Source organism: Mesorhizobium sp. 113-3-3, assembly GCF_016756495.1.
Classification (GTDB): Bacteria; Pseudomonadota; Alphaproteobacteria; order Rhizobiales; family Rhizobiaceae; genus Mesorhizobium.
Map to the genome: position 1 here is coordinate 6,380,023 of NZ_AP023243.1, position 115,343 is coordinate 6,495,365.

The 115,343-nt window shown below is 60.5% G+C and carries 85 protein-coding genes, 1 tRNA gene and 8 pseudogenes (2 of these 94 only partly in view); 33 read left to right on the forward strand and 61 right to left on the reverse strand.

Features of this window, described 5'->3' with window-relative positions:
• Positions 1-223: the start of an ABC transporter substrate-binding protein gene (locus JG746_RS30850; protein ID WP_202356167.1), read on the reverse strand. The gene continues 1,049 nt to the left of window position 1, outside the view; only the first 223 of its 1,272 coding nucleotides appear in the window; the start codon lies at positions 221-223; the stop codon falls past the left edge of the window.
• A 104-nt stretch (positions 224-327) separates the two neighbouring features.
• Between JG746_RS30850 and JG746_RS30855 the strand changes: the two genes are divergently transcribed.
• The 4 genes from JG746_RS30855 to JG746_RS30870 all read left to right on the forward strand — a co-directional run bounded on the left by JG746_RS30855 (position 328) and on the right by JG746_RS30870 (position 4,551).
• Complete coding sequence (locus JG746_RS30855) at positions 328-1,200, forward strand: helix-turn-helix domain-containing protein (RefSeq protein ID WP_202356168.1); 873 nt, start codon at positions 328-330, stop codon at positions 1,198-1,200.
• Positions 1,201-1,523: 323 nt separating this feature from the next.
• Positions 1,524-1,599 (forward strand) — tRNA-Phe (locus tag JG746_RS30860).
• A gap of 212 nt (positions 1,600-1,811) precedes the next feature.
• A complete protein-coding gene (locus tag JG746_RS30865) occupies positions 1,812-3,122 on the forward strand; it encodes a tyrosine-type recombinase/integrase (RefSeq protein WP_006329277.1) in 1,311 nt (436 codons plus the stop codon).
• Between the two features lie 382 nt (positions 3,123-3,504).
• The gene (locus tag JG746_RS30870; RefSeq protein WP_202295815.1) at positions 3,505-4,551 is read left to right on the forward strand and encodes a hypothetical protein; all 1,047 of its coding nucleotides are present in this window, start codon (positions 3,505-3,507) and stop codon (positions 4,549-4,551) included.
• Between the two features lie 170 nt (positions 4,552-4,721).
• Here JG746_RS30870 and JG746_RS30875 read toward each other — a convergent pair whose 3' ends face one another.
• On the reverse strand, positions 4,722-5,591 hold the full coding sequence (locus JG746_RS30875) for a helix-turn-helix domain-containing protein (protein WP_202295819.1): 870 nt from the start codon (positions 5,589-5,591) through the stop codon (positions 4,722-4,724).
• A 4-nt stretch (positions 5,592-5,595) separates the two neighbouring features.
• Entirely contained in the window at positions 5,596-6,186 is a 591-nt protein-coding gene (locus tag JG746_RS30880; protein WP_202295822.1) for a ComF family protein, read from the reverse strand.
• 180 nt (positions 6,187-6,366) lie between these two features.
• On the opposite strand from JG746_RS30880, the gene JG746_RS30885 reads away from it, so the two are divergent.
• From JG746_RS30885 to JG746_RS37710, 6 genes and pseudogenes are all read left to right on the forward strand, one after another.
• Positions 6,367-8,421 (forward strand): DEAD/DEAH box helicase, encoded by a 2,055-nt coding sequence (locus JG746_RS30885; protein WP_202295825.1) that lies wholly within the window; start codon positions 6,367-6,369, stop codon positions 8,419-8,421.
• A gap of 246 nt (positions 8,422-8,667) precedes the next feature.
• Entirely contained in the window at positions 8,668-9,135 is a 468-nt protein-coding gene (locus tag JG746_RS30890; protein ID WP_202295828.1) for a hypothetical protein, read from the forward strand.
• Between the two features lie 237 nt (positions 9,136-9,372).
• A complete protein-coding gene (locus JG746_RS30895) occupies positions 9,373-10,758 on the forward strand; it encodes a DUF4238 domain-containing protein (protein ID WP_244730566.1) in 1,386 nt (461 codons plus the stop codon).
• 159 nt (positions 10,759-10,917) lie between these two features.
• Positions 10,918-11,079 carry a hypothetical protein gene (locus tag JG746_RS30900; RefSeq protein ID WP_202295834.1) on the forward strand — a complete coding sequence of 54 codons (162 nt, stop codon included), beginning with the start codon at positions 10,918-10,920 and terminating at the stop codon, positions 11,077-11,079.
• Between the two features lie 633 nt (positions 11,080-11,712).
• A complete protein-coding gene (locus JG746_RS30905; protein WP_006329252.1) occupies positions 11,713-12,900 on the forward strand; it encodes a Fic family protein in 1,188 nt (395 codons plus the stop codon).
• A 76-nt stretch (positions 12,901-12,976) separates the two neighbouring features.
• Positions 12,977-13,231 (forward strand): annotated as a pseudogene (locus JG746_RS37710) (tyrosine-type recombinase/integrase); the annotation flags it as partial.
• A 411-nt stretch (positions 13,232-13,642) separates the two neighbouring features.
• On the opposite strand, the gene ccoS reads toward JG746_RS37710, so the two are convergent.
• From ccoS to ccoN, 8 genes are all read right to left on the reverse strand, one after another.
• On the reverse strand, positions 13,643-13,792 hold the full coding sequence (ccoS, locus tag JG746_RS30915; protein ID WP_006329249.1) for a cbb3-type cytochrome oxidase assembly protein CcoS: 150 nt from the start codon (positions 13,790-13,792) through the stop codon (positions 13,643-13,645).
• The gene (locus tag JG746_RS30920) at positions 13,789-16,077 is read right to left on the reverse strand and encodes a heavy metal translocating P-type ATPase (protein WP_202323959.1); all 2,289 of its coding nucleotides are present in this window, start codon (positions 16,075-16,077) and stop codon (positions 13,789-13,791) included. Before JG746_RS30920 ends, ccoS begins: the two co-directional genes overlap by 4 nt.
• Positions 16,074-16,571: a FixH family protein gene (locus tag JG746_RS30925; protein WP_202295843.1), complete on the reverse strand. Its 498-nt coding sequence runs from the start codon at positions 16,569-16,571 to the stop codon at positions 16,074-16,076. The genes JG746_RS30920 and JG746_RS30925 overlap by 4 nt, the downstream gene beginning before the upstream one ends.
• On the reverse strand, positions 16,568-18,133 hold the full coding sequence (ccoG, locus tag JG746_RS30930) for a cytochrome c oxidase accessory protein CcoG (RefSeq protein WP_446720273.1): 1,566 nt from the start codon (positions 18,131-18,133) through the stop codon (positions 16,568-16,570). The genes JG746_RS30925 and ccoG overlap by 4 nt, the downstream gene beginning before the upstream one ends.
• Before the next feature lie 203 nt (positions 18,134-18,336).
• Positions 18,337-19,200 (reverse strand): cytochrome-c oxidase, cbb3-type subunit III, encoded by an 864-nt coding sequence (gene ccoP, locus JG746_RS30935; protein WP_019856557.1) that lies wholly within the window; start codon positions 19,198-19,200, stop codon positions 18,337-18,339.
• Between the two features lie 2 nt (positions 19,201-19,202).
• Entirely contained in the window at positions 19,203-19,352 is a 150-nt protein-coding gene (locus JG746_RS30940) for a cbb3-type cytochrome c oxidase subunit 3 (protein ID WP_202295854.1), read from the reverse strand.
• Positions 19,353-19,362: 10 nt separating this feature from the next.
• A complete protein-coding gene (gene ccoO / locus JG746_RS30945) occupies positions 19,363-20,094 on the reverse strand; it encodes a cytochrome-c oxidase, cbb3-type subunit II (RefSeq protein WP_010914031.1) in 732 nt (243 codons plus the stop codon).
• 11 nt (positions 20,095-20,105) lie between these two features.
• On the reverse strand, positions 20,106-21,716 hold the full coding sequence (ccoN, locus tag JG746_RS30950) for a cytochrome-c oxidase, cbb3-type subunit I (protein ID WP_202323961.1): 1,611 nt from the start codon (positions 21,714-21,716) through the stop codon (positions 20,106-20,108).
• Positions 21,717-21,845: 129 nt separating this feature from the next.
• On the opposite strand from ccoN, the gene JG746_RS30955 reads away from it, so the two are divergent.
• On the forward strand, positions 21,846-22,385 hold the full coding sequence (locus JG746_RS30955) for a hemerythrin domain-containing protein (protein WP_202323962.1): 540 nt from the start codon (positions 21,846-21,848) through the stop codon (positions 22,383-22,385).
• Positions 22,386-22,388: 3 nt separating this feature from the next.
• Here the strand turns inward: JG746_RS30955 and JG746_RS30960 are convergent, their stop codons facing one another.
• The gene (locus tag JG746_RS30960) at positions 22,389-23,144 is read right to left on the reverse strand and encodes a Crp/Fnr family transcriptional regulator (RefSeq protein ID WP_202295860.1); all 756 of its coding nucleotides are present in this window, start codon (positions 23,142-23,144) and stop codon (positions 22,389-22,391) included.
• A 157-nt stretch (positions 23,145-23,301) separates the two neighbouring features.
• Here JG746_RS30960 and hemN (JG746_RS30965) point away from each other — a divergent pair, with 157 nt between their 5' ends.
• Positions 23,302-24,651 (forward strand): oxygen-independent coproporphyrinogen III oxidase, encoded by a 1,350-nt coding sequence (gene hemN / locus JG746_RS30965; RefSeq protein WP_096453978.1) that lies wholly within the window; start codon positions 23,302-23,304, stop codon positions 24,649-24,651.
• A 537-nt stretch (positions 24,652-25,188) separates the two neighbouring features.
• Here the strand turns inward: hemN (JG746_RS30965) and JG746_RS30970 are convergent.
• From JG746_RS30970 to hemN (JG746_RS31045), 15 genes are all read right to left on the reverse strand, one after another.
• A complete protein-coding gene (locus JG746_RS30970) occupies positions 25,189-25,458 on the reverse strand; it encodes a DUF2274 domain-containing protein (RefSeq protein ID WP_010914026.1) in 270 nt (89 codons plus the stop codon).
• A gap of 12 nt (positions 25,459-25,470) precedes the next feature.
• A complete protein-coding gene (locus JG746_RS30975) occupies positions 25,471-26,685 on the reverse strand; it encodes a TrbI/VirB10 family protein (protein ID WP_202323963.1) in 1,215 nt (404 codons plus the stop codon).
• Between the two features lie 11 nt (positions 26,686-26,696).
• A complete protein-coding gene (gene trbG / locus JG746_RS30980; protein ID WP_064987383.1) occupies positions 26,697-27,725 on the reverse strand; it encodes a P-type conjugative transfer protein TrbG in 1,029 nt (342 codons plus the stop codon).
• Positions 27,722-28,447, reverse strand: a complete 726-nt coding sequence (gene trbF / locus JG746_RS30985; RefSeq protein WP_202295869.1) for a conjugal transfer protein TrbF — start codon at positions 28,445-28,447, stop codon at positions 27,722-27,724. The genes trbG and trbF overlap by 4 nt, the downstream gene beginning before the upstream one ends.
• On the reverse strand, positions 28,448-29,770 hold the full coding sequence (gene trbL / locus JG746_RS30990; protein WP_027033454.1) for a P-type conjugative transfer protein TrbL: 1,323 nt from the start codon (positions 29,768-29,770) through the stop codon (positions 28,448-28,450).
• Between the two features lie 31 nt (positions 29,771-29,801).
• Positions 29,802-30,527 (reverse strand): P-type conjugative transfer protein TrbJ, encoded by a 726-nt coding sequence (gene trbJ / locus JG746_RS30995; RefSeq protein WP_065004902.1) that lies wholly within the window; start codon positions 30,525-30,527, stop codon positions 29,802-29,804.
• Positions 30,524-32,974: a conjugal transfer protein TrbE gene (trbE, locus tag JG746_RS31000; RefSeq protein ID WP_202323964.1), complete on the reverse strand. Its 2,451-nt coding sequence runs from the start codon at positions 32,972-32,974 to the stop codon at positions 30,524-30,526. The genes trbJ and trbE overlap by 4 nt, the downstream gene beginning before the upstream one ends.
• Positions 32,968-33,240, reverse strand: coding sequence for a VirB3 family type IV secretion system protein (locus JG746_RS31005; protein WP_006329217.1), 273 nt, complete (start codon positions 33,238-33,240; stop codon positions 32,968-32,970). The genes trbE and JG746_RS31005 overlap by 7 nt, the downstream gene beginning before the upstream one ends.
• Complete coding sequence (locus JG746_RS31010; RefSeq protein WP_010914020.1) at positions 33,240-33,548, reverse strand: TrbC/VirB2 family protein; 309 nt, start codon at positions 33,546-33,548, stop codon at positions 33,240-33,242. Before JG746_RS31010 ends, JG746_RS31005 begins: the two co-directional genes overlap by 1 nt.
• Before the next feature lie 11 nt (positions 33,549-33,559).
• Entirely contained in the window at positions 33,560-34,528 is a 969-nt protein-coding gene (trbB, locus tag JG746_RS31015; RefSeq protein WP_202295876.1) for a P-type conjugative transfer ATPase TrbB, read from the reverse strand.
• On the reverse strand, positions 34,525-34,938 hold the full coding sequence (locus tag JG746_RS31020) for a hypothetical protein (RefSeq protein ID WP_006329210.1): 414 nt from the start codon (positions 34,936-34,938) through the stop codon (positions 34,525-34,527). Before JG746_RS31020 ends, trbB begins: the two co-directional genes overlap by 4 nt.
• Positions 34,939-35,056: 118 nt before the next feature.
• The gene (locus JG746_RS31025; RefSeq protein ID WP_202323965.1) at positions 35,057-37,087 is read right to left on the reverse strand and encodes a conjugal transfer protein TraG; all 2,031 of its coding nucleotides are present in this window, start codon (positions 37,085-37,087) and stop codon (positions 35,057-35,059) included.
• Between the two features lie 420 nt (positions 37,088-37,507).
• Complete coding sequence (locus tag JG746_RS31030; protein WP_172352291.1) at positions 37,508-37,897, reverse strand: hypothetical protein; 390 nt, start codon at positions 37,895-37,897, stop codon at positions 37,508-37,510.
• Positions 37,888-38,286 (reverse strand): hypothetical protein, encoded by a 399-nt coding sequence (locus JG746_RS31035; RefSeq protein WP_172347046.1) that lies wholly within the window; start codon positions 38,284-38,286, stop codon positions 37,888-37,890. Before JG746_RS31035 ends, JG746_RS31030 begins: the two co-directional genes overlap by 10 nt.
• Before the next feature lie 586 nt (positions 38,287-38,872).
• Positions 38,873-40,198, reverse strand: coding sequence for an oxygen-independent coproporphyrinogen III oxidase (gene hemN / locus JG746_RS31045; RefSeq protein WP_202323967.1), 1,326 nt, complete (start codon positions 40,196-40,198; stop codon positions 38,873-38,875).
• A gap of 1,339 nt (positions 40,199-41,537) precedes the next feature.
• On the opposite strand from hemN (JG746_RS31045), the gene JG746_RS31050 reads away from it, so the two are divergent.
• Positions 41,538-42,701, forward strand: coding sequence for a porin (locus tag JG746_RS31050; protein WP_202323968.1), 1,164 nt, complete (start codon positions 41,538-41,540; stop codon positions 42,699-42,701).
• 331 nt (positions 42,702-43,032) lie between these two features.
• Entirely contained in the window at positions 43,033-43,296 is a 264-nt protein-coding gene (locus tag JG746_RS31055) for a hypothetical protein (protein ID WP_044549227.1), read from the forward strand.
• A gap of 395 nt (positions 43,297-43,691) precedes the next feature.
• Here the strand turns inward: JG746_RS31055 and glmS are convergent, their stop codons facing one another.
• A complete protein-coding gene (gene glmS / locus JG746_RS31060; RefSeq protein WP_010914009.1) occupies positions 43,692-45,515 on the reverse strand; it encodes a glutamine--fructose-6-phosphate transaminase (isomerizing) in 1,824 nt (607 codons plus the stop codon).
• A 454-nt stretch (positions 45,516-45,969) separates the two neighbouring features.
• Positions 45,970-46,617, reverse strand: a complete 648-nt coding sequence (locus tag JG746_RS31065) for an acyl-homoserine-lactone synthase (protein ID WP_044549225.1) — start codon at positions 46,615-46,617, stop codon at positions 45,970-45,972.
• A 680-nt stretch (positions 46,618-47,297) separates the two neighbouring features.
• Between JG746_RS31065 and JG746_RS31070 the strand changes: the two genes are divergently transcribed.
• From JG746_RS31070 to JG746_RS31105, 8 genes and pseudogenes are all read left to right on the forward strand, one after another.
• A complete protein-coding gene (locus JG746_RS31070; protein ID WP_010914007.1) occupies positions 47,298-48,050 on the forward strand; it encodes a carbonic anhydrase in 753 nt (250 codons plus the stop codon).
• A 171-nt stretch (positions 48,051-48,221) separates the two neighbouring features.
• Positions 48,222-49,568 carry an IS701 family transposase gene (locus JG746_RS31075; RefSeq protein ID WP_202323969.1) on the forward strand — a complete coding sequence of 449 codons (1,347 nt, stop codon included), beginning with the start codon at positions 48,222-48,224 and terminating at the stop codon, positions 49,566-49,568.
• A 167-nt stretch (positions 49,569-49,735) separates the two neighbouring features.
• Positions 49,736-50,668 (forward strand): annotated as a pseudogene (locus JG746_RS31080) (IS630 family transposase).
• A 300-nt stretch (positions 50,669-50,968) separates the two neighbouring features.
• Complete coding sequence (locus JG746_RS31085) at positions 50,969-51,658, forward strand: B3/B4 domain-containing protein (RefSeq protein WP_096453950.1); 690 nt, start codon at positions 50,969-50,971, stop codon at positions 51,656-51,658.
• Between the two features lie 84 nt (positions 51,659-51,742).
• On the forward strand, positions 51,743-52,381 hold the full coding sequence (locus JG746_RS31090; RefSeq protein WP_010914002.1) for a LysE family translocator: 639 nt from the start codon (positions 51,743-51,745) through the stop codon (positions 52,379-52,381).
• An 18-nt stretch (positions 52,382-52,399) separates the two neighbouring features.
• Positions 52,400-53,287, forward strand: coding sequence for a dihydrodipicolinate synthase family protein (locus tag JG746_RS31095; RefSeq protein WP_069093303.1), 888 nt, complete (start codon positions 52,400-52,402; stop codon positions 53,285-53,287).
• Positions 53,288-53,316: 29 nt separating this feature from the next.
• Positions 53,317-53,472: pseudogene (locus JG746_RS31100) on the forward strand (tyrosine-type recombinase/integrase); the annotation flags it as partial.
• Entirely contained in the window at positions 53,469-54,323 is an 855-nt protein-coding gene (locus JG746_RS31105) for a tyrosine-type recombinase/integrase (RefSeq protein ID WP_244672974.1), read from the forward strand. The pseudogene JG746_RS31100 and the gene JG746_RS31105, both read left to right, overlap by 4 nt.
• 1,460 nt (positions 54,324-55,783) lie before the next feature.
• On the opposite strand, the pseudogene JG746_RS31110 reads toward JG746_RS31105, so the two are convergent.
• The 11 genes and pseudogenes from JG746_RS31110 to JG746_RS31155 all read right to left on the reverse strand — a co-directional run.
• Positions 55,784-55,987 (reverse strand): annotated as a pseudogene (locus JG746_RS31110) (cold-shock protein); the annotation flags it as partial.
• 356 nt (positions 55,988-56,343) lie between these two features.
• Positions 56,344-57,996, reverse strand: a complete 1,653-nt coding sequence (locus tag JG746_RS31115; RefSeq protein ID WP_096453949.1) for an MFS transporter — start codon at positions 57,994-57,996, stop codon at positions 56,344-56,346.
• 405 nt (positions 57,997-58,401) lie between these two features.
• Entirely contained in the window at positions 58,402-59,457 is a 1,056-nt protein-coding gene (fni, locus tag JG746_RS31120) for a type 2 isopentenyl-diphosphate Delta-isomerase (RefSeq protein ID WP_010913998.1), read from the reverse strand.
• An 84-nt stretch (positions 59,458-59,541) separates the two neighbouring features.
• The gene (locus tag JG746_RS31125; protein WP_010913997.1) at positions 59,542-60,444 is read right to left on the reverse strand and encodes a terpene synthase family protein; all 903 of its coding nucleotides are present in this window, start codon (positions 60,442-60,444) and stop codon (positions 59,542-59,544) included.
• Positions 60,441-61,991 (reverse strand): hypothetical protein, encoded by a 1,551-nt coding sequence (locus JG746_RS31130; RefSeq protein ID WP_202323970.1) that lies wholly within the window; start codon positions 61,989-61,991, stop codon positions 60,441-60,443. Before JG746_RS31130 ends, JG746_RS31125 begins: the two co-directional genes overlap by 4 nt.
• A 310-nt stretch (positions 61,992-62,301) precedes the next feature.
• The gene (locus JG746_RS31135; RefSeq protein WP_202327574.1) at positions 62,302-63,267 is read right to left on the reverse strand and encodes a polyprenyl synthetase family protein; all 966 of its coding nucleotides are present in this window, start codon (positions 63,265-63,267) and stop codon (positions 62,302-62,304) included.
• A gap of 124 nt (positions 63,268-63,391) precedes the next feature.
• Positions 63,392-64,735, reverse strand: a complete 1,344-nt coding sequence (locus JG746_RS31140; RefSeq protein WP_006329090.1) for a cytochrome P450 — start codon at positions 64,733-64,735, stop codon at positions 63,392-63,394.
• A complete protein-coding gene (locus JG746_RS31145; protein WP_027033417.1) occupies positions 64,735-65,559 on the reverse strand; it encodes an SDR family oxidoreductase in 825 nt (274 codons plus the stop codon). The genes JG746_RS31140 and JG746_RS31145 overlap by 1 nt, the downstream gene beginning before the upstream one ends.
• Before the next feature lie 18 nt (positions 65,560-65,577).
• Positions 65,578-65,859: pseudogene (locus JG746_RS37765) on the reverse strand (ferredoxin); the annotation flags it as partial.
• 1 nt (position 65,860) lies between these two features.
• A complete protein-coding gene (locus JG746_RS31150; RefSeq protein ID WP_010913993.1) occupies positions 65,861-67,150 on the reverse strand; it encodes a cytochrome P450 in 1,290 nt (429 codons plus the stop codon).
• Between the two features lie 94 nt (positions 67,151-67,244).
• Positions 67,245-68,447, reverse strand: coding sequence for a cytochrome P450 (locus tag JG746_RS31155; RefSeq protein WP_010913992.1), 1,203 nt, complete (start codon positions 68,445-68,447; stop codon positions 67,245-67,247).
• Between the two features lie 626 nt (positions 68,448-69,073).
• On the opposite strand from JG746_RS31155, the gene JG746_RS31160 reads away from it, so the two are divergent.
• Positions 69,074-69,511 (forward strand): Tn3 family transposase, encoded by a 438-nt coding sequence (locus tag JG746_RS31160; protein WP_202379377.1) that lies wholly within the window; start codon positions 69,074-69,076, stop codon positions 69,509-69,511.
• Between the two features lie 206 nt (positions 69,512-69,717).
• Positions 69,718-70,428, forward strand: a complete 711-nt coding sequence (locus JG746_RS31165) for an IS6 family transposase (protein ID WP_202323971.1) — start codon at positions 69,718-69,720, stop codon at positions 70,426-70,428.
• A 27-nt stretch (positions 70,429-70,455) separates the two neighbouring features.
• Here JG746_RS31165 and xopAD (JG746_RS31170) read toward each other — a convergent pair whose 3' ends face one another.
• Complete coding sequence (gene xopAD / locus JG746_RS31170; protein WP_202323972.1) at positions 70,456-79,626, reverse strand: XopAD/skwp family type III secretion system effector; 9,171 nt, start codon at positions 79,624-79,626, stop codon at positions 70,456-70,458.
• Between the two features lie 383 nt (positions 79,627-80,009).
• On the opposite strand from xopAD (JG746_RS31170), the gene JG746_RS31175 reads away from it, so the two are divergent.
• Entirely contained in the window at positions 80,010-80,720 is a 711-nt protein-coding gene (locus tag JG746_RS31175; RefSeq protein ID WP_202323971.1) for an IS6 family transposase, read from the forward strand.
• Between the two features lie 351 nt (positions 80,721-81,071).
• Here JG746_RS31175 and JG746_RS31180 read toward each other — a convergent pair whose 3' ends face one another.
• Positions 81,072-83,447, reverse strand: a complete 2,376-nt coding sequence (locus tag JG746_RS31180; RefSeq protein WP_446720274.1) for a hypothetical protein — start codon at positions 83,445-83,447, stop codon at positions 81,072-81,074.
• Positions 83,448-84,795: 1,348 nt separating this feature from the next.
• Here JG746_RS31180 and JG746_RS37870 point away from each other — a divergent pair.
• From JG746_RS37870 to JG746_RS31195, 4 genes and pseudogenes are all read left to right on the forward strand, one after another.
• Entirely contained in the window at positions 84,796-85,014 is a 219-nt protein-coding gene (locus JG746_RS37870) for a transposase (RefSeq protein ID WP_446720275.1), read from the forward strand.
• The gene (locus JG746_RS31185; protein WP_446720343.1) at positions 84,999-85,766 is read left to right on the forward strand and encodes an IS701 family transposase; all 768 of its coding nucleotides are present in this window, start codon (positions 84,999-85,001) and stop codon (positions 85,764-85,766) included. Before JG746_RS37870 ends, JG746_RS31185 begins: the two co-directional genes overlap by 16 nt.
• 190 nt (positions 85,767-85,956) lie before the next feature.
• Positions 85,957-86,107: pseudogene (locus JG746_RS37875) on the forward strand (IS6 family transposase); the annotation flags it as partial.
• A gap of 148 nt (positions 86,108-86,255) precedes the next feature.
• Positions 86,256-86,966 carry an IS6 family transposase gene (locus JG746_RS31195; protein ID WP_202327575.1) on the forward strand — a complete coding sequence of 237 codons (711 nt, stop codon included), beginning with the start codon at positions 86,256-86,258 and terminating at the stop codon, positions 86,964-86,966.
• A gap of 134 nt (positions 86,967-87,100) precedes the next feature.
• On the opposite strand, the pseudogene JG746_RS31200 reads toward JG746_RS31195, so the two are convergent.
• Positions 87,101-87,314, reverse strand: a pseudogene (locus JG746_RS31200) (transposase); the annotation flags it as partial.
• Between JG746_RS31200 and JG746_RS31205 the strand changes: the two are divergent.
• Positions 87,315-87,589: pseudogene (locus JG746_RS31205) on the forward strand (IS110 family transposase); the annotation flags it as partial.
• Positions 87,590-87,699: 110 nt separating this feature from the next.
• On the opposite strand, the gene JG746_RS31210 reads toward JG746_RS31205, so the two are convergent.
• The 12 genes from JG746_RS31210 to sctL all read right to left on the reverse strand — a co-directional run bounded on the left by JG746_RS31210 (position 87,700) and on the right by sctL (position 99,498).
• Positions 87,700-88,197, reverse strand: a complete 498-nt coding sequence (locus JG746_RS31210) for a tetratricopeptide repeat protein (protein WP_010913980.1) — start codon at positions 88,195-88,197, stop codon at positions 87,700-87,702.
• Between the two features lie 60 nt (positions 88,198-88,257).
• The gene (sctV, locus tag JG746_RS31215) at positions 88,258-90,303 is read right to left on the reverse strand and encodes a type III secretion system export apparatus subunit SctV (protein ID WP_010913979.1); all 2,046 of its coding nucleotides are present in this window, start codon (positions 90,301-90,303) and stop codon (positions 88,258-88,260) included.
• Positions 90,304-90,541: 238 nt separating this feature from the next.
• The gene (locus JG746_RS31220) at positions 90,542-91,432 is read right to left on the reverse strand and encodes a SctD/MshK family protein (protein ID WP_010913978.1); all 891 of its coding nucleotides are present in this window, start codon (positions 91,430-91,432) and stop codon (positions 90,542-90,544) included.
• 392 nt (positions 91,433-91,824) lie between these two features.
• Positions 91,825-92,145 (reverse strand): hypothetical protein, encoded by a 321-nt coding sequence (locus JG746_RS31225; protein WP_044551341.1) that lies wholly within the window; start codon positions 92,143-92,145, stop codon positions 91,825-91,827.
• A gap of 975 nt (positions 92,146-93,120) precedes the next feature.
• On the reverse strand, positions 93,121-94,158 hold the full coding sequence (locus JG746_RS31230; RefSeq protein WP_010913977.1) for an EscU/YscU/HrcU family type III secretion system export apparatus switch protein: 1,038 nt from the start codon (positions 94,156-94,158) through the stop codon (positions 93,121-93,123).
• A complete protein-coding gene (sctT, locus tag JG746_RS31235; protein ID WP_010913976.1) occupies positions 94,155-94,973 on the reverse strand; it encodes a type III secretion system export apparatus subunit SctT in 819 nt (272 codons plus the stop codon). The genes JG746_RS31230 and sctT overlap by 4 nt, the downstream gene beginning before the upstream one ends.
• Positions 94,974-94,981: 8 nt before the next feature.
• Positions 94,982-95,230, reverse strand: coding sequence for an EscS/YscS/HrcS family type III secretion system export apparatus protein (locus tag JG746_RS31240; protein ID WP_010913975.1), 249 nt, complete (start codon positions 95,228-95,230; stop codon positions 94,982-94,984).
• A 29-nt stretch (positions 95,231-95,259) separates the two neighbouring features.
• Entirely contained in the window at positions 95,260-95,925 is a 666-nt protein-coding gene (gene sctR, locus JG746_RS31245; RefSeq protein WP_010913974.1) for a type III secretion system export apparatus subunit SctR, read from the reverse strand.
• Positions 95,918-96,994 carry a type III secretion system cytoplasmic ring protein SctQ gene (sctQ, locus tag JG746_RS31250; RefSeq protein ID WP_096453933.1) on the reverse strand — a complete coding sequence of 359 codons (1,077 nt, stop codon included), beginning with the start codon at positions 96,992-96,994 and terminating at the stop codon, positions 95,918-95,920. Before sctQ ends, sctR begins: the two co-directional genes overlap by 8 nt.
• Positions 96,995-97,010: 16 nt before the next feature.
• Positions 97,011-97,544: a hypothetical protein gene (locus JG746_RS31255; RefSeq protein WP_202323973.1), complete on the reverse strand. Its 534-nt coding sequence runs from the start codon at positions 97,542-97,544 to the stop codon at positions 97,011-97,013.
• Positions 97,520-98,878, reverse strand: a complete 1,359-nt coding sequence (gene sctN, locus JG746_RS31260; protein WP_096453929.1) for a type III secretion system ATPase SctN — start codon at positions 98,876-98,878, stop codon at positions 97,520-97,522. Before sctN ends, JG746_RS31255 begins: the two co-directional genes overlap by 25 nt.
• Positions 98,875-99,498 (reverse strand): type III secretion system stator protein SctL, encoded by a 624-nt coding sequence (gene sctL, locus JG746_RS31265; protein ID WP_010913970.1) that lies wholly within the window; start codon positions 99,496-99,498, stop codon positions 98,875-98,877. The genes sctN and sctL overlap by 4 nt, the downstream gene beginning before the upstream one ends.
• Positions 99,499-99,668: 170 nt before the next feature.
• Between sctL and JG746_RS37715 the strand changes: the two genes are divergently transcribed.
• Positions 99,669-99,941 carry a hypothetical protein gene (locus tag JG746_RS37715; RefSeq protein ID WP_157866081.1) on the forward strand — a complete coding sequence of 91 codons (273 nt, stop codon included), beginning with the start codon at positions 99,669-99,671 and terminating at the stop codon, positions 99,939-99,941.
• A 193-nt stretch (positions 99,942-100,134) separates the two neighbouring features.
• On the opposite strand, the gene sctJ is transcribed toward JG746_RS37715, so the two are convergent.
• Both sctJ and JG746_RS31280 read right to left on the reverse strand, forming a co-directional pair.
• A complete protein-coding gene (sctJ, locus tag JG746_RS31275) occupies positions 100,135-100,998 on the reverse strand; it encodes a type III secretion system inner membrane ring lipoprotein SctJ (protein WP_202323975.1) in 864 nt (287 codons plus the stop codon).
• Positions 100,999-101,007: 9 nt separating this feature from the next.
• Positions 101,008-101,511: a nodulation protein NolB gene (locus JG746_RS31280; protein WP_010913967.1), complete on the reverse strand. Its 504-nt coding sequence runs from the start codon at positions 101,509-101,511 to the stop codon at positions 101,008-101,010.
• Between the two features lie 183 nt (positions 101,512-101,694).
• Here JG746_RS31280 and JG746_RS31285 point away from each other — a divergent pair, with 183 nt between their 5' ends.
• Positions 101,695-102,396 carry a hypothetical protein gene (locus tag JG746_RS31285; protein WP_063825847.1) on the forward strand — a complete coding sequence of 234 codons (702 nt, stop codon included), beginning with the start codon at positions 101,695-101,697 and terminating at the stop codon, positions 102,394-102,396.
• Between the two features lie 197 nt (positions 102,397-102,593).
• The gene (locus JG746_RS31290; RefSeq protein WP_202323976.1) at positions 102,594-104,444 is read left to right on the forward strand and encodes an HrpF/NolX family T3SS translocon protein; all 1,851 of its coding nucleotides are present in this window, start codon (positions 102,594-102,596) and stop codon (positions 104,442-104,444) included.
• A gap of 790 nt (positions 104,445-105,234) precedes the next feature.
• Here the strand turns inward: JG746_RS31290 and JG746_RS31295 are convergent.
• From JG746_RS31295 to xopAD (JG746_RS31310), 4 genes are all read right to left on the reverse strand, one after another.
• Complete coding sequence (locus tag JG746_RS31295) at positions 105,235-105,795, reverse strand: CpaD family pilus assembly lipoprotein (RefSeq protein WP_010913964.1); 561 nt, start codon at positions 105,793-105,795, stop codon at positions 105,235-105,237.
• Between the two features lie 8 nt (positions 105,796-105,803).
• Positions 105,804-107,246 carry a type II and III secretion system protein family protein gene (locus tag JG746_RS31300; protein WP_044551336.1) on the reverse strand — a complete coding sequence of 481 codons (1,443 nt, stop codon included), beginning with the start codon at positions 107,244-107,246 and terminating at the stop codon, positions 105,804-105,806.
• 44 nt (positions 107,247-107,290) lie between these two features.
• Positions 107,291-107,962: a winged helix-turn-helix domain-containing protein gene (locus tag JG746_RS31305; protein WP_010913962.1), complete on the reverse strand. Its 672-nt coding sequence runs from the start codon at positions 107,960-107,962 to the stop codon at positions 107,291-107,293.
• Between the two features lie 1,650 nt (positions 107,963-109,612).
• Positions 109,613-115,343, reverse strand: the 3' portion of a protein-coding gene (gene xopAD, locus JG746_RS31310) for a XopAD/skwp family type III secretion system effector (RefSeq protein ID WP_244730568.1). It continues 1,328 nt past the right edge of the window; 5,731 of the gene's 7,059 nt are visible here — the last part of the coding sequence; the start codon falls outside the window, past its right edge — the gene reads right to left on this strand; it ends in the stop codon at positions 109,613-109,615.

A 115,343-nucleotide genomic window follows, 5' to 3' on the forward strand; every position in this document is an offset into this window, starting at 1 on the left:
CGGCGGCACATCCGGCGATCGACTTGTCGTAGGTCGGCTGGTTGCCGAGATCCTGGACGGTGACCTTGATGTCGGGATGCAGCTTGTTGAAGCCGGCCACCGTTGCCTTCAGCGACGAAGCGGCGACATTCCAGCTCCAGATGGTGATTTCGCCGGACTGCGCAAAGGCCGGGGCTGAGCCCAGGGCAAGCGCGAGCGCGGCGCAGGTCAGTGTGATGCGCATTGAAATCCTCCCATTTCATTTGCTCTCTCTGCGAGCGTGGCTAGACTATGCAGCGCGGAAGGCTTGTCGCCGACAAAGGGAATACGAAATTGGCGGAAAGTAAGATGCCCGAACGGCCGTTTTACCAGCCGGGCGCCAGCAGCGTCGAAGGCCTCCCGCTGCTCCTGCAGATGTTTCACACCGCTCCGCTGGTGATGCTGAAGCCGCATTGGCATGCCCAGGTGGAGGTGAATTTCATCGTGCGCGGCAGCGTGCACTACCGCATGAACGAGCACGAAATCTCGCTTTCGGCCGGCGAGATGTGCTTCTTCTGGGGCGGTCTGCCGCACCAGATGGACGATCTCAGCGACGACGCCATCTATGCCGGCGCGCATCTGCCGTTGGTGCATTTCTTCCGGCTGCATCTGCCGGCCGACGTGCGCCACCGGCTGATGACCGGTGCGACGCTGGTGACCGGCGCCACCGACCAATCCGACAACGACAATTTCTTCCGCTGGAACAGCTATGCCCGCTCGGGCGATCCGGCCAGGGCCGAGCATGCCGTCAACGAGCTCCTGCTGCGGCTGGAGCGGGTGCGGTTCGAACCCTACCGGCTGGTTCCCGAAACCGCGGCCGGACAGGAAGCCGGCAGTGCCTTCGACCAGCAATCCTCGCGCAATGTCGGGCGTATGTGTGACTTCATCGCCGAGAATTTCCTCTACGACATCGATTGCATGAACATAGCGGCGGCGGCCGATATCCATCCCAAATACGCCATGAGCCTGTTCAAGAAATCGACCGGCATGACGCTCAACGAATATGTCAACCTGTTGCGGCTGAGCTATGCGCAGGCGCTGTTGATGCATCAGGACGCCAATGTGCTGCGCGTCGCCATGGACTCCGGCTTCGGCTCGCTCAGCGCCTTCAACAAATCCTTCCGCAAGCTGGCCGGTATGACCCCCTCCGACTTCCGCAAGGGCGTGGCCGGCGCCAGGTAGAAGCAACAGCCCCTCGCCGCTTGCAGATGATCGGAACACATTGGCCTCCCGATTGTCGGCTAAGGACGGCCCCCGGCGGTCACAGTGCGCCATGGCGGCGCCGGGACGGAGGCCAAAGTGCCGAAAGAGGCCAATCACGCCCCATTGTGGTGACGAAAGCGCCTGATGGGGCCGGCCTTTCCACAGGCTCGCTTTTCCTGCCGGAAATCGCCACCTAGGCGCTGGACAGGCAAAATTCCCGTGCTATAACCCACGCGCTTTCAAAGGGTGCCCCGCGGCGCCTTCATGAAATCCGGCTCACGCTTTTTCGTTTGCCGGAACAGGCCCAGATAGCTCAGTTGGTAGAGCAGCGGATTGAAAATCCGCGTGTCGGTGGTTCGAATCCGCCTCTGGGCACCATCCCCTCTTCTCCCGACAGTCCCTTTCGCCGAAGCTTCTACTCTCCTGTCTCGGCAACTAGCTGAAATACTTACTGATTTCGCTGCCCAAAGCGCGGATGGTCGGGTTTCGTGGAATTTCGGCGCAGTTGGTCCAACGAGGCGGGGGGCTGGTATTTTCGCTGGTATTGGAGATCCTGATGGTATCGATGCAGCCAAATGGAGGTCCCGAAAATGGCTCTTTCCGACGTAAAATGCCGTAATGCCCGACCCGCTTCCAAGCTCGTGAAATTGTCTGACGGTGGCGGGCTCCAGCTTTGGGTGCAGCCTACCGGATCTCGCCTATGGCGCCTCGCCTATCGTTTTGGCGGCAAGCAGAAGCTTCTGGCGTTGGGCAGCTATCCCCTCATCTCCCTCGCTGAGGCACGCGAGGCGCGCGATACCGCCAAACGTCTCCTCCTACGTGGCATCGACCCCGCACAGGAGCGTAAGTCGCAAAAGGCTTCGGCGGAGGACACCTTTCGCTCAATCGCGGAGGACTATGTCGACAAGCTGAAGAAGGAGGGACGTGCCGACCGGACCATCACCAAGGTCAAATGGCTGCTCGACTTTGCCTATCCAACGTTTGGGGACAAAAGCGTTCGGGAGATCGATCCGGCCACAATTCTTGCCGCTCTCCGCAGCGTGGAGGTTCGTGGTCGATACGAGTCGGCCAGGCGAATGCGCTCCACCATCGGCAGCGTGTTTCGATATGCAATCGCAACCGCACGCGCCGATGTAGATCCGACGATCGCCCTGAGGGGCGCACTCGTCGGTCCGACGGTCACGCCCCGTGCCGCGGTTACCGATCCTAAGGCCTTGGGAGGCTTGCTGAGGGCGATTAATGCATTTGACGGACAGCCTACAACCCGAGCCGCTCTGAAGCTGATGGCCCTGCTATTTCCCCGCCCCGGCGAGCTGCGCGCGGCCGGATGGGACGAGTTCGATTTCGAAAGCTCGGTGTGGAGCATCCCTGAAGGACGCATGAAGATGCGACGGCCGCACCGCGTACCTCTTTCCACGCAGGCCGTCAGCGTCCTGACCTCACTTAGAGAAATCTCTGGTGGTGGATCGCTGTTGTTTCCTAGTGTTCGATCGGGTTCGCGTCCGATTTCCGACAACACGCTTAACGCCGCCCTTCGCCGTATGGGCTATGGCAAAGAAGAAGCTACCGCGCACGGCTTTCGAGCAACGGCATCAACTCTGCTAAACGAATGCGGCAAGTGGCACCCGGACGCCGTAGAGCGGCAGCTGGCCCACATTGAGAACAACGACGTTCGGCGCGCCTATGCCCGGGCAGAGCACTGGGAAGAGCGCGTCAGGATGATGCAATGGTGGGCCGATTATCTGGATGAACTCGAGAGCAAAAACTCGCGGGTGGTCTCAATCGGGGGACGCGAGGCAAGCCTGCTGTCCATACATCCTCGCGAGGGTCTAGTTTGGAAGCCAACAGCGACGGTTCGCCAAACGACGAGACGAACCTCCAATCTCCGAAAATCACACTGAACCCCGTCGAAAACACCGAAACTGGGCGACCAATGTTGCAGGCCCGGAGGGTCATCGTTTTCCACAGGAAATCAATTGGCCACACATTTCCTTCGTATTCTCTCGTATGGTCTGGCGAACCTAAGGACCAGGAGGAGGACTAGTATTCCCTCCGCGGTGTCTCGTCGTCCACAAGAAGGGTCGATTAACCCGTGACGAACGTGGCTGGTTTGGGGCCGTGTCCAGACGGTCCGGTTGCGGCAAACTCGCGGCAGTAAGCTGCCATTCCGCAGCCGACGCCATTGCGGTCATTTGCTCTTCTTCGGAACAACGACCGGGCCTAAAGTTGCCCCTTACATTGGGATTTGAGAAGTCGAAGGGTGTGAGAGCTGATGTGCCTACCTTGGCGCTGATCCTCGTGACCCGTCCTGACAATGGACAAGATTGCAGTCTTACAAATTTTTCTACAATCAGTCGTACCGAAAAACTATTGGATGCACTATTGGGAGATGCACTGCTAATGAGGATCATTTTTGCCTGCGACGAGTCAGGTGCGAAGGGGTACGCGGATCGCGACGAGGCATTCGACGGTGAAGTTGGCCTCTTCGCAGGTGTCATGGTGCCCGAAAGCCATCTTGCAGCGGTAGAGGCCGACCTGCAAATCGTCGTGCAGAGGTATCAGACTGACGCTCAGAAGCTGCATATCGCCGACTTACCGCCTGACCGACAGGGAGCTCTGCGCGATGACATCTATGCGGTCATTCGCAAACATCAACTTCCTTGCTTTTGGTACGCCATCCACGTCGCCGGCTTTCATGCCTGGCACCTCAGCCAGATCGAGGCACGCAAGCAGGCGAAGGCCCTGCCCGCCGCCGCTTCAAGCCAACCTCCGCGCTATAAGGGAGGCAGTCCAAGAGAAACCCCGGATTCGTTGCACGTCGCGATTTTTGACGGTCTCTACGCCCATCTTGTTGCCTTCCTCGAGGAGCGCGGCTGCAAGGATGTCGAGATCGAGGTGCGGACCGACCGTGTGGACAATCCTATTGTTAAGGATTTCATCGCGGTCGCCGAAAGACTATTGGGCGACATGACTTTCACTAGGACGTCCCGCCGCTTCGATACGGTTACCAAGACGTTGGTCGATAGGCAAATCCGCATCTGTACAGTTCTCCCTCCCGAGTTGCAGATTGAGCTGCAGGTGAGGAGCCTCGAGATCAACGCTGTCGATCACGACAGTGACGGTCTGGTGCTGGCTGCAGACGTGCTGGCAAACAGTCTCGCCTACCTTTTCAAACAGCGCATCGGCACCGAGAAGTACACTAGGCTGAACTGGCCCGATGCCGTGACCGGCCACCCCTTGGAGGAAAATCTACTGACCTTCAACAACTGGGGCGACGGCGACCTCGTCGGGGACGTTCTCTACCGGCATCCTAAGGCGGTTGCTGGCTAGACCTGCCACGGCGCGGGGGACCGCTACTGGCGCGCAGCAGTCGCTAATGCCTCTACATAGGACTCACCCCAGTCCGGCCGTAGGCGTCCGGCCGCCTTGCTGCACATTGGGAAATGGACGCTTCGAGCTTCCCGAGCGCTCCGATCGAAACTGAAGGATCTCAAACTGTATCAGCCGGCAGCGCCGTGAGGCTCGCGAACTTGCATCTCCACTTGCAAGCCGGCGGCAGCAGCCATGTTGACCAGTGCGTCGAGGCCGAACAGGTCGACTTTGCCGCGGGTAAGGTCTGAGATCCGCGGCTGGGTCACCCCAAAGACTTTGGCCGCTTGAGACTGACTTAAATGCGTGCGGGAAATATGCTCTTTGAGCGCCGTCATGAGCACCGCGCGTAACTTTGCGCTCTCGCTCTGTTGCGGGCTCGGCTCGGCAGGTGCCGCCGGCTCCAGATCCTTCACCGGGCCTGCAGACGATTCGCTATTCGCACCGATGTCCAGCAAGAATTGCTCGTTGGCGATACTGGCGATTTTCGCGGTGAGGCCGATCTTCTCTTCCGCCTTTGCGCGAGCATGATCCGACATGAAGGCGAGAAGGCGCTCCAAGCCACCCTTGTCCGATACGGTTACAAAATCCTTGTTCTTGTTCACGAAGACCACGGACTTCTTCTTTTCTCGAAGAAGCTCGATGACATTGCTTAGTGTGCCGGTGCTTTTGCAATCCCAGACCATGAGGCCATAGTCGCTGTTGCGCGCCATCTCCAGGTCTTTGGCGGTAAAATAGGCGCGCGTGCCAGCCTTCGCCTTCGAGACGACCCTGTGGACCGGCCATTCTGCGACATTGTTCCGGGGCGAATCGCCGGTGCAATACACAGTCACCTTTCTGGCTTGGTACTGCTGGAGGCATTCTTGAATTGAGGTATCGGCACCATCGGCATCTCCGACCACGACGTCGAAGTCTGAAGATACGATCTTGTTGATCCTATCCGCCACCTTCTCATGCAGGCGACTGATGGAGATTGATCCGGCGATGAAGACAGTGGTCATGGCATTACTTCCATGTGATCGAAGCGGCGTAGATATGGTTGATTTTCTTGTACGTGCGCAGCGTTTTGCAGACGGCGTCCATCGTGGCGCCCGTGTCGAAAAGGTCATCAAGGACAAGCGCGTTCCAACACCCTTCGTTGGTGATGGACGGGTTGATGCTGAACCGTCCCTCCAATGCGGCGTCCTTAGCCTCGCGGCCATGCAGATTCTTGAGCTGCGGGCTACCTTCCGGCGCTGGCGCCTTGACGATGATATCATCGAACACCGGCGTTTTCGTCAGTTTGCCGAGTTCGTTGGCGATCTCATTGACCGGCTGGCGCGCGCGCACCGTGGAGGCCGGCATCGGGATAATAAGGCCAATCTTGCCGAACAAAGGCAGCAAGGATTGCTGCACTTGCGCTGCGAGCGCTTGCACCTGATTCCAATCGGCTCGATATTTAAGCTGGTATAACGCCTCGCCGGGCTCTGAGCGCGTCGTGTCAAATCGAGGGTGGCCGTATTCGTCGTCGCCCAGGTAGACGCTCGACAGCGTATGCTTGTGCAGCGCGTAACCGAGATCCCAACTGCCTTCGAGCTTTCGAACCTGAACCTTCATGATGATGAGTATTCCTTGCAGGCCCTGGGAACGCCAACTGCGCGCCCACCTTATATATACAAAATATTGTATGAGACGCAATGGCCCCGGGGCGGCTCGTCAATGGCATCCGGAGCTCACGGCGCCAGCGTAGTCACGTCGGGGATTGACCAATTGCGTAAGGTTGCATAATGTTGCCGTATGTCACAGAATGATGCCCCCGATTTCCTGACCCTTGCCGAGGCCGCAGAGTATGTTGGCGTCTCGAAGGACACGCTTCGACGGTGGGATGCCTCGGGCAAGCTCAAGCCCGTGCGCCGTCCAGGGAGCGGCTATCGCTTCTATCGCCGGCCTGACCTTGAGCCCTTCCGCCTCGAGTACCGGCGCGCCGAACAGGCCGCCAACGAGCCGGACCATATGTTTCAGACCCTGACCGCAGATATTGAAGCGAACCCCAAGATACGCGAGCCGCAACAGGGCGCGCACCGGGCAGTGCGGACCCACTTCGAAGCCTCGAACGAGCCGGTGATCCTGCAGATACCCGTCGGATGCGGAAAGACTGGCGTCATCGCGACATTGCCCTTCGGCGTCGCCAAAGGGCGCGCGCTCGTCATCACACCGAACCTGACGATACGGTCGGGTGTCGCGGAGTCGCTCGACATCAGCAACCCGAAGAATTTCTGGCGGCGGACAGGGGCGCTCCACGATTTTTCCGCGGGGCCATTCCGCGCTGTTTTGGATGGCGTTGATGCCAATCTCCACGACTGCAACGCAAGCCAGTTCGTCGTGACCAACATCCACCAGTTGGCCAGCTCGGCCGATCGTTGGCTCCCGCAGTTTCCGCCGAACTATTTCGACATGATTATGATCGACGAGGGCCACCACAACGTGGCGCCGAGTTGGGCGAAGGTCTTCGACCGCTTTCCGAACGCCAAGGTCGTCAGCCTGACGGCGACGCCGTTCAGGGGTGACGGAACGCGGCCGGTCGGCAAGGTGATCTATCGCTACCCGTTCACTCGGGCGATGGTGAAGGGGTACATCAAGCAGATTCACTCTCGGAACGTCGCGCCGTCAGAGCTGTCCTTCACCTACCGTGACGACATGAAGCGGCACACACTGGAAGAGGTGTTGGCCTTGCGAGAACATGCCTGGTTCCGGCGAGGTGTCGCGTTGGCGCCCGAGTGCAATCGTCACATCGTTGATGCCAGCATCAAATATCTCCAGGAGCTGCGAGAGCGCAGCGGTGTCCGTCACCAGATCATCGCCGTTGCCTGTTCCGTCGACCATGCCCGCCAAGTGCGAGGGCTGTACGAAGAGCGGGGCCTGAAGGCGGCCGAAATCTATGGTGAGATGGATCGTGAAAAGCAGGACGTCGTTCTTGCCGATCTGCGCAGCGGCAAGCTCGATTGTATCGTGCAGGTGCAGATGCTCGGGGAGGGCTTCGATCATCCGCCTCTGAGTGTCGCGGCCATCTTCCGGCCGTACGCGAGCTTGTCGCCTTACATCCAATTCGTCGGGCGCGTGATGCGCGTCGTCCACGAGGCGAAGCCGGACCACCCGGACAACCACGCATTCGTGGTCTCCCATGTGGGCTTGAACACCGACGCCCATTGGGACGATTTCCGGGAGCTCGACTTCGACGATCAGGCGATGGTCAAAAAGTGGCTGGAGGCCGGTGACGAGAATGGCGATGGCGACGGCTCAGGAGAGCCCCGTCGCTTCGATATCGGTATGCTGGTCGATAACGAGATCGTCGGCTCATTCATCAATCGGTCGTTCCTTGATCCCGAAGACGATCGCGTCCTCGAAGAAATGCTGGATCATGAGATCGGCGCAGGCCTCCGCCTGCGCGACGTCATCGCGAAGGACAAGCTCCGGGAGACGCTGCGCCGAAAGCAAGCGGAGCTGTCCCAGGTCAGCAGTTCCGGTGACCTTCCGGTGCAGCCGCAGGCGCGGCGGGTCGGCGCGCGCAAGCGGCTTTCCGAACGCACAGGCTCCGTGGTCGCCCGCATTCTCAAGGACCTGAAGCTCTCGCCCGCCGGGCGCGAGGTCGGCCAGCGAGACAAGACCGTCGCGGGGCGTGACAACCGGGCCGCCGTTACATCGCTGCTGAACAAGGCGATCAACGAACATCTCGGGATCAAGTCCGGGAGCCGCAAGGCACCCGACGCGGGCGACAATGAGGACGCTTTGGCTGCGCTCGATATGCTGGGAGACAACGTGCGCGACGCCCTGAAAGGGAAGAACGATGGCTAAAGTCAGGGACATTCTAATCGACGTGAGGATCGAGCAGGCGCAGCGCCAGCGCAAATGTCGAAGGAACAGCTCCCACGTCATCCCGAAGGGCGAGTGGTGTCTCGTTGTTCGAACCAACGCGACCAACGATGACTACAGCTACAGCCGAGACGCTGCGAAACCCATGCTCGATGCGGCTTGGGCGAAGCTCAGGACCATCTACGAAGGACTCGGAATGTCACCGCCTGATGGCTAAAGGACGGGGGAATGAGCGACGGATACAACTTTCAGCAACTCAAGGCCGCGATTTTAGCGCTGAGCCGGGCCACTGATTGGGAAGTGGCCAAAAAGGAGTGGCGCCTCGTCGAGATTTCCGAAGCCGACGAGCCCGAGACCTGTCTGTGCGGCCATTTCCCAATCATCGAGTTGTGCACCATCTCCAATGCTACGACCCGAAAATCGGTGGACGTAGGCAACGTCTGCGTGAAGCGGTTCTTGGGTTTCCGCTCCGATTTGATTTTCCAGTCTCTGAAGCGTGTCCGAGCCGACCCAGATAAGCCGATCGGCCCGGATGCCACCGCGTTCTTTCACGAACGCGGGGTCATCAACGATTGGGAGTATCAGTTCCAGCAGAGCACCATGCGGAAGCGCAACCTGTCTCAACGGCAGTTGGCGACCAGGCGTTCGATAAATCAGAAAGTGATTGCGGCCGTGCGGCGTCGTGGTCTTTCATAATCCCGGGGCGACGCCGGCTCCCGGCCTCTCTCCTACGAGCCATAAGAGTGCGGCTGCAGGAACTCCGTCTCCTGCTTGGTCAGCACCCTCCAGAGGCCCGGCCGCGGTCACACCTTAGCAATAAGGTACAGCTCGACGTTGAATCCCAAAAATTGAAAGCCCTCCGCAACCGCGATTGGCGCACCACTCTCAAGCTGGCCGTGAGGTCTGGGCACAAGGGCGACTTCGGTCGTCGAGATGGCGTCGTACACCAAGCTGCTCGGACGGCGGCTTTCAGGATCGCTGGCTGGGGTTGGGAACGAGGGAAATCGAGGCGCTAAGCGGACGCTCCAGATAGGCTGCGCCGCCGTGCTGCAGGCCTGCAATTTGCTCGATACTTCAGTCAGATATGAGCAATGCCAAGAAGATTCTGTGGTCGCGTTCATAAGAATCAGATCAGATATTGTCTGGTGCGTAAGAATTAAGGACAAAAGGAGCACGCAAGCGCAAATGGCGAGGGCTCCCAGATACTTCGGCGCATGGGGCAACGTGCCCGTAGATGATGATGTGCGGCCGTTCAGCATGATCAATCCCGTGGGGAGCAATGCCAACCGGACCAACCGCCGACATCACTTTATCTCGGCCGTCTATATGAACGGCTTCGCGGATGACCGGGGCCGAGTGCTGGCCTATCTTTGCGAGGCGCCCGAAGACCCGCTGCCGCCAATGAATCCACGGGCCATTGGTTTCGAGCGAGACTACTATTCCCAGAAGCTGCCCGGGGGTGGTCAGGAAAACCATTGTTTCGAGGATCTGTGGAACACCATCGAGACCGGATGGCCGGAAACGGTGCGGGCGCTCGCGGCACGCCGCCTGTCGGCCGCCATCTCCTTCAACGTGCTCGGCATGCAAACGATCTTGCGCGCGCGTGTTCCGGCGACGCGCGATCGGCACGCGCTGATGATCGAGGCCAAAATTCGCTGCGAGCACAAGATCGGCGAAGAACTCGGCGTCCTTCCTCCGCCGCTCGAGCGCTATGCGGGCCAGTTCGACACCGTGCCGATAGGCGTCAACCCACATGAAACGCTGCTGGCAATGAAAGGTGAGTTCAAGGATTTCGGCGACCTCTGTTTCCGCCTCGGCTTCGAGGTGCTCCACAACAGGACAAGCACGCCTTTCCTCACATCGGACAATCCGGTCTGCAGCTACGATCCGCGTCAGGCGTTCCATGCGCGTACGCCTTACGAGCATTCCGGCGAGGTCGAGCTGATCTTCCCGGTTTCGGCGCACATGCTTGTGCGCGGTTCCAGCAAGCGCGGGCCGGTGAACATGATCTCGCGCCATCGCGATATCTCCGACAGCCACAAGGTGCGGCAACTCAATCGCACGATCGCGCAGTTTTCCTATCGCATGACCATCGGCCAGGATCGCTCTAGCGACGACCTGATCCGCGCCCATGGCGCGATCGTGCCGACCATCACCACTAGAGTGCGGCGACTTGGGAAAGAGGTGCATATCATCTGCCGGAATGTTTTCGGTCCCCGGCCGAGGTTATCTCAATACATCGACACGCCTGAAAAGGCCGCGCGCCTTGAGGCCAGGATGGCTGCTACATCGAGCCACGCGGACCCGATCCTCGAATGACCGGATTGATGGAAGAGCCTTCCGTTTGCGCGGTGTTTTGGACTGCCGGGGTCAAATGCGACCATTCGCGGCATCACCGGAAGGCGACAGATGGTATTTCCCACCCAACCATGCCCGTAACAATCACGCGGTTTTGTCTCTCACGCGAGAACACCCCTGATGGAGAAAGCGAAGCTCTCCGAGTTGAAAAAGCTGCGACATCTCAACATCGAAACCTTGAATGGTCGGGTCATCAACATGATGCCGCTCTTGGGAGGACCGATCCTGGCACCTCTGGATTCCGAACCTCGATGGCACGCTGATGGAGATGTGTCCGGTTGACGCCGCCCATTCGCCTATTGGGGAAAGAGTGCCGCCCGCGACGAAGACGTGTGCTTCGGCCTGCTCGAGATATTGTGGCAACGCGCGAGCTTTCCAGACGTTGTGCAGGCGTATTTGCTCTTGTCGGCGCGTACCTATTGTGGGTTCAAATCCAGCGTCAAAGACGCCAGTTGCGATTTGAGAGCGAATGGATCGCGCTCAAACGCAAACGTGAGAACCTGGCGGCCCGCATCGGGCTTCCACACGCGCTCGCAGAGCTCAGCAGATATTGGGCTGCCTCGTTCGAGTCCTCGCGCAGCCTGGTCGCAGCGTCGCGTGCTTCCGCAATCTCTGGAGAATCATTTGGAGTCGCCTGTATTTTCCTGGTCGTATATCCTAGCCGGCGCGACCGGCGAAGTTCGGCCAAGCGATCGGCCAAATCGACCTACCGATCGCAAATTCGTATATGCTATCAATGCGCTAAGCATAGCGAATATCGGCCATCATCGGCATCGGCATTGGCGTCGTCGATCAACCGTCTCGGTGAAGCTGAGGTAGCGCCTAACATCGGCCAAATGATCGGCCAGTTATGGGCGCTCAGCTAAAATTTCTGTTGACATATACGTACTTAGCGCGATCTAACATCGGCCAATCATGGAAGAGACCGTACAGCGCATCGAGCCGGCGCGCCTGGAAGACGTTGCGGAGCCTATCTCCGACGCGCTGGCTGAGCTGTCAGCAAGCTCGGCGGTTCTCGGCGCCAAGCTGCATCCGCGCACGGCCGCGAACCTGGCGGATCTCGTGCGCATCATGAACACCTATTACAGCAACCTGATCGAGGGCCACAACACGCGCCCCCGCGACATCGAACGCGCCCTCGCCGGCGAATTCGACAAAGACCAGGAACGACGCAACCTGCAGGTGGAAGCCGCGGCCCATGTTCGACTGCAGGGGGAAATCGATCGCCTGGCCGCAGAGGGTCAGCTCCCAGAACCGGCTTCGCTTGATTTTTTGCGCTGGCTGCATGCGGAATTCTACCGTGACGCCGATGAGGCGATGTTGCGCATTCGCGGCGCAGACAGAGAATTCTTGATGGTTCCGGGTCGGTGGCGATCACAGCCCGAACATGATGTCACTGTCGGCCGCCACCAGCCGCCGTCAAGCGATCGCGTCGAAGCGTTCATGGAGCATTTCGCTAGCCGGTACCGCTTCCAACGTACGGGCAAAGCGGCTAGGATATTGGCGATTCCGGCCGCGCATCATCGGTTCAATTACATTCATCCCTTCCCAGACGGCAATGGACGCGTCAGCCGCTTGATGAGTCACGCCATGGCCCATGAGGCAGGAATAGCCGCGCATGGGCTGTGGTCGATTTCCCGAGGCCTGGCGCGGGGTCTGGAAAGCCGCGGCGACTATAAACGCATGATGGATCACGCCGACATGCCACGCCAAGGCGATCGCGACGGCCGCGGTAATCTTTCTATGCGGGCGCTGGCGGATTTTACCTTATGGTTTCTACGCGTATGTATCGACCAGGTCAGTTTCATGTCGAGCCTGTTCGATTTGAACCAACTAGCCCGGCGCCTGCAGCGGTTCGTTCAACGCTACGACCTGAAGCCCGAAGCTTTCCGGCTGCTCGAGGAGGCGCTTCTGCGCGGCGAGTTCGATCGCGGTGAGGCCTCACGTATCGCTGGCTTGCCGGAACGTACGGCCCGCCGCGTGTTTACCGAGGTGCTCGAGCTTGGCCTGCTTGCGTCCGATACCCCGAAAGGACCGGTATCGCTACGCTTCCCGGTCGACACGTTGGACGAACTGTTTCCTAAGCTATTTCCGGAAACTTAGCGTCGCATAACTGCGCCTACTGTTTCCCCGCCCCGGCGAGTTGCGAGCCGCCGGATAAGAAGAGTTCGACTTCAAAGGTTCGGTGTGGACCATCCCGGAAGCACGCATGAAAATGCGGCGGCCGCACCGCGTTGCACTTTCGAGGCAGGTCATCAAAATCCTGACCGATCTCAGAGACATTTCCGGCGGCGAGGCGCTGCTGTTTCCAAGTGTGCGATCGGGTTCTCGTCCGATTTCCGACAATACACTTAACGCCGCCCTGCGTCGCATGGGTTACAGCAAGAAAAAGCAGCGGCTCACGGTTTCCGAGCAACGGCATCAACTCTGTTGAATGAATGCGGCAAGTGGCATCCAGACGCAAGAGAGACAGCTGACCCATATTGAAAAGAACGACGTTCGGCGCACTTACGCCAGGGCAGAGCACTGGGAAAAGCGCGTCAGTATGATGCAGTGGTGGGCCGATTATCTGGACGAAATTGGGTGCACGAAACCTGCAGTTGAACCCAAACAAGTGTAACTGCAACCCCGTGTCCGCACCTATCGTGAACATGAACATCAGCTTTGCGTACGTTATGACAATGGCCGCGTCTATGTTGGGGCGGAACCGGCGACGCAGTCCTTCGAGGGACAGGGGCTTTTCACAAATCTACGTCAAGCGGCTTAACTGGTTGTGGAGCTTCAATCGTTATTCCGAGTCGGCTGACGGGAGGCGTCAGCACAGCGTCAGGAACAGCGGTCTGGCTCAGCGTTCCGGCTTGTCGTCCCGGAGGATGCGCTCAGCGGCTCCGTCAAGATCCTCATATTGGCCACTCTTCAACGCCCACAGAAAGCCAGTCAGCCCCAGTGCGCCAAGAAATAGGGCGACTGGCATGAGGTAGACGAGTATCGTCATGATGACCGCGCTGATGGGTGAATGCCGGAATGCGTTGCCGAAGAAGCCCTCGTCAGCTCGGCGAGCCTAAAGCCCTGCAGGCGCAGCGCGTTTCCGATGACCAGCAGCGATGAGGCCGACATCGCGATCGCCGCGATCAACGGCGTGACGTGCCCGAGAATGGCAATCGGCACGGCGACAGCGTTGTAGACGATCGCAATGGCGATATTCTGCCGGATCAGCCTTCCCGCTTGCCGCGAGACATCCAGCGCCAGGGGCACCGCCAGCAGGCTTTCGCGCAGGAACACGAAATCGGCGGCGTTGCGGCCAATATCGGCGGCGGTTGCCGGCGCGATCGAGACATGCGCGGCAGCGAGGGCCGGCGTGTCGTTGAGCCCGTCGCCCACCATCAGAACCTTGTGGCCCGCCCTGGCCAGCACCTCGATCCGCTCAACCTTGCCGGAGGGAAGCAGCGCCGGAACGAAACTCTCGATATCCAACGTCCCGGCAACCTCGCCGCAGGCATGGGCTATATCCCCGGACAGCATTTCGACCGACACGCCGGCATCCTTCAATTGCCCGACCGCCGCCTTGGCGTCGGCGCGCGTAGCGTCCTCGAACGTGAAGGAGGCGACGATCCTCCCATTCTTCGAGAGCACCGTCCCGCCATAGCCGCCATACTTGCCTTCGCCACCGGTCCGGGCTTTCCATCCGGCCCAGCCGCGCCGGCCAAGACGCCAGGTGCTGTCCGCGGTCGTCGCTTCGATGCCGAGACCCGGGTGCTCGCTGACGGCTTCCAGCTTCGGCTGGCCGGCAAAACCCGCGAATGCGGCGATCGCCTTCGAGAACGGGTGACGGGAGTGCGCCGCCATGTCGGCTGCGATCGCCAGCATCGCCGGATCGATGGTCGACGCGTTGACCAGCCTGGGCTGACCGAGCGTTAGCGTGCCCGTCTTGTCGAATACCGCCACGTCTATCGCGGCCAGGCGCTCCATGGCCGATCCGTCCTTGACCATCATGCCGGCTTCGAACAAGCGGCGCGCCGCGACCACTTGCACGATCGGCACGGCCAGACCGAGCGCGCACGGGCATGTGATGATGAGAACGGCGATCGCGATCGTCACTGCCCGGTGCCAGTCGCCGGTTACCGCCATCCAGCCAAGGAACGTCACGAAGGCGGTGAGATGGACCACCGGCGCGTAGAGCGCCGAGACACGGTCGGCGATCCGCCGATAGTGCGCACGACCACCTTCGGCGGCTTCCATCAGCCGAACCATTTCCGCCAGGAAGGAGTCCTTTGCGGCAGCGGTCGCTTCGATGGTCAGCGGGCCGGTAAGATTGAGCGTGCCGGCCTGAACCTGTTCCCCGGACGCCACGGTTTTCGGTGTGCTCTCGCCGGAAACCAGCGAGCAGTCGAGATCCGACGCGCCGCGAATGACCCTGCTGTCGACAGGCACCCTTTCGCCGGCGGCGACCAGCAGTTGCATGCCCGGTTCGATCTCGCCAACCGGCAGGTAGTCGCGCGCGCCATCGCCGCGCAGCACCATGGCGCCACGTGCGGCCAACTGGGACAGGCCTTTCACGGCGGTCCGTGCCCGTTCGCGCATGACGTGATCCAGGGTGCGGCCGATCAACAGGAAAAACAGCAGGGATACGGACGCGTCGAAATAGGCGTGATCGCCATGATTGATCGTCTCGTAGAGGCTCATGGCATAAGCGAGCGACACCCCAACCGCGATCGGCACGTCCATGTTCATGCGGCCGTGGCGCAGTGCATTCCAGGCCGAGCGGAAGAAGATGCCGCCGGCAAAGGTGAGCGCCGGGATGGCGATCAATGCAGAGACCCAGTGAAACAGGTCGCGGGTAGCACCTTCGGCGCCGGACCAGACCGAGACCGAAAGAAGCATGATGTTGCCGGCGGCGAACCCGGCGACCGCGACCGCGCGGATCAGCTCGGCAAGCGTCTTGTCCTTCTTATCAGCGTCGGCTTCGAACAGGTGCGCCTGAAAGCCCAGCCGTCCCAGCGCGGCGACAAACGGAGGCACAGAGTCCCCACGCCACCGGATCGCGACCCGTTTCGTCGACAGGTTGACACGAGCGCCTTCGACGCGATCGAGCCTTCCGAGAGCCGTCTCGATGGCCTGGATGCACGCCGCGCAGTGAACCGTCGGCACTGAAAGGTCGGTCTGCCAAAGATTGTCGCCAAGCGATCGGCTCGCCAACCTGATCTCCTGGCTAGACGGCAGGACCGATGTGGTACTGGTCAGATCCAGCGCCAGTTCCGCGCTGGGTGCACAACAGCTCATTGCAGCGCTCCTTGCGAAATCATGATCCGGCGAACGTCGCGATAGGGCTCTGTCAGACCGGCATCGGCGTCGACTTCGACGATCCAGACGCCATCCCTTGGCAAGTGCTGCGCGGCAAATTCCTGGTCCGAGACGAGGGCGAGAGTGACGGCCTTGTCCCCAGCCTCGTAGGCGGAATGACGAAACAGTATCTTGACGCCATGCAACGGGACCGGCTTGCCGGTGGCATCGCTCAAGCTGTAGCGGACCTCACCCCGAGCGATCGTCAGTTTGCCGGTCCAGCCGAGTGCCGCCTGCGCGCGCCCTTCCTCGGCCTTTCGGTTGAATTGCTGGCTGGCCACATAGGTGTTCTCGACGACAAGGCCGGTCCAGCTCGTACTGGCGAGTGTCGCCATCGTGAGATTGACCGCGATGATCACGCCGAAAAAGCCGAGAATGGTGAGCAGCATGTGCCTGCCGGTGAACTCACGCGTCTTTTGCGTATTGGTGCTCATCTGGCGATCTCCGGTGCGTTGAAGGTGGCGGTGTATTCGTCCGATTCGAAGCTCGCTCTGTCCTCGACGCGGAACTTGAAGGTTTGTGCAGCGTGCCGAACCTCACCCGCTGGCTGGCGCACGAAGACCTTCAGCATGTTCAGCCGGTCGGGTTCGACCGCGATGGCGAACAAGCGAGCTGCCGGCAGATCACTGCCGACGACGCTCATTTCGGCTCCCTGCAAGCCCTGCATCGTGACGACGATCGTCCTTGGCTCGGGGATCATGTTAAGCAGCTTGACGGTGTAACCGTTGCGGATCGAGCCGTCGGACAGGGTCACGAATTGCGGATTGCGGTCGTGCAGGACGTTGATCTCGAGTCGGTCGCGCGTCAGCAGCGAATAGATCAAGGCAAGCCCGACCGCCGTCCACGCGCCCATGTAGAAGAAGGTCCTCGGCCGGAAGATCTTGCTAATATGGAAATGCGCCAACCTGGCGGAAAATGTGCTGTCGGCCGTTCTGACGAGTGAAGGGTTCACCCGACCGGAGCCGCCTGCGGTCGCCACCGCCATGTTGGCGTTGTAGTCGGACAGCGTCGCATAGGAGATCAGCCCGCGCTCCTTGCCGAGCTTGTTCATGACGCCGTCGCAGGCATCAAGGCACAGCGCGCAAGTGATGCATTCGAGTTGCTGGCCGTCGCGAATGTCGATCCCCATCGGGCAGACTGCGACACAGGCATTGCAGTCGACGCAGTCACCGACCGGCTGCCCCGCAGCCTGGACCTTCTTGGCGTGCCGCGAACGAGGTTCGCCACGCCAGTCATTGTAGGTCACGGTGAGCGAATTCTCGTCGAGCATGGCAGCCTGGATGCGCGGCCACGGGCACATGTAGGTGCAGACCTGTTCCCGCATCAGCCCGCCGAACGTGTAGGTGGTCGCTGTCAGCACGGCGATGGTGACGTAGGCGACCGAAGCGGCGGTGCGGTTGAATACGTCGCCGATCAGCGTCGGCGCATCGGCGAAATAGAGGATCCAGGCGCCGCCGGTAGCTGCCGCTATGACCAGCCAGATGGCGTGTTTCGACACACGCAGCACCAGTTTGCGCGCGGTCCAGCGGCCGGCGTCGAGCTTCATGCGAGCGTTGCGATCGCCTTCGATCGCCCGCTCGACAACTAGGAAAAGATCGACCCATACCGTCTGCGGGCAGGTATAGCCGCACCAGGCGCGGCCGACGGTGGACGTGATCAGGAAGAGGCCGATGCCGGCCATCATCAGAAGGCCGGCGACATAGTAGAATTCCTGCGGCCATATCTCGATGAAGAAGACGTAGAAACGGCGGTTGGCAAGATCGATCAGCACGGCCTGATCAGGAGCAAACGGACCTCGATCCCAGCGCAACCAGGGCATCAGATAATAGATGCCCAGCGTGATCGCCATCACCAGCCATTTGAAGCGGCGAAAGCTGCCCGAGGCGCGTTTAGGGAAGATTTTCTTGCGCGGAGCATAGAGCGGCTGTCGTGTCTTGGCGGAGTTGACCGCTTTTGCCTCGAGCCGCTCCATCTGCGTTTCATCCAGCACGTGCATCTCCACTCGCGCGCGGCCTATGACATCGTTGTGCGACGGACTTGTCAGCTTCGACAGACGTCCGGTCTGCAGTGAGCCCGCTTCGCCGTGTGGGCCGCGCCGCCTTGCTGCAGGTCAATCGCCGCATGCCGGAATGGTGTCGGGGCCCGACTCGTGCCGGGCCCCGTCGCTTGGCGGGGAGGGCCGAGAATAGGCTTCCGTTCCTATTCTCCGCCGCCAAGCGAATGGACATAAACCGCAAGTTCCTTAACCTTGGTCTCGCCGAGACGCCCGATCCAGGCCGGCATGACACCGTGCTTCGGCGCGCGGACTTGGACGGCGATGGCTGTCTCGCCGGGTGCGTAGAGCCAGATCGCATCGGTCAGATTGGGCGCGCCGAGCTCTTTGTTGCCTTTCGCATTATCGCCATGACAGGCGACGCAGTTTTCCGCGAATACCTTGGCGCCGGGCTCGATAAGACTTGCATCCTGGACCTTGCCCGAGAGGCTGGCGACATAGGCGCCGACCTGTGCGATCTGTTCGGGCGTGATGATGTCACCGAAGGGGGGCATTTCCGACTGCCGAGTATCTGGGTCGGATGCGAAACGGATGCCGTGCGCGATCGTTTGCTGGATCTGCTCGGTCGTGCCGCCCCACAGCCAGTCATCGTCGTTCAGGTTTGGAAAGCCCTTCGACCCTTGGGCGCCCGAGCCGTGGCATTGCACGCAATTGACCTTGAAGGTAGCTCCGCCGGCCGCTACCGCGAATTCACGCAGCGCGTCGTCGGCTGCGATCTCGGATACGGTCTTCTGCTGGATGGCCGCGACATATTTGCCCTTGGCGGCTTCGGCAGCCGCCAGCTCAATCTTGACAGCGTTGCGGCTAGAATAGCCAAGCACACCCTTGGTCGCGGAAGACAGCATCGGCCAAGCCGGATACGCAATTGTATAAGCCACCGCCCAAGCGACGGTGATGTAGAAGGTTATCACCCACCATCGGGGCAATGGGTTGTTGAGTTCCCTTATCCCGTCCCATTCATGACCGGTCGTTGAGATGCCCGAGACTTCATCGATATGCTCGCTGCTCATGATCAGTCGTCCTTGAGTGGAATCTGGGCGGCTTGATCGGCCTGTGTTTTGCCGCCGGGACGCAAGGCAAAGGCAATGCAGCCGACGTAGAAGAGCGCCATGGCAAGCAGACCCCAGCTGTCCGCGAATTCCCGCATCAAATTATAGCTCATTGCGTCCCCCTCAGCGGTAGCCGGCTGCATCGTCATAGGTCTTGAAATCGACCAGTGTTCCCAGCATTTGCAGATAGGCGACGAGGGCATCCATCTCGGTCACCTGCTGCGGATTGCCGTCCAGATCACCGAGTTTGGCTTTCGGATAGCGTTTCTCGACGCCGGAGGCATCGGCATTCGGGTCGGCCTGGGCCATCAGATCGGCATTGGCGTGCGCGATCATGTCATCGGAGTACGGGACGCCAACACGCGCGTTCGCAACCAGATGCGTCGAGAAGTCCTTCACCTCGATCGGAGCGTCCTTCAGGAACGCATAGCTCGGCATGATCGATTCCGGCACCACGGAACGTGGATCGGAAAGATGTGCGACGTGCCATGCGTTCGAATAGCGGTCACCGACCCGGGCGAGATCGGGCCCGGTGCGCTTCGATCCCCATTGGAAGGGATGATCGTACATCGACTCGGCGGCCAGGCTGTAGTGGCCGTAGCGCTCGACCTCGTCCCGGAAAGGCCTGATCATCTGGCTGTGGCAGAGGTAGCAGCCCTCGCGCACATAGATGTTGCGTCCGGCGAGTTCCAGTGGCGAGTAGGGCCGCATGCCTTCGACTTTCTCGATCGTGTTGTCGAGATAGAAGAGCGGCGCAATCTCGACGATGCCGCCGACGGTCACCACAAGAAGAGAGCCAACGAGAAGAAGCGTGGCGTTCTTCTCGATGATCGCGTGTTTGTCCATCAAGCCCATTGTCTGGCTCCCTATTCGGCAGGCCGGAGGGCGGGCTCGGAACCTGGCATTGGTTGCTCTTCGCGCTCGTGGCCAAGAATGGTCATGGTCACGTTCCAGGCCATGAGCAGGGCGCCGGTGAGGTACATCGCACCGCCGATGGCGCGCATGACGTAGAAGGGATGCATGGCGGCGACGGTTTCGGCGAAGGAGTAGACGAGGAAACCCTGCTCGTTGTATTCGCGCCACATCAGGCCCTGCATGACGCCGGACACCCACATCACCGCGGCGTAGACGACGATTCCGAGCGTCGCCAGCCAGAAGTGCCAGGTGACGAGCCGCAGCGAATAGAGACGTTCACGATTCCACAGTTTCGGCACCATGTAGTAGATTGCGCCGAACGAGATCATGCCAACCCAGCCGAGCGCGCCGGAATGGACATGGCCGATGGTCCAGTCCGTGTAGTGCGACAGCGAATTGACCGTCTTGATCGACATAATCGGACCTTCGAAGGTCGACATGCCGTAGAAGGCGACTGCCATCACCATCATGCGGATGATCGGATCGGTGCGCAGCTTGTCCCAGGCGCCAGACAGCGTCATCAGGCCATTGATCATACCGCCCCATGACGGCATCCACAGCATGATCGAGAACGCCATGCCGAGCGTCTGCGCCCAGTCGGGTAAGGCGGTGTAATGCAGGTGGTGCGGGCCGGCCCAGATGTAGAGAAAGATGATCGCCCAGAAGTGGACGATCGACAGCCGGTAGGAATAGACCGGCCGGTTCGCCTGCTTGGGCACGAAATAATACATCATGCCGAGGAACCCGGCGGTGAGGAAGAAACCGACGGCGTTGTGGCCATACCACCATTGCGTCAAGGCGTCCTGGACGCCGGAGAAGGCGGAGTAGCTCTTCGAGCCGAGGAAGGAGGCCGGCATCGACAGGTTGTTGATCACATGCAGCATCGCGATGGTCACGATGAAGGACAGGTAGAACCAGTTGGCGACGTAGATATGCGGCTCCTTGCGCTTCAGGATCGTGCCGAGGAACAGGATGAGATAGGCGACCCAGACGATGGTAAGCCAGATGTCCACATACCATTCGGGTTCGGCGTATTCGCGGGCTTCGGTGATGCCGAGCAGGTAGCCGGTCGCGGCCATGACGATGAACAGCTGGTAACCCCAGAACACAAACCAGGCCAGTTTGCCGCCAAACAGCCGGGCGCGGCACGTGCGCTGCACGACATAGAGAGACGTGCAAAGCAAAGCGTTGCCGCCGAAAGCAAAGACGACGCCGGATGTGTGCAGCGGCCGCAGCCGGCCGAAATTGAACCAGGGTTGGATGTTGAGGTGAGGGTATGCCAGCTGCAGGGCAATGATCACACCGACGAGCATGCCGACGACGCCCCAGAATACCGTTGCAATGGCTCCGTAGCGGATTGGGCCATCCATGTAGGCGGAGGTGTCGACCGGAGCCGCCGGCTTGAAATCTGTGTTGCGCAGCAGGATCGCGGTAAAGCCAGCCACGGCGACGAACAAAACCCCCATATGCTGGCGAAAAGGTCCTTCTACGCCGAAGCCGGCAGCCACCAGGGCCGCAAAAGCAAACAGGCTTAGGACGACGATCTCCGTGCCGAATTTCATGACATGTCCCCGACCAGGATTCCAATGCGCGGACGCCAAATCCGCGGTGCATTAATTCCGTAGTTGCCGCCTGCTCGCCCTGATCCATGTCAGAGCCGCACGATTTTGCTTCGGGCAGCATCGAGTTCGGTGCAATCAGAAGGTGGCGATTTGAACAAGGAAACGCAGCACGGGCCAACCCGCTCATGGACAAGTGCGGCTTTCTCGCGCCAGGCCGGCACAGAGGCGATTCCGGGCGAGGTCATGAAGCTTGCCCATCGGGAAAAGCTGGAGCTCTGCTTCTCGCTGGAAAGCATTGCCGATGCACTGCCGAACGTCGACCGCCTCAAATGTCTTGGAACGGCCAAGAAGATCGTTCCGCTGCTCCGTGACATTCATGGGTTTGAGGAGAGGGTGATTTTCCCTGCGTATGAGGCGCACTTGACCCCGGCCGAGACCAAACTTGCCTCTACCAGCCGGTTGCGCATCGAGCACCTTGAGGATCAATGCTTCGCTGGCGAGGTGGCCGAAACGCTCCTAGCGATCGGTCATGGTGATCCGATAGAGAGCGCGGAAGCTGTCGGATTCATGCTACGCGGCTTCTTCGAAGGCTTGCGGCGACACATCGCTTTCGAACGCGAGCATGTCCTGCCGCGGATCGTAATAAGCGACGAAGGCCCCGACGCTTAGGTCTCATTCAAAGGCCGGTTGCCGCGCGCCTCGGCCGCCGCAGCGCTGCTCCAGCCGGCTCATGCTGTCGACCGTTACATGGCGTTTGCTCTCGATCCGGATCACGCCGTCAGCCCGCAATCGCGTAAGCTGGCGGCTCACGGTCTCGTTCGTCAGTCCAAGGAAATCAGAGATGTCGGCACGTGTCAGCGGCAGATCGAAGCATGCCGACCCAGCCGCCGGGTCGATACTGGAATCCATATTCCGGGCGATCATGAGGAGAAAGCTCGCCACCTTCTCCGGTGCGGTCTTGCGCCCGAGAGTCACCATCCATTCAAGTGCCTCGTCGAGTTCGTCCAGCGTCTGCTTGAGCAGGCGATGCTCGAGTCCCGGTGATTCCTTCATTATCCGTTCAACGGCCGCCTTCGGAAACGAGCACAGCGAGACGGAGGTTGCCGCTTCCACATTGATCGTGCTTTTCACCTTGAAGGGCCGTCCCAGAAAATCCGGTGCGAACCGAAGACCGACAATCTGCTGGCGGCCGTCCGAAAGGCACTTCGTCAGCTTCACAACGCCTGAAAGCAAGTTTGAATAGCTGTCGACGGCCTCGGCGTCGGCGATCAGTTCGACCCCCGGCTCGAGCTTGTGCCGCGACGAAGTTTTGGCGAGCCCAACCAAATGGTTTGGATCGAGCGCAGCGCAGACGCCGCGAAGTCGTGCTGCGCAAGACAGGCAAAGAACGGGAATGCCGGAACTGTGAATGTCTTGCCGTACTGTCATTACGCTCGCGCTACCGATCCCAAGTTTCGACAGGATAGCAAGCGATGGCAGAGAAATCCTTGCGGCAGTTTGTCCGTGCTGGAGGCTGACCGAAATCAGGGCATTGGCTCTTCGACGCGTCCAGACTTCCGGCGAGGCAAAAACGGCGGACCACCAAATGAGACCGGAATTAGCTGCCAGGCTTGGCGAGAACGTCCCGCGTTATACCAGTTACCCGACCGCGCCGCATTTCCATCCTGGCGTCGACGCTGATGTCTATCGAAGCTGGTTGAAGGCGCTCGAAAGCGGTGACGAGGTCTCGCTCTACCTGCACATCCCTTATTGCGACCGGCTGTGCTGGTTCTGTGCGTGCCATACAAAGCAGACCCGCCGCTACGAGCCGGTGGCTTCGTATCTCCGCTCGCTTCACGCGGAGATCGCGACTGTCGCCGGTCTTGTCGGCGGCAAGGCCCATGTCCGCGCCGTGCATTTCGGCGGCGGCTCGCCGACCATGCTGAAGCCCGAGGATATGATAGCCTTGGGAACTGTCCTGCGGGATAGCTTCGATTTTCTTGCCGATGCGAAGATCAGCGTCGAAATCGAACCCAACGACATGGACGAAGCCCGCCTTGATACACTTGCCGAGATCGGCATGGCGCGGGCGAGCCTCGGCGTTCAGGATTTCGATCCGAAGGTGCAGAAGGCGATCAATCGCGAGCAGAGCTTTTTGCAGACCAAGGCGGTTGTAGACGGCATTCGCTCTCGCGGCGTAGGGTCCGTGAACCTCGATTTGCTTTACGGCCTGCCGCATCAGACCAGGGAGAGCGTCTGTTCCACCGTGGCGCAGGCGCTGACTCTGGAGCCGGACCGGATGGCGCTGTTCGGCTACGCGCATGTGCCCTGGTTCAAGAAGCATCAGACTATGATCGACGAGGCATGGTTGCCGGGTCCGGCCGAACGGTTCGCTCAGTGGCAAATTGCCGCCCGTCTGATCATGGGCGCCGGATACGAGGCGATTGGAATAGACCATTTCGCCAGGCCGGATGATGCGCTTGCAGTCTCGGCTCGCGCGGGAACAATCCGCCGCAATTTCCAGGGCTACACCGAGGATCGCTGCGAAACACTGATCGGGCTCGGGCCGTCATCGATCAGCCGGTTTCGACAGGGCTATTCGCAGAACATGCCGTCGACAGCCGAATATGGACGCATGGTCGAGGGGGGACATCTGGCCACGGTCCGCGGCATCGCGTTTTCCGAAGATGACCGTGTTCGCGGCTGGATCATCGAGCGCTTGATGTGCGATTTCGGCTTTTCAGCAGCCGATCTGGTGGAACGCTTCGGGGAAGCCGGACAAAAGCTTCTTTTCCAAGCAAGCTCCATCGCCATTGGCGACCCTGCTCGACCGCTTGAACTCCAAGGTGACAGTTACGTCGTATCGGCGGAAAGTCGTCCCTTTGTAAGGAGCATTGCAGCGAAGTTCGACAAATATTTCGAAAGTGGAACGGCCAGGCACTCAGTGGCAGTCTGAGTGCCACAGACGAACGTCACCGTCTTCAGTCGATCGCGAACCTCCTCAAAATCGCCGAAACCAGCAGCTAACAATTCGATAGTGCATATGACGCCACTTTACGATGCTGTGACGACGCGGGTATTTCCCAAAGGGGGTCGCATGGCAGAGGGCTGGGACCCGCCGGAACCCTGCAAGCAGGGCTCCACTTCGTATCCGCCCAAGCAGGTTGGATTGTTCGGCCCAGTCTTTCACTGAATGTCAGCGACGCACCCCATTGCGGCTTCCGCTACTCAGCGCTGCGGCTCTTGAATGCCCCTTTGAGATGAGCTCATTCTGAGTAACAACCGCACGGCGTTCCCACGGGTCTGAAACCATGCATCAGTGCGGCTAGCACGCCCTGCGCCTGTTCGCGGTTTCCGGGCCGCCCAGGCACTTACTTGACCTCCAGCTGCTCGAAGTTCGCGCATAGGCCTTACATGACGGATCGGTAGGCCGCGACCGCCGGGAAATTAGGCACCCGGGCGGCTGCGCCAATTGACCAACTTTATGCTTCGATTACTCGGAATCTGAACCTGACACGCGTCGCGATTTCTCTGACATGCCGGCGGGCAAGCTTTCCTTTCTGGCCTTGGCAAACGCTCTGTCACCTTCCAGAAACCCTGCCAGCATGAAAGGTATGAGTTCCGCTACCGTTTCAGACTCGCCATAGGTCTGGCGGTAAAGCGCCGCATAGTCCTTGAGTGCTTGGTTCAGGTCCGCGCTAACGGTGATGGTCATCTTCGAAGGTGTCCGGTCCGGAAGCTTTCCAAGTTTCAGATCTGCCATGATTACTCCTGTTCAAGTCGGGTATGGGCGCAGCACAAGATCCTTGTGTACAATCACGCGTAGGGGCCAACCGGGGCGGACGATAATGGTGGGTTGAATATTCAGGTTCTTTTCGGTGATGCGCTGGCCGGCTTGACTGATGTTTTGCTGAGTGGATTCCCGGATCGCCTTAACTAGGTCGCTTTCGTTTTCCCCAAAGCTCAACTCGGTACCAACGCCCAGTAGCGTCGCTAGAGCAACTCCCTTGATCAGCTGCCAGGTGTGAAAATCGACCTTGTCTTCAAGCCCAGCATAGCCGGCAGTATCCGTCGCTGGCAGATTGTCGATTTCGATCGAGGAACCGTCGGGCAGGATTATTCGCTGCCAGACCAGCAATGCGCGCCTCTGCCCAAAAGCCACGACGCTGTCATAAGTGCCGATGAGGCGTGAGCCTTGCGGAATGAGCACAATGCTGCCGGTGACTGTGTCGTGCACATTCTCGGTGACCTGCGCGACGACAAGGCCAGGCAAGTCGGAATTTATGCCGGTGACGAGACTGGCCGCGATCACGCTGCCGGCCATCAGTTGGTAGGGCGAGGCCGGCGTCTGCAGCGCATGCGGATTGTAGATCCCGCTTGTGTTTCGCTGACTGACCAAATCGAGCTTGCGCTGTTGGTTGTTCTGGTCACCCTCGGCTGGGGCAACGGAAGCTGACGTGCGCCTCGCTCCGGATTGCGGAAGCGCCTCAGACGGCTGCTGCGCACTCGGCCCGCCGCCGGCGACATCTGTCTGTCTGGGTCGATTGTCGATCCGGAACAAGACTTGCGACTCGCGCGCCTCAATTGCTTGCTGGGCAAGGCGCTGCTCCTCGGCGGAGATATCCTGCCCTGGCGCGATGCCGAGCTGACGTTGGCGTTCAAGGATGGGGCGACCGAGGTCGCCGGGCAGTGGCGGTCCGAGCACAGGGGCCTTCGGCATGATCCCGGAATAGTCCTTGGGAAGCGCTTCTAGTCCCTCGGCGGGTGGCTTGCGCTCGGTGTTATAGCGGTCCTCTGCCTGGTGCTTGATACGCCATGCCGGTCCTTGAAGCGCCATCATCGTGACGCCCAGAATGGCACCGGATCCGACTGCAGCGATGGCGATGATCACACCGCGCCTGAATCGGACAGCGCGGCGGGGCGAGGCTCGCAATTGCAGCTGCTCGGGATCGAGTTTCGGCGGCGCATCGGATCGGGAAGTATCGGTCATGAGCGCTCCCCTCACCTGCTGGGCCGCGCAAAGAGCGGAATCCGCCGCGGCGGTTGCCGGCCGTCAGTCCTGGTGATGCGCACCACCTGCTGCTGCTTGCTGCCTAGACGCAGTTCTGCAGCGCCAAAGAGGCGATCGACGATGTAGTAGTTGCCGCGCATGCGATAATTGACGAGCTGGCTGTCCCCATCGGCACCGACGATGAAGAGAGGAGGCGCTTCACCCTGATCAATGCGACGGGGGAATTCGATATAGACCTTGCTGCCATCGTCGAAAGCGCGCGTCGGCCTCCAGGGTGGTGTGTCGCCGGTGATTGAATACCGAAAGCGGATATTCTCGAGCGCCACATTCGACGCCACCGGCGTGGCAGCCTCGGCTTGGGCGTTGCGCTGGCGTAGCGCGATGATCTGGTCCTCGCTATAGGTCCAGGAGATCGCCGCCATTGAGGTCTTCTCGGTGCTTTGAAGCTGCAAATGGTAGGTGCGTCGTTCCGTGGTGATCACCAGATTTGTGTTAAGTCCCGGCGCGAAGGGTTTTACCAGCACATGGGTGCGCTGATTGTCACCGGTGCCGCTGACGGTATCGCCGATCACCCAACGCACCGTGTCGCCGGCCGACACGGCTGTTAGCTTCTCGCCCGGCTGGAGTGCGATATCGGTAACGCGCTCCGGCGCGGCATAGAGCTGATAGAGTGCGCCATCGGCGAATGGATAGACCTGAACCGCATTCACGTACCCATACCTGGTGGGTTGCTGCGTCGCTGCTTTATTGGCATCGGAGACCCGTTCTTCAGGAGAGCGCTTGTCATCGGCCACCCTGCCCGGATCGGGCTGTAGCTGACCTGGCAACGGCAGCGGCTTTGGCACTTCGACTATCTTGACCGGCTTCTCCGGCGGCTTCTCGATTGCGGCTGGTTTGAAATCGGCAGCATCATAGGAAATCTCAGGCGGCGGTACCGGCTTCGACGCGCAGGCGGAGAGGACTGCTGTAGAGGCCGACAGGATCAGCACGGCACGGACCGACGACATTCTATTCTTCATTGGTGGACTCCTTTTGGGGAAACGGACGTCGGCGCAGCACTGTCGAGCTCGCGCGACCAGTCGATCGCATTGATGAAGACGCCGAGCGGGTTGTTGCGCAGTTGGTCAGTATTACTTGGCGGGCGGATCACGATGGTGAGGATCGCGGTCCAGCGCGTCGTGCTGGCAAGGCTGCCGCGCTCAAAAACCTGCTCGGCCCATTTGACCTGGAACGAGCTGTCGGAAGCCCTGACCACGCTGGTCACTTGCACCGACACGCTGCGTGTGCCGATCTGGCCGAAAGGATCGTTCGCCTTGGCGTACTCGTTGAGAAAGAGCGCCGCGCGGTCGGTGGCGAAGTCATAGGCCGAAAGCCAGTTCTGCCGCACCAGCACCGGATCGGTGGAAACGGAACGGACATTCTGAATGAAGCGGCCGAGATGCCACGCGATCTGGGCATCGGAGGGCTCGTAGCCCCGGATTGCCGGCGCAACGGCGCGTGCCTCGCCGAAGCCGTCGACCTCGACGACGTAAGGCACGACGCGGCTCTGCATCGACTGCCACACGAGTCCGCCGGAAAGTCCGGCCGCCAAGGTCAGACAGCCAAGAGCCATGAACCGCCAGTTGCGGGCCTGCACTCGAGATGAGCCTATGCGCTCGTCCCAGAGCTGCGCGGCCTTCTGATACGGCGTGACCGGCTCGGGCGTCTTGCCGTAACGTTGAATGGGTCGCTTGAATAGCATTTAGTCGTCCTTGTCGTTGAGAGAGGGATTGGCGCTGCCTCCCGGCCTGTCGCCTTCACGGACGGCCTGCATGGCGGTGTGACGGTGGGCACGGGCTGTCTGTTCGGAACGCAGGCGCCTGGCCCAGCCGGGCGCGGCATCAGCGACCGGACCAGTAGGGCTTCCGGTCATGGATGCGGTCGGCGCACCACCGGTCGCGGTCCAGGCAGCTTCGCGCCCGGCATCAACGCTGCGCCCGAAGCCTCCTGCGGCAGATCGTGCCGCCCGCATTGCGGCGCCGCCGGCGGCGCTGGTCACACCATGCATTCCAGCAGCTACACCGGACAGGCCGGACTCGGGCGATGTTGCGCGCCCGATCTGCCAGGCCGTAGAAGCCGCTGACCCCATGGTCGTGCCGGCACGGAGTGCGGTGAGACCGCTGCCGGTTGCCGTGCGCGCGCCGGCAAATGCTGCGCCTGCGGCAACGAGCGATGCACCGGCTGCGGCTGCCGTGGTTCCAAGTGCGGCGCCCGCGCCAAGCTGCGGCGCGCCCGAGACAAGACCGGAGGCTATCCCAGGTCCGAAAATGCCGAGACCAAGGAGCGCCAAGGCGCCCAGGACCTGTGACATGGCGGCGGCCAGATCCGGCTCCTTGCCTTGCAGCGCGGAAGCGAACTCGCCAAAGAGCGTGGAGCCGATGCCGATGATGACGGCCAACACCATTACCTTGATGCCCGACGAGATGACATTGCCGAGCACGCGCTCGGCGAGAAACGCTGACCGGTTCCAAAGCGCGAAGGGCACAAGAATGAATCCGGCCAGAGTGGTGAGTTTGAATTCGAGGATGGTGATGAAGAGTTGGATGGAGAGGATGAAGAAGGCGATGATGACCAGGAACCAGGCCACGAGCAGCACGAAGATGGTGAGCGCGTTGCCGAAGATTTCTGGGAAGCCGAGAAGCTGGCTTGCCTGATCGAGAAGCGGCCAGGCGCCCTCGAAACCGGTTGCGGCAATGCGGCCCGGATGCAGGAGATTGTCGGCGGAGAGATTGCCTGAGGACGCATTGATGCCGAGGCCAGCGAAGGACCGATAGATGATGTCGGCGAGGTTCTTGAAGTTATTCAAGATGAAGGCAAAGACGCCGACATAGAGCACTTTGCGGATGAGCCGGCCGAATATGTTGGGTTCGCCGCCGAATGCCCAGGCGAGGCCGGCAAGTGTGACGTCGATGCCGATCAGGGTCGTGGTAAGGAAGGCGACATCGCCCGAGAGCAGACCGAACCCGCTATCGATGTAGCGGATGAAGGTCTCCATGAAGCGATCAATGACCCCAAGGTCGTTCATGCCGCCTTCCTCGTCGTCAAGAGATTGGTGATCAGTTGCCGGGATAGGCCGTGCCTGTGCCGAGGAAGCGCTTTGTCGTCTCGCGCGCGGCCTCCTCGGACTGCGCCTTGCGCGCCGCATCCTCGGCCTCAGCGCGGAACTGCGTTGCGAGCAGCGTCTGGATCTGCATCTGCTGCTTGGTCGAAAGCGCAAGGAGCTGGTTAGTGGCCTGACTTGCCTGAAGCGCACCGGCCGCGCCTTGGCTGCGGTTGACGAGATCGGCAAGCAGGTCGCCATCACCGCGAACATTCTCGACGATCTGCGACTGAACACCCATGGTCTGACGGAATGCCTGCATTGCGCTTTGCCAGCGGTCACGTGCGGCGCTCGCTACATCGCTGACCTTGATCGTGGCGTCGTAGCTTTCCGGATATTGATTACGCCACTGGTCCTGAAGCTTGTTGAGATCAAAGCTCAGGCCACTTGCCTGGTCCATCAGACCGTCGATCCGTTGGAGCGAGCCGGTAAGCTGACCCACGGAAGAAAAATCCAGACTCTGAAGATTGCGTGCCATGTTCTGCAGCACGGTCGCCTGGTTCTGGAGCGACTGGATCTGGTTGTTGATCTGCTCCAGCGAGCGCGCCGCCGTGAGCACGTTCTGAGCGTAGTTCGACGGATCGAACACGATGAGCGCGTAGGCCGGCTGCACGTAGTCGGCCATCGGCTTGGCGATCAACGAAAGGGTGATCAGGCCCGAGAGAAAGCGGCGCCGCATCATGACGATTGCTCCTTGGTTGGTTGAGGGAATTGCTGGAGAAGCTCGGCCGCCCAATCGAGGCCGCGGGCGCCGAGGAAGCGAAAGACAAAGCTGTCCTGCCCGTGCTCGGACAGGACCCTGTCGATCAGGCTTTGCGCGGCTGGACCCGAGGCGCCGCAAAGTGCAAGCGCGATGGGGCCGAGCCCGAGCTCGAAGAGACGGTTGCCGCAGCGCGACTGCAAATAGTAGTGCCGCTTCGGCGTGGCCCGGGCGATCAGTTCGATCTGCCGGTTGTTGAGACCGAAGCGCTCATAGGCAGTCCGTGCCTGCGGTTCCACGGCACGATCATTGGGGAGAAAAATGCGCTGTGGGCAGCTCTCGATGATCGCCGGCGCTATTGCAGAGCCGGCGATGTCGGCAAGCGACTGCGTGGCGAAGATCACCGATACGTTCTTCTTTCGCAGCACCTTCAGCCATTGGCGGATGCGGGCAGCAAAAAGCGGATTGTCGAGATAGACCCAGGCCTCATCGAGCATGAGCAGCGTCGGTCGCCCGTCGAACCGCTCCTCAAGGCGATGGAAGAGATAGGTGAGCACAGGCAGCACAGCGCTTTGGCTATGCATCAGCTCCTCGGTCTCGAAGCACTGCACATCCGACAAGGCCAGCCGATCGTCATCGGCATCGAGCAATTGGCCGAAGGGACCGTCGAGCGTGTAGGGCATTAAGGCGGACTTCAGTGCATTGGACTGAAGCAGGACCGACAGACCGGTCAGCGTGCGCTCCTGCGCCGGCGCGGTGGCGAGGCTGTTGAGCGCCGACCAGATCGCCTCCTTCACCTCCGGCGTGAGGGTGACGTTCTCATGGGCAATCAGGCCGGCGATCCATTCAGCTGCCCAGCTGCGCCTACCCTGATCACCGATATTGCGCAGTGGCTGGAAGGCAAGCGCACCGTCCGAACCCAAGACATGATGCTCTCCACCCATGGCGAGCGTTGCCGCGCGCGCCGAATTGCCTTTGTCGAAGACATAGACCTGCGCGCCGGCATAGCGACGAAACTGCAGGGCGATCAGGGCAAGCAGCACCGATTTTCCGGCGCCGGTCGGTCCAACGATCAGCATGTGGCCGACATCTTCGACATGGGAAGAAAGCCGGAACGGAGTCGACCCGCTGGTTTCGGCGATGAGGAGCGGCGGGGCCTCTCGTCCAGTGACTTCAGCCAGATGCTCGTTCGCCGCAGGACCGGCCCACACCGAGGAAAGCGGCATGAGATGGGCAAGGTTCAGCGTGTGAACGAGCGGCTGACGAACGTTGGCATAGACATGACCCGGCAGCGAGCCGAGCCAGGCTTCGACCGCATTGACGCTTTCGCGGATGGTGGTGAACCCGAGCCCATTGATGATGCGCTCGACCGCGCGAAGTTTCTCAGCGGCGGCTTGGCGATCCTCGTCCCATACCGTCACCGTTGCAGTGAGATACCCGAAGCCGACATGATCGCCGCCCAACGCCTGAAGTGCTTCATCGGCGTCGAGCGCCTTATTGTCGGCGTCGCTGTCGACGAGCGGAACGGGTTCGTTGCTTACAACCTCGCGCAGGATTGCGACGATCGATTTGCGCTTGGCAAACCACTGCCGGCGCAAGCGGGTCAGCGTCTTGGTGGCCTCGGTCTTGTCGAGCGGAATGAAGCGCGTCATCCAGCGATAGGCGAAATCCTGATGATTGAGGGCATCGAGGATTCCGGGCCGGGTGAGGTTCGGAAAGCCGAGGATGGTAAGTGTGCGAAGATGTTGCACACCCAGCATCGGCTCCAAGCCGCCGGTAAGCGGCACATCGACCAGGATGCCGTCCAGATACATTGGCATTTCCGGCACGGCGACCGGATGGCGGCGGGTCGAGATCGTGTCGTGCAGGTATGTCAGCGTCTCGGCGTCATCGAGCGGACGCACTTCGGGCATGAAGCCCGACAGAAGATCCAGCACACGGTCGGTCTCGTCACGGAACCGCGCCATCTCCTGGCGCCAGTCTCTTTCGCCTTCTGAATGATGCGAGTCGACGAGCGCGCTTTCCGCCCGCGCCTGGGCGTCCGGTGGCGGCATGGACAACAAGGTCAGGTGATAGCGGCTCTCGAAATGCGCGACCTTGCCTTCGAAGGCAGCACGCCGTTCTTCATCAACCAGCCATGACGCCGCGTCCGGGAAACGCGAGGACGGATAGCCCAGCGCTTCGATGCGCTCGGCCTCGAAAAACAATGTCCAGCCGGAGCCAAAGCGTCTAAGCGCATTGTTGGCCCGGGCGCAGATGCCGATGAGTTCGGCTTCGGTCGAGCTTTCCAGATCGGGCCCGCGAAACCGAAGAGTCCGCTGAACGCTGCCGTCCTTGTTGAGCACGATGCCGGGCGCCACCAGTGCTGCCCAGGGCAGATGGTCGGCAAGCCGGTCGGCCTTGCCGCGATATTCCGAAAGGTTCAGCATGCGAGCCATCCCCTCAGGCGAAGGTGACGGACAAGCACGCTGGCAAAGTCGGGATCGCGCCTTGCGGCAAAGACCGCGAGCGTGTGGCCGCCAAGCCAGAGCACTAGCCCGGCAATCCATTGCTGCAAGCCTAGTCCGATGGCCGCAGCCACCGTGCCGTTGAGGATCGCCACCGCCCGCGGCGCGCCGCCCAGCAGGATCGGTTCAGTCAAGGCCCGGTGAACGGGAACCTCGAAGCCCTCGATATGTTGCACTCCGGCGGCCATCAGACGAGCGCCCCGCCGCCGAAGGAGAAGAACGAGAGGAAGAAGCTCGATGCGGCGAAGGCGATCGACAGGCCGAAGACGATCTGAATCAGCCGGCGGAAACCGCCTGCAGTATCGCCGAAGGCAAGGGTCAAGCCGGTGGTGATGATGATGATCACCGCGACGATTTTGGCGACCGGTCCCTGCACCGATTCCAGGATCTGCTGCAGCGGCTGTTCCCAAGGCATGCCGGAGCCGGCAGCGTGCGCCGGAACTGTGAGAAGAAACGCGAGCGCGGCAAACGAAAGAAAGCGGAGCTTCTTGCGCATAAGGGGGCCTTTCAGAGTTGCTGGAGTTGCGGAGGCGTGAGTGGGGTGAGGGCGTAGTCGCCGCTGCCGTCGAGACCTGTGACCTCAGCGATTGCATCGATGCGGCGCGACGAGCCGCGCCCCGCGATGAAGACGATGAGATCGATGGCATTGGCGATGAGGCGGCGCGGCACGGTGACGACAGCTTCCTGTGCAAGCTGCTCGATGCGATAGAGGGCAGAGCGCGCCGAATTGGCATGAACCGTGGCGATGCCGCCGGGGTGCCCGGTGTTCCATGCCTTGAGCATGTCCAGCGCTTCCGCGCCCCTGACTTCACCGACGATGATGCGGTCGGGGCGGAGCCGGAGCGTCGAGCGCACGAGATCGGCGAGTGTGACCGAGCCCCGCCTGGTTCTCAGGGCAACGCAGTCCTTTGCTGCGCATTGCAGTTCGCGGGTGTCCTCGATGAGGATCACTCGCTCGTCGCATTCGGCGACTTCGGCCAGCAGCGCATTGGCAAGCGTCGTCTTACCCGACGACGTGCCTCCGGCGACAAGGATGTTGCGCCGTTCTCGGACTGCCTTTATCAACGCATCGGCCTGCAGCGGCAACATGATGCGATCCGCAACATAGTTGGCCAGCGTGTAGAGCTTTGCGGCTGGTTTGCGGATGGCAAAGCAAGGCGCCAGCACGACAGGCGGCAGCAGTCCCTCGAAGCGTTCGCCCGATGGCAATTCGGCGCTGACAATCGGATTGTCCGCATGCGCCTCGGCACGCACGTGGGAAGCGACCAGGCGGATGATGCGTTCCGCCTCGGAAGGATGCATATGCACGGCCGTATCGATTCGGCCTTCTCCCAGCCGGTCGAGCCGCAGCGCACCATCGGGATTGACCATCACCTCGATGACCAATGGATCGGCCAGCGCCTCAGTGATCGTCGGACCCATGGCGGTGCGCAGCATGGCGCGGCGTCGGTGGTCGGCCTCTGGATGAGCGCTCATCCTTCCCCTCCTCCGCCATTGTCTTTGCCAAACGAGCGTTTCCCCGATGCGATCTGGCGACCGACCTGCTCGACGAATTTGTCGAAACGCTCCTGAGCAATCGCCTGCGTCGCCTTGTCCGGAACAGGCGTGTGGGCATGAAGCGTGATCGAAAAGCGGATGAAGAGCGCCAAGCTTTCCAATGTCATGTCGACATCGCGCCTGACGTGACTGAGGTCGCGGGAAAGACGGTCCAGCCTCATGCCATAGCGCCGATCGAGTTCATTCTCGCCACGCCGCTCGATGAAAGCTTCTACGGCCTTCGCGACGACCGCGGATTTTGTGGTCGAGGGATCGCGGCTGAGGTTGTCCAGCTTCTCGCTCAATTCCGGTTCGAGCAGAAACTGGTGACGAATGCGGTGGGGCTTCATGCGCTTGTTCCAACTGGCCGGCGCTGGCGGGCCGGCGGCGGAACAAGCATTATCGAGATGCCCAAAATTGCTTACGGCCGTTATCTACGCTGAGATACGCCCGAGCTGCGGAAAGCGTTCAGAAGCCGGGGACGATATCCTTATCATCGTCCCTTCCCTCGTTGATGCCATAGGCACCTGCGACGGTGGAGATCCGGTCCATGACGCGCTTGTCCGCCATCGCCTCGCTATCATCGTCTGCGGGTCTGGACAGATCGTCCTGGTCCGGTTCCTGGGTGACGGCGGTATGTTCTTCGGGTAGGCCAGGATGGCGCTGCTGCTGAACACCTCCCTCGTCCGCAAGCGCGGCGCCAGCGCTTTCATCGTCGGACGCAAGACGACGGTCGACGCCGCGTACTTGCCCAGTCCAATCGTCCGGCCGCGACATCGGGCAGTCCGCGTAGGGTCCGTCGCGCAACACCGGCGAAGGCAGCACCCGCTCGGTGAAATTGTGATCCTCATAGTATCGCAGCTTTTTGGCCCGGATGGGGGGCAGTCCCGAAACCAGCACCAGTTCGTCCGCGGGCGGCAATTGCATCACCTCGCCCGGTGTCAGCAGCGGGCGGGCGGTTTCCTGGCGGCTCACCATGACATGCGAGAGCCAAGGTGCCAGCCGGTGGCCCGCATAGTTGCGCATGGATCTGAGTTCCGTGGCCGTGCCAAGCGCGTCCGAGATTCGCTTGGCCGTGCGCTCATCATTGGAGGAAAAGGCAATTCGCAAATGGCAGTTGTCCAGAATGGCGTTGTTGTCGCCATACGCTTTGGAGATCTGGTTCAACGATTGCGCGATCAAGTAGGCACGAATTCCGTAACCGGCCATAAACGCGAGCGCGGTCTCAAAGAAGTCGAGGCGACCGAGCGCCGGAAACTCATCCAGCATCATGAGCAGTTGATGCTTGCGGCTCTTCTTTGGGTCACCCTCGAGGCGCTCCGTCAGCCGCCTGCCGATTTGGTTCAGGATCAGTCGCACCAAGGGCTTGGTGCGCGAGATGTCCGATGGCGGCACGACCAGATAGAGCGACATCGGCCACTCCGCATCCATCAGATCGGCAATGCGCCAGTCGCAGTCCGATGTTACCGCCGCCACGGTCGGATCACGGTAGAGGCCGAGAAAAGACATGGCGGTCGAGAGGACGCCTGAACGTTCGTTCTCCGATTTGTTCAACACCTCTCGTGCCGCCGAGGCCACGACGGGATGGACCTCAGGCTTATTGGCCGAGCCGAGATGGTTGGTCGTCATCATTCGCCGCAAAGTCGCGGCAAACGAGCGTTGCGGGTCCGACAGAAAGGTGGCGACGCGGGCAAGAGTCTTTTCCTCTTCGGCGTAGAGCACGTGCAAGATAGCGCCGACGAGGAGTGAATGACTGGTCTTCTCCCAATGATTCCGCCGCTCCAGCGCGCCTTCCGGATCGACTAGAATGTCGGCGATGTTTTGGACATCGCGAATCTCGTCCGAACCTTTGCGTACCTCCAGCAGCGGGTTGTAGCGGGCCGATCGCGGATCAGTCGGATTGAACAAAAGGCAATGCGAGAACCTCGACCGCCAGCCGGAGCTCAGCTGCCAGTTCTCGCCTTTGATGTCGTGAATGACGGCCGAGCCGGACCAGGAGAGAAGGGTTGGGACAACCAGTCCGACGCCCTTGCCGGAACGTGTCGGCGCAAAGGCCATGACGTGCTCAGGCCCGTCATGACGCAGATACCGGTCCTTCAGTTTGCCGAGGAAGACGCCTGCCGGCTGAAACAGCCCTGCTTTCTCGATCTCCCGCGTCGCCGCCCATCGAGAGGAGCCATAGGTGGTGACCAAGCCGCGCTGGCGCGCGCGCCAGAGGGAACCAGCGATCGCAGCGGCACAGCCCATGAATCCACTGGTGCCCGCAAGCATGCCCGCCTTGTCGAATACCTCGGGCGCATAGGCATCGAATTGGAACCACCATTCCAACAGTTTCCACGGCTCGTAGATCGGCCAGCCAGCCGCGACAAACCATGGCGCGCCGAGTTGTTCCTGAAAGGCTAGCATATGAGCGCACCATTGCGTGGCAGCCCACACGCTGAGGAGAACGATGGCGAACACAATGGCGATCTGCCCAATCAGAAGCTTCGTGGGCGTCACTGGCTTGCTCCGCTGTTCTGGAGAGATGGATCGAGCATCGCCCGGGACGGCCGGAACAGGAATGCGCCCTATGTACGACTTGGTGCGATGAGAGGCTGTTTGGCGCGCCGTTTGCTCTCCTTCGAGGTGTATCAATATTCGCGCATTCCCGAGGACTGCTACGTCGGAGGGGACTCATATCGGTCGTGCCTATCGTGAGCACGTGGTCGGCGAGCTGGCGGTGGCGTGCGGGCAAGCCGCTGAGGAAATTCTGAACATCGAGTCCGGTCTGAGGTACAACAAGCCTATCGAGATCGGATCGCGAGGTAGCCCTGCCCGCCATGGGAATTCCTCAGGCGAGTACCGACTTATTGGGCGCTGCCTTATAAGTGGAAGGCGCCTTCCCGTTGCCTCTATCCCAGATAAGTTACCTTCCGGCCTTCAGTTGCCAAGCATATGACCGGCATTTCGCAACGCGTCTAGGAAGAGGCCGGCATGGTGAGTGACATCGAATTTGGCCTGCATTGACACCGGCATGCTGGTCCAATTCTCCAACGGTGCAATGAAGCGGGAGAAGGTATCGTCGATGACGCAGTAGCGGCTAATAAGGCCTTGTCTGTCCAACGCCAGCACACCAATCTGCCCGCCTCGATATCGGATGGCTGCGAGCCGTTGGACCTCGGCGTCATCATCGATCCGCACATCGAAAAGCAGGTTTCCGCGGCTCCTCGCGGCTATCTCCGCCGCTTTGTCATTGAAGCTCAAGCAGAGTGAGCGGACGCTTTCCACTGCCATCTGGAAAACCAACAAATCCAGTTCATTCACGGCCATGTGGGCAGTTGAGCCAATAAATGGATGATTGCAATGTCGCACACGGCTTGTTCACAGGTGTCGGCGACTGATTGTTCGTGGCTTTCTGTCCGCTGCCGGCGATGGAATATTTGAAGGACGGCGGGTCCCGTATTTCCTGTCGCGTTGGCAACCGCGGCGGCCACCTGCCGGGCGGCAGCGGCAGAGACAATGTCATAGACAGGTGGAAGCGTGGGCTTTCTGCCCTTCAATAGTTCCCTGACCATACAGATTTGCACGCGCGGCCGCAGCTTGCCGCCCGCCTCAACGGATTCGGCTTCTCTGGCAGCACGTTCCATTGCTGCGGTCGCCTTGTTGAGCGTCACCAGAACGCCAAGCTTCGTGGCTGGCAAGATCGCCAACTCGCTCAAGCTCACGACCTCTATTCGATGGACGGGCACGGCCGTGCATCGCCGCGGCAGGGGACAACATCGTCGTGACCGACCCTCAAGCCCTATATCGTGTCGGCGGGATCGTTCAGCAGGAACGGCGAGATCGCCGTGGAGGGCAAGCCCTTCTACATCGTGGCCGGCGGCGGGAGCGGCAAGATCCACGATCAAGCAGCTGAGAAAGATCACGCATATAGCCACGATCCCGCGGTCCAGCCGATCTACATTTGAGGACGACCAGATCAAGCAGCGCGCCCTGTCGAATTTGGGTCCGGGATTGGCAGTTGGTCTATCCCTTCCTGACGATGGAACGCTCGATCCAGTCATGGCTTATAAGGCGGAGACCAGAGCGCAGATGAGTACGCGCCTACTACGAGATCGGCTATCGCACCAATTCGAGCGGATCACGATCGATGCGACACCGTGGCTTTCTTCGAGGGCGGGAAGCCGCTTGAGGCCTGCTACGCCGGCGAAGGCTGTGAAATCCTGACCTCGAAGAAAGGAAACCGCATGGGCGTCAAATTTCGCTTCGGCGTCGCCTTGGCCTCCTCACACTTGGTTGGCTGACTCAGCGGGCAACCCGGTCGAGAAAAGCGTCGAATGCGGCAGCGACAACGCGCATCGCAAAGCGATGCTGCCGCCTTACGCGGACAAAACCCTTTTCGATGTCCACAATCCCGTCCTTGGCAAGCATCGCCAAGCGTTCAGCTGAATCGAGAAAATGGATCGGATCAGATCCGTGGGCGGCACAGATTGCCGGCACATCGGCCTCGAGATCGCACATTAGTCGCTCGATGATTGCGGCTCGCGCGCGGTCTTCGTCGGTGAGACGGTAGCCCTTTGACGTCGCCAGACGGCCAGCCGCGATGTGCCGGCAGTAGGAATCCCGTGTAACCTCGTTCTGAACGTAGCCCTCGCCGACACGCCCGATAGCCGACGCGCCGAAACCGATCAGGGTTTTGCAGGTGTCGGCCGAGTAGCCCAGCGAGTTGCGCCGCAGGCGACCGGTTTTCTGTGCCAGCGCGAGATCGTCGTCCGGCAAGGCGAAATGGTCGAGCCCGATCTCTCGGTAGCCGGCGGCAATCAGCGTCACGGCAATGGCCGCATCCTGTTCGGCGCGGGCAGCGCTGCCCGGAAGCGATGCCTCCTCGATGAGGCGCTGATTCTTAATAAAGGACGGAATGTGCGAGTAGCCGAACACCGCAAGCCGGTTGGGGCGCATGGCGACCGCCGCCCTCGTGGTCTCGACGCAAGACTGCACCGTTTGATGCGGGAGACCAAAGATGAGGTCGAAGTTGATGCTTGTCACTCCATGCCGACGCAGCATTTCGACGGCAGCCGCCGTCTGCGCCTCACTCTGGACCCGGTTGATCGCTCTTTGAACAATGGGATCGAAGCTCTGCACGCCGAGGCTCGCGCGGTTCACGCCGGCTGCTTGCAAGGCTTCGGCCATATCGGCCGTGAACGTGCGTGGATCGATCTCGACGGCGATCGTAGCTGTTTCCGCAAGCGCAAAGTGGCGGCGCAGGAATTCCGTCAGGGCGAGGAACTCAACTGGCCCCATGAGAGTTGGCGTTCCGCCGCCGAAATGCACATCGCTCACGGGCAGCGCCTGCGGCGCGTGCTCCGAGACCAAACGTATCTCGTCACGCAGCGCCGCCAGATAATTAACGATCGGCGCATCATGGCGGGTGATGGTGGTGGGGAAGCCGCAATACCAGCACTTTGATCGGCAGAACGGAACGTGCAAGTAGAGTGACGCCGGATCGTTAGCCGGTAGGTTCCTGAGCCATTCCTCATAAGCGTCGGCGCCGACCGCCCCAGAGAACTCCGCGACAGTCGGATAGATGGTGTACCAAGGCAGGTGGGCTTCGCGATGTTTTGTGGTCTGCAACAGTTACCGTCCCATGTTGTTGCCTTCCATCCTTACCACTGCGCTCTCCTGTGTCTTTGCGCTATATCAGTCCGGTCCGCTTTGGGCCCGATTATTTCGCAGCGATAGCCCCATTCAGCCTTGGCTGGACAGCGATGGTATGAGCACGCGCTGGTCAGCGACAAGCGCCGTGGGTTTCCCGTCGAGACTTTCCCGCACACCGTTTGGTGCTACTATCCTATCCTATCCCCTCCCTTCAGCGTCCGATGGAACGCAGCATGCCCCGTCCGACCAGTCGATTCGGCGTTGGGACCAGACTTTTGCTCGCCGGCTGGTGCGTAAGACGGCGTCACGTAGCGATACCTGGCATCTCGATGAGTTCGTCGTATTAATTGCCGGCACGAGGCTTTGGCTGTGGCGCACCGTCTGTCAGAGCGGGAATTGTGCTCGAGGAGACCGTCCAGGTCCGCCCCTGCCAAGGCTGCAAGCCTGATGAACCAATTTAGAAAGTAGCGCTACGCCAGGCGCATGATCACCGACAAATCGCGCTCCTGTGGCCCGGCAAAGCGCCGGAGTGAAGCGCAACTCAAGCATCGCTCGCAGCTGACAATCGAGCGAATTCGCATGTGCTTCCGTAAAAACAAAAATGGCCCATGCACGGCTTCCGATTCAGAGAGGGGCTTACAACGGCTCGTCTCGACCTTCCCGCCTTTCGGAACCACTTTGTCCGGACTAGCTGGACAGCTGGTGCACCTCGCCACCGCCGAGGTGTGGCCCTTCGCCCTAACGAGGACGCTTACGCCTAGGCATGTCGGCATCAGTGGGGCATCTCGGCTGACGTACCGAGCGGTGCACTCGCATGATGTCAACAATGTCGAGGCTCAAAACAAACAAAAGCTATCGCCATTGAACGATACTGTCGCGAAGCGAACAGACGAACCATGTCCGAAACATTTGCTTTTCGTGCTCAGCTTGACCCTCAGAGCAGAAAAGGAAACGCAAGCCAAGGTCCGACGGCAAACTTGAGTGTCAATCGTAGCTTGGTCGTGAGGTTGGCACGTCGCTTGCGGGGTGATTTTCTGAAGCCGGTACGCCCGCAGCTATCGGAGATAATCATGGCGATCGACCCAGAAGTGTTTGATTCCTCCCCCGGGCATTTCAAGCAGGTGATATGAGAACAACATCTTATCGCGTGGAAGTATGATTCAGATTCATCGCCTCTGTTGTTGAATCATTATTATGACCCGTGCGTCATACTGCGATGGGCGCAGCGCGATGTGCATCGTTTTCGATTGTGGGACAGGAAGGGCTGGCTCGTTCGTTGACGTCCCCTTCTTTAATATTTGAACGGAGATCAAGAATGAACATCAGGAGCCTCCTGCTCGGCTCAGCTGCGGCCCTGATCGCCGTTTCCTGTGCCCGAGCCGCCGACGCCATCGTCCTGGCCGAGCCTGAGCCCGTTGAATACGTCAAGATCTGCGACGTTTACGGCGCTGGTTACTACTACATCCCCGGCACCGAGACCTGCCTGCGCATCGGCGGCTATATCCGTTACGACATCGGCCTCGGCGATGTCGTGTCGCATGACAAAGCTAGAGCCACGGATGTGAAGACTGGCGAGGCCCAGGGCATATGGCAAAACCACACGCGTTTCACATTCAAAACTTGGACCGGGCAAGAGACCGAACTCGGTACATTGCAGACCTACATCGAGACCCGCATGAACTACGGCAAGCACACGGCCTATTCCGGTTCGGACAGTCCTCGATACTATGCCTTCAGCCAAGGCATCACGTTGACTTTCGCCTGGGTTCAGCTTGGTGGCCTCCGAGTTGGCAAGGACTGGTCCGCCTTCGACATGTTTAATGGCTACGCGGGCGACGTGCTCAATCAGATGCTTATCCCGTACGGCGCCTTCGATACTAATGTGGTTCAGTACTACTTTGACGCCGGTAACGGCTTTTCGGCTGTGGTTTCACTCGAAGAAGGCTCGGGCCTGGTCGGCACCATCGACAGCTACGTTCCGCACCTAGTCGGCGGAGTGAAATACACACAACACTGGGGCGCGATCACCGGCGTTGTCGCTTATGATAGCAACTACGAATCGGTCGCGGGCAAGGTCCGCATCGACGTCGATGTTACCGACCAACTCTCGCTATTCGGAATGTTCGGCTACGGCTCCAGCGGCAAGCTCAACGATGACGTCACTAACGCAATCGACGCTCATGGTCGCGGGTTCTACAAAAGTTGGGGCGGTAACTGGGCTTTCTGGGCCGGCGCCACTTACAAGCTCAATGAGACAACTTCGTTGAATCTTCAGCTCTCGGGTGATCAGCTCAGGAACTATGGTGTCGCTGCAAACGTCGCCTATACGTTTCTTGCAGATTTCACAATTACAGCCGAACTCGACTATGACCGCTACGGCGACTTCGCCGTCGGCAAGGTCGACCCTTCCATTAGCTGGGCGAATGCCAACAAAAAGAGCAGTGTCGGCGGCATCCTCCGTTTCGAACGTTCATTCTAACGGGAGGAAGAGCTTCATCTCGGTGCCTCAGGCGGCGAATGACGATTATGCGGGGGACCTGCCACGCCTGCGGCAGATAAGCGCTGGCACGTTTGCAATCGGATACAGCTGCGATTAGGGCGCGGCCGATGCCCCGCCTGCCGGGATGTGACAGCTGGCAAAGCGTTGCGGCAGGTTTGCTGGCGGTCCCGGCACTTGCGCTGACGCGTGCGGCGCAGTCCGGCGACACGGTGGAGGCCGCCGGCAGATGGGTGGGCGCGTGATCGCCGAAGCAATCGCCGAACTCGCCTAGTATCCCAGCTTCGATAACGACTGAATCGGCGGCGACTCAATGCAACCTTGGCTTCCGGAGACCGCGCTGACCGCCGCCGGCCTGACCGCGCTCGCCGCGCAGGATGCTTCGGACAAGCAAATCACCTGCGTCAAGGCGCCCTTCAAGTCGCTGATCGACCATGTCTTTATCTCGCCCAATCTCCTGCCGTGCGGCCACGATTTCATGATCCTCGCGCTCGACCGAACCATCGAGCGGTTCCTGGAAGTGTCCGATCATCGCCCGGTCCTCTTGCGACTGGCCGGGCCTATCGGTGAGCGTTAGATCCAGAACGAGGTTACACGGGATTCCTACAGCCCGCACATCGCAGCTGGCCGCCTGGCAAAGTCAAAGGGCAACCGTCTCACCGACGAAGACCGCGGCGAGCCGCAATCATCGAGCGAGGACGAAATAGGGACAGCGAAGGGTTTTATCCGCATGCGGCAGGAGGATCGCTTTGTGGTTAGCGCTATTGCTGCGTATTCGATGCTTTTCTCGACCGGGTTTGCCAGTAGGCACAGCCAAGCAGCGTGAGGGGAGGCCAAAGGGATAACCAATCGTCGCTAAACGGCATGCTCCAGCAAATAACGGCAAGGCGGTAGCGGCGCGCTTGAGCCCCGGTTGAAGTGCTTGGAGTTTTTTCCGAATGGGCGAGCGTTGCGACTAATGAAGGCGTCACATCATTCGACGGTGACTGATTTTGCCAGGTTGCGTGGCTGGTCGAGATCTGTGCCCATGAAGAGCGCCGTGTGGTACGCAAGAAGCTGTATCGGCAGCGAGAAGATCATCGGCGCGATAATCTCGTCGGTGGCCGGCAGCACGATCGTGTGCATCGTATCGAGTTTCGATGCGGCTGCCCCTTTTCCATCGGTGATGAGGATAATGCGCCCTCCGCGGGCGGCCACTTCCTGCATGTTGGAGAGGGTCTTGTCGAAAAAGCGATCATGTGGCGCGATGACGATCACTGGCATGTTCTCGTCTATCAATGCGATAGGACCGTGCTTCAATTCACCCGCCGCATAGCCTTCGGCGTGGATGTAGGAAATCTCCTTGAGCTTCAGCGCCCCCTCCATCGCCAGCGGGAAATTTGTGCCACGGCCGAGATAAAGGACATGATGACACTTTGACAGTTCGCGCGACAGAAGCTCAATCTCCGGCTGGATGCTGTCCAGTACCTGCCTCATGAGGCGCGGCATTTCGGCGAGGCTCTCGACGAGCGCCTGCACCTCATCTTCGGTCACGGTTCCGCGGGCCTTGGCTGCGTGGATGGCGAGTGCGGCAAGAGCGGCTAGCTGGCAGGTGAAGGCCTTGGTGGAGGCGACGCCGATCTCTGGGCCGGCAAGGATCGGGAAGACCACATCGGCCTCCCGAGCGATGGTCGATTCGCGCGCATTGACGACAGCGCCAATTTTCAGCCCAAGCTGCTTGCAGTACCTCAGCGATGCCAGCGTATCGGCGGTTTCGCCCGACTGTGAAATGAACAGAGCCGCAGACTGCGGCGACAATGGAATCTCGCGATAGCGGAATTCGGATGCAACATCTATTTCGACCGGCAGGCGCGCATAGCGCTCGAACCAGTATTTTCCGATCAGCCCGGCGAGATATGCGGTGCCGCAGGCAGAGATCGCCAAGCTCGGGATCTTGGCGAAGTCGATGCCAGAAACCGCATCGGCACCATTTTCGATGAAATTGATATAATGACCGAGCGCATCGGCGATGACCTCGGGCTGCTCGAGGATTTCCTTCTCCATGAAGTGGCGATGGCTGCCCTTGTTGGCCAGAGTGGCCACGGCCACGGAGGTCTGGCGCGGACGCGCGACGGGGTGGCCGTCGTAATCAAATATATCAGCGCCCGTCCTGCCGACAACGGCCCAGTCACCGTCGATGAGATAGGTGATTTCATTCGTGAATGGAGCAAGCGCGATCGCGTCGGAGCCCAGGAACATCTCGCCGTCGCCGTGACCGATCGCCAGCGGTGGTCCATTGCGCGCCGCGATGATGGTCGACGGATCATCCTCAAAGAGGATGGCAAGCGCGTAGGCACCCCTGACGCTTTTCAGCATGGCATGCACCGCCTCACCACGCCTCATGCCCTCCCGGCGGTGCCTTGCCAAGAGATGCGCAAGGACCTCAGTGTCGGTGTCGGTCTGGAACTCGGCTCCCGTCGCCGCCAATTCGTCCTTCAGTTCGGCGAAATTCTCGATGATGCCGTTATGGACGACGGCCACACCATCCGTGAAGTGCGGGTGTGCATTGCGTTCCGTCGGTGGCCCATGGGTTGCCCAGCGGGTGTGGGCGATGCCGATGGTACCACCCAGCGGCTCTTCCTTGAGTCTCCTCTCGAGATTGACGAGCTTGCCCTCCGCGCGCCGGCGGTGCAAGGTGCCATCGGTGATCGTCGCAATGCCGGCCGAATCATAGCCGCGGTATTCCAGACGCTTCAATGCGTCGACCAGGCGTTCCGACACCGGCTGTTGCCCAACGATGCCAACAATTCCGCACATGTTCTTCTCCGAAGTCTTCCCGGCAGCCTTAGCCGACGCAGACGAGGGACGCCGCCCGGCATGCGCTCAGTTAGAGTCTTCTAATGGAATCCAGTCAGTTCGGTAAAATTGATTGTTGGGATAGCCATCATCCACGCCATGGATGAACTAAATCTCAGTCCAATGCGGGTGATGTGAACCGGGGCGTACGCTTCCGCCTTCAACGGGCTGCGCATATCATGGCCGGCGCCCTCACCTGCGTTAATAGCATGCAAGCCGGCCGGAGGAGACGGGGAATACTTGGGCCGAGTGCGAATGGGTAGCCCCAGCGCACTCTTTGATCTCGCCGTTCAATTGTGCGGACGCTGCTTCATGCATCATTCCTCGGTTTGCTTCTCCAGGCCGGACGCAATGACTCCTTTCGGCGACGAGAAGCAAACCCTCTCTTCCGATCCCTGGGGCCACGCACCACGTCTTAGCTACCGCATGGGCCGTGCGGCAGGCCGAGAATCGGTCGCCACAGTACCGGCCCATTCAGACGTCCCCTCCAGCGGATGCGCAACAGGCTGGCGTGAGAGATCTCGAGAAACCCGGCCACCGCCTCCGTTTTGCCGACGGGCTGCGGCTTTCCGATGCGCGACAATGGCCACGTTGCGAGGCGAAGGATCCGTTCCATACGCGTATCGGTCACCGTCACGATCCGGGTGAGATTGTTGGCCAAGCCGAATTCGATCATGCCGGCGAAGAGCTCGTAGGTTGCTTGGGCAAGGCCGCCTGCCGCCTTGGGCGTTGATGGGGGCAAATCGAGCGCGAAACGGCTGCTTTCCCATATGTCGGGACTCGCGGGCGCCACAGCTTCACCCAGCAGCGCCGGGAATGTGTCGCGCAACATGGTCGGCCCAGTGGTTGGCAAGAGGCGCACGCAGCCACGAATTCGCCAATCGGATCCCTTGAGCAGCAGATAGACAGGCTTCAAGTCGTCAAAGGTGTCTGTTTCCATTTCGCCTCCGGTCTGAACTTCCCAATCGAGCCTCTCCTTGAAAACCCGATATCTGAGCCCGTGCATCTCTTTGAGCTCGCCTGCGAATTCGCTGTAGAGGCCAGGTGTGATCAGCTGAATCATTCGTCGCCTCCGTGCGGGTTGTGTTCCCGCCATCGAAGGGCAAAGCGCACAGCGATGCAGCCTGTGGACGTTTACAGCTATCCTCGCGGAAGGATCCGGATCTCGCCTGACCGGAGGCAGCCAGCCTGGCAACCGCATGGATCGTCCGAACGCGAGCTTTGCTTGGCATTTTCCAGATGGAAGGTCCCCTTGCCCTTTGAGACCTGCTTTCCAAGGCGTATTCGCGAGTTTTATCCATGCCTTTATGGTCTTGGGAGCGTGGCGGGCAGGCTACACAGTGGGTGGCGGAGAGGTCGGGAATCAGTTGGAATGGAGGAATTCGTCTCGCCAAAGAGGGGATCCTTTGCAATGCACTGCCTGCCCGACACTCCCGCTTCAACGTTACGCGCCACATACCGCCGAGTAACAGCCGGACCGGCGACGCCGGCTGTGCTGGTTGTTGGCCTGATCAGCGGCGGCACGGTGAATCTGAGCCACGTCGCCAGCCATTTCCACGGACCGGCGAGCGTAGCCTCCAACGATCGCCGGCGGCGACGCTTCTTCCAGTTTACCAGTTCGACGAGGACTGGCTGGCGTGTACGCTGGTGGCGCGGCTCAACCTACGCCCGCCCTTGCGGCTGTGCCTTGACTGCACCAATTGGAAGCAAGGACATAAGGTTCGCATCAAGGAGCGAGGCAATATGCATCGTCGTAACCTGATTAGAGCATTCATCGCGCTGGGCGTGTGCCCGATCTGCGCCCAGACCGCGCGTGCGGCCAGCGCCCATTGGGGATATGGCGGCTCGGTCGGGCCGGAGCATTGGGCCGATCTGGACACGAGAAATTTCGCCTGTTCGGCGGGCAGGCAGCAGTCACCCATCGACATCGCCGGCACGGTAAAGGCGGATATACCGCGCATCGACATCAGTTGGCTCAAGGGCGGCGGCAGGATGGTGAACAACGGCCACACCATTCAAATCAACATGCCGGAAGGCAGCACCTTGACCCGCGGGGATCGCGTCTACCAACTGGCACAGTTGCATTTCCACGCGCCGAGCGAGCATCACGTGGCGGGCATGAGCTTCCCGATGGAAGCGCATTTTGTCCATAAAGACACAAAGAGCGATACTCTGGGTGTGCTGAGCGCCCTTCTTATGCCTGGCGCGACAAATAACAGCTTTGCCGGTCTCGCCAAGGTCTTTCCGGCCCGGCCCGGCGAGGAGATGGCAGTTGACGAGTTCGATCCCAACGGGCTTTTGCCGGCCTCGCTCGGCTATTGGACCTATGAGGGATCATTAACGACTCCGCCCTGCACCGAAAACGTGGAGTGGATGGTTGCAATGGAACCGGTCGAGGTCGACACCGCAGACATCAAGCGGTTTACGACGCTTTACGCATCTAACGCGCGGTCGATCCGTCCCTCCAATCGGCGCTTCATCCTAGGCCTCAGCTAAGGTCATCGCGCGCGTCAAGCAAAACCGCGGTAACAATCGGGGGGTTTCGAACAGTACGACGGCACCCTGGTGGCGCTGGCATCGACCATAATGCCCTAGTACTACTGTGTCATAAACTTCGTTAACGATTGATTGCGAGAATGGCGATTCAAGCTTCAAATGGAGGGAGCGATGAATCTCCGAGACGGAATCGAAACGAGTGAATCGCGTTTTGCGGCCTATGTCGAGACGCTCGCCTCGGCATTGGGTCATGCTGACCGGGTGGCGCCGCTGAAGGCCTATTGCACCGGGCTGCTTTTGCCAGGCGAGCGCAAGAGCGTCGAGCCGATGGCGGCACGGGTGGAGCCTGGGCGTGTTCAGGCGGCGCACCAGTCTCTGCATCACTTCGTGGCGAAAGCGGACTGGTCGGATGATGCCGTGCTTGGCGTCGTGCGGGCGCAGGTTCTGCCGGCACTTGAGGGTCAGGGGCCGATCCGCGCCTGGATCGTCGACGACACCGGCTTTCCCAAGAAAGGCAAGCATTCGGTGGGTGTGGCGCGGCAGTACTGCGGCCAGATCGGCAAGCAGGACAACTGCCAGGTCGCGGTCAGTCTGTCGGTTGCCACCGAACAGGCGAGCCTGCCGGTCGCCTATCAGCTCTATCTGCCGGAAGGCTGGGCCAACGACCCTGACCGGCGCGCCAAGGCAGGTGTGCCGGAGGATGTCATCTTCCGCACCAAGCCCGAAATCGCACTCGCGCAGATCCGGGCGGCGCTGGCGGCCGGCGTCTCGCCGGGCGTGGTGCTGGCCGATGCCGGTTATGGCAACGACAGCTCCTTGCGCACCGGGCTGACGGAGATGGGCTTGACCTATGTCGTCGGTGTCCAGTCCTCGATCCGTCTGTGGCCGCCGGACACGCAACCGCTGCCGCCCAAGCCATGGAGCGGCCGCGGCCGCCCACCTTCGCTCGTCCGACGCCAGGCCGACCACGCGCCCGTTTCGGCCAAGGACCTGGCGCAAGCGCTGCCCGAGGGCGCCTGGTGCCGCGTCACCTGGCGCGAGGGCTCCAAGGCGCCGCTCGCCTCGCGCTTTGCCGCCGTCCGCGTCCGCCCAGCCCATCGCGACTACTGGCGCTCCGCGCCACGAGCTGAGGAATGGTTCCTGATCGAGTGGCCGCAGGGCGAGGTCGAGCCGACCAAGTATTGGCTCTCGACCTTGCCGGAAGATACCGAACTCGCCGGCCTCGTCGACCAGGCCAAGCTGAGATGGCGGATCGAACGGGATTATCAGGAACTCAAGCAGGAGATCGGCCTTGGCCATTATGAGGGCCGAGGTTGGCGCGGCTTCCATCACCACGCCACGCTCGCGATCGCCGCTTACGGATTCCTAGTCTCCGAACGGAGTCTGATTCCCCCCTCAGCCCCACGCTCAGCGCCGCTCCTCAAGGCACCTGCGCTACCCGAAGATTATCGACCCCGCGGCGCCGCCGCTCCGTCCCGAACGCCACGTCAGCAATTCAATCGCCACCGTCAGGGTTAGACTCGCCCACGCCTTGGCGCGGCGTCTGCCACGATGTCCATGCTGCCAACATAGTTTTATGACACAGTAGTACTAGAGCGGGATGAATTTGGATTGAATCGAAGGGGATTCCCAAGGGTCTGCAAATCAGATTCAAGATGCTGGCTGGGAGAAGGAGGCCGGCATGGATGGGCAAGCCATATTCAAACGATCTTCGGGACCGGGTTGTCGCTTCGGTTGAGCAGGAGGGGCTTTCGCGCCGGCAAGCAGCGGCGCGTTATGATGTCGGCATCAGCTCGGTAATCAGATGGGTGGGGCGCTTTCGAGAAACAGGCAGCGTCAGCCCCGGCCAGATCGGTGGACACAAGCCCAAGAAGATCCGCGGCGCCCACCGCGACTGGTTGGTTGAGCGCTGCCGCAATGAGGCCTTCACCTTGCGTGGGCTGGTCGCGGAACTGGCCGAACGCGGCCTGAAGGTGGACTATCGCTCGGTCTGGGCCTTCGTTCGCGAGGAGAAGCTTAGTTATAAAAAAAGACGCTGGTCGCGGCCGAACAGAGGCGTCCCGACATCGCGCGCCGGCGTCAGCAATGGTTGAAGTATCGCGCAGCGATCGATCCTTCACGCTTGGTGTTCATCGGCGCCGTTGCGCGGCTGGGCGCCGGTCGGGGAGCGGCTCTATGCCGAGGTCCCGCACGGCCACTGGCAGACCATGACTCCTGGCGGCACTGCGCCATGATCGCCTGGACGCGCCATGGCTGATCGACGGACCGATCAACGGCGAGCGGTTCCGGCTCTATGTCGAGCAGGTTCTGGTTCCGACCCTTAAACCCGGTGACATCGTGATCATGGACAATCTCGGCTCGCACAAGGGCAAGGCAATGCGCCGCGCCATTCGCGGCGTCGGTGCCAGACTCCTGCTCCTGCCGAAATATTCGCCCGATCTGAACCCGATCGAGCAAGCTTTGCCAAGCTCAAGCACTGGCTCAGAAAGGCGGCGCGCCGAACCGTCGATACTGTCTGCAGCGCGATCGGCGAAATCCTCGATGGCCTCACCGCAACCGAATGCAACAACTACTTCGAAAACGCCGGATTTGTTCAACCTAAAATCATCCCGCTCTAGGGTTCACAACAGCATGACCGGATCATGGGGAACTTGTGGGCCGCTTGCTTGCGGAGAACTGGGTGGCGTCACCGACACCCGTACGCTCCGGCCTGGATCTGCTTGATCAGGGATTGATAAATCCGACGCGTCGCTCCCGTGCTGCGAGAACCCTCCTCATACTGGACCAATTAAAATCTCCAAAAGTGGCAGTTTAGTTTGGACCAGTGAACTGCAATATTGGCTTGCAGTCAGGGAAGCGATCGTGACTGGTCGCGCCGGTCATGGATTGCTTGCGCTCGAACTGATGGAGTTGCCTGGATGTTTGAGGGTCCCATCATCGACGCTCGAATTAAGAGTATTGCATCGGGATTTAGAGCCGTGAGCGTCTACGTCGATGCCACTTCAGCTGAAGAAGGACGTTTCGATCCCCGATTGCTTGGTGAAGCCTGCGATTGCGCGTTGGCGGATGGCCCGGCTTGGGCAGAAGCTCATCTGGCGAGTTGGTCCGACGCCTACGCCGTCTTTGGCGCGAAGCCTAACCGTACGCCGTGCTCAGCCCAGGCCCTCAGAAAGCGGGTTCTGAAAGACGGCACTCTTTCGACGATCAACCCGATCGTCGATCTCTACAACGCCATCAGCCTGAAATACGCAGTCCCGGTGGGTGGAGAGAATTTTGACGCCTATGTCGGAAGACCCCACCTGACGATCGCTGACGGGAGTGAGACGTTCGACACCATGGTGAATGGAGAGGCGGTCAACGATCCTCCCTTGCCCGGTGAGGTCATCTGGCGCGACGACATTGGCGTCACCTGCCGACGCTGGAACTGGCGACAGGGCACTCGAACCCGCCTGAAGACCCTAACAGGCCGGATGTGGTTCGTACTGGAGGCGTTGGAGACCATGCCGGACGATGCATTGGCAGAGGCGACGGATGCCATGGTCGGAGGGCTGAATGCCTTGATGCCTGGCTGCAAAATCGCGAGCCAAGAAATTGCCATCGCCGGATGAGGTTTCCGGTCGAGCGAGTGGATCCATGGCCGCCCGGGGCATCCGGCGCGATCGATCCGATCGAGATTATCAAGGGCTGAGAGAATGAATGTCGATCTCCATCAGTTGCTCATCGTCTTTGCTGCATATGTCATTGCCGCGGGGAGCCCCGGCCCGAGCAACATGCGCATTATGGGGGTTGCGATGGCGCGCGGCAGAGGTGCTGCGCTCATGCTCGCCTCCGGCGTCGTCAGCGGCTCGATCTTTTGGGGTTTTATGGCCTCCACCGGCATCTCCGCCCTGTTGGCCAGGTACGCCCAGGCACTGCTCGTTCTGCAGGTTTTCGGGGGGCTTTACCTGCTATTCCTCGCCTTCAGGGCGGGACGGTCGGCGCTTACGTCGAACGAGAAGCTGGCGGTGCGCGCATCGACCGACCAAGTCGCTCTTTCGCGGGGTGAGCTCTATAGGAAGGGCCTCTTGATGCATTTGGCGAACCCAAAATCCGTGCTGGCATGGATCGCGCTCGTCACGCTGGGGATCGGTCCGAATTCATCGTGGCAAAGCATCGCAGCGATATTGGGTGGCTGCGCCATCCTAAGTGTCACGATATTCTGCGGCTACGCCATTGTCTTCTCCACACCGCCTATGGTGGCTCTATATCGCCGCTGCCGCCGCTGGATCGAAAGTCTGTTGGCGATGTTCTTCGCGTTCGCCGGGCTGCGTATGCTGCTTTCCCGTATGTAGTTTCGAAAGGAATGGATGATGACTTTGTTTCGCGGCCTGTCGGCGTTCCCCCTTACGCCAACCGATGCGGAAGGGCATGTCGACACCGAGGGTCTGGCTCGTTTTCTCGAGCGTATTCAACGCGCCGGAGCGGACTCCATCGGCCTTCTGGGGAGCACGGGCGGTTATGCTTACCTCACCAGGGAAGAACGCAAGCGTGCCGTTCAGGCTGCCGTGGAATGCATCGGCGGCAAAACGCCTCTTGTCGTGGGTGTGGGTGCATTGCGTACCGATGAAGCTCAGGCTCTGGCGCGCGATGCCAAATCCGCTGGAGCTGACGGCCTGCTCCTGGCACCGATGTCCTACGTTCCCCTGAACGAGGACGAAGTCTTCCAGCACTTCGTCGCGGTGGCCGAGGCGGGGGAATTGCCTTTGTGCATATATAACAATCCAAGCACCACGCGCTTCACATTCAGCGACGCATTGATCGCCCGGCTGTCAGAGGTGTCCAACATCGTCGCGGTGAAAATGCCTCTGGCGGCGAATGACGATTATGCGGGGGAACTGGCACGTTTGCGGTCGATGACGCCTGACACGTTCACAATCGGATACAGCGGCGATTGGGGCGCGGCGGATGCCCTGCTTGCCGGATGTGACACCTGGTACAGCGTTGCGGCAGGTCTGCTGCCGGTCCCGGCGCTTGCGCTGACGCGTGCAGCGCAGTCCGGCGACGCGGTGGAGTCCACTCGGTTGAACCGCGCTTTCGGGCCGCTCTGGACCTTGTTCAAACACTACGGCAGCTTCCGCGTTATGTTCGTCATCGCCGACTACCTCGGTCTGGCGCACGTCCAGCCACCGCGCCCTATTTTGCCGTTGCCGGAGGACGCCGGAGATGACATTAGGCAGGCATTGGAGAAGCTCGAATAGCCGAGCACAGGGCATGCCCAGTGCAACTGCGTGCGGGCGAAGATGTCGAGCGGGAACTGCCGGTCCTCTCGACCTTTCTCGGCCACGCCAATGTTCGCGACACCTACTGGTATCTATCCGCCGCGCCGGAGCTAATGACCCATGCCGCGCGACTGCTGGATGAGCGGTGGGAGGTTCGCTCATGAGTGCCTCGAACGATCTGGCCGTGCTGATCGAGCGGTGGTTCACCGATCGGCTCATGCGACATCGAGGCGTAAGCTCCAACACCATCGCCTCCTATCGCGACACCTTCCGGCTCCTGTTTGCATTCGCGCAGACACGCCTTGGCAGGTCTCCGTCGCAGTTGACACTGCGGGATTTGGACGCGCCTTTCATCGGTGCATTCCTGGAGGACCTTGAGACACTGCGATCCGCCTCAGTGAGGACCCGGAACCTCCGCCTCACGGCCATTCGGTCTTTCTTCAGATATGCGTCGTTCGAGGAGCCGGCCCATAGCGCCCAGATTCAACGCGTGCTCGCGATCCCGAGCAAGCGATGCGACAAGCGACAGCTTCAGTTTCTCACCAGGCCCGAGATTGAAGCGATCCTGGCCTGTCCGGATCGCAGCACATGGCTGGGACGGCGTGATCACACTCTGCTGTTGCTGGCCGCGCAAACGGGGTTGCGGGTCTCGGAGATCATCGATCTCGACCGGGACTCGGTGATGCTGGGGCACGGTGCCCACGTGCGATGCGTTGGCAAGGGCCGCAAGGAGCGAAGTACGCCGCTCACCAAGGTTGCACAGCAAGCCCTTCGGGGCTGGCTCAACGAGCCCAGGAAGCGGGGCGCAACGGCTCTCTTTCCGAACACGCACGGCGGCAAGCTGAGCGCCGACGGCGTGCAGGCGCTGCTGAACAAATACCCAAATAGAAGGGCGTCTCAAACCAAAAGGCACGGACATCAAACGCCATCAGAGCCTCGCCGCTACCCCCGTGGCGGAAGGTTGCGTACAGACTTGCCGCACAGAACCCCAAGGCGAGTGAGCACGCGATGCTAATGGCTATGTTGGGGGACGTCGTTTTTGTAGAAGACATTGTTCCATGGCCGAATTAGCCGTGCTGATGCTGCGCTTGCTTCAGACACCGAACCGAGGTCGCGATGCCGACGCTCGACAGATCGATGCCGCAGCGGGTGGTGCGATGCTTGCATCGCGCCACCCGGCAGACGTGGATTTTGAAAGTTTCACTAAGCAGCTACGTCGACGGCCAGGGAATTGGAAACAGCAAGGCCGTGAACGGAATTCGGGAGAGGAAGCGTTACTGCCATGGCCGAGACCTCAACGGCCGGTGCGATCTCTGCTTCTCCTAGCCTCCATTAGATCCTCTCGGGCGTGATTGTAGGAGTGGCTTGTGTCCCGGCCGACTTGACCACCCCGCTGCAGCTGTTCGTGGGAGGTTTGCGGGCCAACTGTATCACGGACTGCAGCCCCAATACCTGCTATGTGGGCGTCCAGATCCGCACTGCGTTCCTCTGCTGCATGCCGCGGAGGAGGCATCTGCGGCAAGATGTCTTGCATGCCGGGAATTGAGTGAGCTTGGCCCTGTTGATTTGGATCTAACTGGTGATACATCGCGTACATAGCATTGGATGCTGTCGACCTGACGTGGCCATCCGGATCGGTAGCCAATTCAGCGGCCTGATCAAAAATGCGAGCTTTATTTTCAGCGTTAAACTTGCTGAAGTTTTGCGCAGCGTAAAGCGCTCCGATAGCTTGCGAAGGTGGATCCATGTTGCCAATGCGATTAACAATACTATCTTGTGTCTCTGGCCGAAGGTAATGAGACACATTACTGACTGCTCTGAATTGCTCCAATGCTACTTCATCCGAGGTGTGTCCCAACCCGGCAGTCAATTTATCTCCCAGATCGACGGCTGATCGTCCAAGCTGATTGGTCCGCGTTTCAAACTTCGCGAGGTCAGTTTCTGGCTCGGTTCGAGTGCCCCGAACGGCTATGCGCTCTCGCCTCCCGAGTTCTTTGAAGGTCCCAAGATTTCGCGCTGTATCGCGCGGGTTTAGCGCTTACCAGCCGTTCTGCAACATCGGTCAATGGTCCGTATGGAAGGTCACGGAGGGTACTGCGATTCCCCACGTCTTGGGATGAACTTGCAGCTGCGCGTGCCCGTTTGTTATCGCGATCCATTGCTCGGCCTCCAAAGTCGTTAAGTTACCCAATCAGGGTACCACCGACGCTTGACCTGCTAAACCGATATGAGGTTACAGTTGTAGTCTGGCAGAAGCTTCTCCCAACTCTGGGATACGCCGAGAGCCGTAACCGGGGCAGATTTCCGGGCGGAAGGGGTTTGCGGCGAGAGCGTTCGTGATTCACCGTTTGCGTGACGCATCAGGATCGTCTCGTAAAAGAGAGTCCGTCGCGATACGCCCCGCGAATGACGATGGTACCTTCGGCTTGACTTATCCTTCGCGCTCTGCGGGTCCGACGAGAAAATCAGCCTACCCTTGCTGAGACTACCTGCGGAGGACTTGCCGCTACGGCGGTCCTGCTCGATCTCGTACTTGATCTTCTGCCCATCAACGAGGTTTGAAAGTCCAGCCCGTTCTACAGCTGGAGTATGGGCGAAAACGTCCTGACCGCCGTCATCGGGCTGGATTAAGCCAAAACCTTTGGTGCTGTTGAACCACTTCACTGTTCCGGTCGCCATATCTGTGTATTCCTCTGTGGCCAGTGCGAACCAGACGGGCCGTGAAGCCGATCCTGTTCATATTTCGTAGAGTTAAACCCAGCAAAAACCAGAATTACCCACCTCGGGGTTGCGGCGCGAAAAGCCATTGCTCTGTTTGGGAACGCACCGAACAGGTGCCGGTGAGCTTGAGCGCAACGCGCTGCAAGACGCTCGAGTGCCGAGGAATCTCTCCGACAAGGATACGTCTGAGCCGCCCAGTATGCCGGCTCGGCAACCACTCGAATGGATCGAAGCCGATCTGCAAAACGGATGGTGAGAGCGGTGGCTCGTTTCCAACCCATCCTGTCTCACCAGCGCGGACGCCTGGACGGATGTCAACGCCGGAAAAAGAACCGCATCGATTGGTCCCGCTTGCGGCCAGCTCCAGTCGGCCGCTCGATCGCAAGCGTGGTTCGAGGAGGAAGCTCTCCCAGGTGCAATGCGAGGAGACGCTGGTCCAACTCCTTGTCGGCTGCCGTAAGGCGGTGGTTCAGGCGAAGGTAGTCCATCCAGGTCGGGGTGCGGAAGGTTTCTGTCCAACGCGAAGGCTGCTGGAGGTCGCGCTGGAGATTCCAGTGTCGCGCACCAACGCCGCTTTGTACTCGCCGCCGTTCCCGCATCTGCTCCAGGAACGCTTCGACATTTGCTTCGGGTATTGAATATTCGATCTTGGCGACGATCGGCCCGCTTCGGGGCTTCAAATCCAGGGCAACCTGAGGCGTTTCGAAGCCAAGAGGAGCCTGATCGGAATCTTTCCATTGACGGATGGGCAGCAGGAAGCCGGTGCCAGCGACCAGCAGCAGCGCGCCACCTGAAAGCTCCAGAGCCGAGCTCAGCGAATAGCTCTCGGCCACCGTACCCCACAGCCAGCTGCCAGCCGCGATGCCGCCGGATGAAAGGGCGTAATAGATCGAGAGCGTGCGACCAACGACCCACCTTGGACTCGCCAACTGGACGCTTACGTCCAGCCCGGTCCAGGTCACGACCCAGCCCGCGCCGCCGAGCGCCAGCGCGATAGCCGCCACCGCCACCGAGGGGGTGAAAGCAAGCGATAGACAACAAGCCGCACAGGCGATGCACGACAGTGTCGTCAAACGTTCCTGGGACAGCCTCCGTCTCAGAATGTTGTTGCAGATGCCGGCGAACAAGGCGCCGGTCCCGAAGCCGGCCATCAGGATGCCGTAAACGACTGGCCCTCCCCCCAGCTGATCGCGGGCGACGAGAGGCAAGAGCGCTAGTATAGAGATGCTCGTCAGCCCAAAGAGGGCACCGCGGGCAATTGCTGCCTTGATTTCGGATGACAGGGCAGTGAAGCGCGCTCCGTCATGGATCGCCGTGGTCAATGGTTCACTCGGCAGCGGTGACGGGCGAACTTGCCATTTGCAGCGCCCTATGGTCCACAGCAGCATCAGATATGTAAGCGTCGCCACTGCGAAAGCCGTCAAAGGGCCAAAGGAAGCAACGACGACTCCACCGAGAGCGGGACCGATGCTTCGGACGGCGTTATATCCGACCGAAATAAGCGTGACGGCGGCCGGAACATCGCGCTTTCGCAGGATATCGCCAACCGACGCGTGCCAGGCGGGGTCGGTGAAAGCGGCGCCTACTCCGGCCAAACAGCTGAATGCAAGAACCATCCATGGATTGAAAATTCCGAGACCTGCAAGAACAGTCAGCATCGTCGAGGACGATGCTATCACGCACCAGCCAGCGAACATGAGATTGCGGCGGCTGTAATTGTCCGCTAGGGCGCCGGCGATAATTGACAGGAGGAATGTGGGCAAGGTTGTCGAAGCCTGCACCAAGGCGACCATCACATCCGATGTCGAAATGGTCGCCATCAGCCAACTGATGGCAACCATTTGAATCAGCCACCCTAGACTGGATACCTGTGTGGCAATCCAGATCGGACGGAAAGTTGAATTCTCGAGCGGCGCGAACGTTGCCGATGACACCGGATTAACTTCTTCACGCGCCACCCCGCTCATTGGGCCGAGCCTCCCTTCGCTGCCAGTTGTATGAGATTTCTCCCCGCCCACGTGCCCATGGAGGAATGGCAGGATCAGGGCATTTTATCTGCGCAACGCAAGTTATTTTTGCCTGGCCGATGCTGTGGCAGAACCGAATGCTTCCGGTGGAGCTATCGTTCCGCTATGCGGGACGAGACCGGTTCGATCCTGTCGCTCTCGATCCCCGACCACGTTACAAGAATCGTCAGTTTGACGTTCCTTAGCGTCTCCAACCAAGCCACGTCCTGGGCATCGACTTCCCTTCTGGTGATCACGAGCTCCCGCGCATTGAACCGCCTCGCCAAGGTGGATCAGTAGTCATCTTTGGCGTAGGTATTCAGCAGCCTGCTAGGCGCCCGCCGCCACGTGCGGGCGACGCCGGCATCAACCGGCGGGCAGATGCGCCGAGGGCAACAACCGCGCCTGACGCAACGCCGCCAGATCAGCCGAGCCGGTGCAGAAGCAGGCAACGGCCAACTGGCGGATGACGATCTCGAAATGCGCGACAACCGCCTCGGTGGACACCGTCGCCGCGCGCAGCACGCCGGCCGCCTGCCCGGCGATGTCCGCGCCCAGGCGGATGGCCTTGGCCACGTCGACGCCGTCGCGGATCCCGCCCGACGCGATCAGCTTCACAGTTGGCAGCGCCCGACGTACCGCCTGCACGCTGGCCGGGGTCGGAATCCCCCAGTCGGCGAACGCCATCGCCACTGCACGGTCGGCGGCATCGCGGGCGCGCTCGCCCTCCACCGCGGCCCAACTGGTGCCGCCGGCGCCGGCGACATCGATGACCGCCACGCCCGCCTTGACGAGCGCGCAGGCCACCGAGGCGGACAGGCCCGACCCCACTTCCTTGGCCACAATCGGCACGTCCACGCTGCGCGCGGCGCGAGCGATCTGCGCCAGGACGCCGCGCCAGTCGCGGTCGCCCTCCGGCTGTACCGCTTCCTGCAGCGCATTGAGATGGACGATGAGTCCATCGGCCTCCAGCGCATCCACCGCCCGGCACGCCAGGTCCAGGCCGTCGGCCTCGCGCAGTTGCGCGGCGCCGATATTAGCCAGCAAGGGAATGTCTGGGGCCATGCGGCGCAGCGCGCGCGTCAGCCCCTGGGAGTTGCGGGATTGCAGGCTCACGCGCTGCGAACCGACGCACATGGCGATCCCCAAGGCTTGTGCTGCCTCGCTCAGATGCCGGTTGATGGCCTCGGCGCGTAGCACGCCGCCGGTCATGGAGCTGATCAGCAGCGGCGCGCGCATGGTCTTGCCCAGCAGCGAGGCGCGCAGGTCGATCTGCGTCAGGTCCAACTCGGGCAATGCGCAGTGTTCGAAACGGATGTACTCCCAGCCGGCGGCGACCGTGGCCGGCGCCGTTCGCCGATCCAGCACGATGTCCAGATGGTCGTCCTTGCGCCGGCTCGGGATGTTGTCGCTATCGCTCATGCTCGCTCCATCCGTCGCATCGGGGGACGGCGTTGCATCGGATCGGACCGACGGCAGCGCGCGCACGCAGCCGCATCCCGCCGTTCAGGCGGGCGCACGCTGGCCTCCCCCCGCAGCGTCGCTGGGGTAGCGGCTGGTCGAGGTCTGGTAGTACTGCGCGCGGATGGCCGCCATGGCCTCGATCAACGCTCCCCACGGCGCGGGAAAGCGTTCTTCCGCCATCACCCGGTGTAGCATGCGCGTATGGCCGGCCAACTCGTCGTTGAGGAACTCCACCACAGGCATAGCCGGATAGCGCTGCCGCAGCAGGATCGCCGCGTTGTCGGCCTCGCCCGCCGACCTGTCCTTGTCGCGTCCATGCAGATCGTTCTGCAGGCGCCCTATCGCGGAGATGAGCCGCAGGACCTGGCGAAACGCCGGACGCGCGCGCAAGGTCGCCATGTCCAGCCCCCACAGCAACGACAGGCAACAGAACACGTTCGTGTAGGCGATCGAATCGATGCCGTTGTGCAGGTACTCGGCGTAGGACCAGCGTTCCGCCCCTACCGCCTGCGCGTGTCCGGCGCGCAGCGCCGCGCAGTAGCACCGAGTGTCGTCGAGCAGCCGAGCATAGTCGCGACGATCGTAGGCGAGCGCGGCCAGCGAAGCGCGCAGAGCAGCGCAGCCCTCGAATCCGGGGAGCGCGCACGGCACGCCCTGCCCCAGCGCCTGCTCCACCGCGGCGAGCTCCTCCGGCGCGATCAGGCCAAGGTCGTTGCAATCGTCGAGCCAGAACAGCAGCGCCAGTTCGCGATAGAACGCCACGATCAGCGTTTCGGCCTGCGGATCGCGGCCAGTGCGGGCGCAGGTGTCGCGCAGGCTCGGGTGGATGCGCTGCAGGATGTACTGGCCGCCCCTGACCGCTTCCACGGCATGCTCGTCGGCGAACCCTGTCAGGGAACGCCCCCACTCCAGCACCTGCTGCAGCGCGCGTTCGGTCTGGATCATGGCGCCGCTCCTGCTCCCTCGGCCAGGACGCGCCGCCCCCAACGAAGCGCCAGCCACAACCCGGCGAGTTCGGCCACCCGCACGACCCGGGTGGGGCAATACAGTTCCTTGCCGATCCACAGCGCCGTCTGCGGCAATGCATGCGCCACATGGCGAGCGAGCATCCACTCCAGCGCACGCGCCACCGCCTGCGCGATGCGCCGGCGCCCTGTCGGCTCTTCGCTCCCGTCCATGACGTGCAACGCGAACAGCGCATAGGCGGTTTCCTCAAATGAGGACGCGCGACCGGCGCCCCAGCCGCCGTCATCGCGCTGCGCCTGCAGCAGCGCCGCCAGCGCGCGCTCGTCGCGCCACTGGGGCTTGCCTTGCGCCAGCGCAGCGACCGCATGCGCGGTGGGATACAGCCACGAAACGTGCCATTTTTCGTTGTCCCATAGACCGTGCGGGTTGCGATTGGCCTCGACGTAGTGGCTGGTGCCGGCGGCGGGCTTTCCCAACAGTCGCAACGCATGCAGGGCATGGATGTTGGTCGACACCGAGGCATTGCGCTCGCCGGGGAAGGTGACGAATAGCTCGCCGATTTCGAAATCGCGCAGCGCATCGACCGGCGGGTCGCGACCTGCAAGGCGCAGGACGCACAACGCAACGGAGGTGTCGTCGGCATCGGCTGCGAAGTGCAAGGCCGGGCCCAGACCGCGCACGCCCATGCGGGCGTCGAGCTGCGCGACGATCACGCGCACGGCATCGGCGAACGCGGGATGCGCGAACAGCCCGGCCAGATGCAGGGTGTACAGCGACCAGCATGGCTCGAACACATTGATCGGCCAGACGTTGGGAACGACACCTTCGATGCCGCTGCGCGTCGCCCGCGATGCCGCCTGCAGATACGCGTCGGTGCGCCCGACCTGCGGCGTGCTCCCATGTGTTACGGCGTGCGCACGCCACGCGGCGGTGGCCGCCGGACTGATGCCAATGCTGCCGTCGTCGTCGGGGCATGCGGTGGTCGGCGACGTTCCCCAGGCTTCCCAGGAGTGCAGCAACGGATGGCCGCTCGGCAACGTCGCCACCGCCCCCAACTTGACAAGGCACGCCTGCCGCAACGGCAACAGCGCCGGGTGGCGCGGAAACCCCACGCCGCCCAGCAAGGATGCGGCCTCGCCGCACAACTGCGGCAGGATCAGCTCCGCGCCGATCGGCGCGTCCTCCGGCACCGAATGCGCGTAGGGATCGGGCTGGCGCTCGAGGAACCGGGTTGCAGCCTGGACTGCGTCGGCCGCGCCGGGAAGAGGATCGGCACGCTGCAATGTCAGCAACGTCGCCCAGGTGGGCGCATGGCGGAACAGCGGGAAGTCCGCGCTTCCCCATCCGCCATCGGCCTGTTGTTGCGCGATGAGCCACGCGTATGCGTCCTGCCGATCGGTGACGTTGCCGTGGAACTGCAGAGCTCGCGCCGTGTCGTAGACGGACGGACCGACGCTGCCGCCGTCGCTCATCTCGATCAGCAGGTGGCGCAATTCGGAAAGGATCTGTTCGGACAGCGCGTTCACGCGGTATGTTCCTTCTGCAGACAGTTGACGGGAACCTGGATCGGGCAGACGCCGCGCACGTCGCCGCAGGCCCGTCGCGGCCCGGCGCACGGGCAGCGCCGGACGGCCGCCCTGCTCCGGCGCGGCGACGCGCCCCATGCTGGGGCCGGTCCGCCGCATAGGCTTGCGCGCAGCGCGCCGCGTGAGCCGCGGCTGTGCTGGGCAACCGCTGCGATCGCCGCCGCCGACTTGGACACAGTGCAGCATGCACCGCTCACGCCGGCCGATCGATCGCAGCGGCACAGGGGCGACTCCATGCGGACGGGCGCGCTCATGCGCATGGCGCGTGCTTGAACAGATACGCGTTGGCCCGTTGCAGCATCTGCGCCAACCGTTCCGCACGCGTTCCCAGCGGGGGGATGGCCTCCCCGGCGTCGCGCAACAGATCCAGCGCCAACTGGCGCGCTGCCTGCAGCCCCATGATCGACGCACAGGTCGGCTTCTGCGCCGCCGCGTCCTTGCCGGGGGTCTTGCCCAACGTCGCGGTATCCGCTGTCGCGTCGAGAATGTCGTCGACCACCTGCAACGCCAGGCCGAAACAGGCGGAGTAGCGATCGAGCGCACAGTACAGCGCAGCGTGGGCGGCATCCTCCGCGATGGCGCATAGCGCGCCCATGCGAACGGACGCGCGCACTAGTGCTCCGCTCTTCATCCGGTGCATCGCCACGATCCTGTCCAGCTCGACGTGCTTTCCTACCAGCGACAGATCCATGGCCTGCCCGCCTGCGGCACCCTCGGCGGACACCGCCTGCGCCAGTTCGCGCACGAGCGCGATACGGTTGTCGCTCGGCGCATCCAGGCTCGCCAGGGTCAGGAAGGCGTGCGCCTGCAGCGCATCGCCGACCAGGATCGCAGTGGCTTCGCCGAACTTGACGTGCACGGTCGGAAGGCCGCGGCGAAGCACGTCATCGTCCATTGCGGGCAGGTCGTCGTGGACCAGGGTACAGGCGTGCATCATCTCGATGGCGGCGCCGACATCGTCGAGCATGGGCGCCGGCGTGTCGGCCAGTGCGCCGGTAGCCAGACAGAGCAAGGCGCGGGTGCGCTTTCCGCCATGCAAGGTGGCGTAGCGCATCGCCGCCATCAGCTCGGTCTCACCGTCGTCTTCGGCGCAGAGAAGACGCGCCAGCGCCTGTTCGACCCGCCTTGCGCCGTCCTGCATCCAGATCTCCGACGGCAGCCTGCCGGATGCGCCGCGCGCCTGCGCGTCGTCGTGTAGCGTGGAATCGGTCTGCATGTCGTTCATGTCCTTGTATCTGGCACGGCCACGGCGAGCGTCCGAGCCGCCGCGGTGTTGGCGGGGTCGCACCGAGCGCGCGCGCCGAGTAGCTGCCTCGCCACACGGGGCATGCGATGCCAGCTCATGAGAATCCGATGCGGATTTTCATGGACGGATGTGCGGTCGGGAAATAGCGCCGACCTTTTTCGACGGCGCTCAGCAACCGCGGCCGCACCCCGGCCTTGTGCATGGTCAGTGCCAAGGCGATGCAGAACTGCACCATTTCCAGCCATACCAGGTGGTAACCGATGCAGACGTGTGGGCCGGTACCGAACTGCAGCATGTCCACCGGCCGGATCGGCTCCGTGCGTTGCAGCCACCGTGCCAGGCGGAACTGATCAGGCGCCTCGTGCAGCAGCGCAGAGGTCGAGAAATGCAGCAGCGGGATGCACAGAGGGGTGCCCGCAGGAATGCGCCGTTGGCCGAGTTGCAATTCCTGCAGCGCGCGACGCGGCAGGAGCGTGGTCGCCGGATGCACGCGCAGCGTCTCGCGGAACAGCGCCTCGGCGACCGGACACTGCGCCAGGTCCGCGTGCCGGGTCGGCACCGCGCCCACGCGTTGCGCCTCCTCGACCAGGGCGTCCCATAGCCCAGGCTGCCGCGCCAGCTCGATCACCATCCAGGCCATCGTCGAGGCGGTGGTGTCGTGACCGGCAAGCAGCAGCAGGCGGATATTGGCGACCAGGACGTCGTCGGAGAGCGCATCGTCGCCGCGATCGAAGGAGCTCACCATGTCATTGATCAACCCAGTGCGCGCGGCATGTGCGCGCGCGTCGCGGACGAACTGGCGCAACTGCGCGTCGATCCAGTCGCGGGCGGCGCGGCCGCGCCGCAAGGGCAGTCCAGGCAGGTCGACCGGGGGCGCGACGATCAACTGCAGCAGTTGCCGGTATTTGCGATGCCATCCCGGCAGGTCCTGCGCTGGGATTCCCATGAGGCTGAAGATGAGCTTGAGCATCAGGTCGCCGGTTTCGCGCAGGATGGTTACGTCGCCGCGGTCGCGCCACGCCTGCACCCGCGCCTGGATGACGGGCGCGAACAGGTTGCCGATGCCGGCTTGGGTCAGCCCCTTGGGCAGGAACGCCGCCTTGATCGCGTCGCGCGCCTGCCGGTGCGCGCCGCCGTCCTGGGCGACCAACGTTCCGCCAAGCAATTCGGGCGCGATCTCTTCGATCAGCGCCGAGGACACGTCCTTGTGCCGGAGCAGTGCAAACGCATCCGGATCCACGCAGGTCATCAGGTGTCCGGCAGGGCCGAAATCCAGCCAGAAGTGGCTGCCCAACGTCCGTTCCGCGCGCCGCAGCAGGCGCGGCAGGTCGCATACGATGGCGGGAAGATGTCCGACCAGGGGGAAAGCGCCGGGCACGACCGGGATGTCGTCCCGCAGCCGGTGCCGACGGTCCAGCGGGTTGAGCAGCATGTCCATCAGCAGCGCGGCCCCGCGGCCGCTTTGGCGGTGTCGCCGGCAGGCCGCGCGGCGCGGCTGTTGCCACCGTCGGCGTACGTCGGCACATGCGCCAGCATGCCGCCGTCGATGCACAGGACCTGGCCGGTGATGAACGCAGCATCGTCGGAGAGCAGGAACGCCACCAGCGCGGCCACGTCCTCGGGGCGGCCGACGCGCTGCAGGAGTTGGTGCCGGCTCAGATGCCGTTGCATGCACTCGTCCAGCTTGGCGAGGAGACGCTCGGTCATGATGAGACCCGGCGCAACCGCGTTGCAGCGGATCTGCGCATGACCGTACTGGGTGGCGAGCGAGGCCGACAGCATGTTCATCGCCGCCTTCGACGCGGCGTAGGACGTCTGCGCGGTGTCACCGCTGAGCCCCTGGCACGACGACATGTTGACGATCGCGCCACCGCCGCGGGCGATCATTCGTGGGATGGCCTGCCGGCAGCAGAGCAGCGTGCCGCGCAGATTGGTCGCCATGGTCTGATCCCAGACCGCCAGGTCCAGGTCGAGGATCGTGCGGTCGCGCGGTGTCAGATGCATGGCGCTCGCGTTGTTCACCAGCAGGTCGACCCCACCGAAGTGCCGCTCCGCCGTCTCGAACAGCGCTGCCACCGCCTGCGCATCGGCGATGTCCATGGCCAGGGCCAGCGCGTGGCCCGCTTCGGCCGCGATCTGCGCGGTGCAGGCGACGGCCGCCGAGCCATCAATGTCGGCCACCACCACTCTGCCGCCCTCGCGCGCGATGGCGAGGGCGCATGCCTTGCCGATGCCGGCGCCGGCGCCGGTCACCACGGCCACCTTGCCTTCAAACCGTCCTCCTGGGTTGCGTTGGTCTTTCGCGGCATGCCGCTCAGCCTGCGCCGGAGAAGGCGCAGGGTCGGCGCTGGCGCGCTCGCCAGCGTCGCTTTCGATGACCCGAATGGCGGCGACCGGACACTGGCTGGCCGCGAGCCGCGCGGCGGCGTGCAGCGCCTGCGGGACCGTCGCCACGCACACTTCCGCCACGCCGTCCGGTTCGCGCTGGCGAAAGGTGCCCGGCAGCGTCAGCACACACTGCCCGGTGGTTCCGCATAGATCCTGATCGATCACGACGCGCATCTCAGCCCCCCTGAGCATGCAGTCGCACCGGCAGCGCGCGGAACGTCCTGAGGAACGCGGATGGCTCCCGGGTCGGCTGCTCGGCCAATGCCAGCGTGGGGAAGCGCGCCTCGATCCGCGGCAGGCTCTCGGCCAACTGCACCCGGGCCAGTTGCGCACCGAGGCAGAAGTGGATGCCGTGGCCAAAGCTCAGCATGATCTTCCCGTCGGTCGACATGCCAGGAGTGGTGCCGTAGAACCGCGCGGGATCGAAGCGGTCGGGATCGGAGAAGGCGTCCGGGTCGCGATTGCCGGCCGCGATCAGCACGCGCACGTCCGCGTTCTTCGGGATCACCACGCCGCCCAGTTCGATGTCGCGCTGGGCGATACGCGGGATGGAGCTGAACATGGCAGGCGCGTCGCAGCGCAGGACTTCTTCGACGAATGCCTTCACCCCCACGGCGTCTCCCTGCAGCCAGTGCCGCTGTTCGGGATACGCCAGCATCGCTAGGACCGCATGGTCGATGGTCGCAGCAGTGGTGGCGAAGCCGCCCAGCAGCATGCCCCACAGCATGCTGATCAACTCCGCATCCGACAGCGTGTCGGCATCGTCGTCGTGTGCGCCGACCACCATCGACACGATGTCGTTGCGGGGATCGGTGCGCTTGCGCTGTATGAGGTCGCCGAAGTAGGCCTGCACCCTCGCGCTGGCCGCGTCCGCCTCGGCGAGCTGGGGATCGCTGGCGTGTGGGCTCAGGCCTTCCAGAATGGCGCCGATGCCGGCGGCGAGCCCGAACATGTCATCCTGGGGCATGCCGAACAGTTCGGCGAAGACCAGAATGGGCACAGCCAGCGCGAATTCCCAATGCAGGTCCACCGCCTCCCCGCGCTCCAGCGCGGGCGCCATGCCGTCCAGGCGCGCTGCGACGATGCGTGCGATGCTCGGCCGCAGGTTGTCGATCTGGCGTATGGTGAAATCGCGCGAGATCAGCCGGCGCAGACGCGTATGCGTCGGTGGTTCCTTCATCGCTAGCGTGGACGCGAGGAGATTGAGTGACAGGCTGGTCTCCGCACGCGGGAAATAGCGCGCCAGTTCGCCCGGCGCCGGTCCCCGAAACACATCGCCCGTGGCCTTGAGCGCCCAGTAGATGTCGGCGTGGCGGCTCAACAGAAAGAGGCCCGACGCCGCACGATGCACCGGATCGTGCTCGCGCAACCACCGCATGAACGTATACGGGTCTTGGATACACGCTGGCGACGCAAGTTCGGCGAAGGCGTCCCGGCATGCTGCCGTGGTTTCTTGCACGTCCATCTTGGTTACCTGTTGGCTGGCTGATCTGACCGGCGCGCGCTGGGCGCGCCGGCAAATTGCGGAGTAGATCGCGATTCCGGGCGGCGTCCGCGCGTCACCAGAGCACCGGGAACTCCTCGAACCCGCCAGTGATGATCTCCTTGCGCAACTTCAGTTCTTCGGGCGCCACGGCCAGGCGCAGCGCGGGAAAGCGCTGGAAGATCGAGCCGACCACCACCTTGAGTTCCAGCCTGGCCAGCGCCATGCCGATGCAGTAGTGCGGCCCGTGCGAAAACGTCAGGTGCGGATTTTCGTCGCGTCCGATGTCGAAGATTTCCGGGTCGTCGAAATGGCGCGGATCGAACGACGTCGCCGGCAGGCCGACCAGCACCTTGCTCTCCGCGGGAATATGCACGCCCGCGATAGTCACGTCGGTCCTCGGATAGCGCATGATGCCGTCCCAGCCCGCGCCCGGCGGGTACATGCGCAGGATTTCCTCCACCGCCTTGTCCACCAGGGATGGATCGCCGACTAGGCGTTCGCGCTGTTGCGGATGGCGGAACATGGCCAGCAGGCCGAATTCGATCTGCGCGACGGTGCTCTCGTGCCCCGCCACCAGCATGCCCGCCGCCAGGCCGATCGCCTCTTCCTCGGTCGCATTGCCCTGCTCGACCGCCGCGAGCAGATCCGTCAGCAGGTTGTCGCCCGGATCCTGGCGCTTGTCCCACATCTTGCCGCGAATGTAGGCGCGCAGTTCTTCCCAGGCCAGGCGCGACGCGCTGCGCGGGCCGCTTTCATGCTGGTGCGTCATCACTTCGTCGGACAGCCCGGCGAAAAAGGCGTGATCCTCGTAGAGCACGCCCATCAGCGCGCTGATGACCATGGCCGGCAGCGGAAAGGAGAGGTGGCGCCTCAGGTCGGCGGGCTGGGGCTGGGCCGCCAGCGTCTCGAACAACTGCGCGGCGATCGCCTCGACCTGCTGCGCGAGCACCTTCACCCTGCGGTTGCTGAAGGCCGGCGCCACGATCGTGCGTAACCGGGCATGCTCGCCCCCCTCGTGCGAGACAAGCCACCCCGGCGAACCGAGAATCACCGAATCCGGGGTGAATGCCGCCGGCGGCATTCCCGCGGGCCGGAACGCCGCGTCGGACAGCGCCGCCTTGGCCTCGTCGTAGCCTGTCACCCACCAGCCTTCGTGCCCGGACGGGAAGCGTACGTGGTGGATCGGACCGTTGGCGCGTAGCGCCAACATCTCAGGCGAGGGCTCGATGTGATCGACGCGCCACATCGGCAGCGTCGGCAAGGGTTGTTCGGACATGGTGGCACTTCACTCTCTAAGCGATGGAAGGGCGGAAGGCGCTGCGGGCAGCGAATGATTACGACGGCACGTAGACGTCGTCCGGGGAGTAGCCCGACTCGATGTCAAGATCGGCCAACGTGTAACTGTCTAGGCATACCGCGCGGCGAGATGCAGAACTTTATCCTGCGCCTTCGAGTTCAGGATTAAGGCGAGTGTGGTGGTCCCTTGAGTCGCAGCCGGCCATCAAGATTTCCTGCGCAAGCGTCGACAAGGTTGGCAGCCTGTTTGGGTACGGGCGGTTTCGCCAAGGCCCCCTTGCCATAGGATGCTATCTGATGCGGATTTGACATTATGCTTTTCTTTCTTCGTTCCATCGATCGCGGTGTCATCCACGAAATGAAGATCGGTCGTCGGCTCCCGGCTCCCAACGAAGGAGTCTCAAAACTCGTGCCAATTTGGCCGACCCAGCAGAAGAAAAACATTGTGATTGCTTTTCAGGGGATTAGCCTGAGGCAGACAAGAGCTCGATGAAATAGCCCGGTGTCGCGGACCCAACAAAGGCGACAAAACAGTGTCGGATAGTATACGGTGGTCAGACGCCAGACCGGCGACACCTTCTTTATTAGTTGTCCTGTCGTGGAATGATGGCAGGCGACCTGACCGTATTGAGCCATAGGAGGGCTCCTGGTTGGCTCAGGGGTCACGTGCTTGCTCCGGGCGCGCTCGAGGCGGCTTGCGGGCTCGTTGCCAATGCAACACAGGCGATCCGCAACACCGCCATCTGGGGCGAAGCCGGCACGGCCCAAGAAGTTCGGCGCTTGGGACGGCAACCTGATGACGGAATGGCATGTCCGCTATGGCGGTCGCGCGTGATGATCTACTGGCATGTCGAAAAGGGCTCGACCTGCATTTTCTCGCAGCTCAAGCGCTGTTCGTCTTCGGAGGTCGCGGCGATGACCAAGGTCTTGCTGCGACATTACACCAACGTGGAGATCCAGCGCTTATATGTCGGCAGCCATGGCCAGAGCGCCCTCGGCGTCCCTTTTGCCGCCTGCTCGGGTTCAACCTGCCGCCACGCCTGAGGGCGATCGCCTGGCAGAAGCTGGCGCTGCCAGGCCTGCGCGCTGAATTGCCAAATGCTTCCCATTCTTTCCAAGGTCCTCACTTGGGAGGAGGTCGAGCAGCAGTATGGCCACAGTCAATCTGGGCCGGCCAGAACGACATCGGAATAGTCCGGCCGGCACCGTAAAGTTAACCGACGGCTGATGAAGATGTGCGAACATGGGCCATGTCAGAAGTTGCTCGTGATCCGCTTTATCGTCGCCACCGCTTTCCCGCCGAGATCATTGCGCACGCGGTATGGCTCTACTTTCGCTTTCCGCTCAGCCTGCGCATGGACATGTTGGCGGCCCGCGGCATCATCGTCACGCATCAGACCATTCGAAGCTGGGCGGAGAAATTCGGGCGGCATTTCGCCCGGGAGATCAAGCGACGGTCAGCCGGCTGCCTGGGCGACAAATGGCATCTCGACGAATGTGTGGTGGCCATCAATGGCAAGAAGCAGTGGCTCTGGCGTGCCGTCGATCAGGACGGCTTGGTCCTCGAAGTGCTGGTGCAAAGCCGCCGAAATGCCAAGGCGGCAAAGCGTCTGATGCGCAAGTTGCTGAAGGCTCAAGGGCGGACACCACGAGTCATGATCACCGACAAGCTCCGGTCCTATGATGCCGCCAGGCGCGACCTCATGCCCGGTGTCGAACACCGGTCGCACAAAGGCCTCAATAATCGAGCGGAAAATTCGCACCAGCCGACCCGACGACGCGAAAGGACCATGAAACGCTTCAAGTCGGCACGCCAGCTTCAGCGGTTCGTTTCCATCCATGATCCGATTGCCAACCTGTTCCACTTTCCCCGCAATACGCTGTCATCGGCTCAACATCGAGACCTGCGTAACGCCGCCATGCAAATCTGGAACAAAATCGCGTGTCTCGCCGCAGCGTGACAGCCGTCCCGGCCAGCTATCGCTGCATCAATCCGCTGATAACTTTACAGTGCCGTGGGATATATTAGAAAGCGACTGAGCGTCGGCCCCCGTGGGGCACAGGTATGCGTGCAGGGCCTTCAGACATGGGCCCGCGTTCTGTTTATCGTTTTTGCGGGGTGGGACAAACCTGACGTTAGCTTGTTCATAGAACGGCTTGCGCTCGTCCATGAGTTGGGGAACCGTCTGATCCCGGTCGGAGCCCCGCAGCAGCGGGCGGGTGGTATCGTTCCTGAGGCGGCGTCGTAGCACCCGCGGGTCGGTATTTATCCAGATCGAGACCGCTTTGTCGGCGATGAGTCGCCGGGTCTGCTCATCGTTCAACGAGCCGCCACCGGTCGCGATGACCGCGGGCCCTTGCTCGAGCACACGCGCGATTGCCTCCGCCTCAAGCTTCCTAAAATAGCCCTCGCCATTTGTATTGGATATCTGCGTTATCGATTTCCCGGTCTGCTTCTGAATTTCTTGGTCGGTATCGATGAAGCGCAGCCCCAGTCGCTTGGCGAGTGGCGCGCCAATCGTGGTTTTCCCGGCGCTCGGCATACCGACAAGCACGACCGGCCGATGGCCGAGGGCAGCGACAGTCTCCTTTGCCTCCGGTGACTTGGCGATCTCCGACTCTGTTGATCGTCCGACAGCTCGCAATCCAGGTGCTGCAGCAGCACTATCCTTACCATCCCTCCAGTGTGCTATGCTGAGCACGTTATCGGGTCTGTCAACTGCCTTATTGCCTTCTCTTACCTTCTGCTCGAGTTTCTCTGCCTTCTGCAAAGCATCACGGCGCTTCAGCTCCTGCATCTCTTTATAGGCGTCGTGATTGTCAACTTTGGCGCTGTAGCTGGCTGGCGTATGGAATTCCACCTGGAAACGGTAGCCTTCTGTGGTGGCGAGCACAGTGTGTATGCCGAGATAACTCGGACGCTCGAATTTGAACCAGTTGGTCACCTCGATTTCGGTGTAGTGCTGCTCCTCGAAGGCCAGAATGGCTGCCTTGAAGGCACGTGTAAAATCGTTGTCAGGAATTTCGAAGACGTGGCGTACGGCGCTGCTGATCAGCTGTGGAGTGCTGCCGGACGAGATGCTCGTGCCGGTGAGCTGCTCTCTTATGGAGCGTTCCGATCTCAACCGGCGCTCCAGATGAGGCATTTTCACCTGGATCTCCATTTTCCTGAGGCTTGCGGCGACGCTGAGTGCCGCTGCGGTGATTTTCCCCTCCTCTTTTGTAGCGCGCGCAACCTCAATTCGGGCGCGCTCTGAGGCCTCCTCGGGGGTCAGCGGGATCATCTCGGCAGCTTCGGCGGTGGGCCGAAGGCCGGAGGGTCTGCGCAAAATGCCGTGCTCCGCAGCGAGATTGATCGATGTTTCCATGACTGAAGCCGTCAGCGTGGGGTTGTCCTCCAGGTCCTTCAAGGCTGCATCGACATCAAACCTTCCATGGTTGAGAGACGCTGCCAGGCCCTTGACGTAGGGCACGGACCTCAAGCCAGGCGTCGTATGCAGCAGCCGCTGAAGATCTTGGCTTTTCCTGGAAAAAAGCCGAGCGCCAGTGTTGGATTTGTAGGCATCGGTGCCGACCTTGATGCCGAGGCTCAGGAGATTGTTTGCGCTTTGCACGAGGTCATCCGGGTTGTAACCGTCCGGGCGAGGATCGATCCGCGCAGGATAGTTGTCGATCAAAGCCCGGATGCGGTCTCGTGGCTGATTTGTTACCGGATAGGCATCCGCCAGATCCGGCAACAACTCTGAGACTGCTGCGCTCAGCGTCGTGCTTTTTGCATCGTTCACGGGCCCGACTGTTTCGGGCAGGCGTTCCGGCTTCTGTGCCCACGCCTCAAGGTCGGCGACCAGCAGCGCGGCCATTTCGCGAGCAACCGGATGCCGGGCGACCTCGATCTCGCGCCGCGCTCTCGCAAACACGGTCTCGATATCCTGGCCACTCACCTCCTCTTCGCGGCCCAACAACTGACCGATGTCTCGCCGAAGCTCGTGGTGAACGCCTTCGTAGGTGCCAAAGATGGCACGCTCGGCAAACCAGCCTCGCGCTTCATGGGATTGAGCCAGGAAGTTTCGCTGCAGACCGCTATAGGTTTCCAGGACATCCTGGGTGGCGGCGAGAATCTGGCTGGCGCGACCAAACTGGTACTTGTCGCCGTCAAGCGCCGGAGTATGCGACTTTGGCGGCTTCAGCGATGGAAGTCCGAGAGCTTGCTCCTTTTCATCGAACTCGCGCACATGCTCATAAAGCTGCGGCCGGTCGCCGATGATGATGACGGTGTCGCCATCGAAGTCGCCGTCAAGCTTTTTCTGTTCACCGGTCGGGACGGCAACCAAGGAGCCCGGAGCGAACACCTCGGTGGCCTGCAGGATGCCGAGGCAGTCGAGCGGCGTGTCCTCCTTGACGCGGTCCTTGCCTGTCGTCCAGTGCGAATGGGACTTGACGTCCTCGGCAGACAAAACCAGCCCTCGGTCGGCGTGGGCGGCCGGCCACATCTCGTCCGGCACGACGATCAGGATGCCTTTGGCAAAGAAAGTCGGATCGTCGGCCGCGAGTTCCTCCCCCGACTTCTGGGCGACATTAAAGCTGTATTGGATAGCAACGCAGGTGTCGAGGAACGCTGCCGTCGGGTCCCCATCAACTGCTGACTTGACCAGGTCGGCGGAAAATGGGCGCAGGTTGGGCTTGTCGTAAGGCGACCGCCCGATCAGCACACCGCTTTTGCCCGTCAACGTCTCGCTCTTGAGCGTCGGCACATGGAGACACTTATCAGCGGACGGTACCGCGACTGCGCCAGGACCGTCGATATGTCCGACAGTCACCGTTCGAAACAGCTCCTCGGCCGTCAGCTCTTTCCCCTCTCTGCTCTCGAGCCAGGTCTTGGCCTTCTCGTGCGCCTCATCGGCCACTTGCTCGCTGCGCGGATAATGTTGCAGCGCCGAGGCAGGCAAGGACGATCTCCTTCCCTCACCAAAAGCAGGAACCCGATCAGGTCCTTCCTGCCGACCGGTCCGGCGAACAGCTGGCATACGCGTGGCCAGCGAGGCCTTGATGAAACCGCAGCCGTCATACGGTCGCAAGGCGATCGGGCCTTCCGGCCCAATCAGCTTGAAGGGACGTTCCTGGTTGGCAGGGCGGTCCGGCAGCAGCGACAATTTGAAGGCGCCTTCCAACGCGTAGTCGCGAGGCCCCAGACCTTGTAAATTCGGTGGCGCTGCAAACCCCCTGCGCTGAGTGTAGTAATATGCCTCTTTGAAAGGCGCCCAAGAGCGCGATAGCTGCTCGAACGCAGTGCCCGGTGCGGTTTCGGCATAGGGAATGGCCAGCAGCTTTCCGCCGGAAGATGCTGCCTCCACCCGACCTGGAATGCGGGCGGCGACCTGCGAAAGCGTCTTCGGCGGCGGCTTTAACTTGCTGCCGCCGAACAGGTCCATGCGGTATGGCACGCCCTCGACGGTCAACGTGCGCGCCAGCATGAACGGGCTCGGCTTTCCGGGCAGTTGCACCGCGACCATCTTCACCGCCCCCGAGGTCAGGCGATGAAAGATCGAATAGCGTGTCTCGGCCTCCGTGGCCAGTTGCCGGCCCTGCATGTCGACCACCGGCAATCGCATCAGCCCCGCCTCGCCCTGGGGCGGTCTGGGCTCGTGGTCCATGGCTCGCAAAGTCTGATGGACGTCGAAGACGGACGCTCGATTTTGGGCCTGCACCGTCGCGGCGTTCTGCGCCATGAACGTGTCCAGCGCATCGGTCGGACCCTCCGCTTCGATCTGCGCGATCAGGTTCCAGCTCATGTTGGAAAGGTCGCGTTCGACGAGCTCGCGCGTGCTGTCCAGGATTTCCTTGGTCTTGGACTGCAGCTCGTCGCGCCTCGCACGCAAATCGGGCTTGTTGCCCTCGACATAGGGCCGCCGCAGCAACCCTGCCAGGCTCGCACGGGCCTTGAGCACTTGATAAATCGACAGGGCCAGACAACGGGTCGAGTACGGCCCGCGGGCCCGCTCGGCATCGCTTGCCCTGAGATGGGCTTCGATCTTGTGCTCCACGATCGGTTGAATATCGTTCAGCAAGTTCAGAGCCGGCCGCCGGTGCCAAAGCAGCTGCTTGCGCGGACTGCGAGCCAGCGGCAGCAGAGCGGCGCACAGATTGCCCATGGTTTCGAGGTTATTCTCATGGGCAAAGCCAGGGGCACGATGCAATTCCGCGAGCCGATTTAAACCTGCTCCTGCGAGCGAACCGAGATCATCATACAATTGAGCCTTGGCCAACGCCTTCAAGATGCTCGTGACGCCCACCGCGTCGGCCTCCTCCAGACGATCACTGGCATAATGAAGATAATGAGCCAGTTTGTGCAGCCGATCTTTCAGCAGAGCGGCCTCTGCAATCTCTCCGGCGTCCTCGCTCCTGAGGATCCCCCGCGCCAAACTGTTGGCGATACTGGAGAGCCCGGGCGCGGCAAAATGACGGAATGGTTGACCCGCCTGGCCGAGTCTGCGCGCGATCTCCAAAATCGCCTGGCTGCACGCCTCTTCTTCCGCAAACCTGTCGAAGCCGTTGAGCAGATTTGCCAGTTGCTGCGGATTAACCCCGGAGAGTCGCTCGGCACCGCGAAGCACCTCACCGGCGATCGCCGCGGTGGCCTGACGTGATTTCTCCTCCTGCGGCCACTTGCTAAAGCCGTTCACCAGGTTCGCCAGGTGCTGCGAGGTAAAATCAGGGAGCCGGTTAGCGCTGCGAATCACCTCACCAGCAATCGCCGCGGCGGCTTGACGTAAGGCCTCCTCTTCCGGCCATTTGCTGAAGCCGTTCACCAGGTTCGCGAGGTACTGCGAGCTAAAGTCAGGGGGCGGGTTTGTGCTGCGAAGCACCTCACCAGCGATCGCAACGGTGGCCTGACGTGAGTTCTCCTCTTGCGGCCATTTACTGAAGCCGTTTACCAGGTTCGCCAGATCCTGCCCATTGAATCCCGACAGCCGGCCGGCGCGGCGAGGCACCGCCCGGGCGATCGCAACCATGGCCTCGCGGCAGTCCAAAGGCCACTTGCTGAAACCGTTCACCAGGTTCGCCAGATCCTGCCCATTAAATCCCGACAGCCGGCCGGCGCGGCGAGGCACCGCCCGGGCGATCGCAACGATGGCGCCACGGCAGTCCTCGGGCCATTTGCTGAAACCGTTCACCAGGTTTGCCAGCTCCTGCGGTTCGAACCCAGACAGCTGGTCGGCGCGGTGACGGACCTCACCGGCGATCGCAACTGTGGCTTGATGTGAGTTTTCCCATCGCGGCCACTTGCTGAAGCCGTTCACTAGGCTCGCCAGGTGCAGCGGAAGAAATTCAGAGAGTGGCTCGGCGCAGCGAAGCACCTCGCCGGCGACCACATTGGTGGCGTAACCCAAATTCACCTCTTGCGGCCACTTGCTGAAGCCCTTCACCAGGTTCGCCAGGTGCTGCACATCAAAATCAGAAAGCCCCTTGCGGCGGCCGGCGCGGTGACAGACTTCACCGGCGATTGCAACGGTGGCGCGTGAGCACTCCGCCGCTTGCAATTTGCTGAAGCCGTTCACCAGGTTCGCCAGGTGCTGCGGATCGAAACCAGAAAGCCCGGCCTTTGGGAGGTCCGCGAGGCGACAGACTTCAGCGGCGATTGCAATTGTAGCGCCGCGGCAGTCCTCTGGCCACTTGCTGAACCCGTTCACCAGGTTCGCCAATGCCTGCGCATCAAACACAGGCAGCTTGCCGGCCCCGCCAGCGACCTGACGCGCGATCGCAACTATAGCGCCGCGGCAGTCCAAAGGCCACTTGCTGAAGCCGTTCACCAAATTCGCCAACGCCTGCGGATACCACCCAGTCCGGCCGGCTTTTTCATCGGCGAGGCGACCGATCGAATCGGCTATGACAATTTCATCGGCGAGGCGACAGACCGCATCGGCTATGACAATGGTCGCCTGATGTGAGTTCCCCGGTTCCCGCGCCTTGCTGAACCCGTTCACCAGGTTTGCGAATGCCTGCGAATTAAACCCAGACAGGCCGGCTTTTTCACCGGCGCGGCCACAGACCTTCCCGGCGATTGCATCGATAACGCCGCAACACTCCTCCTCTAGCGGCCACTTGCTCAACCCGTTCACAACGTTACCCAGGTTCTGCGGATCAAAATCAGAGAGCCCGGCAGGGCGGCGGCGAATCTCGGCGGCAACTGCTACCGTGGCCTTACGAGCGTTCTCCTGTTCCGGCCACTTGCTGAATCCGTTGACCAGCAGAGCGAGACTTTGACCGTTGAGCTCCGACAGCGCTCCGGGTTGCTCATGAAACAGCTTGGCGATTGTGATCATTCCATTGCGACATTCCGCCAATCGGGGATGTCGACTGAACGACAATACGAACAGCGAAAGCGTTTTGCTTTCGACATCGTTCAGCGCCCTGCCGAGCCTCGACACCTGAGCTGCCATGGCCCTGCAAGCTTCCATGCCTGCCTGACCTCCAGGCTCCCGGCTCGTCGCGTTGCATGAGGTGGCGAACCCCCAGGTATTGCCGGCGCGGACATCGTCCTCCCATCTTGGAACAAAGTGACGGGTGAACTCGGAAGCGGCCTTTCGTAGGAATGTTGCCCGATGCGCCTGACTCTGCAGCCTCTTGTCGTTCTCCACCACAGCGTATGAGAATTCATTGATGTCGTGTGCGAAGAAAATTTTGTGCAAAGCGTCATTAAGTAGTGCATCGTCGAAGCTCTGTGCAGCTACATGGTCGAAACGCCGCCGTTCCGGTCCTGCAACCGGCCTGGACTGGCTTTGGTCATGGCGTGCGAGCGTGTCCGGTTGCGACCTACTCGGTTCTTGATCGCCGAGCCAGGACCTCTCTAAACGCAAAGAGCTTTCTTGCCTACCCATCGCTTCGCCGTGCCGACCTTGGGGAGAACCATGCCGCGGCCCACTGGTTGCGCCTCGCGAACCTGCAAGGGCTCCGCGGGGAGCTATGGAGTAATCGGCAGATTTGTCGCCAAGGGCTTCGTCGGCCCCTCGCACGACGCGAGCATAGGACATTCTATCTTGGGGCCCAGAGTGCGTCCGCTCCACGCCGGCATCGGACGATTGGCTGGATTGCCCAGGGGCATGACTTGATTGCGAGTTCAGAGCTTTGGCCAGTTCCTGCGCCTGGTTCAACATTCCTTTGAGCCGGACTGTTTTGTCTTGCACTTCGGGCACCTGTGCAGGCGCAAGCAGGCCTGGTCGACGAGGCTCATCCAACGCGGCCGGACAGGCCCGCATCTCGGCGGGCTGCGTCTGCAGGCGCTCGACCACGGTTTCCGCGACGTAGCGGGCGTCCTCGGGTTTCACCTGGCGCTCTTGCGTCAGTGCTTCCATGGACGGCGGCGCCTGCTTTGCCGACTGTGCGCCCGCCGACGCACTCGCACGCGCCTCCTCCGCGCTCACAAGCTTCGTACCCATATCCGAGAGCACTAGAACCTTGTCTGCTGGCGCCGTGTCGCTGTCGACGGCAGCGACTTGCGACGCCCGCCCGGGGGCTGAACTCCCGGCGCCAACGGCCGGCTTGCCCTTGCCTTTCCGCTTCCTACGCGCTGCGGCGCCTGCCACCGCAGCCTTGCCGGCAGTGTCGGCCGGTATTCCAGCGCCCATATCGGCTGGTGGTGCTATGTTCGCTGGCCAGTTCGGCTGCAGTGCCAGAGTGCCTTTGGCCACTGGAGACTTGCCGACAGTGTCGATCTGTATCGTAGCGCCAGCGTCGGCCGGCGAGGCAATGAGCGCTGGCGCCTTCGGCTGCAGTGCCAGAGTGCCTTTGGCCACTCGAGACTTGCCGGCAGTTTCGGCTGGTATCGCAGCGCCAGCGTCGGGCGGCAGTGCAACGGCTGGCGGCTTCGGCTGCAGTTCCAGCAAGTGCATGACCTCGTGCCCGACGATCCACGCGCCTTCCACGATCTGGCTCAACAGTTCCAATGGGAGGTCGGCACTTGTTTGGTGATCGTTTAGGTTGGTCCGGATGACTTGCAACTCGGACGCAAACTCCGAAAGCCGCTCGATGACTCCTTCCAAAACGGCGCAGTGATCTGCGTCGAGTGGGTGCCCACCGCTGCTCAGAACAGCGTTCTGTGTCGAAAGGAATGCCGGTAAAACGTCCCCGCTGAAGGCTTCCAGCAGACGCACTCGCCCATTCTCAACCATGAGGATTTCCCTGACGGGTGCGTCGAACGTGCTCGCCTGCGGCTCAATCTTCGCCCGCGCGAGATCGATCCGAGATTGCAGATACACGAGCTTGCTATGCATTACCGAGCCGGTTGCCAGCCGCAGCGTGGCCTCTTCTTCCTGCCGCATCTTGGCTGTTGCACTTGGCAAGCTGGCAGTGGCGCGCCAGGCGGCTCGCCCCCGTTCGCAGTGCCCTACCTTCTTTTCCCACCATTTCACGCAGGCCGCATGCGCCTCCACCACACTCTCCGGGGTAGCCGTGGATTGAGTCAGCCCGATCGCTTCTTCCTCAGCTTTTTTTTTTTGCAATTTGTGGATAGTCGGTTCGGCAAGGCGGCTATATTCTTGCACCGCATCCCACACGAGGTAGCGGCAGGTAATCAACTGGTTGTCGTCCACAATGGTCCGCGCCAAAGCCAGGGATAGGCTCTTGTAGTGGTGCAGAGCTGCTGAGCCTGCATTGATGACCTGATCGAGCAGCTTTTCATCGCCCGGGTCTTGCCTGGCCGCGTTAAAGCGCATGCCCACTAGCGTAAGCAGACTGTCCATTCGTCGCTTTTCCTTGATTTCGTCGCCTGACAAGCAAATGGGCGCTGCCACACCCGAAGTTGGCGGCTGGCTGGCGACCGGGGCCAGGGTTTCACCCTCCAACATTGACGGAACACTGCGCCGCCGCGGACCGGCTGCACGTGGCGCGGCGGCGGCATGCCGCGCAGCGTCCAGGGTTCCGTGTATACCAACGGAGGGGCCGGACGGCCTGTCGTGCAGGGCGTCATCGGCACCGCGCTCCATTGGCACGGCGGGCGTCCTTCTATTTATCTCCACAGAGCGCATCTGCTCCACGACGGTATCGAACGACTGGCTGCCTGCCCCAGGCGCAAGACTTGATTGCGAGCGCGAACTGCTCGCCTCCCCCGTCCTGCCGACTCTCTTTTCAGTCCGCGATCTCCCAGATCGGTTCACGCCCGTCATATTCCGTCTCCGATATAGGCGAGGATGTGTTGCCTATGCTGTTGGGGCTGATGTCGCTGAGCCCTAGCGTATGAAGGCTTTGATGAGTGAAATCACGCCTCGTCAGCTTCGCCAATGCGCGTGTAGTGTGCATCGGACGGGCCACCAATTCGCTATACTAGGATTTGCACTACTATCTTTCCGTTAGCGTCGGGCCGGTTAGGCACGGCAGGTCTAGATAGATCGCTTGGCTGACGATTAGCTGACGGAGAGTTTCAGAACCGTCCCGGGTTTGGCGAAGGCCATTTGGTTTGAGTCACGCGGCTATGGCTGGCTCTTGCAGCATGGCGTAGTATGGCACCGTAAAGTTAACCACGGCTGATGAAGATGTGCGAACATGGGCCATGTCAGAAGTTGCTCGTGATCCGCTTTATCGTCGCCACCGCTTTCCCGCCGAGATCATTGCGCACGCGGTATGGCTCTACTTTCGCTTTCCGCTCAGCCTGCGCATGGACATGTTGGCGGCCCGCGGCATCATCGTCACGCATCAGACCATTCGAAGCTGGGCGGAGAAATTCGGGCGGCATTTCGCCCGGGAGATCAAGCGACGGTCAGCCGGCTGCCTGGGCGACAAATGGCATCTCGACGAATGTGTGGTGGCCATCAATGGCAAGAAGCAGTGGCTCTGGCGTGCCGTCGATCAGGACGGCTTGGTCCTCGAAGTGCTGGTGCAAAGCCGCCGAAATGCCAAGGCGGCAAAGCGTCTGATGCGCAAGTTGCTGAAGGCTCAAGGGCGGACACCACGAGTCATGATCACCGACAAGCTCCGGTCCTATGATGCCGCCAGGCGCGACCTCATGCCCGGTGTCGAACACCGGTCGCACAAAGGCCTCAATAATCGAGCGGAAAATTCGCACCAGCCGACCCGACGACGCGAAAGGACCATGAAACGCTTCAAGTCGGCACGCCAGCTTCAGCGGTTCGTTTCCATCCATGATCCGATTGCCAACCTGTTCCACTTTCCCCGCAATACGCTGTCATCGGCTCAACATCGAGACCTGCGTAACGCCGCCATGCAAATCTGGAACAAAATCGCGTGTCTCGCCGCAGCGTGACAGCCGTCCCGGCCAGCTATCGCTGCATCAATCCGCTGATAACTTTACAGTGCCGAAGCAACCCCCGTTTGCTTAACAGCTGCAAAGTCTAAGGGCGGGCCGCTCCTCAGACCACGGTCATAACGTCTAGTGCACCACATCGCGGATTTGGAAAAACTTTCGGGTGATGCAGGCGTGCTGTCGGGTCGTCAGGTTGTCGGGCAGTACCCAAAACCCTAGAGCAGCATGCTCGATGCCGGCCATCGCGAGAAATCAGCCACACCTGCGATCCAGGCCACTGCCGCTCTGCCAGGGGTTTCCCAGATTGCGCCTCTGTCTACTAAGCTGGTTGGAATCCACAAAATGCCGATGTTACGCCGGCCCATTTCGCATATCGGCCCGGTCGCTCAACAAGGACTTACAGAACGCCGGGGTGAGCTTGCCGCGGTGGATTGCGTTGTCGTAACCCTTCTTAGCCCGGGAGGTCTGCCACTGCCGATTATGGCCGCGCTGTTCATTGGACTTGACGTGGCAAGCGGCGAACTCGGCGCTGTCCAGCGTTGCCAACTGCTGCGCATATATCTTTCGTGTCGTGTGGATGTGCACCCACATTGGACTCGGTAGTGTACGGTTGCTCAGCGCCTTGGGCTGCAGCCTAATCTCGAACAGATTGCTCGGCTCTGGGTTCAACGCGCACGGGGGATCTGCAGGCGTCAACTCCCGGGCCGACCGCAACTGCTCAAGGTGGTTTTGCGAGGGAAATGGGTACCTCTTCATGCAATCCATGATCATATCAGGCTTTTGTTCGTCCCAAGCTTTAGCCAATCCCCGCACATTGGCCAACATGTCCCTGAACTGAACCGTTAGTCGGTGCACGTCGTCCATCTTTCCCTCCTTGGAGAGACGAGACGCCTCCAACGCTGGGAGGCAGGGCTCCATCTCGACAGCCTGCGTTTGCAGGCGCTGGACCACGAGGCCGACGGCGTGTTCGACGTCCTCGGGCTTCCCGGAGCGCGCTCGGGAGATCAAACTTTGCTGAGCAGGCAAATCGAACTTCAAAAGTTCGGTCGACCGTGCGACTAGTGACTTCGTGTTTTCCCCCGTCGTTGGATTTTGCAAGATCGCCAAGCGTGCTGCCGCGGACGACGCACTGTTCTGCGCCTCCTCTGCACTCACGAGCTTCTTCGTACCTAAATCCGTGCGTACGAGCACCTTGGCTGCTGGCGCAGGGTCGCTGACGGCCGCAGCGACTTGCGGCTCCGGCCGCCCGGCCGCCGAACTCCCGGCGCCAGCGGCCTGCTTGCTCTTGTCTTTTCCTTTTTTTCTGGGCGCTGTAGTGCTTTCGGCCACCATAGTCTTGCCGGCAGTTCCAGTCGGCATCGCAGCGGCAGCGTCGGCCGTCAGGTCAGGGGCTGGCGGCTTCGGCTGCAGTGCGAGGAGGTCCGTAACCTCGTCCGAAGCGATCCAGGCGTCGTCCACGATCCGGGTCAACAGTTCCAATGGGAGGCCAGCACCTGCTTGGTGATCCCTTAGCCTGTCAACCACGGAGTGCGAGGCCGACGCAAAATCCGCAAGCCGCTCCACAACTCCTTCCAGAACGGCGCAGTGTTCCGCGTCGAGCGGGCGCCCTTCCTTCCTCAGTACAGCTTCGGCCGTCGAGACGAATGCCGGAAAAACCTCGCCGATGAAGTTACCCAGCAGACGCGTTTGCCCGTTGTCACCGATGAGGAGTTCCCTGATGGGTGCTTCGAGCATGATCGCCTGCGGGGCCATGTTGACCTGCGCGAGATTGATCCGCGATTGCAGCTGCATTATCTTTGAATTGACAACCCAGCCCGAGTGCAGCCGCAGCGCGGCCTCTTCTTCCCGCCGCATCTCGGCTGTTGAGCTTGGTAAGTCGGCTGTCGCGACGCAGACGGCCCGCATCAATTCGTGGCGCTGTACTTTCTTGTCCCAACGCTCCACGCAGGCCACGGGATACTTCGCCATACTGGGAGCCGATCGGCTCAGCTGGTCGAGGGTGGCATTGGATTTGACCAAGTTGTGGAGAATGTCCTCCATCCGCTTCCGGTTCTGTTCCTCCTTCTTGAAGATCGTATGGGCCAGCTCGTTGGCACTGTCCGCCCGATGAATCACGTCGGCGCGGTAGTGACGCACATCATCGTCGGACAGAGTGCTGCGCGCCTCATCCTTGGGCAGGCTCGCGTAGCATTCCAGAAGTTCTGCGCCCGCATTAGCGAGCTGATCAAGCTCGTCTCGGAAGCCCTCCATCGGTTTTCCGCTATGCAGGCTCTTCTCTTCGAGAACTTGGATTTCGTCAATCAGCGAGCACATTCGTCGCTTTGTCTCGTTGATGACTTCGCCTGACGAGGAACTGGGGACTGTCACACCCGAAGTTGACGGCTGGCTGGCGACCGGCGCCAGGGCTTCACCATCCGACGTTGAGGAAACACTGCGCCTCCGCGAACCGGCCGCACGTGGCCCGGCGGCTGCACGTGGCGCAGCCGCCGGGATTCGATGTGGGGGAACGGAAGGGCCTGAAGATTTGCCGCCAAGGTCATCATGGGCACCTCGCGCAGCGCCAGCCGAGGGTGAACCTTTACCTCCCTCAGAGCGCATCCGCTCCAGGACGGAACCGAACCCTTGGCTGCCTTCCCCGGAGGCAAGACCTGATTGCGAGCGCGAACTGCTCGATCCGGCTCCAGCATCTCCAATGCGCGATTTTCCAGATCGGCCAATGCCCGTCATTTTTTCATCTCCGATATAGACGAGAACGCGCTGTCTGTGGATTGGGGCTGATGTGTCAGCCGTAGTGCATCAGGGCTCTGGCGGGTAAGTGCAATCGCCCAGATGACAGGTGGCATGACGTCTGAGAACCAGCGGCATGTTTTCGTCAGTCGTCATGGCCAGCCCGGATCGACCCTGCCGCGCCGGTCCAGCCTGAACCCAATGCAAAACACACGAAGACCTGTCGATCTCCACGATAGGAGGCCGCGAAACTAGCGAGTACGGGCGTGCCGGCGCTGGAGACGAACTCGCATTGAGACCAGGCGGCGCCATGTGCGCAAGTGCTTGCCAAAGCCGTCGCTGCCCTTTGACCGTACCGGGTCGTTAGCTTGGTTGGAGCTTTCGGATGAGCCACTTTTCCGACCGTACATGGCATTCGTTCCCTTTTTGGCGGAAGTCTTTAATATGATTTTGAGTTGTTAGGTCTCTCTCGAAGAGAGCTACTCGAACGAGCTGACGGTGAGCTGACGCGCTGTAAGCTAGTTCCGGCGGGGCGATGCACATACTGCGTTCGCTTTTTCTCTCGGGGGCCGTCGAATTCCCTCGCCTTCGGCACTCGCGCAGCGCATCACGGATCGGAATTAACTTTCGGATGATGCGGGCGTGCTGTCGGGAATGCCGCCCTGTCGACTGTTGCGCACGATGATGATGGCGGGCGCAACCATCGACCTACTGGCCGGCCAAGCGTTTCTCGTGGCGGGTTTCCAAATCGAGACAAGAACCGCGCGTCATCACCGATCAGCGGCCAAGCGCGATCCGCGCTCGCCCGGGCTGCGTAACCTGACCAACTCCGCCCGGCCGAACGCTGATCGCTCCTTGTAGTCTCGGACGGTGAAGGCCGGCGAGGCCCCGGCGCTGATCCATGCCTGGTCGGCCCCACGCGGAAGGGGCACCTGTAGAGGCCAGAGCAGCACTGCGCCGCATAGGGTCCAATGCCCTCTGGCAGGTCGGGCACCGCTTCGCCATTGAGATGGAAGTCGGAGGCGCCCGCAGAGAAGCTCAAGACCTGGCGCGAAGTTGTTGGGCCGGTGTTTCGCGGCACCTGGCCACTTGACGCCGAACTCCAAACGCCGAGGGCCAACTTCAAGTTGGTTCAGATGCTACGGGCCACGGGAGACGCGTTTCCAGAGGCGGTCGACGATGTGATTCCCCTAATCACGCAAGAGCCTGCGGTCAGGGGCACAACCGTGTTCTCTTTAAGAGACGCCGATCCGGCACTCTACAAACTGGCCCCTAGTCTTACTGTGTCGTAAGTTTCGTTAACGACTGATTGCGAGAATGGCGATTCGTGCTTCATATGGAGGGAGCGATGGATCTCCAGGACGGAATCGAAACGAGTGAATCGCGTTTTGCGGCCTATGTCGAGACGCTGGCCTCGGTATTGGGTCATGCTGACCGGGTGGCGCCGCTGAAGGCCTATTGCACCGGGCTGCTTTTGCCGCGCGAGCGCAAAAGCGTCGAGCCGATGGCGGCACGGGTGGAGCCTGGGCGTGTCCAGGCGGCGCACAGTCGCTGCATCATTTCGTAGCGAAGGCGGATTGGTCGGATGATGCCGTGCTGAGCCGCGTGCGGGAACAGGTGCTGCCAGCGCTTGAGCGTCAGGGGCAGATCCGTGCTTGGATCGTCGACGACACCGGCTTTCCCAAGAAAGGCAAGCATTCGGTTGGGGTTGCACGGCAGTATTGCGGGCAGCTCGGCAAGCAGGACAACTGCCAGGTCGCGGTCTCTCTGTCGGTTGCCACCGAGCAGGCGAGCCTGCCGGTCGCCTATCAGCTCTATCTGCCGGAAGGCTGGGCCAACGACCCTGACCGGCGCGCCAAGGCAGGTGTGCCGGAGGATGTCATCTTCCGCACCAAGCCCGAAATCGCCCTCGCGCAGATTCGGGCGGCGCTGGAGGCCGGCGTCTCACGGGGCGTGGTGCTGGCCGATGCCGGTTACGGCAACGACACCGCCTTCCGCACCGGGCTGACAAAGGTGGGCTTGACCTATGTCGTCGGGGTCCAGTCCTCGATCCGCCTGTGGTCGCCCGGCACGCAACCATTGCCGCCGAAGCCGTGGAGCGGACGCGGACCCCGCCCTCGCGCGTTCGGCGGCAGGCTGAACATGCGCCGGTCTCAGCCAAGGAACTGGCGCAAGCGCTGCCCGAGGACGCCTGGCACATGGTTACTTGGCGCGAGGGCTCCAAGGCGTCGCTTGCCTCACGCTTTGCCGCCGTGCGGGTTCGGCCGGCCCATCGCGACTACTGGCGCTCCGTCCCCCACGCTGAGGAATGGTTCCTGATCGAATGGCCGGACGGTGAAGTCGAGCCAACTAAGTACTGGCTCTCGACCTTGCCTGGAAAGACCAGGCTTGCCGACCTCGTCGATCAGGCCAAGATGCGATGGCGGATCGAGCGGGACTATCAGGAACTCAAGCAGGGGTGCTGTCACATTGATTTTGGCTTAACGGTTTGACGATAAGTCAGGTTGGCATGGTCGAAGCATGCGCCACCTACAAGAACCATCGCTTCCCGATCGAAATCGTTGCTCATGCCGTCTGGCTTTATTACCGGTTCGGGCTGAGCCTGCGCGATGTTGAAGAAATGCTGCTGGAGCGGGGGATCGTCGTCTCCTACGAGACCATCCGCCGCTGGGGAAAGAAGCACAGTCCCGATTATGCACGTCGCCTGCGCCGCAAGGCGCCATCGAAAGACGATGTCTGGCATCTTGATGAGGTAGCCGGGCACCGTAAAGTTAACCGACGGCTGATGAAGATGTGCGAACATGGGCCATATCAGAAGTTGCTCGTGATCCGCTTTATCGTTGCCACCGCTTTCCCGCCGAGATCATTGCGCACGCGGTATGGCTCTACTTTCGCTTTCCGCTCAGCCTGCGCATGGACATGTTGGCGGCCCGCGGCATCATCGTCACGCATCAGACCATTCGAAGCTGGGCGGAGAAATTCGGGCGGCATTTCGCCCGGGAGATCAAGCGACGGTCAGCCGGCTGCCTGGGCGACAAATGGCATCTCGACGAATGTGTGGTGGCCATCAATGGCAAGAAGCAGTGGCTCTGGCGTGCCGTCGATCAGGACGGCTTGGTCCTCGAAGTGCTGGTGCAAAGCCGCCGAAATGCCAAGGCGGCAAAGCGTCTGATGCGCAAGTTGCTGAAGGCTCAAGGGCGGACACCACGAGTCATGATCACCGACAAGCTCCGGTCCTATGATGCCGCCAGGCGCGACCTCATGCCCGGTGTCGAACACCGGTCGCACAAAGGCCTCAATAATCGAGCGGAAAATTCGCACCAGCCGACCCGACGACGCGAAAGGACCATGAAACGCTTCAAGTCGGCACGCCAGCTTCAGCGGTTCGTTTCCATCCATGATCCGATTGCCAACCTGTTCCACTTTCCCCGCAATACGCTGTCATCGGCTCAACATCGAGACCTGCGTAACGCCGCCATGCAAATCTGGAACAAAATCGCGTGTCTCGCCGCAGCGTGACAGCCGTCCCGGCCAGCTATCGCTGCATCAATCCGCTGATAACTTTACAGTGCCCGAAGCCTTCCGACCATGAGGCGAATGGAGGCCAGCTTGAGGAAGGCGAGCGCCCTGGTGCGATTCGAAATTGAATTTGTCTTCCTCAGCCCCTTTTGGAACTCCGGCCCCTGGAATGGCCGCCACCGGCGTAGAGCTTGAACAGGAAGGGATCGAGTCCGAACAGCTTCGCCATCACCATCACGCCGCCATCGCAGTCCTGGATGTCGGCGGCATGAACGAGGGCGTGCATCAGGAGACCTTGGTATTGACGAGAATATGCCGCTTCTTGCCTTTGATCTTCTTGCCCGCATCGCGCTGCCCAAAGTCGGGCTCCCGCTGGAGCGCGTCAACCTGGAAGCGTGCTCGCTGACGGCCTGGCCTCACGACGGATTGCGCGCCGAAGGCCAGCCGGTGCATGTCAAGAGCTGGCAATGCCGGCTCTGGCGTTCTCTCCTCGTTCACCGCCACCCGGTGCTGAACGAAATGCGCAGCATCGAGAATATGGTCCGGACGATCCTGCGGGAGGCCTGTATCAACTGGGCACGCGGTCGCGAACCACCATCGCCGGTCGTGTGCAGGAGCTGGCCGGCGCTGACGCCGAGGTGCTGGAAATAACCGGTCGCTGACCAAGGTGTGTCGGGCGGTGCATGTGCACAGCTAGCGCGACCGCGCCAACGCACTCAGGTCCGGACTTCCTTTAAAACGCAAGCGACAGGTCGAGATTGTGCTGCACCATCTGATTCCCAGGCTCTGTCTCGAGAGCTTGCCGATACAGCACCTGTGCCGCGTCATGCCGCCCCTCAAGGTCCAAGATCACTCCCTTCGCGTTCAATGCGCGCAAATTTCCTGGGGCTGCAACCAAGAGCCTGTCCAGTACCTGAAGCGCCTCATGCGGACGCTTCTGCGCGACCAAAGCATTCGTAAGACGGATCGCCGCATCGACATTGTCTGGGTGCTGCGTCAACTCATCCCGCAGAGCCCGCTCTTGTGCATCCTGGCCGACCGCGCTCAAAATGCGTTCTCGCATAGCCGGGTCGATTTGGTTGGCGTTGAGCAGCTCTGGGGATGACGTCTCCCTCACTGAAAGAGCAGGCTTGTCCAAGCTGGCGCAACCGCCGAGAGGCAGCATGGCGAGTACAGAGAAGAAAAGTGAGTTCCTAAATGCTCGGCCGTCTGTATTCTGGTGTGAATTCATGCTTGGTTTCCAATTATCATAGAGTGCTATCACGTTCATTCGATGGCAAACGGATTGGGTTTACTCTGACAGCCCACTGATCAATCCATGCGGGAATTTGACGGACCCGGCGGGTTTAACTGTAAAGTCGGAGGCGATATCTTGATAAGACAGCACGGCAACATCGATCCCGTTTCTGGTGAAAAAGCCGCGGACGAAGCGTCGGATGTCCGTTGAGGTTAAAACGACAGGGCGGGTCTGACCCGGTGCTGTGTTCGAAAGGATCTGACGTACCTGTGACAGCAGCGCTTCGCTTTGCCGGTCCTCTAGTACGAGGTGGGGTCCTGCAGCCGAATCTCGAACTGCATTGCGCATCACATCCTCACTCTGGCGTTCGACGACCAAGGCGGGCACGATGCCCTCTGTGTTGGCATAGCGGTGACAGATCTGACGCTTCAAACCAGAACGAATATATTCCGTGAGCAGGGCAACGTTTGGCTCACGTTCGCTCCATTCCGCCAATCCTTCTAAGAGAAGGCGGGTGTGGCGGATCGGGATTCCTTCATCCAGGAGCCGGCGCAGCACATCCGCAATCCGAGGTATTGGCGTCGTGCGCAGCACCTCCTTGACCAGATCAGAATAGTCCTTCTCCATTCGGCCTATCAATTGTCGGGTCTCTTGAATACCGATCAATCGGGGTGCGAAACGGGTCAACGCTGTATGGAGGCGCAAGGCGAGGAATTCGCCAGGACCGTAATGTGTGATGCCGGCACTCTTGAGAGCCGGTGCATGGCTTTGGTCGGCCACGAGTCTGTCCGTTTTTGGATCACGCCGATACGGGATACCGCTCGATTCGATGTTCGCCACATCGTCTTTGAGCATCAGCTGGCTCGGATCAAACACACCCTGTTCAACTGGCACCCCCTCGATATCTATTCGAAACTGAGACTCCAGCAACTGCTGGTCGACAGTGACAGGGATGGGGGGAACGACAATGCCAAGATCGGCTGAAAGTAGTTGCGAAACGCGTGCAATCTCCTGCTGCAATTCGACTTGTTCAATCGCATGCATCAGGTCTGGCGCAAGGAAGAAAGCGATCGGACATTCCTGCGCGGGCGCGGTTTGTTTTTGAGTGTCCCCTGCACTTGTGGTATCGACAACATCGCCCTTCACAAAGCTTATCGCGGCGAAGATTGCGGCCAACACCAAAAAGACGGGCAGGGGGAAGCCAGGAACGAACCCCATCAAAACCAGGACGCAAGCTGCGACCCGCACTGGTCGCTTGCTGGCAGTGATCTGATTCACTATTTCGGTACCAAGGTTGACCCTCGCCGCCCCCGTGACACGAGTGACGACGGTCGCCGCTGTAATTGATAGCAGCAGGGCCGGAATCTGCGATATCAATGCATCGCCTATCGTTAGCAGAGTATAGTGATGCAGCACATCGCCGAAGGACATGCCCTTCGAGAGCAGGCCGATCGATATCCCACCCAGCATGTTGATGAAGATAACCACCAGTCCGGCGATGGAATCGCCCTTCACAAACTTCATCGCGCCATCCATCGCGCCGTAAAGTTGGCTTTCCTTCTCCAATGCGGCGCGTCGCCTGCGGGATTCGTTGGCATCGATGTGGCCGTTGCGTAGCTCTGCGTCGACCGCCATTTGCTTACCCGGCAGAGCGTCGAGCGTGAAGCGCGCCGCCACTTCGGCCACGCGTTCGGCGCCCTTCGCGAGGACCATGAATTGTACCATGGTGACGACCAGAAATATGACGAAACCGACCACGATATTGCCCGAGATCACGAAATCGCCGAACGTATGGATGATGGCGCCTGCCTCCCCCTCGGCCAGGATCAGGCGCGTCGTTGCGACGGTGAGCGCCAGGCGGAACACCGTGGAAAGCAAAATGATGCCGGGCAAAGAGGAAAGATCAAGTGGAGTACTGACATACAGGGCAACCATCATCAGCAGGATGGCCAGTCCCATATTGAATCCTATCAGCGCGTCGACCACCACGATCGGGATAGGCATGACCATCATAGCGATAGCCAGAAGCAGCATCAACGCGACCATCAGGTCCGGGTTGGCCGGCGAACGGTTGATGAACTTACGCAGGACGTTGGCCATCTAGGCCCCTTTACGATCGCTTGAGAATTATTCTGCTGCTACGCAGTGAAGCGTAGCATTCGAAGTCCGAGGGCCAAGTCCCTCATTGGGCAGCCCGCGAGCAGCAGGCTGTGGCATGAGAGCCCGAATGCGCGAAGCTGGGTGGTCAGCAAGTTTTCACTCTGTCCAGGTTTGTTGTGGTAGTGGGCGCGGCAGAATGGTAGCTGACCACGCAATTCTGCTTGATAGGGCCTGCGGACTAATACGGGAGAGCAGCAAGGCGGCCATTACGGCTCAGCAGCACACGACCGTCCTCGATCCTGTCGACCGTCCATCCATCATCCAGAACGGCGCCAACAAAATACTTCTCACCACCTATGACAAGATACGGTTGCGGGCCACGCCAAACGGCTTCAACTGCGATTGCGGATGGCGCCTTTTCGTCTTTTATGAGCACTCCATTGACCAGTGTCAGGGCGCCCTTGGTGCGATGATCGAACCACTGCTGGAGCTTCCGCCAACTGATGACCGATTCAGACGTGACGGTACCCTCCGCCGTCACAGTGTCCTTTGCCGAGCCGACCTTAACATTGAGTAGGCCCGCTCTATCGACTTCCTCCTGCAGCTCTTTAGCCGCTGCCTCCGCAATCTGGTCGTCGGCGCGGTGGTTGGTCCGCTTCGACTCATGATCGGCACTGGGTGAATTGGGTCTCGATGCACCACCGTCCCCATTATAGGAAAAAAAGGCTGAGAGCATACCGACCGCTAGAGAGCTGACTATCACCGTGGCCAGAACACGCATCGAGAGGCGTGGTATGCCTATCGGACCACTTGTCACTTCATCCTGCACGGACCAGAGAATGGACATCTCGCCTGCGAGAACGACGACAGGAAGTGGCACCACAACGCACTCGCCCGCGGCGATATTCCGCTTACCCTTGATGCTGAGTCCGGCCGCAAGCGCCTCGACCTCGATCGAGTTGCCAAGGAGCGTTATACGAAAATGATGCGGTGCCAATCCTTGCTCGACGAAGATCATATCGGCGTCTAAGCCGCAGCCGATTAAGCTCGTTTCGAGAGCAGTCTTACCCGTCAGCCCGCAATAGAGCCCCGACAGAACTTCGAAATCAAGAGAAACGGCGTCATTCAAGGATGTTCTCCCGAACAAGAGAGAAGCCGCACGGCAATTGCCGTGCGGCTCATTTCGGTTCCACATCGCGCCACCTGGCGACGCGATCGGGAACCCCTGCTTCCGAACCTACTGAACGCGCTCGTCGGCCGCTTTCTTGATTGTGTTGAGGTTGGTCGTAACGGTGCGCAGCTGTATACTCCTAGCCGTAGCCTCCAAGCTAGCCGCCGTTAGATCCGCGATTTGCGCCTCGAAAGCGGCTTTCCCCGCGACTCTGGTACCTACGTCTGTAGCCACCGAAGTCCCAGTGCCAGCCGCACTGGTGCCAGTACCTGCTTTACTCATAACGTTTTCCTTCTGTTCAAACCGCGCCCGTCAGCACGGCACACACATCCTGACGCAGACCATCCACGTCAGGCATCCTCTTCAGTTTCTGCAATAGCCTCGTCGGCATCAGCCATGGCATCGTTCAAAATAGTTAGCGCAACGGAGTGGAGAACCGTGTCGAACGCTTCGGCTAGAGCTTGCTGATCATCCCCAGAGATAGTCTGACCGTCCACAGGATCTTTCCCGCCAACCGGCTTGTTTGGGTCATTGTTCCCGCTACCCGGTTTGTTAGGGTCATCATTCCCGCTACCCGGCTTGTCAGGTTGCTCTGGTTGGCTTTTCGGATCTCCATGCCCCCTGCGAGCTAAGGAAATGTTGCCAAATCCACTCCCAATTGCTGCGGCCATCAAGTACTCCTGCATGCGTTCCATTGGCGCCGACGCCTAAAGATAATCTCATCAGGCTACGAGCAGGAGCTTTCGAGAACCTGACGAGTCTGGACAAAAAGCGGGCTACCGGAAAATAATGATCGAGCAGGGTTCGGCCTCCTGCAAAGTGGTGAAAAGTGGGTACTGCGCTTCTGCCAAAGGAATAGCGCCTGACAGGAGGCCTGACATTCTTCGAACGTAGCGGTAAATTCCGAGGCTTCGTTGCTGCGACATCATCATTTCCCAACTTTCCCACGGTGGCGGGCTGAGGGCGCGGGAGGCGAACTCCCGAGCCCCGCCTTGCCCGGACCGTCTTCTGCTACCGACCTGCGCCAAAGCGAGCGGCAGCCTCGACGGCGCAATTGCACTTCCCGGCGATCTCACTAACATCCGGCAAACGCTGCTGATGACGCCCGCCGTGCTGTCAAATTGAGGAGAAAGGTCGTTCCCATTCATCGCGGGCCGGAAAAGTGCGAACTTGGTCGTGTGACCTGGGTGCGGTGATGCGCTCCCGCGTTCAGCTGCTGCTCCTCCTTTTTGCACCGAGGGAGCTCAGGCTCGCCGCCGAATCCAGCGAGATCCAAGGGCGTGGCTCCCCGGCGGATTGTGCGTTAATTCAGCCGATCAGAGCTCGGAAAACCGCAGAGGCAGCTCGGGTCAGCACGGCCGGCGTCTGTCCGCTCCAAAGCTCTGCATGCCACATGCGCCGCCGCGCTTGCCGACCACAAATGACAAACCGCTCAGCGGCAGCTTAAGTGGTCTCCGTGAAATGGCGCGGATCGGCGTGAGCAACCAAATCATGCGTTCAACGTCTTGCATGAAACCCGCCGACTCCCACGAATTTTTCAGGCTAGGAATGTTACACATAAAGGCCTCACGGAAGACCGCACTCCGATCACGTCCAAAATGGCACTAGCCCTCTTGTGTTACGGGGCGGCCACAGAGGCCCCAGGGCTAGGCCAATCCTGCGGCGAAGAGTGCTCTCGCCACGGGCTCGAAATATTGCATGGGAATGGGTCTGCCCAGTTGCGTTTTGCCGATGAGCTGATGCGCTAGGACATCGTTGTCGACAATTTCAAGACGTAGCGCTCGCGCCTCGCTAAGCAGGTGTGAAGCCCGCTCGCCATCGGCGCGGCAAACCAGGACGGGCACCCCGGTTTCACCGCGGACGTAACGCAGACCGATCAGTATCGCCGTTCCTTTGAAGATCAGCGTGGCGTGATGCACACCGAGGGGAGGTTCGTCAGCTGACTCGTCACGAATGCGACGTCGTTCACTCTTCAACTCTGGCGCCCCTTGCTGATCCTTCAGCTCGCGCGTGACTTCAGTCTTGGTCATCCTCATTTCGCGCAGAAACAACGCACGCTGCACCAGGAGATCGATCAGGCCAGCGGCCAGAAGTGCGCCGGCGCCAATTCCGATCAGCAGTTTTGCCCCCGTAACGACAAGGCCCAAACAGCCCATGCCGCAGAACGGCAGATAGACCATCGTCTTCCACATGCCGAGAAGGCAAAAGGAAAAGGTTGCGCCGAGAACGAATACTTTAAACAGCGTCTTCCCGAGTTCGACCATCGAACGCGCAGACGCCAAGCGCTTCAGCCCTTGAAAAGGATTAATTTTATCGAAGTTGGGCGTCATTGGCTCGAGAGAGAAAACAAATCCACCATTGGCTAATATGCTTGCCAAAAGCACCGCCGCGACAAGCGTTCCAAGCAGCGGGCCAACAGTTGCCAAGGTGAGTTCGGCAAGCACAACCAGCGCCTGCCGGACCGCGAAGTCAAATGGCAGGTTCTGCAGCTTGTCGACAAATAGTAGCGCTTCGCGGCATTTGTCTTCGATCGCGCTGCCTCTTAGCCAAAGGTATCCGAGACCAGCGCAAGTGCCGACCGCGCGAACGAAATCGGAGCTATGTGGCAGCTGCCCTTTTTTGCGTGCATCGTTTAGCTTTTTGGGGGTGGCGGCGTGTGTCTTCTCTTCGCTCGAGTCGCTCATTTCAGCAATCTATCGAACCACTCGAGCGCGCCATTCGCTTGTGTGATCTCCAGTTTCATACCCTCTACGAGATAGCCAGCGTATGTAACCATGAGAATCGGAAAGACAAGATTCTTGATCGCCGGGGACAGTTGGGTCAATTTGAATTGCGGCGCAAAGCGACGCAGTAGCATAAAGGATACATCAATCAGCGTCATAAAGAACACGACGGGCCCTGACACCAATAACGCCGTGCGCATAATCTGGTCGAGGAGCCCTAACACCTCCATTGCTCCTTGCGTGCTCAATGTAGGATAAAACTTATACACGGGCCAGATCAAATAGCTGCCATAAAGGGCGCCGATCAACGTTTCCAGCCCCCCTGATGCGACGAAGATGGCAATCGCAGTGATCCCGAGAAAGACTCCCATGGCGGAAGCCTGACTATTCGTCGCGGGGTCGGTCGGGGCGGACGGGTTGGTGACGCCGCGTTGGTTGTCGATAAACTCACCGGCCGCCTGAAGTCCCCATAAGGGAATGCCAAGGAAGGTGCCAAGTAGTGCGCCGACAAGAACTTCCTTCAATCCGAGCAGAGCTACCTCAATCAGACGTGTTTCAGGATCCAGCGCCTGCAACGCGTCGCTGACATGTGCCAGACATGGTAATCCGAAGCCGACAGCCAGGCAGCCGCGGATCAGGCCATCGGTCTGAGAACGTGTAAATACCGGTAGGATCATCATAATGCCTATCGCGCGCGCTGCGCCAAGACCGGCTGCTACGACGAGTTCGATAGCCGTATGCATGAGGATCTGAATCTCGGCCGGTGACGCATACATGGCGGAGACTAGTAGCTAAGTGTCATGGCGGGAAACTCGGTAAAGATCTGGTCGGTTAGCTCTATCAGCGGGGCGCTCAGCACAGGAGCAAACAAACCAATAACCGCGACAACAACCAGAAGCTTGACGGTTAGTGGCAAACTTTCATCCTGGATCTGTGTTGCCGCCTGGATGATGCCAATGACCAAGCCAACGACCACCGATGCAATGAGCGGCGGCAGAATCCAGATCATGAATACCACCAACGATTGGCTCATAAGAGTGACAATACTGGATTCAGCTATAATCAACCTCCCGGTATCGTGTAACTCAACACAAGCCCGTGCATCAATTTCGACCAGCCATCAATAGCGACGAACACGAAGAGTTTGAAAGGGACAGATATAAGCGTCGGGGATACCATAGACATGCCCATCGCCATCAAAATTGTCGTCACAATAAGATCAATAACGATGAAAGGAAGATAAAGAAGAAATCCGATCTCAAACGCGCGCTTTAGCTCTGAAATTAGAAAAGATGGAACCAGAATGGACAAATCATCAACTGTGGCTTTGGCACGCATTTCCGCTGGCCAGACTTTTTCGGTAGACGAGAGGAAAAACTGTCGCTGCTCCTCATTTGTGAACTTCTTAAGATGATCACGCAGGGGCTCGCTCCCGGATTTGGCGGCGCTTACCCAGTCGTCGAACGTCTGATAATGTAGCTTCGGATCGGTCATCCGATCATAGGTCTGTTCAACAACGGGCGCGCTAAGAAACATGGTGAGGATCAATGCGACAGCGTACAGCGCTATGTTAGGTGGTATCGTCTGAGTCCCGAGCGCATTGCGCACGAGGAAAAGAACAACCGATACCTTTACAAAGGCCGTGGTCGTGACGACCACTAAAACCAGCAGACCCAGTCCGGCGGTAACTGCGAGAAGCGCCAGGATTGGCGGCTGGAGCTCAGTCATTGCATCCCAACCGGCCACGGAGCCTGATGCCCAGCGTATCTCCAATGCGCACGATGTCGCCACGCCCGATACACTGACCGTTGGCAAGTATATCGACCGGATCCTGAATCGGCCGTCCAAGTTCGAAAATATGCCCTTCGCCGGCACTTCTTAATTCCCCTAGAGGAATAGGCCAGCGACCGCATTCAAAGACAAGCATGATCTCGACATCGTCGAGATCCTCCGTCGGCCCTAGTTGCGATCCAAGTTGTGTCATATGCGCATTCTCCAAAGAATAGGAACGCGGGCGGAAAGGCCCGTGCAGGACTAGCTGGTCGCCCTCAAGATCGGCGCTGGCCCACAACTGGCCCAAAGATAGGGCGATCTCGCCCCGGCCGAACGGCGCCAGGTCCGGCAACAGAGCATCACCGGCACATGCTTTTCGAAGAATCGCCGCAGGAACGTGCAGCGTGCCGATCTCTCCTGCAACCACGATCGGGAGGTCTGAAAGTAATCCGCGCGGCTGTCGCGGTAACTGGCCAAACAGTTCGCCCAGAGCACGAAACGCAGACGGCACCAAGCCATCGAGAGGCGAGAACAGGAACAGACGACCCTTGCCACTGACCGGGCCGAAGTCGATATCCAGTTCGAGATAAGGAGCCAGTGTCGCGGCTTCAAACACGCGCACGAGCTGCACGTTCAGCTGAGTCCTATACTCCAGTCGAGCAATAAGTGGCTCAAGTGCAAGTTCAACAATGAGTGAAGCCGTTGGCTCGGAAGGGAAAGTCAGCCCATTCTGCACTGTTGCGATGAGCCCCTCTACGAGCGACCGCGATATCGACAGCACGACCGTCTCAGCTCCGACCCTACAAATGCAGTCGAGCATTGGAATGGCGGCAAAATTCTCCTGCCAGACAAGCCCTGCCACACGCACCGACAGTGGCACGTCGTTGATCCGGGTCTGAAACGGTCCGCGCGAAGCCGCAGTGTCATTGAGCCACGAGGCGACCTCGTGGGACAGTGTCAGCGCTGGTTCCAATAGAGGGGGGCTCACCAAAGCGGCTGCCAAAAAGCTGCACCGTTCTGTCATTCGGAGGACCTGCAGGTTATCGAATCCGTTTCGCGACCTGGGAAAGCGGTCCCCTGCCAAATCGAAGCAGTATCTCATCGTCGGCCTCGATCTCGCCTGCGGCCTCCGAACGGATCTCGACGGCGCGCCCGACGTCGTCCTCGATCTGGCGCCATTTGTGCGTAGCCGCCGAACATGCGACCCATAGGTCCCTCGTCTCGGACGCCGCTGTCTCCGCCTTTTCTTGGGCGATTCGCGCATTACCAAGCATCTGCCGTCGGCGTGTGATTTCAGTTGCAAGCCGCTCAACATGCAGGTGGTGCCGGTCAAGCGCGGCGTTAGACAAGTTTTCGAGAGTCATCAGCTCCTGGTAGAGCGCTGCTTCCGCCGTTGCGCAATGTTGTTGTGCCATGGCAAGCTCTCGGGAGGCATTCTGTGCGGCTAAGGTGGCCATACGGCGCTCGGCTTCCTTCTTGGACAGCTCACTAAGGGCACGACGCTCTTGCATTTCCTTCAAGACCCGTAACCTGGAAGCCTGAACATGATTTACGCGGTCAGACGCGACATCCATGCGACCGTTTCCTCAAACCCTGAGATCTCGTCTTCGCTCTGGCGCAAAAACTCCCTCAGTTCGTCTATTGACTCGACAGCCCGGTCCGTCAGGGGATCGCCGCCTTGCTTGTATTCTCCGACGTTGATCAAGAACTCGGTCTCGGCATGCCGGGAAAGGAGTTCACGAAAGAAGGATGCCGCCTTGCGATGTGTCCGCGAAACGACCGCATCCATCACGCGGCTGCGACTCTGTAGTACATCGATAGCGGGGAAATGCGATCGCGCCGCAATAGCGCGCGAGAGCACGACATGGCCATCGAGAATGCCGCGCGACTCTTCAGCGATTGGATCCCCTGTGCCATCGCCTTCTACAAGCACGGTATAGAACGCCGTGATTGAGCCACGCTCACTCATGCCGGCGCGCTCAAGCAGGCCTGGCAGCATGCTGAAAACGGAAGGAGGGAAGCCCCGTCGCGTCGGCGGCTCGCCCGCAGCAAGGCCTATTTCACGCATGGCGCGGCAGAAGCGTGTCAGCGAGTCCAGCATGAGAGCAACGCGTAGCCCTTGTTCGCGAAAATATTCCGCGAGCGCTGTCGCCATCGGAGCACATTGCGCCCGCTCAACAGCCGAGCGGTCGGACGTTTCAACAACAACGACGGCACGGCGAAGGCCCTCTTCCCCGAGATGCCTCTCGATGAATTCACGAACTTCACGTCCTCGTTCGCCTATCAATGCGACTATGACAACGTCAGCGGCGGCACCTTTTACGATCTGTGACAATAAGGTCGACTTGCCACCACCTGGCTCGCCGTAAATCCCGATCCGCTGGCCCTCGCCGCACGTCAGGAGACCATCCAGAACACGCACCCCAAGGGGCAAGGGCCGTTCAATCATGCGCCTTGTCATTGGATTTGGAGCTCTGCCGTGCAGCGGCCGAGTTTCTGTGGTCTCGATTTGGCCTTTGCCGTCCAATGGACGGCAGCGACTGTCAATCACCCGGCCAAGTAAATCGTTGCCGACGGGTACTTCACGCATTCGTCCAGTGGCCACGACTTCCGCGCGGCTGGAGAGGCCGACCAGGTCGCCGATCGGCGTCAGCAATACGCCATCATCCAACAGGCCGATCACCTCAGCTTCCAGCGACAGTCCGGTTCGTGGGTCCTGTAGGAGGCAAAGTTCTCCAATACGAGTGTCTGGCAGGACGGCATGGACCAGTGTGCCGACAGCCCGCGTGATCCTGCCGCGCACGACGCGCGTGTCGATCCCCTTTGCCGTAGCTCTCAAAGACGAGATCGCCGGATCGACAGGGCAGATCGCATCGTCGTGATTATGTTCTGATACCTGCGTTGTCACAGTTCGCCTTTTTCAGAAAGCGACCCGAAGCCGAGACGCAACGCGCGCATCTGCGCATCAAGCCCCAGATCGACATTGCCGTACTCGCTCCACAGCACGCAGCGTCGCGGCGATAACGTCGGATCCGGTTTGATCCGAACCCTTGGCCGACCATCCTGGCCGTCCCATCCCGCAAACTCTCGCGCAAGCATGTCCACTTGCGTCGGATACACATGGAGGCAGACTTCCGCGCCGCTGTATTGGCGCTCAATGGCGTGGCGAACAGCCATGACCAACAGTTCGCCCGGATCGAACGCTCCTAGAAGCTCGCTTAGTATCTCAAGCACGAGCTGCGGCAATTGCTGCTCCAGAACCGCCTTTCGTCGTGCGACTTCGGCAACCGCCTGCGAAATCAGCGCCGCCATTTCCTCCGCGCCTGCATTCAGGCCCTCGGTATGGCCGCGCGCCAACTCACGCTGATACGCCGCGCGTGCCCAACTGCGTACGTGCTGCTGATGCCGTTCTGCGGCGGCACACGCTTTTGCGGCATTATCCCAGATTTCGAGCTCGCTCGCCGGTATCAGTGGCCCCAATGGGCGCATCTGCGGCGCTGCCGGCGCCACGGAAATATCGGCTGTCATATCGGCGGGTTCTCCGCCTCAAAATGGCGTACCACAAGCGACAACAACTGGCCTGCGGCGTTCCCGTGCTTAGGCTCTGGATTGTCGGCGGCGGTTCCTACAGGCAAGCGTAGGAGCACGCGGTTGCGCTCCATCACTGGACTGTGATGGAGCCAGGCACCAAGACAGGCGTGTCCATCGTGTTCAATTTGGTGCGCGAGTTTTCCCGGATCCGCGATCAATCTGTCCGCAATGGAATGCGCCAGATGTCGGATTCCAAACGCATGGGCATCAGCGCCGATACGTTGAATGAGCACTGTGAGGTCAGGCTGAGAGACAAGCTTAAGCAGCGATCGGGCATGCCATGCACTACCTGCAAGGAGGGCAGCCCGAAGCGGATCATTACCGCGCAGAAGGTCCAGCCCCCGCTCAACATCATTCGACTTCGAATCATTGTCGAGTAACAATTCTGTTAGTCTTCGCTGCAGTCTGGGACACTTCTGCAACTGAGCCAACGTAGCAGCCGATAACGCCGGATCAAGACGCGCGCCAAGACGGGTAGGATGGGCCGAAGCAGCAAGCTCGCTCCGACCCAAGGAAGGCAATTGGAACGAACCATCAGGTTGGGCGGTCAGTATCGGCATTGGCATTGACATGTCACTGAGGCGCTATCGCCGGTGTCTTTTTGCGAATGGCATCGAGTGCGGAAACACCCGACCGCCGCTCGAGCTTGGGAACTTCGCCCGCTGACTGCTTGCGCCGGCGGCTAAGACCGGTGACTAAGAGATAGCACGCCACTGCGAACACAGCTGCGGCAATACCGGTTAAGCTGGCCAAAAGTGGCGCTGGAACGGGCCTGGACGCTTGGGCCAAAACAGTCGCCGGCACGGACCGTTGCTCAGGCGCGGAACGCTCCACCGACACCAAAACCACTTCGACCTTGTCGTAGGACAACCCTTCGATGCTGTCGGCCACGAGCATCTTTATCTTCGGCAGCAGAACCGAGAGATCTGCTTTGGCGTCGTGCCTGATAAAGACCGAAGCCGAGGATGGCGTGGCGCCTGCTCGCAAAAGGTCGTTATGCGGCAGAACTACGTGGACACGTACAGAGAATACGCCATCGATATCGCTGATCGTGCGGGACAACTCTTCGCTGAGCGCATAAACATAACGGGCACGTTCCTCGGTCGGCGAGGCAATGAGGCCTGATCCTTGGAAAATCTCTCCGAGGTTCTTGAATGACTGGCGCGGCAATCCCTTGCCATTCAGGAGGTCGATTGAGTAAGCGAGCAGCTTTTCGTCAACCTGGACCGTGCTAGTCCCATCCTTGGCAGCGACCCGAACCGCATCAACTCCGTTGTCCATCAGAAGGGCGAGCATTTCATTCGCCTCGCGCTCCTGCAGTTGCGTGTAGAGATCCACCTTGCAACCGCCGAGGGCCACGAGGAGTGGCAGCACGATAAGGCGAAGTGACCTCCGACCGCACGTGCCAGGCATGATTTCCTGGGCTAAGCCAATCATGTGCGCGGTTCAGCCTTCCTTTAGAAGTTTATTTACAGATGAGGTGATGCCGCTGACACCTTTGGAAACAAGCGCAACCTGAGTGACGCCATTGTACATATCCCGCAGACCAGCAATCATTGTTTCGAAATCATGCCGTCCTTGCGGAACGCCTGACGTTCCGGTTCCCGCATCACCTTCGGCAGGAAGCTTCTGCGGCCTAGGTAGAGCGCCCTTGAAAAGGCCTACCTGCTGGTCGAGCGCAGCCGAATTAACAGCACGGTCTGGGTACATCGCAGAAATCGTCTGCAACACGCGGTCCCCCAAGGGACTCATCTGCGTAGCCGCGCGTTGAAGAGCCATCGCCGGAGGAACTGGCACCCTCGATGGCGCCGATGCGGCATCGTTTTTCAGCGAGTCGGCCGCGTGCGCCAAAGCGCGCTCAAACTGGGCTTGCTCGCTGAACGACGGTGACCCGGCCCTGGCCAGACAGTCCGTTAAAGTGGCAGTGATCGACGTGATAGGGATCATCATGAAAGACCCGATAGCTTCCTCTTTGACCGGAGCGAACTCGGCCCTTCGTCATTCGTTATCAGGTCAACGTCTAGGTGGCCGAGCTGACGACAAGCTGACTGACGGAGCCTGGTTAGTATCTAGAGGATATGCTGGCGCCTAAGTCACTTGTGCAAATTTCAGACTCTAGTGTATCAGTGCGCAATGTTGAGAGCGCTCATCCGATCCGTCCGCCCACACGTTTTGAGACTTCTGTGTGCCGGTTTTTTTCTCTCCGCCGGAACCAACGGAACTCTCGGCGTCCCCTTATCCCTCTCCAAGACGCCGTACAGATATACGGTTCTCGATCAGGATATTTCTGAGGCGCTGCAGCAATTCGGCAACAACCTTAATATCCGAGTCAACATTAGCGCCGAGGTGAAGGGGCGGATCCGCGGGAGTATGCCGGATTTGCCACCGCGCGAGTTCCTCGACCGTTTGGCCAATATGTACGGTCTCCAATGGTATTATGATGGGCTTGTCCTCTACGTGTCAGCCGCAAAAGAATCACAAACCCGCATGCTTGTGCTGACTTCGATCCGCTTCGATACGTTTAAGGGTGCCCTAGACAAGCTTGAGATCTCCGATGACCGCTACGTCGTGAGACCCGCGCCGGGAGATGGCCTCGTTTTGGTTTCCGGTCCGCCGCGCTTCACCGCGCTCGTGGAGCAGACTTTCAATGGTCTTGTCGCAGAGGCACAGGGGCAGCCGCGCGTCCATGAAACGCCGACAAGCGAATCGGTCCTGACATTGTTTCGGGGTTCCTCCACCATGGTCGTCCGCAACGGATTGCCTGAAGCCGCTTATTCGTCCGACGTGCCGCAGCAGGATGGCGTTGGCGGGAAGCCAGAGCCACGCCAAAAATGATATCTGCGGTCGCAGCTTCGGGACAAAACAACACCGCGGCCACCCCAAATTGTGAATTCCTCTGAACTCGTCAGTTTACCGAAAGCTAAACCGCTCATGGTGGCAACCGCCAGCTTCAGCGATATCTTCGGTCATTGTGCTGGTATTGCACATGGATCTGGCGTGGGGGATTGCAATTTCATTTTTGAGGAGACACAATGTCCGTCAATAATAATACAAGCAACGTTTTCAGTAGCCAGGATATTCTCCAGTACAGCAGCCTGAATCTGACATCTTCGTTGGAAAAGGCGCAGCAAAACGCATCGTCATTCGAGGCGATGCTCTCCCTTCACCTGCACGAAGACGACGCCAGCCCCTTCCCGTCGATGAAGGAATTGTGCCGGAACACATCGGAGTCGCTGTTGCCCGATGTCGCATCCTCGTTGGAAGAATTGCGCAAGAACCCATTGGATCTGCTGCCGCCAAGCATGAGGGCAGCCATCGAAGCAACGGATCAAGGCCCGCAGCCTGCGGTCGCCCTCCCTCCCATTGCGCAAGCGCCTATAAAAAGCGAGAGAATTACGTGGAACGGCGGCTCACTGTCCCAAGCCGAGTTGCAGATTGTCGCAGTGCTGAACCGTCACAAGGACCTATGCCCGCTTAGTTGGCAATCGCTGACGGATAAAGCCAATGATCCCTCTACGCCACCGGATCTGAAAGCGGCGATTGAGGGATTGCAGCAGGATCCAGAGCTTTTTTATGCGATCGGCTCGCAGGGCGATGGCCGCTGTGGCGGTAAGATCACGGCCAAGGATTTGTCCGAGTTCTCTCGCCATCACTCACAAGTTGCCGCATTTCAGGGCCAGCAGGCGCAAAGCTACGCGCAGAACTACATCCCATCCGATAGTACTGGAAGTGCGCAGCCGTCGGTTATGACCTTGAACGATGCGATGCGCGAGCTTTACCGGTACTCCGAAAACCTGCCCAAGAACCTGAGTCTGACTTATTTCAAGCAGATCGTCGACGGCGACGCGAAAACTGGCAAATGTCCGCCACAGGTCATTGCGGCGGCTCAGTACTTTGTCAGTCACCCGAATGAATGGAAGCGGTTGTACGGTGGCTCGATAGACAAAGTCCATAAAGAGGATTTTCTCCAAGTCGCTTCATCTTCGATGAGCCTCACGCAAACCGAGCTGAATACCCTTAAGACGATCAACAGCAACCAGCAAAAATTCTTTGGGAGCGGTGTCCTGACTCGTGACAAGCTCGCAAGCATGGCGCAAGACAAGAGCCTAGATCCGAGAGTAAAGCAGGCGGCATCGCAGCTGTTATCGGATCATCTGCTCTTCGGTCTTCTAAACAATTCGATTACGGGCTACAAGACCCACAATTCGTTCTTCGATTTCGGCGGCGGACACACGGTTGATTCCGGCAATATCAGCAACAAAGATTTTGGCCACTTCTACAACGGCATGTCGTCTGCAAACCGAGCCGTTCAGCAGCCAAAGACCCATGCGCCCGAAACTGCTGCGGAACAGGACGCCGTCTCGGACATGATGACGGGCCGGGCGGACCAGCCTGATACCAAGTCGGCCAAAAAGAACGGCGGGGCCTTCATCCACACAGTCGACGACGTGCTCAAGGTGTACTCGACAGTGGCTGATTGGGCTGCGACGGCGGTGGGTCTGTTGAGCTTCATTCCGGTCGTGGGCCAAGTGGCCGATGCCGTGTCGATGACGCTCGCGTTCGAGGCGCAAGCGGCAAATCTTGTCCGCACAGCCATTACCGGAGGCAATATGAAGCAGGCGCTGCTAGACGCTGGCATCAATATCGGAGCGCAGGCGCTCAGCCTTGTCGCGGGTCCCGAGGTCAAGCTTGCGATTCGCAACGGGCTGGTGAAGACGGCGTTGGAAGAGGCCGCCGCGGCCGGGATCGATCTGCCGATTTCCATGGCGAAAAGCTATGCAGAAGACTATTTGTCCAACCTGCAAGCATGCCTTCCGGCCGACACTATGCAAGCGGCCGGCCTCCTCAGCCCGATGGTGCCAATACTCCAGAAAGTGGCCTGACAACAAATGTGCGACTTCCTTCGCACGCTTCACTAGCCTATCAATCACCTTGTGGGGAACCTTTGCCTTTCCGCAAGGCGATTTGGCAGGCGTGCCTTGAGGATCGTGGTTAGGTCGCAGCAGGCCCGGGCTTAATCCGCTCATCCTTCGGCCTTGAGGTCGTTTTCACACTTAGCCTGAGAGGAGAAGGTGAAAACTGAGAACGGCTAGAAAAAACCGATATTGTTGAAAAAGTCCGCGTCGCGGTCGCCCGTGGCGCTTTCGTAGGATGGCGTTCCGCGGAGACCCCAAAATTGAATCCTGATTCCATGCAATGCGCCGGGTTGGAACTGGATTCTAATATCGGTGGGGACTTTGCGGTGCGCCGGACTTTTTCAACAGTATCAACCCAGAGCGGTCGTGCTGGCCAGTTGGCGCAGCGCCCGTCCCCCACTGCTTCTCCGGTGGTCATAGGGACCACCGGGCCGCAACATGGGCCGGTGGAGCGCAGCGACACAGCCGCCAGCTTTGTCGACACGACCGCCAAGATCAAGCTCGCTTGGCCACTTGAGCCACGCCGCCGTCGCGTGACGTGCGCCTTTAACCTCGCAAATGAAGAACGCCGCTCAGCGAGGCAACGTCATGAGCGCAGCGCCACCGGGCACCCCGGAGAGGTGAGGGACACCCCTATCTTGTTCAGGTCACGGTCGTGTATTGTGACGGCCGCGCTCACCACCAGATCCGAAGCAACGGCAATGTTACAGACTGGAGGCGGCGCCGTGCTCTACCAAGCTAAAACATACGACCCATGTCATTGACCTTTGCCCGCCCCGAACGTCCTGTATGTGGCAACTGGTATGGCCGCACGCTCGCCATCGCTCGGCTCGACAGCCTGGTTGTCGAGCAAATCGCGCGGATCGTTGACCATTGCAGCTAGGTTACGTCGTGTCGAACAGCCAAGGGGCTTTTCGAAGGATTTGTCACTGAGTAAAGAATACGACGGACAGGCAGGTGGGCGGGCATGATACACAATTGCTTCTACTTGGACTGCGCCGCCATCGTGTTGGTCGAGCAAATGGATGTTGTAAGTGTCTATACCCATCTGCCTGGCCTGATGCACCACCTCTGCGCTGAGCCGGGACGAGCCCCAGATAAGGAGGTGAAGGGCATCGCGGCGGCCGCTACTGGTCCTGTCAAGGAAAACACGCAAACGCTGCCGTTCGGAAGCGCGGAGGCTCTTTAATATCAGCACGGTGGTCTCCGGCCGGATAAGGATTGGCGCAGGGGGCTCGACATAGATCGGCACAGTGCTTGTGCAGCCACTTGCGCTGGCTGTCAGGGCGACCAGGAGAACTTTGATCCGCAAAGTCATTCGATCACCTATTGAATTATGAAGCCGCGACCGCGCTTGGCCCCGGGCGCGCCGGTGCGGGCAGCAGCGCGGCCTCGCGGCGGATCTGCCGGCGGATCGTCCAAAGCCGGCGCCATCCGGTCCGTGGGTGCGCTCATCTGGTTGGGGCTGGAGCCTGGTTTTACGATGTAAGGCGTAACCAGAATTATAAGTTCTGATTCTTCTTTTTGAAACGAGGAGGAACGAAACAGAGCGCCAAGAATCGGCATTTCGCCGAGCCAGGGAAACGCACTGACATTATTGTTCACGTTGCGCCTGATCAGACCGCCAATTGCAAAGCTCTGCCCACTGGCGAGTTCGACGACTGTGTCGGCTCGGCGCGTGGAAACTGCCGGCACGGAAATACCATTGATTTGAACGGCACCTTGGGACGATAGTTCACTGACCTCCGGCTTTACGTGAATGTTGATCCGGTTGTTGTTGAGAACGGTCGGCACGAATTCCAGGCTGACGCCGAAGTGACGGAATTCAACCGACACTTGCTTGTTTTCCTGCAGGACAGGAATGGGAAATTCGCCACCTGCGAGAAAGCTGGCAGTTTCACCGGACATCGCGGTGAGATTCGGCTCAGCCAACACGGAAGCTATGTGCTCCTTGGCGAGCGCGTCTAGAACCGCGCCGATGTTGACGGCACCGTTGTTGAATCCGATTCCTGCTGTGCCACCACCCTGCGCTGCACCAGAGCCAGTGCCTCCGCCGCTTAACAAGCCCACTCTGAAATTGTCGATTTGACCAAAGGCGGACAGGTTAACGCCGAGTGCCTTCATGGCGCTACGGGAGACCTCCGCTACGCGCACACTGAGATTAACTTGTAAGGACCCAGCGACCTTAATGTTGTTGACGACTTGCGCACCGTCCCCGAGATACTGCTCAGTGACCCTTTTTGCGGTGTCGGCGACCTCCGCATTGGGCGCTGTACCGCTAAGGATTGCGCCGCGCGGCGTATAGCTCACCTGGATTGAAGAGTCGCCAACCTGATCCATCAACATGGCGCGCAATTCCTCGATCGGTTGCGTAACGACAATTCGCAGCGCGGCGAGAGCCTCGCCCTTATCGTCCAAGGCGAACAGGCTGGTCCGCCCGGATTTCTTCCCGAAGACGAAGATCGTTGTATTTGAGGCTGCCTGATAATCAGCGATCGTCGGGTCAGCAACAAAGATGGTCGTGGCAGGCGCGGGCAAATGAACCGTCTTGCCGAGCGAAGAGGAAAGGTTCAGCGTGCCGTCGATGCTATTGGAAGCGGCACGCGGCGCCCCTTGATCCTGCATGTTTTCGGCCGGGGCAGAAACTGGATATGCCAGAATGAGCGCACAGAGAAGGCGGCCCAAGTAAGGAGAAACAGTAGCAGGTCTCGGGCAAACGATGTGCGGGGGCCGCCGATCGGTGTCAGAATGAGTTGTAATGATTTTCAAGGCGGTCTTTTCTTTCAAATTCGGCCAACTATACGAATGTCGCGCTAGTCACATTCAAGAATGTAACCAATGCCACGCACCGTTTTTATCCGCGGCGTTGCGTTTGAACTGCTCAGATATCGACGTAAGCGATAGATTCCGACTTCAAGCGCGTTGGCCGATACTTCATCGTTGAACGAATAGAGGTGATCTTCCAACTGCGAACGCGGCACAATTCGGCCTGCACGGTTGAGCAGATGCTCTAAAATACATAATTCACGGCGTGCGACCGTCAGTGGATAACCAGCAACGGAAACCTGTCGGCCGATCGGATCGAAGTGGAGATTGCCAAATACAATGATCGGGGCAGTCATCTGAGTCGACCGCCGCAGAACGGCTCTCATTCTGGCAATGAGCTCATTAGTATACACTGGCTTGAGCAGAAAATCGTCCGCACCACCGTTGAAAATCGCAATTCGCTTCTCAAGATCGTCGACGTCACTCAAAATGAGAGCAGGAACTGAATGTCCCTCACCCCTTAGCTGCTTCAGCCAATCCAAGCCATCGCCATCCGGCAGAACCAGCTCCAGCAGGAGAATTTCGTAGCTGGCGCAAGAAAATGCACTCGATGCTTGTTCCAGTGTGGGAACAACATCAACGGCGAAACCGCTGTCGCCGAGTGCAACTCCCACCGCTCGCGTAAGATCCGCATGGTGGTCAACGAATAGCGTTCGCATTTCATCTCCTATTAATGGTAGGACAGGTCACCGAGACTGTTGAGACGGCGAAAGCAGAAGTCGCGCAACGCGTCGCAGTGTTCGTAATCCTCTTTGGGACGGCTAGTCGCAGGATCATGCGAGCCGTACGCCTGTAGTAGGCGAGGTAGAACCTGTGATGGGCTGAAGCGTCGTTTGGGCAGGCCAAGATGCCACTCCGCCTTCAATTCGTCTGCGCATCCTGCCGATGTGGCGGCCCCTGCATTCGCCAAGCGACATTGCCCTCCAGAGCCCATAATTCCATGACCCGTAGGGGTTAGCTTTCGACAAGCGACTTGAGCAAATCGATTGTTCGGATGTAAGCAATCCACATCCTGGATTGTCCGCATATTCACCCCCCAGATCGCACTGTGAGGCTGATGCTTGGTACCGACGCCTCCCTGGTTTCAGCCTCAAATCAGGTCCGCCTGACCATGAAGTGCAATCGTTGACCGCTTCTGCGACACCTGGGGCGATTGGCAACGCCGCCACGTGCCCCAATGTGCCACGAGATAACCGTCGTCCTCGGAGACGGTTCAGTCCGGCACCGGCTCGTAACCCAAGCCCCCAATCACACAGGTCAGTGTCGGATCGAACCAACCGTCGGTTTTCCCTGGCAATCAGGTGCAACGGCCTCAAGAGCAAGCTGACACGGTTTTTGGTCAGGTTCTCGACTCGGCCTGTTGTAAAGCTGCACGATACCGAGTAGGCACCGGCGTATTGCACGCCCATCCAGAACGTTGTGGATATTGCGGCGGTCGACAGGGCCAAGCCTATAGCGGCGGTTGGGTGGGCGGCCGAGAGCATCTCCCTTCTTGGCCATTAGGAGGTGACGGCCGAGTTGCTGTCACTGGCCTCGATTCTTGACCACGAAATTGCAGCCGATTATCACCGCTCGGGATGATAGATGCTGGGGAATGATGCCGTCCGCGCACCGCCTCGTCGCGCACCAACTCGGGTGCGGCAAATAAGGGAGCGTCGCGCCGGCATTTCGGATTGGTGCAGACTCGTTGCCAAAAGTTTCCGATCAGTATCGGTTCCATTCTCCTCTCCGCAGAACACCTCGCGCTCCAGGGCGGCTCCGCCACATAATCTCGCTGAGAGACGCTCGCCTACTGGATGGCCGCAAGATGCGCTGGAAACCAAACGGCTCCCGTCCGACATTATCTCGCCGCACCTAAACGTTGCCCAGGCTTGCCCGGCTGAATTGCGGCACTGATCGGCGCCCGTCTAGCATCAACCCTGTGGCGCGGCTTCATCTCGGCCGTGGTCGGGCTTGGGACAAATGCGATAGCGGTCATTCGCGCAGGTCGATGACGCCGAGTTCGTGCCACATCCACTCGGCGACCTTCTGACGGCCGCCGTTGATTTTGCGGCCGGACGTGGCGTTTGCTGCTCATGCCGACCAGTCAGCTGGTCAAGACTTTCGCGATGTCCATGGGTTGACAGACAATCTGCTCGCCGATTTCGGGCGGGTGTCTGAGGTAGGTTCCTCTGATCTTTGCCGGGACGTTCAGCTATCATATGCTCCACGGTGCCGATTTCAGTGAGCGGAGGCGCTGGAGATCACCAAGGGGTCTGCTGGATCAGCGTCTTTCCCGTTTCCGCACGCGGCCGAGTTGAACGGGGCCGTCATGGTACGACCCCGGATGAGGTCACGAGCTTGGGTACCGCCCTGCCCCCACCGCAAACATAGGCGTGCAGCGCGGTCAGGCAAGCATTCGCGTTCTTGAGATCCCGCTCATGCTGCGGGGCAATCGTGAGATCGGCAAGTGTATAGATTGGATTCCGCACATGCATCAGGTCTGTGATGGTCTGGGCTTGGTCGGCGGTCTGCACCTTTGGGCCTCTGATGTTATCTCTCAGGTTCCGCCTGATCACGTCCTCGCTGGTATTGAGCCAGATCGAGACGGCTTTCTCCCCGACATAATGCCGGATCTCCTCGATCATGAACGCTTCACCGCCGGTTGCGAGCACCGCCGACCCCAGTTCGAGTGACTGCCTGATCTCATTCACCTCAAGATCTCTGAAATAGGCCTCCCCATCCTCAGCGACGATCTTAGCTACGGACTTGCCGGTCTTCGCCTCGATTTTTCTATCGGAATCGACGAACCTCATTCCTAGTCGTTTGGCGAGTGCACGGCCCAAACTGGATTTCCCTGCGCCTTTCACGCCGACGAGCACGATCGACCGCGCGCCCAACGCGCCAAGAATCTCTGTTGCGATCGGGGAGCGCTCCGTTCGTCTCGGCGGGGCGACTTGCAACCGACGACGTAGGCTGGCACCAACTGTGCTATCGGCGTGGGCTTCCCAGTGGGGGATCTCTATGGCCTCGTGAGGGATGATGACCTTGTTGCAGGCCTGTCGCACGCGCTCCAAGAGTTGCTCGGCTATAGACTGATCCAGTGGATCTTGGCTCTCTCGCTGCAGCTCCTGCAGCTTCTGCAGCTCCTTGTAGGTGTCGTGATTGTAAATCTTGGTCTTGTAGCTGTCTGCAGTGTGGAACTCCACCTCGAAGCGGTAGCCCCCCGGCGTGGCGAGCACGGTCTTGATGCCGACGAAGGTCGGCGATCGCGTCCTGAACCAGTTGGTCGTGCTGACCTCAGAATACCCGCTCTCGTCGAAGGCTATAATGGCTTTCTTGAAGGCACGGGTAAAATCTCTATCAGGGAGTTGGAAGCAGTGGCGTACAGCGTTGTTGATCAGCTGGGCGCCGGCTTCAAACGGGGCCTGTATCCCGGTGAGCTGGCCTGTCATCGAGCTTTCCGATCTCAAACGCTCAGCGAGATGGGGCATCTTCACGTTGATATCGGCTCTCCTGAGGGCTTCGGCAACCGAGATTACCATCGGGGTGATGTCCTTCTCTTCGGCTCGGGCGCGGCAAGCCTCCATTTGAGCTCGCTGTACGGCCAGCTCGGGAGTCAAGGTCATCGTCGTGGCTGAATCATCGGCAGAAGCCCCTCGAGCCGAGGGTTGAGGCAGAAAGCCTCGCTCGGCAGCAAGTTTGATCGAAGCTTGCATAACTGAAGCCGCCAGCGTCGGATTGTCCTGAAGATCCTGCAATGTGGCATCGACATCAAACCGACCCTGGTTGAGGGTAGCCGCAATGCTCTTGGTGTAGGGCACCGATTTCGAGCCTGGTGTTTGTTGCAGCAGGCGCCGAAGTTGCCTGCTCTTGAACATAAAGATGTGGGCCCCAGTGTCCGATTTATATGCGTCAGTTCCGACTTTGATACCGAGGCTCAGGAGATTCTTTGCACTCCGCACGAGGTCGTGTGGATTGTATCCATCCGGTCGCGGGGCAATGCGCGTAGGGTAACGGTCGACAAGAAGCTGGACGCGGTCGCGTGGCTGAGCCGTTGCCGAATAGATCTCCGCCAGCTCCGGGAACAGCTCGCAAAGCGGTTGGCTCATCGCGAGTGGTGCCTCGCTCAGGCTGACGACTGTTTCGGGCAGGAGTTGTTCGGGCAGAGCTTGCTCATCCAGCCTCGCGGCCCACGTCTCGAGCTCAGCGTGGAGCAACTCAGCAATCTCGCGCGCGACCGGATGGTCTGCCAGTTGGATGTCGTGCCGCGCCTTTTCAAGCGTCTCCTGGACGTTCTGAGCACTGACCTGTTCCTGCTCCAACACGCCTCGGATGTCTCGCTTGAGCTCTTGGTGAATGCCTTCGTACGTGCCGAAGATGGCACGCTCGGCAAACCACTGTCGGGCTTCATGGGATTGAGCGAGAAAGTCTCGCTGCAGACAAGTATAGATTTCCAGAACATTGCGCGTGGCGGCGAGGATCTGGCTGGCGCGCCCGAACTTGTAGCGACCATCCTCAATCGCCGGCGTGTGCGACTTTGGCGGCTTGAGCGAGCGCAATCCGCGAGCTTGCTCCTCTTGATCGAATTGCCTGACATGCTCGTAAAGCTGTGGCCGGTCGCCGACGATGACGAGGCTGTCTCCGTCGAAGTCGCCGTCAAGTTTCTTCTGTTCACCAGTTGGGACGGCAACCAACGAGCCCGGGGCAAACACCTCGGTCGCCTGCAGGATGCCGAGGCAGTCGACCGTCGTGTCCACCTTGACGCGGTCCTTGCTCGTGGTCCAGCTCGCATGGCATTTGACGTCCTCGGCAGACATGATTAGCGCACGGTCGGCGTAGGCGGCCGGCCACATCTTATCCGGTACAACGATCAGGATGCCTTTGGCAAAGAAAGTCGGATCGTCGGCGGCCAGTTCCCTCCCCGACTTCTGGGCGACATTGAAGCTGTATTGAATGGCCGTGCAGTTATCGAGAAATACAGCGGTCGGATCGCCGTCGACGGCCAACTTGACCCGCTCGGCGGCAAACGGGCGCAGGTTCGGCTTATCGTAGGGCGAGCGCCCGACCAGCACGCCGCTCGTCCCCGTCAATGTTTCGCTCTTCAGCGTCGGCACATGGAGACACTCATCGTTGGAGGGTACGGCAACCGCGCCGGGACCATCGATGTGTCCGGCCGTCACCGTTCTAAACAGCTCTTCGGTGGTCAACGTTGGCTCTTGTTGGCTCTCGAGCCAGGCCGTGGCCTTTTCACGGACCTCATCCGCCACTTGGTCGCAGCGCGGATAGTGTTGCAGCGCCGAGACTGGCAGGGATGATTTCCTTCCCTCACCAAAGGCAGACATCTGATCAGGACCCTGCTCGCCGGCGCGACATACAGCTGGCATAAGGTTGGCTAGCGAGGCCCTGATGAAACCGCAGCCGTCATGCGGTCGCAATGCAATGGGACCGTCCGGCCCCCTCAGCTTGAAGGGATGCTCCTGGTTGGCGGGACGGTCCGGCAGCAGCGACAGTTTGAAGGCGCCTTCCAGCGCGTAGTCGTGAACTCCCAGGCCCTTGATCGCCGGTGGCGCCGCAAAACCCCTGCGCTGGGTATAATAATAGGCCTCCTTGAAAGGGGCCCAAGTCCGAGACAGCTGCTCGAAGGCGGTGCCCGGTGCGGTATCGACATACGGAATCGCCAGCAGCTTTCCCCCGGAAAGCTTAGCTAGCTCGCCTGGAGCACGGGCCGCAATCTGAGACACGGTCAATCGCGGCGGCTTTAACTTGCTGCCTCCGAACAGGTCCATGCGGTATGGCACACCGTTGACGTTCACCGTACGCGCCAGCATGAAGGCGCTCGGCGTTCCTGGCATCTGGACCGCAACGACTGGCAAAGCCCCGGCAGTCAGGCGCTGAAATATCGAATACCGTCTCTCCGGCTCGGTGGCCACCGGCCGTCCCTGCATGTCAACTACCGGCAACTGCATCAGTCCTGCGTCACCCTGCGGCGGTCTTGGCTCGTGATCCATGGTTCGCAGGACCTGATACACGTCGAAGACCGATGCTGGATGTTGCCCCTGGATCGTCGCCGCATCCTGCTCTATGAAAAAGTCCAGCGCATCCACTGGATTCTCCGCCTCGATCTGCGCGATCAGGTTCCAGCTCATGCTGGAAAGGTCGCTTTCAATGAGGCCGCGCGTGCTGTCCAGGATCTCCTTCGTCTTGCGCTCCAGCGCTTGCTGCCTCACCCGCAAGTCGGACCTCTTGCCCTCGACATACGGTGACCTGAATAGTCTCTCCAGGACCGCACGGGCCTTAAGCGTCTGATAGATCGATAAAGCGGGGCGGCGGCTGGCAAGCGGTCCACGGGTCCGCTCGGCATCGCTTGCGTTCAGATGCGCCTCGATCTTCTGCTCGAGCACGGATTGGAGGTCGTTGAGCAGATTGAGGGCCTGCGTGCGGTGCGAGCGCAGCGGCCTCTGTGGGCTGCGAGCCAGCGGCAGCAGAGATGCACACAGATTAGCCATGGTTTCCAGATCGTTGTGGGTCGTAAAATCAGGGGCTTGACGCAATTCCGAGAGGCGGTTCAAGCCTGTCGGTGCGAGCAAACCGAGATCATCAGACAGCCGAGCCTTACCAAGTGCCTTGAAAACGGTTGTGATGTCTAGAACGTCAGCCTGCGCCAGGCGATCATCATCATAGTGCAGGTAATGAGCGAGCTTGTGCAAGCGATCCTTCGGCAGAGCCGCGTCCGTAATATCCCCAGTGTCTTCTGCCTTCATGATCATTCGCGACAAAGCATTGGCGAGAATACTTAGCTGAGCTGTCGTGAACACACCGAATCGTAGCTCTCGAGCACCCAATCTGCGCGCGATGTCCATCGTGGACTGCTGGCACGCCGACTCTTCCGGCCACTTGGTGAAGCCGTTCATCAAGGTCGCCACTCCCTGCGGAGCGAAATCGGAGAGCTGGCGCTGACGGGCTTCCCCGGCGATTGCGATCGCGGCTCTGCGACAGTCCTCCCCGACCGGCCACTTGCTGAAACCGTTCACCAGATTAGATAGGTGCTGGTGACTAAACTCACAGAGTCGGGCGCCGCGGCGAATGACCTCACCGGCGATGGCGATCGCGGCGTCGCGACAGTCCGCCCCGTCCGGCCACTTGCTGAAACCGTTCACCAGATTAGCTAGGTGCTGGTGAGTAAAGTCACGGAGTCGGGTGCCTCGGCGAAGGACCTCGCTGGCTATAGCGATTGTGGCTTGCTGAGTCGACGCCGCTTCCGGCCACTTGCCGAATCCGTTCACCAGGTTCGCCAGGTCCTGGTCATTGAAATCAGAGAGCCCGAACTCGCCGCGCCCGGCGCGGCGGGTGACCTCCCCGGCGATGGCGACTGTTGCCTGGCGAGACGCCGCCTCTTCCGGCCACTTGCTAAAACCGTTCACCAATGTCGCAAGTGCCTGCTGAGTAAGATGAGAGAACTGGTCATCGCGTTGAAAGACCTCGCTGGCGATCGCCAGTGTTGCATCGCGACAGTCCGCCTGTTGTGGCCACTTACTGAAACCGTTCACCAAGTTTGCCAAGTGCTGATGACTGAAAGCAGAGAGTTGGGCGCGGCGGCGGATGACCTCACTGGCGATCGCGACTGTGGCGTGATGATAGTCGGCATCGTCCGGGCATTTGCCGAACCCGTTCACTAGGTTAGCCAGCTCCTGCGGAGTAAAATGAGACAGCCCTTGCTCGCCGGCGCGGCGAGAGACTTCTGTGGCGATATTGGCTGTGGCTTGGCGGTAGACCGCCCCTTCCGGCCATTTGCTGAAACCTTGCACCAGGTTCGCTAAGTCCTGATGATTAAAATCAGAGAGCCCGAACCTGCCTCGGGCGGCGCGGCGACCTACCTCATCGGCAATCGCTCCGGTGACTTGGCGACACCGCTCCTCTATCGGCCACTTACTGAAACCGTTCACAAGGGTCGCCATGTGCTGGGGATTAAGATCAGCGACGCCGGCACGCCGGTCACGACCAAGGACCTCACCGGCCATCGCACTGGCGGCTTCGCGGGACGCCTGCTCTTCCGGCCAT

What these genes read in the sequence shown, in the direction of transcription:
- JG746_RS31010 (WP_010914020.1), bottom strand. Translation starts at nt 33,548, where the DNA reads ATGCGCAAGAAGCTCCGCTTTCTTTCGTTTGCCGCGCTCGCGTTTCTT.
- JG746_RS31295 (WP_010913964.1), bottom strand. Translation starts at nt 105,795, where the DNA reads ATGACTTTGCGGATCAAAGTTCTCCTGGTCGCCCTGACAGCCAGCGCA.
- JG746_RS31095 (WP_069093303.1), top strand. Translation starts at nt 52,400, where the DNA reads ATGACTTTGTTTCGCGGCCTGTCGGCGTTCCCCCTTACGCCAACCGAT.
- sctR (WP_010913974.1), bottom strand. Translation starts at nt 95,925, where the DNA reads ATGACTGAGCTCCAGCCGCCAATCCTGGCGCTTCTCGCAGTTACCGCC.
- sctL (WP_010913970.1), bottom strand. Translation starts at nt 99,498, where the DNA reads ATGACAGCCGATATTTCCGTGGCGCCGGCAGCGCCGCAGATGCGCCCA.
- trbE (WP_202323964.1), bottom strand. Translation starts at nt 32,974, where the DNA reads ATGCTGAACCTTTCGGAATATCGCGGCAAGGCCGACCGGCTTGCCGAC.
- JG746_RS31105 (WP_244672974.1), top strand. Translation starts at nt 53,469, where the DNA reads ATGAGTGCCTCGAACGATCTGGCCGTGCTGATCGAGCGGTGGTTCACC.
- JG746_RS30895 (WP_244730566.1), top strand. Translation starts at nt 9,373, where the DNA reads ATGGCGTCGTACACCAAGCTGCTCGGACGGCGGCTTTCAGGATCGCTG.
- JG746_RS30920 (WP_202323959.1), bottom strand. Translation starts at nt 16,077, where the DNA reads ATGAGCTGTTGTGCACCCAGCGCGGAACTGGCGCTGGATCTGACCAGT.
- JG746_RS31255 (WP_202323973.1), bottom strand. Translation starts at nt 97,544, where the DNA reads ATGGATGTCGCGTCTGACCGCGTAAATCATGTTCAGGCTTCCAGGTTA.
- JG746_RS31160 (WP_202379377.1), top strand. Translation starts at nt 69,074, where the DNA reads ATGGCAGGCGACCTGACCGTATTGAGCCATAGGAGGGCTCCTGGTTGG.
- JG746_RS30970 (WP_010914026.1), bottom strand. Translation starts at nt 25,458, where the DNA reads ATGGCAGATCTGAAACTTGGAAAGCTTCCGGACCGGACACCTTCGAAG.
- JG746_RS31290 (WP_202323976.1), top strand. Translation starts at nt 102,594, where the DNA reads ATGTCCGTCAATAATAATACAAGCAACGTTTTCAGTAGCCAGGATATT.
- sctJ (WP_202323975.1), bottom strand. Translation starts at nt 100,998, where the DNA reads ATGATTGGCTTAGCCCAGGAAATCATGCCTGGCACGTGCGGTCGGAGG.
- ccoO (WP_010914031.1), bottom strand. Translation starts at nt 20,094, where the DNA reads ATGGGCTTGATGGACAAACACGCGATCATCGAGAAGAACGCCACGCTT.
- sctT (WP_010913976.1), bottom strand. Translation starts at nt 94,973, where the DNA reads ATGTATGCGTCACCGGCCGAGATTCAGATCCTCATGCATACGGCTATC.
- JG746_RS31165 (WP_202323971.1), top strand. Translation starts at nt 69,718, where the DNA reads ATGTCAGAAGTTGCTCGTGATCCGCTTTATCGTCGCCACCGCTTTCCC.
- ccoN (WP_202323961.1), bottom strand. Translation starts at nt 21,716, where the DNA reads ATGAAATTCGGCACGGAGATCGTCGTCCTAAGCCTGTTTGCTTTTGCG.
- JG746_RS30885 (WP_202295825.1), top strand. Translation starts at nt 6,367, where the DNA reads ATGTCACAGAATGATGCCCCCGATTTCCTGACCCTTGCCGAGGCCGCA.
- JG746_RS31020 (WP_006329210.1), bottom strand. Translation starts at nt 34,938, where the DNA reads ATGAAGCCCCACCGCATTCGTCACCAGTTTCTGCTCGAACCGGAATTG.
- JG746_RS31305 (WP_010913962.1), bottom strand. Translation starts at nt 107,962, where the DNA reads ATGCGAACGCTATTCGTTGACCACCATGCGGATCTTACGCGAGCGGTG.
- trbL (WP_027033454.1), bottom strand. Translation starts at nt 29,770, where the DNA reads ATGAACGACCTTGGGGTCATTGATCGCTTCATGGAGACCTTCATCCGC.
- ccoG (WP_446720273.1), bottom strand. Translation starts at nt 18,133, where the DNA reads ATGCACGTGCTGGATGAAACGCAGATGGAGCGGCTCGAGGCAAAAGCG.
- JG746_RS30890 (WP_202295828.1), top strand. Translation starts at nt 8,668, where the DNA reads ATGAGCGACGGATACAACTTTCAGCAACTCAAGGCCGCGATTTTAGCG.
- JG746_RS31180 (WP_446720274.1), bottom strand. Translation starts at nt 83,447, where the DNA reads ATGACGGGCATTGGCCGATCTGGAAAATCGCGCATTGGAGATGCTGGA.
- trbG (WP_064987383.1), bottom strand. Translation starts at nt 27,725, where the DNA reads ATGAAGAATAGAATGTCGTCGGTCCGTGCCGTGCTGATCCTGTCGGCC.
- JG746_RS31280 (WP_010913967.1), bottom strand. Translation starts at nt 101,511, where the DNA reads ATGATGATCCCTATCACGTCGATCACTGCCACTTTAACGGACTGTCTG.
- JG746_RS31055 (WP_044549227.1), top strand. Translation starts at nt 43,033, where the DNA reads ATGCAACCTTGGCTTCCGGAGACCGCGCTGACCGCCGCCGGCCTGACC.
- JG746_RS31225 (WP_044551341.1), bottom strand. Translation starts at nt 92,145, where the DNA reads ATGGCCGCAGCAATTGGGAGTGGATTTGGCAACATTTCCTTAGCTCGC.
- JG746_RS31070 (WP_010914007.1), top strand. Translation starts at nt 47,298, where the DNA reads ATGCATCGTCGTAACCTGATTAGAGCATTCATCGCGCTGGGCGTGTGC.
- JG746_RS31030 (WP_172352291.1), bottom strand. Translation starts at nt 37,897, where the DNA reads ATGGCCGTGAATGAACTGGATTTGTTGGTTTTCCAGATGGCAGTGGAA.
- JG746_RS31240 (WP_010913975.1), bottom strand. Translation starts at nt 95,230, where the DNA reads ATGAGCCAATCGTTGGTGGTATTCATGATCTGGATTCTGCCGCCGCTC.
- JG746_RS31090 (WP_010914002.1), top strand. Translation starts at nt 51,743, where the DNA reads ATGAATGTCGATCTCCATCAGTTGCTCATCGTCTTTGCTGCATATGTC.
- JG746_RS31075 (WP_202323969.1), top strand. Translation starts at nt 48,222, where the DNA reads ATGAATCTCCGAGACGGAATCGAAACGAGTGAATCGCGTTTTGCGGCC.
- sctQ (WP_096453933.1), bottom strand. Translation starts at nt 96,994, where the DNA reads ATGACAGAACGGTGCAGCTTTTTGGCAGCCGCTTTGGTGAGCCCCCCT.
- JG746_RS31050 (WP_202323968.1), top strand. Translation starts at nt 41,538, where the DNA reads ATGAACATCAGGAGCCTCCTGCTCGGCTCAGCTGCGGCCCTGATCGCC.
- JG746_RS31125 (WP_010913997.1), bottom strand. Translation starts at nt 60,444, where the DNA reads ATGATCCAGACCGAACGCGCGCTGCAGCAGGTGCTGGAGTGGGGGCGT.
- JG746_RS30855 (WP_202356168.1), top strand. Translation starts at nt 328, where the DNA reads ATGCCCGAACGGCCGTTTTACCAGCCGGGCGCCAGCAGCGTCGAAGGC.
- JG746_RS31065 (WP_044549225.1), bottom strand. Translation starts at nt 46,617, where the DNA reads ATGATTCAGCTGATCACACCTGGCCTCTACAGCGAATTCGCAGGCGAG.
- JG746_RS31155 (WP_010913992.1), bottom strand. Translation starts at nt 68,447, where the DNA reads ATGTCCGAACAACCCTTGCCGACGCTGCCGATGTGGCGCGTCGATCAC.
- JG746_RS30880 (WP_202295822.1), bottom strand. Translation starts at nt 6,186, where the DNA reads ATGAAGGTTCAGGTTCGAAAGCTCGAAGGCAGTTGGGATCTCGGTTAC.
- JG746_RS31150 (WP_010913993.1), bottom strand. Translation starts at nt 67,150, where the DNA reads ATGGACGTGCAAGAAACCACGGCAGCATGCCGGGACGCCTTCGCCGAA.
- ccoP (WP_019856557.1), bottom strand. Translation starts at nt 19,200, where the DNA reads ATGAGCAGCGAGCATATCGATGAAGTCTCGGGCATCTCAACGACCGGT.
- JG746_RS30875 (WP_202295819.1), bottom strand. Translation starts at nt 5,591, where the DNA reads ATGACCACTGTCTTCATCGCCGGATCAATCTCCATCAGTCGCCTGCAT.
- JG746_RS30960 (WP_202295860.1), bottom strand. Translation starts at nt 23,144, where the DNA reads ATGACAGTACGGCAAGACATTCACAGTTCCGGCATTCCCGTTCTTTGC.
- JG746_RS31175 (WP_202323971.1), top strand. Translation starts at nt 80,010, where the DNA reads ATGTCAGAAGTTGCTCGTGATCCGCTTTATCGTCGCCACCGCTTTCCC.
- ccoS (WP_006329249.1), bottom strand. Translation starts at nt 13,792, where the DNA reads ATGACGATACTCGTCTACCTCATGCCAGTCGCCCTATTTCTTGGCGCA.
- JG746_RS30940 (WP_202295854.1), bottom strand. Translation starts at nt 19,352, where the DNA reads ATGAGCTATAATTTGATGCGGGAATTCGCGGACAGCTGGGGTCTGCTT.
- glmS (WP_010914009.1), bottom strand. Translation starts at nt 45,515, where the DNA reads ATGTGCGGAATTGTTGGCATCGTTGGGCAACAGCCGGTGTCGGAACGC.
- JG746_RS31210 (WP_010913980.1), bottom strand. Translation starts at nt 88,197, where the DNA reads ATGAATTCACACCAGAATACAGACGGCCGAGCATTTAGGAACTCACTT.
- fni (WP_010913998.1), bottom strand. Translation starts at nt 59,457, where the DNA reads ATGAGCGATAGCGACAACATCCCGAGCCGGCGCAAGGACGACCATCTG.
- JG746_RS31285 (WP_063825847.1), top strand. Translation starts at nt 101,695, where the DNA reads ATGTTGAGAGCGCTCATCCGATCCGTCCGCCCACACGTTTTGAGACTT.
- JG746_RS31005 (WP_006329217.1), bottom strand. Translation starts at nt 33,240, where the DNA reads ATGGCCGCCGGAGTGCAACATATCGAGGGCTTCGAGGTTCCCGTTCAC.
- JG746_RS30975 (WP_202323963.1), bottom strand. Translation starts at nt 26,685, where the DNA reads ATGACCGATACTTCCCGATCCGATGCGCCGCCGAAACTCGATCCCGAG.
- JG746_RS31230 (WP_010913977.1), bottom strand. Translation starts at nt 94,158, where the DNA reads ATGAGCGACTCGAGCGAAGAGAAGACACACGCCGCCACCCCCAAAAAG.
- sctV (WP_010913979.1), bottom strand. Translation starts at nt 90,303, where the DNA reads ATGGCCAACGTCCTGCGTAAGTTCATCAACCGTTCGCCGGCCAACCCG.
- hemN (WP_096453978.1), top strand. Translation starts at nt 23,302, where the DNA reads ATGAGACCGGAATTAGCTGCCAGGCTTGGCGAGAACGTCCCGCGTTAT.
- JG746_RS30905 (WP_006329252.1), top strand. Translation starts at nt 11,713, where the DNA reads ATGGAAGAGACCGTACAGCGCATCGAGCCGGCGCGCCTGGAAGACGTT.
- JG746_RS31135 (WP_202327574.1), bottom strand. Translation starts at nt 63,267, where the DNA reads ATGCAGACCGATTCCACGCTACACGACGACGCGCAGGCGCGCGGCGCA.
- JG746_RS30900 (WP_202295834.1), top strand. Translation starts at nt 10,918, where the DNA reads ATGGAGAAAGCGAAGCTCTCCGAGTTGAAAAAGCTGCGACATCTCAAC.
- trbB (WP_202295876.1), bottom strand. Translation starts at nt 34,528, where the DNA reads ATGAGCGCTCATCCAGAGGCCGACCACCGACGCCGCGCCATGCTGCGC.
- trbF (WP_202295869.1), bottom strand. Translation starts at nt 28,447, where the DNA reads ATGCTATTCAAGCGACCCATTCAACGTTACGGCAAGACGCCCGAGCCG.
- JG746_RS30865 (WP_006329277.1), top strand. Translation starts at nt 1,812, where the DNA reads ATGGCTCTTTCCGACGTAAAATGCCGTAATGCCCGACCCGCTTCCAAG.
- JG746_RS37870 (WP_446720275.1), top strand. Translation starts at nt 84,796, where the DNA reads ATGGATCTCCAGGACGGAATCGAAACGAGTGAATCGCGTTTTGCGGCC.
- JG746_RS31140 (WP_006329090.1), bottom strand. Translation starts at nt 64,735, where the DNA reads ATGGACATGCTGCTCAACCCGCTGGACCGTCGGCACCGGCTGCGGGAC.
- xopAD (WP_202323972.1), bottom strand. Translation starts at nt 79,626, where the DNA reads ATGACGGGCGTGAACCGATCTGGGAGATCGCGGACTGAAAAGAGAGTC.
- JG746_RS30925 (WP_202295843.1), bottom strand. Translation starts at nt 16,571, where the DNA reads ATGAGCACCAATACGCAAAAGACGCGTGAGTTCACCGGCAGGCACATG.
- trbJ (WP_065004902.1), bottom strand. Translation starts at nt 30,527, where the DNA reads ATGATGCGGCGCCGCTTTCTCTCGGGCCTGATCACCCTTTCGTTGATC.
- JG746_RS31115 (WP_096453949.1), bottom strand. Translation starts at nt 57,996, where the DNA reads ATGAGCGGGGTGGCGCGTGAAGAAGTTAATCCGGTGTCATCGGCAACG.
- JG746_RS31085 (WP_096453950.1), top strand. Translation starts at nt 50,969, where the DNA reads ATGTTTGAGGGTCCCATCATCGACGCTCGAATTAAGAGTATTGCATCG.